The organism is Novipirellula caenicola (assembly GCF_039545035.1).
Classification (GTDB): Bacteria; Planctomycetota; Planctomycetia; order Pirellulales; family Pirellulaceae; genus Novipirellula; species Novipirellula caenicola.
The window spans coordinates 1-115343 of sequence record NZ_BAABRO010000004.1 but is presented as its reverse complement, the minus strand read 5'-3'; the positions used below and the strand labels follow the sequence as shown (position 1 = coordinate 115343).

The following is a 115343-nucleotide window of genomic DNA, read 5'->3' as shown; positions in this document are numbered from 1 at the left end:
GTATGCCTGGCAGCTTTCTTGTTGTCTGGTCACGCTTCTGTTCGCGATGTTTAGTTGGTTGATTGGCCCTCGCTAACGAAACAACTGCTTTGCAAACGAACGTGGGACGAGGCCGCAAAGATGCCGTCACCCGCGTTCCACGCGGCCGAAAAAAAGCTTACTTACAATACACTTTACGGGGATAGACTCATGGATACTTTGTTTCACTCAGTCGTTGACCACTGGATCGTCTGGTTTGTTACGATCGTACTTGTTGTTGCTGCCGTCATCGACGGTGCCATTTTGAAGGTGCCAAATTGGTTGACCTTTCCCTTCATCATCAGCGGTTGGGTCTACTGGACCATCTCGGCTGGTTTCGGAGGATTGGGTTACAGCTTGCTAGGAACCTTCGTCGGCATGATGCTGCTGCTCGTGCTCCGCAATGTTGGTGGAATGGGAGCCGGAGACGTCAAACTGCTCGCCGGTGTGGGCGCATGGCTTGGTACGGTCAATACATTGTGGGCGTTTGCCTACACCGCGATCGTGGGTGGGGTGATGGCCGCCATCATGATCATGGCGAGTGGCAATTGGTTCAAACACTACGCAATGGCTCGGCAGATCCTCGAAGAGTGGAAAACTGTGCGAACTCCTGCGAAGCTTGCCGAGATCGCTCGCGAGCGAAAACCCACCATGAAGTTGTTGCCTTACGGAATCCCAATGGCAATCGGTTCGATCGCTTACTTCGCGATCGCTGGTTTGTTGGTCTAAGACATTCAATGCTAGCTAGATCGAGGAGGGGGCGCAGTTTGTGCTCCCTCCTTTTTTGCGCTCGCCCCGTTTGAAACCGGCTGAATGTCATCGTGGGCAATTTGCGTTGACTTTGCTGAATCTAGTGGTCGTAGCATCCCCCTGGTATCGGTTGCAGCGATCGCTCTTGCAAAACCGAAAACCCATGTGAGTCGGAACATACGGACTAAGCCGGATTCGACCCTTGTAAATGTTCTGCCAAACGACAGCTCCTATTCAGGCACGTCTGATTAGCCATGCGAAATAAATCACTCATTCTGCTTCTAGCTTGCGTTTGCGGTACGATTGCAGCGGTTGGCATTAGCCAATGGATGCAGGCTCGCGGCACAACAAGCGAAGCCGCACCGACCGTCGATATTTTTGTCGCTGCCAAAGCAATCGACCTTGGCGAGCAGATCACGGGCGACAAAATTCGGCTCGAGCCATGGCCCGCCGATCGCATCCCCGAAGGCTCGGTGGGCGACCTGGGGTTGTTGGACGGCAAGTTCGCTCGTCAGAAATTTTATGCTGGCGAACCCGTCATGCCGGTCAAGTTGATGGACACCAACACCGCGACTGCTCCTAAGGGTTACAGCGTGGTAGCAATGCGGGCCGACGCCGAAAACAGCATCTCGAATTTGGTTCAACCCGGTGACCGGGTGAACGTGATGGCGTTCTTTACCAAAAGTGAGTTGATTCCTCGCACCATGACCAAGACGGTTTTGACCGGGGTTCGTGTGTTTGCGATTGATGGCAATACCGAACGTCTCGAAGGGGACGCAAAACCCACCACGGCACGCACGATTCAATTGTCCATTCGCAGCGACGACGTCGACGCGTGGACTTATGCCAACGAACTAGGGAAGATTCGTTTAAGTCTTGGCAACCCAGGCGACTACGAAGAGCCTGCAACCGAAGAGGGCCCGAGTCCCGCCGCCAGCTCGTTCCTGAAATGGCTAGCCGACTACCAAACCGCACAAGACCGTCGCCGTGAAGAGATGCGTCAACCGGTGGCAACGCCCGTGGCTGCTTCCGCCGCCGCAGCGGCCCCAACCGCCGTAGCCGCGGAACCGAAAAAACGCAAAGAGGGATTCAAGATGCTCAAGATGGTCGAAGGCCGCATGATTGAGTACTGGATCGCTCCGAATGAAGTGCCCGTCGTGCTCAGTGATACTGGGCCAACCGGTGGCAACGGACAAGAGACGACCGACGCGGACGCGGATCTGCAAGAAGAATCGTCTCACAGCGACGCAAACGCTCCCGCCGGTCCGGGTGACTACAGTCATCTCAACGGAGCCGACAGCCCGTTCTTTCAGCCACCGGGTGATCGTGGCAACTCGGCTTCGGATTACTAGTACTATGATTGCGAGAACTCGTTGCATCGAGGGTGTCGATCCACCTGAAACCAAGCGACTTCTCGTCAAGCGTGTTTTAAAAAACTCTTTACCAGAGAACTTGTTACTTATTACTGCCTGAATTGATTGTCCAAAGCACAGATGCTTTTTCAAATCATAGTTGGCTTCGCCAATCACCAGGCCTTCGCAAGGATGCTTTCGCGATGGAAATGAACTGTTGGACAACCAAGTCCACCGCATCTCTGATGCTGATGATGGGTCTTGTGTTAACTAGCCCTTGGTCTGTTGTAAAAGCAGACGGACCGGTTCAGTTGACATCGAACCAGTCGATGGCATCCCATAGTATTTCTCAGACGGTAGAACGGTTTGAGATGCTGGTCAAAAGCAGTCGCATTTTGACATTGGAAGATCGCATTCCTAAATTCCAAGTGCATAACGAGGAAGTGATTGGAGCGACTCCGGTTTCGCAAAATCAAATTCAGATCTTCGCGAAGGTTCCCGGGACGACTCAATTGAATCTCTGGGACACGAACGACAAACTTTACACGGTCGACGTGACAGTGCTTGCGGATGCTCGCGAGGTCGAAGGGATTCTCAGTTCGCAGCTGCCGTTTGCATCGTTGAAGGTCATGCCGATCAACGACAGTGCCATCATTTCCGGGACGGTGACCAGCGTCGATGACGTGGACCGTGCCGTCGCGATTGTCGAACAGTTCTATTCGACCGTCGTCAACAACATCAAGGTGGTCGGCGTCCAGCAAGTGCTGCTACACACCAAGATTATGGAGATTTCACGCACCAAGTTCCGTGATTTGGGGATCGATTTGGCGATCCTTGATTCAGGCAACTTGTTCGTCAACGCTCCCGGTGGATTGATCAACGCATCATCCAGCACGATTTCAAGCGGTGTGGTTCAGGCAGCGGATCAAGCCAACGCAAGCGTATTGACGGGAGACTTCAGTGCTCTGATCAAAGCACTCCGCCAAGACGATTTGGTGAAATTGTTGGCCGAACCCACGGTGGTCGCCACTCACGGACGCCCCGCACGTTTCATCGTTGGTGGTAAAGTGCCTTACATTGTTCCATCGGGCAACGGAGCGGTATCGGTTCGCTATGAAGAGTATGGCACCTCGGTTGACTTCTTGCCTTTCGTGGTCGGCCCCGGCCGAATTCGTTTGGAAGTTCGCCCCGAGGTAAGCGAAGTCGACTCGTCGCGTTCGATCATCAATGAATCGACTCAGGTGTTCGCGTTCACTCATCGTTATGTTGAAACCGCGGTGGAATTGCAGGCAGGACAGACGTTTGCGTTGGCCGGTTTGTTGCAAACACGTACCGAGGCGACTCGCCGCTCGACTCCGTTCTTTGGCGAACTGCCTTACATCGGAACGTTCTTTCGCCGGATCAGCGAACGTCGCAACGACATCGAATTGCTAGTGACCGTGACTCCGGAAGTGGTTGCCGCGATGGATCCGTGTGAAGCACCGATCAGCGGACCCGGTTTGAATTCGGATTCCCCCAACGACAAAGAGTTCTACCTACGAGGATTCTTGGAAGTGCCGAACATGAAGGGGAACAATTGCGGCGAGGAAATCAACGCTTGCAACGATGTTCAGGGCTTCAGCATCGATCCATCGTACGGTGGACAGGTCCTCGGTGGAAATTCGCACCAATTTGACCAAGAGATCCTGCGTCACCCAGGTGTGCCCGAAGGTGCGGTCGTCCCCGGATCGACCCCAACGGTCATCGGTGATGGGGTGACCGTGATGTCGCCCGAAAATTAAGACGACGCCAACGCGGCGGTCGCGTTAGACCGCCGCGAAATCGATCAGCGACTTTTCCGTCGCGGTCCGTGATTCAGAGAGAATTCGTGTCAGTGGATAGGCCGTTATGAGTAATGTTTTAAGAATAGCCCTTGTTGATCCAAATGATGCATCCCGAAATCAGCTCAAAGGGATGCTCGTGGGGATGGATACGGTGTGGCTTGAGGCAGATTGCTCTCGCTATGAATTCTATCCCGATGTCGTTGAACAAACCAATCCCGATGCGGGAGTGATCGCGCTTGACGCCAATCCCGACAAAGCGATTGAATTGATTCAGCGGCTTTCGACTTCGGCGCCCGAGACGTCGTTGTTGGCCGTCAGCGAAAGCACCGATGGGCATTTGATCCTGCGGACGATCCGCGCCGGTGCAAAAGAGTTTCTGACGCTGCCGCTAACCAAAGAAGAACTCAGCAGTACGCTGGACCGCATCAGCCAGCAAAAGTTCGGCGCCAACGAAGGCGGCAGTCGGCCTTGCGAAGTCATCGCCGTGGCCGGAGCCACCGGTGGTGTCGGAACCACAAGCGCCGCGGTGAATCTCGGCTGCGTGTTAGCAGCGGATCCGCAAAACAGTGTCGCATTGGTCGATCTCGATCTCGCTCTGGGGGATGCCGACGTCTTTTTGGATTCGATCCCCGATTACACCTTGGCCGACGTCGTCCAGAACATTGCTCGCTTGGATATTCAGCTGCTCAAGCGATCGTTGACAAAACATAGCAGCGGATTGTACCTGTTGCCGCGGCCGGTGGAACTTCACGACACCGAGTCGATCAATGGCGACAGCATTCGCAAAGTGATTGGGCTCTTGAAGGCATCGTTCACTCACCTCGTGCTTGATCTCTCGAAAACGTACAGCCAAGTGGACATTGCCGCGATGCAGTGTGCCAGCCGAATCATTCTTGTCACTCAGCTCGACTTGCCCTGTTTGCGGAACGTCGTTCGTTTGATGATGAGTTTCGAAGAGATGGATAATTTGCAAGACAAGGTGGAAATTATCGTCAATCGCGCGGGATTGGACTCGGGACAAATCAGTCTGAAGAAGGCCAAGGAGACGCTCGGACGCGAGATTTTCGCGTTGTTGCCGAACGACTATCGTACGATGGTCGAAGTCCGTAACAACGGCGTTCCGCTGATTATCCAGGCGCCCAAGGCTGCGATCACTCAGTCGATCCGAGATCTCGCAGCAAAGCTGGACAGCAAAACCCATGCTCCGGCCGAAGAAAAAGAGGCGGCCGAAAAACCGGTGACCAACAAGTGGAAGAAATTCTGGCCCGGCGCAGCCAAGGCCTAACTTTCGACGTGGTCACTCAAAGCCCCAACGCCATCTACTTTGGCGAGAATCAAGTGTCTTTGTAGCGGAGCGCTACAAAAAGTAGATGGCATTGGCGGACGCCCCAAAGACTAGGCTTGGGATTCGATCCAATTGACAAGGGTGCGAACCATCACCCCGGTGGCCCCAGCGTCGCGGTGGGGTTTGGGCGAATCAACAAACGCGGGACCCGCGATGTCGATGTGGACCCACGGGGTATCGCCGACAAAATTCGCGAGGAATTTGGCTGCCGTGATCGCGCCGCCCCAACGGCCTTCGCCCACGTTCTTGATGTCGGCGACCTTGCTTTTGATCTTTTCGTCGTACAGTTCGAACATGGGTAACTGCCAAACGGGTTCACCCTCTTGCTTGGCCGCCTGCGAAACGGCATCACAAAGTGGTTGATCGTTGGTCATCAATCCAGCGACCTCCATCCCCAGCGCGACCATGCACGCGCCGGTCAGGGTAGCCAAATCAACGATGCTCGACGGAGCATTTTCGCGAGTCACGTCGAGCGTGTCTGCCAACACGACGCGGCCTTCGGCATCGGTGTTCAGAATCTCAATCGTCTTGCCGCTGCGAGTTTTGATCACGTCCCCGAGTTTGTAGCTGGTGCCGCTGATCATGTTTTCAGCCAATCCGCAAACACCGATCACGTTTCGTTTGACACCGAGCTGTGCGACCGCTTGCATCACGCCGAGCACCGTTGCGGCACCGGCCATGTCGCATTTCATGTCGACCATGCCGTCGCTGGGTTTGATCGACAAACCGCCACTGTCAAACGTCACGCCTTTACCGACGATGGCAATCGGAGCTTCGTCTCCGCCGCCTTGATGACGCAGGATCACGAGTCGCGGCGGACGAGCCGACCCACTGCCCACAGCAAGGATCGCCCGGCAATTTTCACTTTCGAGTTTCGTTTCGTCCCAAACTTCGATGTCCATCCCTGTCGCAGCGGCCACTTTCCGAGCCTGTTCGGCAAAGGATTCAGGATAGATGACACCTGCAGGCTCGTTCACCAAGCGGCGAGTTTGGATCATGGCGTGACCAAGGATCTTGCCCCGCTCGATCGCGTCCTGTGAAATACCCGAGAAACGAATGGTCGAGGGGACATGCGTGCTGGGATCCGAGTGATAAATCGCCAAATTCTCGCAAGCACAAACCGCCCCAGCCACCATTGCATCGTGCGTCGATGGATCAAAGGACTCGCCGAGCGCGATGTCAACTTGGTCCAACGCGTTGCTGGTGACCGAGCGAATGGCAATTGCGGCGGTTTCAAATGCGACGACCCGAGCATCGCGAGTGTCGTCGCCGGTGCCCACAAGCAGCACAACGGGGGGACCATTTTTTTTCCCCGGCACGAGCTTGTTGACCTTGCCTCGTTTGCAAGAAATCGCATTGCGTTCGCGCAGGCCATCGATCCAGCCGTCACCGGCTTCGTTCAGCCGAGTCAGTGTGGGCGAATCCTGCTGCTTGCCCGAAATTCCGACGATCAACACATCGGTGGACGCATCCGATGCATCGGTGAACGAGATGACTTGGGGCGAGGGAAGAGGAAGACTTTCAAGCATCGGTATTCAGGGGTTTGAGAGACTGTGGGACGCTGGCACTTTCCATGTCGCAGCTGCGGTAGCGATCGATCATGTTTCGCGATCGACCGGTGTTAGTCTAAAGACATCTCGCCGGTTATCCTAGCTAGCCAGTAATCTTAGGGGGCCCACTCGTTTTTTTTGAACGCCGGATGTCGCCGGCTTGCTCCTTTGTTCTACAACTACCGCAGATTCCCTTCTGCTCGATTTGAAAGCTGATCGTGAAGCACCGTAGCACCCTAGATGTTGTCGAGGATTTACGCCGTGATGGACGGTTGATTGAGGTCACCGATCCGGTCGATCCGTGTCTGGAAATGGCAGAGATTCAGCGACGTGTTTACGCTCGCGGAGGACCGGCAATCTTGTTCTCGAACGTGGTGGGGGCACGGTTCCCCATGGCATCGAACTTATTCGGGACGTTAGAGCAAGCGCGGTATCTGTTTCGCGACACGCTCGAATCGGTGCGTCGGCTGATCGAATTGAAATTGGATCCATCGGCACTTCCCAAACGGCCGTTGCGTTACGCTGGCGTCCCTTGGACGGCGCTACACACGTTGCCAAAATCGGTCTCCCGTGGTGCGGTGATGGCAAATCGGTGCCGTGTTTCCGAGCTGCCCCAACTAAAGTGCTGGCCCGACGACGGGGGCGCGTTTGTCACGCTGCCGCAAGTGCTCAGTGAGGACCCGGCCGCAGCCGGTGATCTGATGAAAGTCAATCTGGGGATGTACCGAATTCAAATTTCAGGAAATCAATACGTAACAGATCAAGAGATTGGCTTGCATTATCAAATTCATCGTGGGATCGGGGTCCATCATCGCGCCGCACTGGATCGCAACGAACCGCTACGTGTCGCGATCACGGTGGGTGGTTCACCTGCGATGACCTTGGCCGCCGTGATGCCGCTGCCCGAAGGGTTGACGGAGTTGATCTTTGCGGGCGCATTGTCGGGTCGCCGCATCGCGATGGTGCGTGGCGACCATGCTCCGGTTTATGCCGATGCCGATTTTGCCATCGTGGGCACAATTGATCCGTCGCGAACGAAACCCGAAGGCCCATTTGGTGATCATCTCGGGTACTACAGTTTGGAACACCCGTTCCCGGTGATGCGTGTTGAGCATGTGTGGCACCGCAAGGGTGCGATATGGCCGTTTACTGTCGTCGGCCGGCCGCCTCAGGAAGACACGACGTTTGGTCAATTGATCCACGAGTTGACCGATCCCATCATTCCCACCGTGATCCCCGGAGTCAAAGCGGTGCACGCCGTGGATGCGGCTGGCGTGCACCCATTGTTGTTGGCGATCGGTAGCGAACGATACATGCCGTATTTGGAGCGTCAGGAGCCACAAGAATTGCTGACGCAAGCCAATGCGATCCTTGGCAACGGCCAACTCTCACTTGCTAAATATTTGTGGATCACCGATGACCCCGCAGGCCAGTTGGACATTCATCAAATCGAACCGTTTTTTCAACACGTGCTCAAGCGCGTCGATTGGCGACGCGATTTGCATTTTCAAACACGGACCACGATCGACACGCTTGACTACAGCGGCAGCGGGCTGAACCGCGGTTCGAAATTGGTCGTTGCTGCCTCGGGCGATCCGGTTCGCAACTTGGCGACCGAGTGGCCGAGCGATGTTCCGTTGCCGGAACCGTTTTCGCACCCTCGCCGGGTGATGCCGGGCGTGTTTGCAATCCAGTCGCCGAAGTACTCAACATCCGAGGCGGATCGAAATTCGAATCAAGTCGCCCTACTCGCCGAGGCGTTGCAGCAGTACCAGAGCGATGGGCACCCTGATTCGCTTGCCGGGGTGATGATTTTGACCTTGGTCGAGGACAGTGCGTTTGCCGCCGCATCGCTTTCGAATTGGTTGTGGACCACCTTTACTCGCAGTAATCCCGCAGTGGATGTTTCCGGAGTGAACGCTTCGCTGGTTGACAAGCACTGGGGTTGCGATGGACCGCTCATTATCGATGCACGTGTCAAACCGTCGCATGCCCCGCCGTTGATCGAAGATCCCAAAACTACCGCCAAAGTGGATGCTCGAGCTGCACGAGGCGGACCGCTAGCAAAGTATTTGTAACGTTTCCGAGCGGATTTCAGCGAAACCGGGCTCACCGGCGGCCTGATGCATGCCGCGATCGCACGTTCGTATTGTCATGCTATCGCTCGATTCGTAGGATTGCAGAACTCGAGTACCAACCACCCGAGGTTTGGGTACCGCGTTTTGCATCCAGAGATCACTCCAAATCGAGGGATGCGAACGCTTTGGCGATTTCACGCAATGCAGCAATTCGGCGTGATCCGGCTCTATCGCAAACGGCTAACCCCAACGAATCCAATGGCGGCGACATGGAAGCGAACGCATCTTCGGTGAATACAACCCAGTGGATCGAGCAGCAGGTCAAGCGTTTGGATTCGCAGCCGATCGTGGGTTACCTTTCTGAAGGTCCTCCGTCGGCCGAGTCGGTTGCGTTTGCGGCGCTGACCGCATGTGCGTACCAGCGTCGTGGCGCTGCGGCAGAGGCATGTCGGCGGCTGCTCGATTCTCAGCTCGAGAATGGTTCGGTAGCGGTATGGCTTGATGACAAAGGACCGTTTTGGCCTACCTCGCTCGCCTGTATCGCGTGGCGACGATTTGAAAAACAATGGCCTGAACAAGCGAAATCGTGGTGCCGTGACGCCTACGAAAAAGGGATGGATTTCCTGCTCAGCTTTGGTGGCGAGAAAATCGCTCGCAACGAGATCATTGGGCACGACACCGAATTGGTCGGATGGCCTTGGGTGTTGGGAACGCATTCCTGGATCGAGCCGACCGCAATGGCGCTGCTTGCCATGCGACATTGTGACCGGGCAAACCATCCGCGTGCGATCGAAGCGGCTCAGTTGCTGTTGGATCGCCAATTGCCAACTGGAGGTGCAAACTATGGAAACACGTTTGTGCTCGGGCAGGTACTGCGTGCACATGTTTTGCCTAGCGCGATGTGCGTTGTCTCACTGCATCGTATCGCACCGGTGCCCGCGGGACTTGACGCCACGGTGCGTTACTTGCAACAAGAATTGAATCGCCCCATTGCCGCGACGTCATTGACGTGGACCATTCATGCGTTGGTGTCGGCCGCTTGGGATTCAGAAAATGGTTTTGAGTTGGAATTCGATTGGCCGCTTCGCTCGGCGATCGAGCGGTTGCAGGCGATGGGCGAGAACCCGCATCGGCAAAATCAATTGATGTTAGCGGCGCAGTTTCATCAATCGCCTCTGCTCGACTTGCCACCGTTGTCGCTGGCGAATCCTACCCGAGGAACTGTTCAATGAGTGATTCCAGCGATCCGATCCATCCGACGTCAAAGCAGGATCGTCGTGGTTTTCTGGTGTCCGGAGCCGTTGTGGCCGCCGGCGCTGCGGGCGTTGCGTATTGGAACCAGCGTTCGCAGCCGAACTCGTCGGTGTTTATCGCCAGGAATCAGAAATACGATGGTGAATTGGTGCGTACGATTCGCGACGGATTGATTGCGTGCGAATTTGATCCGGCGTGGGTTGCGGGCAAGCGGGTATTGCTGAAACCCAATCTCGTTGAACCATCGCGGCTTGCGCCCCACATGACGACGCACCCGGCGATGATCCAGGCGGCTGCGGAGGTGTTTCGTAGCTGGAATGCGGAGGTGATGGTTGGCGAAGGTCCTGGGCACGTTCGCGACACCGAGCAAGCGCTGTTGGATTCGGGGGTGATGGAGGCGCTGCATGATGCCAAGCTCTCGTTTGCCGATTTGAATTACCAACAAGTGCGTTCGGTGAAGAACGCGGGCCGCAGCTGTGCGCTAAAACAATTTTATTTCCCGCAATCCGTGATCGAAGCCGACTTGATCGTTAGCATGCCAAAGATGAAAACGCATCATTGGATGGGGCTGACCGGAGCGATGAAGAATCTGTACGGTGTGATCCCAGGATGCAAATACGGGTGGCCCAAAAACGTACTGCATTTCAACGGCATTCCCCAAACGGTGTTCGACATCAATTCGTCGGTCGGGCGAACGATGACGATCGTGGATGGGATTGATTGCATGGAAGGTGACGGCCCAATCCTGGGGACAAAAAAAACGATGGGGTTGGTGTTGGTCGGGCAAAATTTAACCGCCGTCGACTCCACGCTGTGCCGGATCATGGATATCTTACCCGAACGGATTCCTTACCTTGCCCTGGCGGCCGACAAACTCGGGCCGCTTCGCGAATCGCAAATCACGCAACGTGGTGAATCATGGCGTCCGCTCGTGGACCCGTTCTTGCTGCTTGATCGAGATCATTTGCGGGGTTTGCGAGAAGCCAAAACGCACTTCGTCACCTAGATAACAGTATGTCCTTACCTGAGCCCTCGGCCGCGTCGCATCACTCATCGGCACTTGCCCGCGTTTTTGGCTGTCCCAACCCTGTCGCGTTGGTCACCGGCAGCGGTGCCCCGCGAGTCGGTCGGGCGATCGCAATCGCGTTGGCCCAACTGGGGTGCCGCATCGCACTGCACGCCAACACCAGCACGGACGATGCGGCGAAGGCAGCTGCCGAGATTACTCAGCGATTTGGCCGCGAAGCGATCGTGACGTCGGGAGCATTGCAGCAGGATGGGGTGGCCGATCACATCGTTGATCAAACGCATTCGCAATTTGGCCGCATCGATGTGCTGGTCAATTCGGCTGCGATTTGGCAGCCCACACGATTGGAAAACATCACGCCAGACGAAGTGCGGCGTTATTTTGAGATCAACGCACTCGGATCTTTCTTGTGCGCTCGGGCGGCCGGTCTAAAGATGGTGGTGCAGCCTAGCGGTGGATCCATCGTAAACATTGGAGATTGGGCCACCGTGCGGCCGTACCTCGATCACGCCGCCTATTTTCCTAGTAAGGGATCGATCGAGGTCATGACTCGCTCGCTTGCGGTCGAGTTGGCGCACCGCAATCCTCGAGTCCGAGTGAACTGCATCCAGCCCGGCCCCGTTTTGTTGTCGGATGAGGTGAGTCAATCGCAGCAACAATCAATCGCCGCAAGCACCTTGGTCGGCAAGATTGGTGCCCCCGAGAACATTGCCCACGCGGTTCAGTTTTTGTGTGAAAATGATTTTGTCACCGGCGTTTGTTTGCCCGTCGATGGAGGACGCAGCATCTTCGCTCCCGATGGGCTGCAAATCGGAATGAATACCGGTTAAATCGGACTTCGTCGCTCTTTGGCTTCGCGTGGGATCGTTCGTTGCCCCTGATTCGCAGCAAAGGAAACTACTGCGAACTAGACGGGTACTTTGCCGCCAAACTTTCAATGGCGTCGCTCAACACAATCCCCGCGGCTTCTTGTTGTCGCGAGATCCGGTCGGTCGCCGTTAACCGCACCGCGCGAACCGCAGCATCGGCAATCCGTTGGCCCCGCCACAGCACGCCGACGTAAATGGTGCCATCGACCTGTGCCGGAGCGTCTGGGCCGAGATGCCCCGTTACGGCAACCGCCAAGTCGGCTTCGGATGTTTGTTCCAACACGTTCTTGGCCAACTCGAGCGTAACCAACGCACTGACCGCTGTGTGTTTTTCAATCAAACTCGGGGCGATGTTCAACCACTGAGTCTTGGTCTGCTCGCGATACACCACCGCAGAACCGCAAAGCCATTTTGAGATGCCTGGTACCGAGGCCAACGTTGCCGAAACCAGCCCCGCAGTGCAGCTCTCGGCAAACACGATCCGTTTCTCGTGGTTTGCCAGTTGGTCGGCTAAACTGCGAGCATGGTTGAGAATATTCATCGAGCGATGTCACAGGGTGCGTGGAAAGGGGCAGTTGGGATGCGTTATCCCAGGGACCAACCTGCACGAGGCTCGCGACGAAGGAAAGGTTCGGCTTCGGGACAACCCACACACTCCATCGTATCGCGATTCCAGATGATTTTCTTGCCCACACGATAGGCCACATTGCCAAGGTGGTTGGCTTCGGTCAATGGGCCGGCGTAGCTGGCAAATGGACTGCCAGTCTCGCCTTCGCCGCGGCACGCAAGCAGCCATTCTTGGTGATGACCCGGCGAATCGGCGATAAAGGGTTCAGGGCGTTCGAAATCAGCAAAGTCGGACTCGGGCAATAGCACATGTTTGCCATAATCGGACAACAGCATTCCCTTGCTGCCAACGAACAAAACGCCGCTGTCCCATCGAGGGATGGCGTTTTGTGTCCACAGTTCCGGTTTGTGCGTCCCTTGGTACCACGTTAACGTTACCGGCGGCAAATCGCCTCGCTGGCCATATTCATAGACGGCCGTCATCGATGCTGGCGCGATTTCGGGATGCGGCGGAAGCCCGAACGACTCGACGCTCTGCGGTGCATCAAGTTTGAGCGCCCAAAAGGGCAGATCGTTCCAGTGCGAACCAAGGTCGGACATCGTGCCGTTGCCAAAGTCCCACCAACGATACCAGTTGGGGCCGGGAAAGTAGACTTCGTGGAACGGACGCTTCGGAGCCGGGCCAAGCCACAGGTCCCAATCGAGATGAGCGGGCGGCTTCATCGCACCTTGAGGGCGGTTGTTCACGAACAAACGGTCGCGGTGCTTCGTGGCATCAGCTTGAGATTGGTAGCCCCATGCACGAGATACCCAGACATGGGCTTCGCTGACATCACCAATCGCCCCGCTTTGAATCAATTCAACCACGCGGCGAAAGTTAGCCGATGCATGGATTTGTGTGCCCATTTGCGTAACCACGCCTGCGTCGGCCGCGGCTTCGGCGATGCGGCGTGTTTCGTACACGTTGTAAGCGAGCGGTTTTTCACAATACACGTGTTTGCCTAACTGTAACGCTGGCATCGTGGCATAGGCATGCGTGTGTTCGGTCGTGCTGACGACGACGGCGTCGATCTCGTTTCCAATTGCGTCGTATAGCTTGCGGAAATCGGCAAACTTTTTGGCTCCACTGAATCGGGTTGCCGCATGATCGACAAACCGAGAATCGACATCGCAAAGCCCGACTACGTCGACCGCTCCGCTTGCCGAGATCGCCGAAAGATTGGCACCGCCACGACCGCCGACGCCGATAAAGGCCACCTTCATTCGGTCGTTCGCCGATAACGCCAAGAGCGGTTTCGCTGTGGCCGCTGTGGCAACCGTTGCAAGGGAACTCGCCAGTAATTGTCGACGATTGATGTGCAGAGCTCGGTTCATGGGATCACCTTTTCAACGCCAGGAAGGAAATGAGGGGGGAATCGCAAAACCGGTTTTCAGGGCGAGTTGCAATTGGATGCAAACACCTTGGACACCATCGTTGGTGTCACGCTGCGAAAACCGGTCAGCGACACTCGCTTGCCGCGGTGCAGCGGCGAGCGAGTGAGCGTCATTGTAGCCCGGCGATTCGGTTGGCGTGGGGTTCGGCAGCAAATTCACGATATTCGACTCGCTGTGTCGCGTTGCTGAAAACTCACCCCTTTGGGGCGAAGGGAGATGGCATTGGGAATTGGCGTTCGCCAGGACGTCGCTTGTTAAAGCGACTTGCCTCTCCAATTTACCACCCCCAATCTACCATTCCAGGACATAGGCAAACACGAGCGGAGCGACGATCGATGCATCGCTTTGCACCATGAATTTAGGTGCTTCTGGCTCGAGTTTGCACCAGGTGATTTTCTCGTTCGGTACGGCGCCGCTATAGCCACCAAAACTGGTCACCGCGTCGCTGATCTGGCAGAAATACGCCCATAGTGGGATGTCCAGCTTCAGGTCTTGGATCATCAATGGGACCACACAAATCGGAAAGTCGCCTGCGATGCCGCCTCCGATTTGGAAGAACCCGATCGGGCTGTGCTTGGAGGTCTCGCTGTACCAATGGATCAATTTTTCCATTTGCATGGTGCCCGAAGCGATCGCTTGATGGTTGGCCACTTTGCCCTCGTACACACGAGCGGCGTAGATGTTGCCAAGCGTCGAATCCTCGAGTCCAGGAACGAAGACGGGGATCCCCGCGTCTTTGGCGGCTGCGACCCAGCTGTTTTCGCGTGGAATCTGGTAATGCTGGACCAAGTCTTCGTCGTCCAAAAGATCGAACATGAACTGGGCCGGCATCCGCATCTCTTTTTTCTCGGCGGCGTCCTGCCACATGACCAGCAATTTACTTTCGATGTGACGCATCACCGTTTCTGGGATGCAGGTGTCGGTGACACGGTTGAATCCTTCGTCTCGTAGTTTGACTTCGTCTTGGACCGACAATGCTCGCCAATCTTCGATGATGCGGTATTCGTCATGCGCGACAAGGTTAAAGATGTCCTCTTCGAGGTTCGCAGCGGTGCAGGTGATGGCGTGGACCTTGCCTTGGCGGATCATCTCGGCCAGTGAGATCCCCAATTCGCCGGTGCTCATCGCCCCGGCAAGCGTCACCATCATCTTGCCGCCGTTTTCGGCAGCGACAAATTCACGATAGCTTTTGGCAGCACTCAGGGTTTCGCGGGCATTGAAATGGAGAAAATTCTTTTCCAGGAATTCAGATACGTTCACGGCAAATGTTTCTTGTTAAAGCGTCACAAATACTTGGGAAGACGGGGGTTCGAAGATTCTAGCGGGTAATGCGTCCGTGCCGTAGCGGATGAGCAGAAAGGTTGTTTGTCGCGGAACGAGTGCATTCAGGCTGGCCGTATGCAGCCTGGCTGAATGTTACGAAAATCGTCGGCGGCTTGTTGGTTTATTGAGCCGCGACGCGTCAGCGGCCGGGGCCCGCGCGCGCGCCGGTGCCTTACGGCCTACGACTCAGCGTTGCGATTGGCAATTGGATTGAATCAACAAGCCGCTAACGAAATCCGTCGGCACGCCGGCAGGCATGTGGTCAAACGTTCATTGCTTCGGCAGCAGCGCTCTTTGCCGAGCGGCACGGGAAGCCGAGCAGCACAGGAAGCCGAGCACCACGGGAAGGTCTTTGGGCAGCGGGGCAAAGGCTTTTGATCACGAGCCGCCGTGCATTTCGAATCGTCGCGGAAGTGAGGGTCCGGGCATCTGGCCGGGCTTTTCGGCGTCTGGCGGGATGTTTTTATCTGTGGCGGGGCTCAATAACCTCAAGCGGACGGGCGGAGAATCGTCCTTGGTTGATCAATGCAACCTTGGTTGCTTTTTCTTGCCGAATTCATCATCACAAAACGGCGTTCTCGTTGGCCCTGGCCGCCGGAGCGTGCTTGCCGGAGCGGCCCGGTCAAATCGTCACAAACTGGTTCTCTGAAACGGTTTAGCGGCATTATTCGGGTTGGCCGAGGTCGCGGCGGTCTTGCGTAGCATTATTCGGGCCAAAAAGATCGACTTGCCCTTTTCGGATTTTGAGCGATCTGTTAGGGTTTGAGGGTGATCACCGGTGTAATTGTTGCGTTTTGCGTCCAAATCTTTCCGCTTGACCGTTTTTCTGGGAATGTTGGCCCACAGAGACGGCGAATTCTCTTCATCCATCCTCGATGTTTTCTCGGGCTGATGGTTTGCGCTAAACGTACTGATGCACACCGGCAGTCGCCTTTTGCAACTGTCCCAACATTCGTGACCCAAACGCATTCGCTTGGCAATGCGATTGTTTGTTCAGTTCAATCGAACCGTTTGATTGAAAAGCGCCTCTGCTACCTCACTCGCGCCCGCCAAATATTGGCCTCCTAAGGAGCTTTCACCGAAGATGGCAACTACGACCATGCGTCGCCTCGAACCTACTAGCGTTCGACACTTTGGAACTGGACTTTCCACTTTTGAACTACCTGACCTGACTGCCCTGCAAACCGTGTCTTACGCGGCGTTCCTGCAAGAGGATCGCGAGCCACTGAACCGGGAAGATAAAGGGTTGGAAAGTGTGTTGCGCGAGATTTTCCCTATCTCAAGTTATGACGGCAACATCACGCTGGAATATCTTTACTATGAATTGGGCAAACCACGCTATACCAGTCAGGAGTGTCGCCAGCTTCGTTTGACCTACGGTCGGCCGCTGCGAATTTGGTTGCGTCTGAATCGCGAAGAGCCTGTCGAAGAAGAGGTTTATCTGGGCGACCTGCCGATCATGATGGGCGGCGGTGAGTTCATCATCAACGGTGCCGAGCGTGTGGTGGTTTCGCAGTTGCACCGTAGTCCCGGTGTCGACTTTGTTCTCGAGCAAGACACCACGACCGATCGCAAATTGCCAAGCTGCCGCGTGATCCCCGAGCGTGGTTCGTGGATCGAAGTCAACGTGACCAAGAAAGACTCGCTGACGGTCCGGATTGACCAAAGTGGTAAGTTTGCTGCGACCACGTTGCTGCGAGCAATGGATCCTCGCTACTCGACCGACGCCGATTTGTTGGCAGCGTTCTACGAGACGAGCGAGTGCAAGATCAGTGGTGGCAAGAGTGCTGCGAAAATCGAAGGCAAGATCGCCGTCGATGACGTGATCTACCCCAGCGATTCGGATCGCGCGGGCGAGATCATCGTCGAAGCAGGCCACAAGATCACCAAGGAAGTTGCCGAGACGATCTGCACCGCTGGCGTTACCAGCATCGAGTGCATGGAATCGCCCAAGATTCCGTTGATCTTCAATACGTTGATGGAAGACAATACGGCCAGCCACGAAGAAGCGCTGCTTCGTATTTACCAGCGTCTGCGTCCGGGCAACCCGCCGCAACTGGAAAAGGCTCGCACCTTGTTCCAGGAAAAATTCTTTGACGAAAACCGATATCGTTTGGGCAAGGTGGGACGTTTCCGTCTGAACCGTAAACTTGATCTCGGCGTTGATGAAGACATCATGACGCTTCGCCCCGACGACATGATCGCGGCGATCAAGTACCTGATCAACTTGTTCGATCCCGACAGCGGCGCGGAAATCGACGACATTGACCACCTCGGTAACCGTCGTCTGCGAACGATCGACGAATTGGCGAGCGAAGAGCTTCGAAAGGGCTTCTTGAAGCTTCGTCGTACCGTGCAAGAGCGAATGAGTATCAAGGATGCTCAGGACATGTCGCCTCGCTCGTTGATCAATCCAAAGAGTGTTTCGGCGGCGATCGATTATTTCTTCGGTCGTGGCGAGCTTTCGCAGGTGGTTGACCAGACGAACCCACTGAGCCAATTGGCTCACGAGCGTCGCTTGTCGGCTCTCGGCCCCGGGGGATTGAACCGTAAACGTGCGGGCTTCGAAGTCCGTGACGTTCACATTTCGCACTACGGTCGTATTTGTCCGATCGAAACGCCTGAAGGTACCAACATTGGTTTGATTAGCTCGTTGGCGATTTACGCTGGCGTGGACAGCTATGGATTCTTGGTGACTCCGTATCGATTGATCAAAGACGGCAAGGTGATCGACCAAGTCGTATGGTTGCGTGCGGACGAAGAGAGTGAATCGTATGTTGCTCCGGCGGATACCGAGATCGTCGATGGCGCTCTCGTCCCAGGGCCGAACATGATCGCTCGGTTCCGAAGCGACTTTGAAATTGTCCAGCCCGAGCAGGTCGACTATATGGACGTTGCCCCGAGCCAAATGGTAGGGGTATCAGCCGGTTTGATTCCGTTCCTCGAGCACGACGATGCAAACCGTGCGTTGATGGGTTCGAACATGCAGCGGCAAGCGGTTCCGTTGTTGGTCGCCGAGCCTCCGATCGTTGGTACCGGTGTCGAGCGTGAAGTTGCTCGCAACAGTGCGATGGTCGTGCGAGCCCGTCGTGCGGGCAAGGTCACCTACGCCGATTCGACACGAATCGAAATCGGCAGCGATCACTATGATCTGAAGAAATATCAAGGTCTTAACGAACGTACCTGCTTGAACCAAAAGCCGATCGTCAACGTCGGCGACAAGGTCGAGCAAAACCAAATCATTGCCGACGGAGCTGCGACGCGTAACGGCGAGTTGGCACTGGGACGAAATGTCTTGGTCGGCTTTATGTCGTTCGACGGGTTCAACTACGAAGACGCGATCATCATCAGCGAAGAATTGGTTCGCAACGATACTTACACGTCGATTCACATCGAAGATTTTGACGTGGAAATTCGCGAAACCAAACTTGGCCGCGAAGAGTTCACTCGCGACATTCCCAACGTGTCCGAAAAGGCACTGCGGAACCTGGACGATTCGGGGATCGTCAATGTTGGTACTTACGTCAAACCGGGGGACATCCTGGTGGGCAAGGTAAGTCCGAAGAGCAAAACCGAATTGACCCCTGAAGAAAAACTGTTGCACGCGATCTTTGGTCGTGCGGGCGAAGACGTCAAGAACGATTCGCTCGAGGTTCCATCGGGCATCGAAGGGATCGTGATCGACACCCAGAAATTCTCGCGTCGAATGAGCTTGTCCGAAGATGAGCGAAAGATTTTCGAAGCCGAACTGAAGGCCGTTGAAAGCGAAGGCAATGCCGAAGTCGCCAGCACCTTTGAATCGCTGGTTCGCGAAATGGAAGAAGTCGCCGGAGTGAAGCTCAAGGACGCGACCGGAACTCCGTTGGCGGATGGCCAAGATCCGAAATTTGTTGCCGAGCGTGCGACCTCGTTCCGCTTGGACCACATCTTGGATCAAGTCAAAGACGAAGCGAAGAAGAAAGAGGTTGAAAACGTTCACGCTCAACAATGGGCGAACGTCGAAACCGCGATTGACGCACGTGACCGCAAACTCAACAGCATGAAGCGTGGTGACGAACTACGCAGTGGTGTTCTGCAGATGGTCAAGGTCTACATCGCGACCAAGCGAGTGATCAGCGTCGGTGACAAGATGGCCGGACGCCACGGTAACAAGGGTGTGATTGCCAAGATTCTGCCGATCGAGGACATGCCGTTCTTGCCCGATGGAACTCCGATCCAAATCATGCTCAACCCGCTGGGCGTTCCTAGCCGGATGAACGTGGGACAGATTCTCGAAACGCACCTCGGATGGGCTGGTGCCAAGCTTGGTTTCCAAGCGTTGACGCCTGTTTTTGATGGTGCGAGCGAAGCGGACATCAACAAGTGTCTTGCCGAAGCCGGGCTTCCCGCGCACGGTAAAATCCGTTTGACGGATGGACGCACCGGCGTGCCGATGGAGCAGGAAACGACGGTCGGTTACATCTACATGCTGAAATTGCATCACTTGGTGGATGACAAGGTTCACGCACGAAGCACCGGACCGTACTCGTTGATCACTCAGCAGCCGCTTGGTGGTAAGGCTCGTTTCGGTGGCCAACGTTTCGGGGAAATGGAAGTGTGGGCACTGGAGGCTTATGGTGCCGCTTACATTTTGCAGGAATTGTTGACCGTCAAGAGCGACGACGTCGAAGGCCGTACCAAGATTTACGAGTCGATGGTCAAGGGCGAGAACACGTTGGAAGCGGGCACCCCCGCGAGCTTCGACGTGTTGACGAACGAGATCCGCGGCTTGGCGCTCAACATGCAGCTCGAGAAGCGACCGATTTAAGAGAGGTATTAGGTATTGGGTTTTCGCCAGCGGTGCACCTCGGTGCGGCGCGGCGAAGACCTTGTCCTCTCTCGTTTTGAAACCGCAGCGGACGGCTGCGGTCATGACTTTGCGACTTTCAATCCCGACAGTCGCTACCCCCCCTGACACCTAAAAACCTGCTTTCTAAGGCCTGTGATTTATGTCGATTAGCGAAACTAGCAATTACGATCGCATCAACGACTACGCTTCGGTACGCATCTCGCTCGCGCGACCCCAAGACATCAAGAGTTGGTCTTTCGGCGAAGTCAAGAAGCCCGAAACGATTAACTACCGTACCTACCGTCCGGAAAAAGACGGTCTCTTCTGTGAACGCATCTTCGGCCCTGAAAAGGACTGGGAATGTGCCTGCGGTAAGTACCGTGGGATGAAGTACAAGGGCATGATCTGTGACCGTTGTGGTGTCAAAGTGACCCACAGCCGTGTCCGCCGTAAACGAATGGGGCACATCGAATTGGCGGCCCCCGTCGTCCACATTTGGTTCTTCAAAGCGATGCCTTCGCGTTTGGGGAACCTGTTGGACATGAAGACCAGCTCGCTCGAAAAGGTCATCTATTTCCAAGATTACGTCGTCATCGATCCGGGCCAAACCGAACTCGAAGAACGTCAACTGTTGACCGAAGAAGAGTATCGTGCCGCTCGCGTTCAGTGGGGCAACGATGCCTTTGACGCCGATATGGGCGCCGAGGCCGTTCGCAAACTGCTGAACAAGTTGGACTTGGTCGCGCTGTCGGAAAAACTTCGTGTCGATCTGCAAGAGACCGGTTCGAAACAGAAGAAAAAGGATCTGATCAACCGGCTAAAAATCGTCGAGTCGATCCGTGACAGCGACAATCGTCCCGAGTGGATGGTGTTGGACGTGATTCCGGTCATTCCGCCCGATTTGCGTCCACTGGTTCTGCTTGATAGCGGTAACTTCGCAACCAGCGATTTGAACGATTTGTATCGCCGTATTATCAACCGTAACAACCGTTTGCGTAAACTTGTCGATCTGAACGCACCGGAAGTGATCATTCGCAACGAAAAGCGAATGTTGCAGCAATCCGTTGACGCGTTGTTCGATAACAACCGCTGTAAACGACCAGTACTCGGTTCGTCCAACCGGCCGCTGAAGTCGTTGACCGACATGATCAAGGGCAAGCAAGGTCGTTTCCGCGAAAACTTGCTTGGTAAACGGGTCGATTACTCGGCGCGTAGCGTGATCGTGGTCGGGCCACGTTTGAAACTGCATCAATGTGGTTTGCCCAAGAAGATCGCGTTGGAACTGTACCAACCGTTCATCATTCGTCGCTTGAAAGAACTCGGCCACGCCGACACGATCAAGTCCGCCAAGAAGATGCTTGAGCGTAAAGACGAAGAGGTATGGGATATCCTCGAGCAAGTGATCCGCAACCACCCGGTGCTGCTCAACCGAGCCCCGACGCTTCACCGCATGGGGATCCAAGCGTTCGAACCGACCTTGGTCGAAGGCAACGCGATCCATTTGCACCCACTGGTTTGCAAGGGCTTTAACGCCGACTTCGACGGTGACCAGATGGCGGTCCACTTGCCGCTTTCGATCGAGGCACAAGTCGAAGCTCATACGTTGATGATGAGTACCAACAACGTCTTCGCCCCGTCCAACGGTAAACCGATTATGAGTCCGTCGCAGGACATCGTGATGGGTTGTTACTACATGACGATGGAACAGCCCGATCGTAAGGGCGAAGGCATGGTGTTCTCGGGTTACGACGAAGTCGACTTGGCCACCGCGCAAGGCATTATCAATGTGCACGCCAAGATCAAATTGCGTTTGCCGAAGTTCCAGAAGTTGAAAACCAAGGACGATTCGGGCAAATACGGTGCGATCATCGACACCACCCCAGGGCGTGTGCGTTTCAACGAAATGCTGCCTGACGGGATGGACTACTACAACTTCCCGATGCGAAGCGGTGACTTGGCTAAGGTCATTTCGGACTGCTACCAACGTCTCGGACGCAAAGCAACGATTCACTTGCTTGACGACATGATGCAGATGGGCTTCCGCGAATCCACGCGAAGCGGTTTGTCGTTTGCAACCGATGACTTGGTAACGCCAGATACCAAGCTCAGCTTCATCCGTGAAGCTGAGAAAGAGGTGATGAAGCACAAGAAGGCTTATGACCGCGGGTTGATGACCGGTAAAGAGCGTTACAACCAGGTTCTCGACGAATGGACCAAGGCTCGTGAATCGATCACGACCGACATGATGAAAGCGATGGAAAACGACGTTCGCGAAGGCGGATGGTACGTGAACCCCGTTTTCTTGATGTCGCACTCCGGTGCTCGTGGTGGTATCGAACAGATTCGACAGCTCGCGGGGATGCGTGGTTTGATGGCCAAGCCGACCGGCGAGATCATCGAAACGCCGATTAAAGCGAACTTCCGTGAAGGTTTGTCGGTACTCGAATACTTCAGTTCGACGCACGGTGCACGTAAGGGCTTGGCGGATACCGCACTGAAGACGGCCGACAGCGGTTACTTGACTCGTAAACTTGCTGACGTCGCCCAAAACGTGGTAATCACGATGGACGATTGTGGTACGACGCAAGGCATCACCAAGGGTGTGGTTTACCGTGGTGAAAAGGTCGAGGTTAGCTTGGTCGACTCGATCAACGGGCGGATCAGCCGTCAATCGATCGTCAACCCTGTGACCGACGAAGTGATTGTGGCTGAGAACCAAATGATCACGCCTGAGATCGCGCGTCGCATCGAAGCGATGGGACTCGAGAAGATCCAAGTGCGTACACCGATGACCTGCGATGCACCGCTTGGTGTTTGTCGCCGTTGTTACGGAATGGACATGTCCACCGGTGCAATGGTCGAAGAAGGCATGGCGGTCGGAATCATCGCGGCACAAAGTATCGGTGAACCCGGTACTCAGCTAACCATGCGTACGTTCCACATCGGTGGTAGCGTGAGCAAGCAGATGGAAGAATCGGACATCAAGAGCAAGAAGTCCGGTATCGTCCGTCTGACCCGCATGCGTGCGGTTCGAAACACCGAAGGCCGCAACATTGTGTTGACGCGAAACGGCGAAATTTCGTTGGTCGACGATCGCGGACGTGAAATCGAATCGTACCCGGTTCCAACCGGGGCCACGTTGATGGTCGAAGAAAATGACACCGTTACCGAAGGTCAAATCCTTTGCGAATGGAACCCCTACTCGATTCCCATTTTGTCGGAAGTCGAAGGCCGGGTTCGCTTTGAAGACGTTGTCGAAGGCGAAACGATGCGGCAAGAGCGTGAAGCAAGCGGTAACATCCGAATGCTGATCGTGGATCACAAGGGTGACTTGCACCCGCAGATCGTGATCGAGGACATGGAAGGCAAGGCATTGGACGTTCAGTACCTGCCCGAACGTGCGATGATCATGGCCAAAGAAGGCGCCACGATTACGCCCGGCATGGTGCTCGCGGAAATGCCGCGTGAAACCGGCGGGGTATCGGACATCACCGGTGGTCTGCCGCGGGTAACCGAGATTTTCGAAGCTCGCAAACCGAAGGATCCGGCGGTCATCGCCGAAATCGACGGTGAAGTCGAAATTCTGGCTGAGAAAAAGCGTGGTAAACGAACCATCGTTGTTCGCAGTGAATCCGGAATTGAACGTGAGCACTTGGTGCCTCACGGTAAGCACTTCCAAGTTCACAGCGGTGACATCGTGCGTGCGGGACAAGCTCTTGTCGATGGACCTTTGGTGCCTCACGACATCTTGCGGGTTTCCGGCGAAGAAGCAGTACAGCAATACCTGCTGCATGAAATTCAACAGGTTTATCAATCCCAACGTGTGGAAATCAACGATAAGCACTGTGAAATCATCATCGCTCGCATGCTTCGCAAGGTGAAGATCGAGAATCCCGGCGATACCAACTTGTTGCCTGGATTGGTGATGGACCGATTCCAGTTCCGCAAGGCAAATCAAGAACTTTCCAAGTGCATCAAGATCGTCAATCCTGGCGATAGTGATTACAGCGAAGGGACGATCATTCCAAAGGATACGTTCGAGCAGGCGAATGCCGAGATCGAAGCATTGGGTGGTACTCCGGCCAAGGGCAAGCGTCCGAAGTCGGCGACCGCGAGTACTCAATTGCTTGGAATCACCAAGGCCGCGGTTCAATCGAACAGCTTTATCAGTGCGGCCTCCTTCCAAGAAACTACCAAGGTCTTGACCGAAGCCGCGTTGGCGGGCAAGGTCGACAAGTTGGTGGGATTGAAGGAAAACGTGATCCTCGGTCACTTGATTCCTGCTGGTACCGGATTCCGGATCTTCCAAGATGGCGAGGTGAATTACCGTCGCGAAGCATTGGAAGAATTGGCTGCGGCCCCGGTTCAATCGCTCGAAGAAAGCTTCCCACTGCTCAACGCAGGCGAAGAAGCGGCTCCGGCACCTGCGGCACCAACCATTTCGCCGTTGGATGTTTCACCGGCCGATTCTCCGGCAATGGACAACGAAAGCAGCGATGCTCCGGCAACACCTGCCAGCAACGAAGCGTTGGACAACATGTTCGGCGGCGGAAGCAGCAGCGGCGGCGAGCAACAGGGATCCTAATCCCTGTTGGCGACCCACGCACTGATGGCGTGACGCTAAACGTTTAACGAAAAGACGGCGGTGATCTCAGATCACCGCCGTCTTTTTTGTTGATCATGGCGTTGCCGCCGACCTCTAGCGGTTTGCGTTTGTGCCTAATGAAATTGATGCTAAAAAAATCGGCGTTTAGTGGATTCGTCGTTTTGTCACTGTCGTTACAGGCGACGTCGTCATGATCTGAGGCGGTTCAAAACTGCGACGACGACACTTGGTGCAGGTCGTTTCGTTGACCACGACTCCCAACACGTTGGCGCCCGCGATGTCAAGCAATTCGCACGCTTGTTGGGTCTTCGTCGGATCGCTGTGATGCGAACGGATGGTCAACAGAACGCCGTCCGACAACGCAGAGATCACACGCGATTCACTCGCCAACAGGATCGGCGGAGTGTCGATGATCACAAATTGAAATCGGTCTCTTAACCAATCGACAAAGCGGGCGAAACGCGGCAGCGCGATCAGGTCCGCCGGGCTCTTCGGCAGCGGTCCCGCGGTCAATAAGTACAACCCCGCTGTGTTCACTTCGTGAATGACATCACGCGGAGTGGATTGCCCGCTAAGCAACGTTGACAGCCCAACGTGATTCGCATTGCTGAACAGATCGTGCATCGTTGGCGTGCGAAAATTGGTGTCCATCAATAACACGCGTTTGCCGGACTGGGCAATCGAAACGGCTAGATTGGCCGCCAACGTCGATTTGCCGTCACCCGCCATGGGGCTGGTCACTTGGATCACCATATTGGTGCCGGTGTGGTTGATACAGTCCAGTGCCGTACGGACCGATCGATAGGCTTCGGCATCGGCCGATTCGGGCTCGTGAACCGTACAGAGCGTTTGCGGGAGACGTGGTTGGAACCGTTTGCGATCGCGATTGCGTTCAGGGATCTTGGCGAGAATGGGCAGCCCCAGATCACGGATCGCCTCAGGATTGTGAAACGTACGTTCGGCGATTTCGGCACAGCCCACCCAGACAAAGGCGCAAAAGAAACCGATCATTCCCGAAGTCAGGGCAATGATCAGTGCGTTCGGAGCAATCTGCGATGGCGTGCTTGGCGGCGAGATGACGGTGGTGCGAAAGTTACCGTAGTCCTTGTTCAAATCGAACTGGCTAAGCTGGCTGACCAATGCATCGTAGCGTCGTTCGGTAAGTCCGATCTCGTTCATCAAATGATCGTGCTCACTTTGATAGAGCTCCGATTCACGAACCTTGCCCCGGTGTTGCTCCATCTGTCGGGTCATCGTCTGATACTGCGCGGCCAAGGTAAGGTCCGTCGCATCAAGGTCCGCCAATTCCTGTTCCAAGGATCCAATATAGGCATCGATTAACTCGGACAAGCGAGATTCGTTGCTTTCCATCGATTCCGCCGCGTCGTTCGTTGAGGCGGGGTTGCCGTTGTCGGGGACCGATGCTGACGCCAGCGATTCATCGACCAATCGACGCTCGATCGCGATTTCTTTCTCAACGGATTCAATTTGCTCGGTATACAAGTCGCGGATCTGACTGATTTTCTTTCGTAACTCTTGTAGCGATGGATAGTTGTCTCCGTATTGGTTGGACAACAGTTTCTCTTCTTCGATCAGCGGAAACAGCTGTTTGCCCAGTCGCTCTTTGAGTCCTTGCAATCGAATGCGGGCTTCGAGCAATCGCTCGTGTGCTTGCAGTTGTTTGGACTCACCACGCCACCTCGATTGCTCTGCCAAATCTTCACGTCGTTCGATCCGATGCAGATCCGATGATTCGAGATGCATTTGACGTTCAAGGTAGATCGCCGGAAGCAGCAGACTTGCCGCTTGAATGCTTTGCGATCGCGCTGCTTTGATGGTTGCCAGTCTCGACAAGGCTGCCGCGCGTTGCACGCTGGCATCCACGCGACGGTTGTCAATCTCTCTTAGTTGTTGTGAAAACGTGGCATACTCGGCATTCTCGATAGCCGGCAGCGGGACGGTGGCCTTCGCGGTTTGATGAGCTAGCTTTTGTCGTTGCAGTTGCTGCTGAAGCGATTCCGCCTTTTTGTGAATCAACGCGATTGCCTGCTCCATGTTTTCGCGACGAGAATCGACAAGATAATCCTCGTAGGTTTGCACGAGCGCTGCGAGAACCTGCGGACACTCTTCAGCGTGCACGCTGTCAAATGAGATTTGTACAATCGAATCCTTGTGATCCACATTCACCAGCGGCAGGAGCGTATTGGCGATGCTACTGGATTCGGCCAACAGGTTTAGCCCTTGCAGTTCATTCTCTTGAATTGCTTTTTCAACAAACCACGGGCTTTGGATTAGCGAAGCATGGGTGGCAAATAACGATGCATCACGCTCCGGTATCGAGTAGCCATCGGGACCAATGACATTTTTCGGCTGTACCAACACCTTCGCTTTCGAGCGATAAACGACGGGATGATTTTGGTAATAGATCCAGCCACCGACGAAGGCGTACAACAACGACAGCAGGATTCGGTACTTGTGACGGAGCACAAAGCGAAAGTACAAGACCAAGTCATCGATCTGCAGAAGGGCGTCGTCTGGCGGCGGAGGGGGGGCCAGTTCTGTCTTGTAAGTTTCGACCAACGGTGAACGACGAAGCATCATGCGCTCCTTATGCGGCAAGAGACTTTTAGCAATGAATGACGTTGGAAGCCATTTCACGCCTCAATCGATCTGAGGATTATCGAAGCCTCAGCTACAGTCACTGGAAGTGGTGGTTATCGTTAAATCGGGGTGGCGGTCCACGTGTCAGGTCAAGCTGTAATGTGGGCGGATGCCCCTTGTACGACTTAAGCCCAGCAGATTCCGCACTTCATATGCCGGATGATCACGTTGCATGCACTGGAGTACTGCTTCTGCCATTATAGGGGTAGGCCTGCTTCCGGTGGGGGGGTGATTTTCCAGTCTTTGCGAAAGATTTTGCCATTATTATTTTGCAAAACGCAATTCGCGGATTATGCCGGTTGTCACGATGCGAGCGTGCCGAGATGACTTTGGAGTGCACCCACGCGCACCTTGTCGGCCAAGCCAAAGCGTTGACATGGGCTCCGCGGCGTCGTTGATCGGCGTCGCTAGCTGCCTACCGATGGAGCTCAGCGAGCCGCCCCAGGCCGCATCGGAATTGCCGCTGTCAACGTTTACAAACCTGTCGTGTGCTGGTCACGATAGAAAAAAAATGACTTGGTGAGCCTTTTTTTATTTCGGGGTTCCGAAGTCATGGGGCCTCTGGTTCTTCCAATTTAGGGATGCCAGCGATCCGCTGTTCACCGGTAGCGGTCCCCCATCCCCTGCTGTGAGCAAGCGTCCAAAATCGCCTTTTCGAACTCGTCATGTTTCGTTGGTTTAGGAAGCAAAAATAGGCTCGCCAGCCGCGGAGAAAAATTTGACAGCAATCGTTACACCGCTAGTCTATAGACCAAAGCCAATTGACATTGCGTCAGGCTACGTTCTTTTTTCTTGGCAACGGGGTGAAGAGGGAAATATGACGGTATTTACCAGGAAGCGTTTTAGCAGTGCGGGATTTACCTTGGTCGAATTGTTAGTGGTGATTGCCATTATCGGAGTTCTGGTGGGATTGCTGTTGCCGGCCGTGCAGGCCGCTCGCGAGGCGGCACGCCGAATGAGTTGCTCCAACAACATGAAGCAACTCGGTTTGGCGCTACACAACTACCATGACACCTTTCGTATCTATCCGTATGGCTATCGGGATTCGGGGACATTCCATCGCCGCGATACTTGGATGCAGCAAGTGATGTCCTTTATCGAAATCGGCGCGGTCTCGGAAGCCTACCAGCACTGGGACGGTCAATGGGTGATGGATACGCCGCCGGAGCTCAAGGATGCAGTGCTTCCCGCCTTTATGTGTCCGTCGGACCCCGGGGCTGGCGGCTTCGGCGGTGGAGGCTCGCGACGTTCCAACGGTGAAGGGTTTCAAGGTAACTATGTGGTCGCCGCTGCCAGCACCGAGATGACGCGTCCGATGACCAATCTCGATGGCATGTTTTACAACGATTCGAAAACCAAGATGCGTGACGTTGTCGATGGGACCTCCAACACGCTGATGGTCGGCGAGGCGCTAGTGCGTCCCGGTCTAGGCGGTTGGGGTGGAGCGGGCGGTTATTGGGGCGGCGGACCTCACGGCGGATTTGGTTTCACTACGTGGCAGTCACCGAACTCGACACTGCCTGATCAAGTTTACTCGTGCAAAACCGAAACCTATCGACTGGCACCCTGCAATTCGATCGGGGGCGCCGCAGAGATCCGTAATTTCGCGCGGAGCGTGCATCCTGGCGGTGCTCAATTCACGCTGGCCGATGGATCGGTTCGGTTCCTCACCGAATCAATCGACTTGGTGACCTATCGTGCCCTTGGCACGCGAAACAATGGCGAAGTGGTGACGTTGCCTTAACGAATATACCCTCGCACATGTCCATCGCGCGGCGGGGATCGGTGTTCGGTCCCCGCCGCCTTTCGATGCGGTTCCCCTGCCACTTTTTTTCACGTTTCCTATTTGAATCGGATTCATTCATGCGAACTCAGTTAACTCAAGCAGTGGTGGTCGTTTTGTTTTCTTGCGTGGTGTTGCTCGGCGGTTGTGGCAGCGATCCACTGGACCGCGTCATCGTCGAAGGGACCGTCGAGCTCGACGGAGCTCCGCTGGCCAACGGCGACGTCACGTTTGTGCCCCAGGATCCATCGGTCCAAGCCGACAACTTGCGGGTGGTCGACGGCGTGTTCAAAGGTCCCGTGATCCCCGGCGCCAAGCGTGTCGAAATCCGCGGTTATGAAGAAGTCGTCGCCGATTTGCCCGCGAATTCGCCCGAGGCCGGCACGAGCTTTAAAAGGCAAGTCTTGCCCGCCAAGTTCAACTCGCAAAGTGAGTTGAACGAAACGATTCCAAGTTCCGGTCCGCTTAGCTATACCGTTTCGTCAAGCTGAACGGAGTGGTTCCGCCAGACCAATCACATTGGATCTCACGCGAGTACGTCGGTCACGACCTTGCCGTGAACGTCGGTGAGCCGGAAATCGCGACCGGCGTGCTCGAAGGTCAATTGTTTATGGTCGAGTCCCAATTGATGCAGCAGCGTAGCGTGCAGGTCATGCATATGCACGCGGCCGGCGATGCTGCGGAAACCAAACTCGTCGGTTTCTCCGTGGGCATGCCCGCCGCGAAACCCACCGCCCGCCAACCAAACGGTAAAGCCACGGGGGTTATGATCGCGACCTGTTCCGTTGTCTTGGGCGTAGGGAGTGCGGCCAAACTCGCTGCCCCACCAAACGATTGTGTCCTCTAATAACCCTCGTTGCTTGAGATCGGTCAACAGCGCCGCGATCGGTTTGTCCACCGCGCGGGCGTGCGTCGCATGTTTGGGCAGATTGGAGTGTTGGTCCCACGCCGGATTGGCCGAGTCGTCACCGTAGTTGACTTGGACAAATCGCACTCCGGCTTCGCACATCCGCCGGGCCATCAAGCAGCGGGCCCCATACCGTTTGGTCTCTGGGGCGTTGATTCCGTACATCTCGATCGTTTCGGCGGTCTCGTCGGACAAGTCAAGCGTCTCGGGAGCGAACTGCTGCATTCGCCACGCCAATTCGTGGGACTTGATCGCGGCGTCCAGTTCCGTGTCTTGCAGCGGTCGCTGTGCGTATTGCTGATGATTCAATCGGTTCAGCAATTCAAACTGTTCTTGTTGCAGTCGGGGGGGAATGTGGTTTCGCGTTAGGCTGTCGATCGTCATCACGCTGCTACTCGCACTGCCGACTTTGGTGCCTTGGTAGCGAGGCGGCAAAAACGCGCTTCCATAGTTGCGTGCTCCCCCGTTTCCGATCGAAGGGGCGATCGAGATAAAGCCCGGAAGATTCTCATTCTCGCTTCCCAGCCCATACAGCAGCCACGAACCGAACGAGGGGCGAATGAAATTGGTGCTACCGCAGTGTAGGAACAAGGTGGCGGGACCATGGGCGACCCCCTCGGTATGCATGCCATGCAAAAGGCACATGTCATCGGCATGCCGAGCGGTTTCGGGAAACAGGTCCGACACCCAGCGACCCGAGTCGCCGTATTGGTTGAATTTCCATGGCGATTGCATCAAACGAAACTCTCGGCCTTTGCCCGATCGCGCGAGTTGACGCGCATCATCGAACTCGTAGGACTTTCCGTCATGTTCGCTTAGCAGCGGTTTGTAGTCGAATGAATCGACTTGGCTGACGCCGCCTTGCATAAACAGAAAAATGATCCGTTTGGCTTTGGGCACTAGCGGTGATGCATCACCCGAACCCGCGTTTGCTTGATGCGATTTTGCCGAAGCACGGGTTTGAGCCAAGATCGCCGAGGCGGCCATCGAACCAAATCCGCAAGCGGTGGTCCGCAGCATGTGTCGGCGTGAGAAGGTCGAATCGTTCATGACGTGGTGGCCTCAGGGCAGGTAGCGAAAGTCGAGAGACGCAAACAGCGAGTGAATCAGCATGGCAAGCCGATCGAGATCGTCGCTGTCGTCGGATTGGGCGAGGAATGCGACGCAGGTGGAGCGTTCTGAGTCGCTGGGCAGACGATAAAAACAGTGCTGGTAGATCAGATCGACCAAATCAGCGTTCGAGAGTGAACCGTGTTGGCGAAAATTCTCGGCGGCCGCCTGGGCGCGAGCGATGATCCAGGGGTGATTCACCAGCACAAGCGCCTGCGTCGCGACGGTGCTGCGCGTGCGTTGTCCCACCGAAACGCTGGCGTCTGCGAAATCAAACGCCTCGAACAATTCAGGTAATGCGTTGCGAAACACCGGATGATAGATGCTCCGCCGCGGTGAATCGATGCGATAGTTGTAGTCGGCATTGGTTCCAGGCCGAATCAGCGATCCGCCTTGGGACAAATCGAGTTCGCCGCTAATTTGTAGCATCGCATCACGTAGCGACTCGACCCTCAATCGTCGCGAGTTGGCTCGCCAATAAAGTTCGTTTTTGGGATCGAGTTTCTGTTGCATCTGGTTCGCGGCCGGGTCATCCAGTGTCAACCGTCGACGGTACGCGTCGGACATCACGATCGTGCGGACCAGATGTTTTGTGGACCATTGATTTTGGATCAATTCGCTGGCCAACCAATCGAGCAGTTCCGGATGCGTCGGGACGTCGCCTTTGGTGCCAAAGTTGTTCATCGAATGGACAATGCCTTGCCCCATCAATGCGGCCCAAATGCGGTTCGCATAAACACGTGCGGTGAGTGGGTTTTCGGGCGAGGCAATCCAGTTCGCCAATTCCAATCGTCCGCTGGTATCCGGATCGATCGGGTGCGAATCACCGTGAGGAAGCGCCGTCAAAAAACCGCGAGGCACGCGATCACCGAGGTTGTGAACGTCGCCGCGGATGTGAATCGCGACGTCGGTTGGTGTCGCATTTTCCTCGAGCGTCATGTAGTGCGGACGTTCGGCGAGTTGCTGCATCAGCGATTTTCGCTCGACTTCCAAATCAGCGATGATGCGGGCGTTCTCGGCAGCTTGGATTTGCTTTTGTTTCTCATCCTCGGTTTGCCCCGGTTGTTTCGACTGGGCGGCAGCTTGCGAATCCGCACGATTCGGATTGGACGCAAGCGGCAAGAACTGAACGGCGTCAACGATCACATAACCATCGCTGTCTTCGTTGGAAACGATGACAAACGCTTGGCCATTGCGTTCGAAATCGTATTCACCCAGCGAGATCCACACGCCCTCTTCCGGCGGCACACGTCGTTGGTTAATCCGTACCACGGTTTCTTCGTTAACGCTGAAAATACGAACCACAGTGTTAGAGGCGCGGTTCGTACCGGCAGAGTAGGCGAGCCGGACTTGGTATTTTCCCGCCGGCAGATCTTGCGGTTCGAAGGTTGCCGTTTTGAATCCTTTGTGATCATTGCCGTCATGGATATAGCCATCGCCGATCAAGCGGCCAACCGACGTGGAATGGATCCATTCACCAACCAATTTCGCCGCTCCGCTGTCCACGACGATCCCGTCGAGTTCCACCAACGGAATGATGCGGTTTTCTTCGGACAATTTGATGCTGGCTGATTTTTTTCGCGAAGCGATTTCCGCATTCACGCTTTGCAATTTTTGTGAGATCGATTCGTAGTGCCGCTGCATCGACTCGCTAAGCGGAAGCGGTTTTTCGATCCAACGAGACAGGTTGGCGTGTTTCAGCGCGGTGGCGGATCGAAAGATGCCCGCCAACGCGTAGTAGTCGCGGGTGGGAATCGGGTCGAATTTGTGATCGTGGCATCGCGCGCAGCCAATCGTTTGCCCTAAAAAGCCTCGTCCGATCGTATCAAGCTGTTCGTCGATCACATCCATTTCAAGTTGAGTCTTGTCCTGTTGTTCGAGGTTTGAATTTCCCATCATCAAGAACGTGGTCGCGACATGTTGCATTTGACGTTGGTGCAAATCATCGGACTTGAGTAAGTCGCCTGCGATTTGTTCGCGAATCATTTGGTCAAATGGCCGGTCGGTATTGAACGCTTCGACTAGGTAATCGCGGTACCGCCATGCTTCGGGAAAAACGAAACCTCGAAGCGTGATCGATTCGGCATAGCGTGCGACATCCATCCAGTGGCGAGCAAACGTCTCGCCGAATTGTGGCGATGCGAGTAATTCGTCGACGAGCGTTTCGTAGGCATCCGCGTCGTAGGCGGCCGGATGGTGTTGCTGGTTCTTGCTCTGCTTGGCATCCGAGCGGCGAGTTTCAGTTGGGTGGGGGCCAGTTGGGCTGGTTTCGGTTGGGGGGGCAAGAGGAGGACGCGGAGGCAATCCGGTCAAATCAAAATAAAGCCGTCGCACCAACGTGGAGTGATCGGCAACCGAGGTGGCGGTGAGTCCCGATTCAAGCAGTCGTCGGTTCAAAAAGTAGTCAATCGGCGAGCTCGACGCGGTGGCGGAGTCCGACGGAAGGGAAGGGGTTTGGATCGGCCGGTATGCCCAATGTTGTTGGGCTTGTTCGACCGACAACCCCGAGTTCGATCTCGTCGCCGCGACCTCGGCGGTACGTGGATCATAGACACCATCGGCGATCCATTTTGCAAATGCGTCGATCAGGTGCCCCGGCAGTTTTCCATCGGGCGGCATTTGCAAATCAGCGTCCTCGTAGCGAATCGCGGCCATCAGCGTGCCACGGTCCGGATGGCCGGGAACCATGGCGGCCCCTGAATCGCCGCCAGCTTGCCAACCGGCTTTGGTGTCCAATTGCAATCCGCCGCTGACTTCGTTTTCAACCGAATGACAATCCAAACAATGTTCAATGAGCGCAGGTCGAATGACGGTTTCAAAAAATGCTTCGTGTTCTGCCGATGGCTTTGCTTCACTGCGTACTTCGGGCTGGATTGGGGCTTGTCCGACCACCGCAGTGCCGACGAACAAAGGTAGCGTGATGGCACCGAGCACGATGACGAGCTGGGCAACCGACCGGCGGGCATCCAGCTGGCGGGCAACCAAGCGACGGGCAGGCAAGCGGCAAGGGCCCAGCGGCGGTGGCATGCGTGAAACAGATCGACGTCGGTACATCTGTATTTCCGCGAGGGATGGGGGAAGGTTGGAGAGCAGCGGAGGCAGGAGGGCTCATTTTATCCGAAACGAAACGACCGCGTGGGAAAGAAACGCGGAGGAGACTGAAAAGACCAAGGGGCACTGCAGGTTAAGAATTTTTTCTCTTGACCCGACACTCGCTCAGCGATTATTTCATAACGAGGGAACCAATCCCCTGACTTGGCCAGCGCGGATCGACGTCGCTTTACCAAGCCCCCTATTTTATTAACCAGTTCAACCATGGAAGGTTGCTCCTATGGCCAATGCCACCGACGGCGTCCCCTTGCTGGACGTGAATCGTGATAACCGCCCTCACCGCGAAGAATTTCTCGAAGCGCTGACCGAAGTGCTCGACAGCGGTCGATTTTTGTTTGGTCCTGATGTCACCGCATTGGAAAACGAAGTTGCTGCGTACAGCCAAGCCGAGAACGCGATCGGATGTGCCTCGGGCAGCGACGCCTTGCTATTGTCGCTGATGGCTCTGGAAATCGGTCCTGGCGACGAAGTGATCGTTCCTAGTTTTACCTTTTTCGCCTCGGTTAGCTGCATCACACGTTTAGGTGCAACGCCGGTATTCGTCGACATTTGTCCCGATACGTTCAACGTGGATCCCGAAGCGATTCGCAATGAGATCAACGATCGCACTCGCGCGATCATCCCGGTCCACTTGTTCGGCCAATGTGCACAGATCGATCGGATCTGCCAAATCGCTGGCGATCACGACATTCCGGTCATCGAAGACGCGGCCCAGGCCATTGGTGCCGCCTATCACTCCCGTCCGGCTGGCAGCTGGGGGAAAATGGGATGTTTCAGTTTCTATCCCACTAAAAACCTAGGCGGCATGGGCGATGGTGGGATGATCACGACCGGTGACGCTGCCACGGCAGACCGTTTGCGATTGTATGCCAGCCACGGAATGCGTCCTCGCTACTATCACCAAGTCGTCGGGATCAACAGCCGCTTGGATACGTTCCAAGCCGCCGTGCTTCGTGTGAAGCTGCGTCATTTGGACAAAGCGGTCCAAGATCGCCGCGTCAACGCCGAACGTTACTCGCGACTGCTCAGCGAAGCCAACTTGGTTGCCGCGGATCAGATCGTTTTGCCGGCGACTGACCCCAACGCATTCCACGTTTGGAATCAATACGCACTGCGAGTCGGCGAAGGTCGTCGTGATGATTTGCGATCGTACTTGTCCGAGCGTGGCATTGGGTCGGAGGTCTATTACCCGGTTCCGATGCACCAGCAGCAGTGTTTCCAAGATCTCGATTTCGATCGTGATGCGTTGGCGGAAACCGAGCGTGCGAGCAAGGAAGTATTGAACCTGCCGATCTTCCCTTCGTTGACCGAAGCGGAACAGCACCGGGTCGTCGAGACCATTAGCGGTTTTTACGCGGCCGGCGCTCGGTCGGCAGCAGCAGCCTAGGCGTCCCCACGTTTGCGGATAAGGATCCCACAGCCGAAAAAACAGAACCGGCTGAGGGATCCTAAGCCAATTCAAGGCGTTTTGTCCGCCAATCGTACAGGGACCACCCAGGTGGCCCTGTGTGGCACGAAGGGGCCCCTCAGCGGAGAAAAAGGGAACGGAAATGCACGCTGTGGCGTGTCGATCCGCAGTGAAACCGCCAGTTTTGCGGTCATTCTCAGGCAATTCGCAATACTTGCATCTTGTCGAATCCCAAGCATTCCGAATACTATAAGGTTGACGGTTTTCTGGGAGGCTTCGGCATTACCATGGTAGACCTGAGTAGTTTACATTTCGAAACTCACCAGTCCGACAGGGCGTCCGAAGGAGTTTGACAACGATGGCAATAAAATTAACGGAACGAGCCGCTGAAGAAGTGAAGCGGTTTCGCCAAGAGAATAACTTTGATGAATCCACATCGCTGCGAATCGGCGTTGCTGGCGGTGGTTGCAGTGGTTTCAACTACACGCTTGGATTCGACGACAAGTTCGATGAAAAAGCAGACAGCAAGTACGATTGCCACGGCGTCGCGGTAATTGTCGACAAGAAGAGCGCTTTGTACCTCGACGGCACGACCGTTGATTGGTATTCCAGCCTTGAAAAGCAAGGTTTCACCTTCGAGAACCCCAACGCAGTGAAGAGCTGTGGTTGTGGTAGCTCGTTCCAAGCGTAAGCTGCGCTAAAAAATCACTCAATTTAGACATCAAACGCCTTGTTGCTTCGCAACAGGGCGTTTTCTTTTGAGAGTGTCTCTGTAAAATCCGACCCTCGTTTGATTTCGCTGCGGGCAGCCGTTGGTCCTGGCGCAATCGTTATCGATTCACCAAGAGGTTTCTGGCGGAATGAGCGTTGTAGCACCCAAAAAATGGTCCGGAGCCGATTCGGCATCGTTGTACGAAGTGGACCGTTGGGGTGACGGGTATTTTCACGTCACCAAGGACAGCCGGTTGATGGTTTCGCCGAGTCGAGACCCCGAGCAGGCCATCGATTTGAAAGAGCTTGTCGATGGGCTGACTCAGCGAGGTTTGGACCTGCCGATTCTCATTCGCTTCAACGGTATTCTGCGAGATCGTCTGAAACGGCTGAGTGAGAGCTTTGCCGATGCGATCGAAGAACATCAATACAACAACTCCTATCGCTGTGTGTTTCCGATCAAGGTGAACCAGCAGCGTGACGTGGTCGAGCAATTTGCCAAGCACGGCAGCGAGTTTGGCTTTGGAATCGAAGCCGGCAGCAAGCCCGAAATGTTGGCGGTGGTCGCGATGACCGACTCCGAGACACCGATTATCTGTAACGGGTTCAAGGATGACGACTTCATCCACTTGGCGATGCGGGCGCAGCAGATCGGTCGTACCGTGATCCCGGTGGTGGAAAAGGTCAGTGAATTGGATCTGATTTTGAAGCACTCCGAAGCGCTCGGCGTGCGTCCGACCATTGGAATGCGAGTCAAACTTGCCACTCGAGGCTCGGGACGTTGGCAAGCCAGTGGCGGCTATCGATCGAAGTTTGGGTTGACGGTGGCAGAAATGCTTCGCCAATTGGAAAAGCTCGAATCGCGTGGCATGGCGGATTGTTTCAAACTGTTGCACTTTCACGTCGGCAGCCAAATCACGCACATTCGCCAGCTCAAAGCCGCAATCCTCGAAGCGGCACGCATCTACGTCGATTTGCACCGCCGCGGGGCGGGATTGGAAATGCTGGATGTTGGTGGCGGGTTGGGCGTCGATTATGACGGTTCGCATAGCGACAATGAATCGAGCATGAATTATTCGATGCAAGAGTACGCAAAGGACGTTGTGTACTTGGTGCAAACCGTATGTGACGAAGCCGAGGTTCCGCATCCTGAATTGATCAGCGAAAGCGGCCGCGCCGTCGCTGCGCATCACAGCGTCTTGGTGGTCAACACCCTGGGTGTGACCCAGCAGGGCAGCGTGCAAGACCTGCCAACGGAAATTCCCGACGAATATGAGCAGCCTGTCCAGGATCTATGGATTAGTTATCGAGATTTGACCGCTGCCAATATGTTGGAATCGTTCCACGATGCGCAGACGTCGCTTGATTTGGCGATGAACTTGTTCAGCGGTGGGTATTTGCCGTTAGAGCAGCGGGTGGTTGCCGAGAATCTCTATTTCGCAGTCTGCCACCGCGTGCGTGAATTTGCCAGCGAGCTGGAGCATGTGCCCGAAGATGTCAAGCATCTGAATCGTTTGTTGTCGGATATCTACTTTGCCAACTTCTCGTTGTTTCAATCGGTGCCCGATTCGTGGGCCATCGATCAATTGTTCCCCGTGATGCCGATCCATCGCTTGGATGAACAACCGACTCGCCATTCGGTGATCGGTGATATTACCTGCGATAGCGACGGAAAGATTGACAAATTCGTGAGCGGCGAAGGCCCGCAGCGAACGATCTTGCTGCATGAATTTAAAAAGCAGCAGCCCTATCACATCGGCATCTTTATGGTGGGTGCCTATCAAGAGATCCTTGGCGACCTGCATAATTTGTTTGGTGATACCCACGCGGTGCATGTTGATTTGAACGGTGATTCGGTGAAGATCGAATCGATCGTCAAAGGAGACACCGTCAGCGAAGTCCTCGGCTATGTCCAGTATGACGACCGAGAATTGATTCGGCGGTTGCTGGACAATATCAATGCCGCCGTCAGCAGCGGAAAAATTGATAATGTCCAAGCTGGCGAATTGCTTCAGTTTTACGAGCGTGCTCTCGGAAGCTACACCTACTTGTCCGAAAACGGGCACTCTTTGGCCCACATCAAATTGCCACTGGAAAACCAATCTTAGGCCAATTCCGCATTGTTCCTAAGGCGATGCGGATCAAATGTTTCCGTGGCAATGGCTTCGCTATTTTGTTTCCTTACCTCTTTTAAGAAATACGTTCATGACGACCTATCCCGAAGATGCGGATGGCGCAGTGTTGGCGAACCTTCAATCGCTTGGCGTCGACATGTCGGCTCCGCTGCTGATTGAATTCGCAGTCGATGCGCCCGACGAAGCATCGGCCCATCGGATTGAAAAGGCGCTGATGGCCAAACAGTACGAGACCGAGGTTTATTACGACTCGGGCGAGCCAGAGGAGGGTGAAGAGGCGGCCGAGGACGATGACGAAGAGTTCGGCCCAGCGTGGACGGTCTATGTCAACGTCACGATGGTGCCGGAGTATGACAAGATCATGCAGATTCAGGCCGAGCTAGACGAGTTGTCCAAGCCGCACGGCGGCCGCAGCGACGGTTGGGGCGTGATGGTGGACGAAGAGCCGCTGCCCGACGAAATGTAGTTCTTTATCCCCTGGGGCTCGAGGTTCCAGATGGTTGGCGGCCGCTGCTTCGAAGCCGCCGCAAAGAACGGAGTTATGTACGACTCGGTGTCGTACTTCATGGGGAGGAGACCCTACGCTGGAGACTCGCTTCTAGTTGCCCCGGTTCTATTCCATTGTTGCTGGCAAGGTACTGTGGGCGGGTAATTCGTTCGGTGTTTAGCAATTGACCTTGTGAAGCATCGCTTGATCGATCAAGCAAGCAAAGGTGAATTTACAGGAAGATGAAGGACAGAAAGATGATCAACCCCCAAATTACCGCATTTTCATTTTCCTGTCACCCATTTTCCTGTATTCCTCTGATTGCGAGACAAAACGATACCTTGCAAAACGACTGACTGTGATAAATCGACAGACGATGCCGAGTCGAAGCCGAAGGCCTAGCATGAAAATCATGTGAGGCGGCAACAACACTACCATTCCGGTTGACGAATAAAACGATTCCAAAGGGGAATTGCCGCGTAGAGGCAAAGCCAGGCGATGACGTTCAGGTAGACCCACAGCCATCGTTGAGATCCGCGATTGATCGCTGCTTCATGATACGACGCGATAAGTGAAGCCAGCCCAACCACGAAACAAATTGCAGAGCCAATCCATCCTTAGAACACGAGGCCTGCCGACAGCGAGGCAGCACCAACGCGATAGTAGAATGCCGGAGGGACACCGTTATTGATCGGGAACCGCGATTGGCATTTGAGGCAAATCACGTTTCACCGGTGACGGCCAACGGAAGGTTATTACGACTCCGCCCTAAACGAAGCGAGAGATGCCTGAACTACGAGAGATTGTACCAAAGCCTGCGATCGTTGCCAAAGAACGAAGGTGTGTCGAAGGGCTCAGCATAAAAAACATGTTAGGCGACCGTCGCACTACCGGTCACGGTGTAACACCTGACGGACTAGGACGCACGACAGCAGAATATAGGATGGTGCCGAGGCAGCCATCCCCGTTGCCATGCAGACTAGTGCGACGGAGTGAGCATAGAGCAAATTGCTGGGATTCGGATACGAGGATTGCGATCCGAACACGAAGTTGTGATAGATGAAGGCATGAATCATCCCGAACGCACCGATCAGAGTGGGGAGCAATGCAATCGGCAGGCACGCTGCGACGTCGCCGACACTACAGGTGCGTCGAACGACTTTGCAGCACAGAAAGAATGCGATGTAGCCACTGCACAGTAGTGCGGGACCATAGAGCAGGCCGAGCGAATCAACGAAGAATCCCAGAATGGACTGTTCCTTGTTGCCGCCCAACGCAATGAAAGCGAACAGGGCAGCGAAGCCCGTCAAGAAGTAGAGCACGTCTCGGATCGAGAATCGAGGCATGAATTGGAGGCAAGTAGGTCGTGCAACGGAAGGTTTTTACGACACCGCGATAAACGAAGCGAACGATGTCTGAACAAAGGGAAATTGTACTAATGCGTGCCCGCGTGACCAACCAAGGAAGGTGTGCCGAAGGCCTACCGTAAAAACCATGTTAGCGGCACCTCGCTACGTACCGATTCCAGATTCGGCGGATGCTCGGCACCTCTTTCGCGTCAACCAGTCGTTGGTATGGGCGGACAGAGACGATCCATCGCCACATGTCGTGGTCGGGGTGATCGGGTGGGAATTTAGCGCAACCAGACCAATGCGAGGAGCCTTCCCAGCCGGAGCATTTGACGTTGAGCTGGTCACCGTCGCACCAATGCCAGTTGGGCCAGTACCAAGTCACGCCAACGTCGGCATCATCGAGTTCAGGTTGATCGTTGTTTAGTTCATGGAGCCGGACGGCGATCCATTCGGCTGTCCGAGTCACGCCACGAACGTTGCGGTTGAGGATGAAGTGTAGGCGTTGTTGCGTCTCGGTGGTGAGCGGCGATTCCGCCGCAACGATAAGGGTGTCGGCAAGAATGCGTAGCGGAACGATGTGATTGTCGTACGCGACCGATGCGGGAACAAGTTCCGCTGCGGCTACGCTTCCAGTGATGAGTTGGTGACTACTCATTTGACTGTGCTGGCCAAGCGGAGTTGTGTACGACTTGATGTCGTACTTTATCGGGAGGAGATTCCACGCTGGAGACTCGCTTCTAATTGCCCCGGTTCTATTCTATTGTTGCTGGCAAGGTACTGTGGGCGGCTAATTCGTTCGGTGTATAGGAATTGACCTTGTGAAGCATCGCTTGATCGATCAAGCAAGCAAAGCTGAATTTACAGGAAGATGGAGGACAGAAAAATGATCAACCCCCAAATACAGTATCTTCATTTTCCTGTCACCCATTTTCCTGTATTCTTTCTGAATGCAGCACTTCATTCACGGCACCGCGATGCATCGAGCTGTACTCCCCACTAGCGTTTCGTAATGTCACACGACGTCGCTTCAACGATCCAGCCACCTCCCGCCACGATGCGGCTTGCCTTGAACATTGGCTTTGGGATCAAGCTCGTTCCTCGCTGACGCGAAACCCTGAGGAGTTGTACGACCGTGAAGAACCAAGGCCGTATCCAGTTGTTTGACACTATCCGTCAGAACGGACGAATCGGCAATTGAGTTGGCCAGCCAATTCGGTGGCACGCATGACAACGAAGTCGACATGGTTAGGGGCAGCGTCAACGTTGATGATCGGGGAATCGTCCACTGCCCAGGAAAACCCACCTAGTTCAACGCGATTCCGCATCAAACGCACGGAATCACCGAGATCGGCGATCGTACCACGCAATCACGAACGCGAGACAGCCAAGCAAAAGCAGGCAGATGACTAGCGCCAGTGGAATCGACACGTACACTGAGAGACTAAAAACGCGTTTTAGGACGGGAGCGCCGATTGCAGTGCCGATGCCGACGAGCGCGAAAGCCAAGAGCGGCTCGGTGTGGCGATCGTCAAAAGCCACGAGCATTCCAATGGATATGGGATGTGAAGCGAACGACTAGCGTCCGCCAACGGAGTTATGTACGACTCGGTATCGTACTTGATAGGAAAGGAGACCCGATGCTGGAGTCTCGTTTTTGATTTCCTTAAACTTAATCCATTTTTGTTGGCGAGGTACAACTCGTTGCTGCAAATTTCGTTCGGTTTGTGGAATGGATTTCCAGTTCCCCATTGCCCTCTTTGCGAAACCGCAGCCAGCTTGTTTTCGATCACGGCAATCATCTCCTTAACTGTCCAGTGCAATGATTAGCAACCGGTTACTTCGGTGGCGAGCGTTGAGGGAGTCTCAAATAATGGCCGGTGATCTGCATTTGTAACATCGTAAAAAATGCCGCAGTGGCAAACCGCTCTTGCTGTTCTCGGGTGAGCCAGCGGAGTGAGTCACTCCACTGCTCCTCCGGCGGAATCGATAGTATGGCAATCCCTAGCGTAATCTCGCGGAAACACATTTTGTCAAATACAGTGCGGATCGTCGACAGATGACCCGAGACGGTGGAAGAGTCCGGGCCAGCGTCGACCAAGTATTCGAGGTAATCACGAACATGCTCGCGAGTGATGGCATGAGGTGAACTGCCAAACCAACGTAGAAATGATTTTAGATAAGTTTCTTTGCAAGTTGCGTTGCATTTTAGTAGGGCAGGCTTAGAACGCCTGCTCGGGCGCAGGCTGGGGCCTGGATCTCAGCGGGATGACCGATATGCAAATGCTAGAGTAGATCCTAGAAGCCACCAGGGCTGCTGAATTCGGCGTAGTCGTCAAACTCGTTGTGGCGTTCGGGGGCTCGGTCGCTGAACCGCGTGAAGTCGCCTTCCCAGCTGAGCGGCACGTTTCCGATCGGACCATTACGCTGTTTCGCCATGATGATCTCGGCTTGCCCGGCGTATTGCGCTTTGTCTTCGCCGCGATGGTAGTACTCTTCGCGGTGCACAAACATGACAACGTCGGCATCCTGCTCGATTGCCCCGGATTCCCGCAGGTGGCTCAATTTCGGCTGGTGATCTTTGCTGTCTTCGGCTTGCCGATTCAATTGAGACAAGCACAGCAGCGGAGTGCTCAATTCACGAGCCATCCCTTTCAATCGACGCGCGATCTTCGAAACCTGTTCCTGCCGGGGGTCACGCGAATTGTCCGGTTCAATCAGCTGCAAGTAGTCGATGATGATCAAACCCAACGCCTCTTCGCGTCGCTTGATTCGACGTGCGGCCGCCGCGATTTCGCTAACCGTTCGGCTTGGTGAATCGTCGACGTACAGCGGAGCTTCACTGATCTCGTTGGCTTTTTGGATCAGCCGTTCGCGGTCGTCCGAGGAAATGGTGCCGTTACGCAGTCGGTGGCCATTGACTCGGGCAAGCGAGCAAAGCATACGATCGGCAAGCTCGATACCGGACATTTCCAACGAAACAAACAGCACGGGCAAACGTTGGTTGATGGCAACGTATTCTCCGATGTTCATCGCCAACGCGGTTTTGCCCATCGACGGACGAGCAGCGAGAATGATCAGTTCGCCGTTATGCAGACCGCCGGTCATGTTGTCGAACTCGGTGAATCCGGTCTCACAGCCACCGTCGGTGTGTTCACCGCTGAGTCGCGCTTCCATTCGGTCCATTGCCGCATGCAGAACATCACTCATGCTGTGCACCGAGTTGCCAGAGCGGCCGTCCATGATCGCAAAGATCTTTTGTTCCGCTTGCGCACACATTTCGCGTGCTTCGCTGTTTTGTTCGTAGGAGTCGCGGAGAATCTCGGTGCTCGCTTCGATCAAGCGGCGGTAGACTGCTTTTTCCGAAACGATGCCTGCGTAATAAACCGCATGCGCCGCGTTGGGAACCGCTCCGGATAGCTTGGCGAGATACGCCGCTCCGCCGACCGCTTCATAGTCGTTGGCGGTTCGCAGTCGCGAAACCAACAGCGTGATATCGATCTTCTGACCTTGGTCATGCATGTCGCGAAGGTGTTCGTAAATTTTACGATTCGCGTCGTCGAAGAAATCTTCGGCTCGCAGCGATGCAATGTCATCGCACACGATGGGCAGCAACAGAATACTTCCAATCACGCCCATTTCCGCTTCGAGATCATAGGGCGGCTGCCGCTGAAGGATCTCGCTGGCGCTGGCTTCTTTCTTCTTTTTTCGGCCTTTGAACTGAAAGTCGTCTGCGGTCAAGATTCCGGTCCGTGGAGATTAGGAAACGAAGAGGCTGAGTAAGTCTTATTTGATCGGGCGTCGCAGAATTACGCAACCTGAACCAATTCGGGAAGTTCTGACCACCCGTTTCGCCACCCCCCGCACTGTTTACGCGGTTCGCAATTGGTTTTCAATTCGGTCGATCGCTTCGCGAGCGGACACCGAAGTCGGGCCACGACCGATCGCTTTGCCACTTTCGAGCCACTTTTTGACATTTTTCTCTGCCGCAATCGCAGTGCTATGCGAGCGACCGCCAAAGTGGTTGGCGATTTCGGCGTAGGCCGACGAAGTCAATTGGCGTGACAGATACATCGCCAACATTCGTGGTTCGCACACTGCACGAGCTTGCGACGAACCTCGCAAGTCCTCGAGCGGCACATTGAAGGCTTCGCAAACCGTTCGCTCGATGGTGCTTAGCGTCACCGAAGCTTGTCCGACCCGCAGCAGGTTGCCGCCGAATTGACGAATCTCGTCCATCGTGGCCATGCGGCCAAACATCTTTTGCAGCGTGGCGACCAAGTTAACGATCCCGCTGAGCACGCGGCCGTCGCCGGCAAGTTGAGCGTTGACCTCGGTGATCATTTCATCCGGCCACGGGATCGAACATCGCTGTTGGACAAGACGCCGCAGTACGGTTTCGCGAGTCGTCGAATCCAACGAGTGCATCGGGCAAACCAGCCCGCTGGCCATACGTCCTGACAATTCTCGCGACAGTCCTTCGATTTCCGACGGAGCCTGGTTCGCGGTAAACACGATCGGACGGCCTGCTTCGATCAAAGCCTCGACGGTATACAGCATTTCGCGAAGCGTGGCACTTTTGGCACTCAGGAATTGAACGCCGTCGATCAACAGTGCGTCGACTTCGCGGTAGCGTTTGCGAAACGCAGGTAGCCCCGTGGTGCCAACCGATTTGCAGAAGTCGTTGGTGAATTTTTCGCCCGACAATTGCACAACCGTCCGCATGCCATGTCGGCGGCGGAATTGGTCGGCGATTGCATTGACAAGATGAGTCTTGCCAATGCCTGAGGGGCCGTACAGAAACAAGGGCGTTGCACTGCCGGGGCTTTGGCACGCCATCATCACCGCGGTGTGGGCGAGTTGGTTGGACGTTCCGGCGACGAAACTGCTAAGCGTCATCGCGTCGCGAGGCAGCGTGGGTTTGCCGTTGGACGAACCCGCAGGCATGCCCGCCGTACCGGACGCCTCGGCCGCTGCGGTTTCGGTTGATTCAAAATTCGGAAGCGACGGCTGTGTGCCATCGTCGACCGGACGTGATTTTTTGGGTTTGGGTGAACGAACCGATCCTGCCGCAATCAGTGATGACAATGGCTGTGCGGCGGAGCGTTTGCGTTGGGGCGAACCATGGGTTTCACGAGCTCGGCGGGTTGGCGATTGCAAACGGCGTGCTCGCGGCGATGACGCGGTTTGCCCTGTTGCCGAAGCGGCAGGCTGAGCCATCGCTCCGGTGCCCGCAGGACCATTTGCCCCCACGCACACGCTCGCAAGCGCTGCCGGGGCCATCGCTGCTGCGTTTCCTGCTTGTTCGCTGTTTCCGTTCTCTGCAGCCTCGTCTGACTCCAGTGGTAACTCGACTTGCGTCGGCTGAGGACGCCCCAGTTCGATCGCGACCGCCAAGGGGGATCCACAAGCTTGGGCCGCCGCTGCACGGATTTGTTGCAGGAAGTTTTGTCGCAAGCGATCCAAGGCAAATTGGCCGCTGACCAACACGACCAAGCGTGGGCCCGAATCGAGCCGCGATGGGACATCGGTCGAGGCAAACGTGGGCTCAGGTGTCTCGGTGTGTTGCAAACCACCGACAGCGTTCTCGCCACTTGCCGTGTTTTCGGCAGTAGCAGCTTGGACCGCGAAGGCGACTCCGTGGGTAAACCACATCCGGAATCGATCTGCACCGATACGCTCTTTCAAAGCTTCCTTGAATGTTTCGACAACAACCTTGTCGTCGATGCAGCCGTGCGGAGCGGACATACCGGTAGCGCAATCCTCCTTCATGGATATTTCGCGGTGCAACCAACACGCCACCACTCGGAAGGATCCGCAAACCGGATCGTCCAAATGAGGACGCGAAAATAGAATGCCGTGGGGGGCCGAGTTGAGAGTGCAGCCGAAAGCGTTGGCGATTGGAAATCGTGCCAACCTAGCTCCGCTGGGCGGCAACAGTGCCTTCCCAAACTCGAACGTTCAAAAATAACTTCTCGCGATCAAAGGACTCTTTCTTAGAACCCGCCTCGTGCTTTTTTGAAGCACACTGTCTCGTTCGCGTGAGGCCAGATTCTATGGTTGCTAGCATCGAAGTCAAATACCTCTGCACCTTCAATAAGAAGATTTCTTTAGCGTGATGCTCTGACGTCCGCACAATCCAAAAAAGACCACGATACGGCACTCTCGTTCGATGGGACCCTAGCGTGTTCGGAGCGGTCGTTAGACTGGGCGCGTTTGTGGAAAATATGTCGATAACATAACCCACATCAGAACTTCATTTTTATCTTGCCGCCATAACGGCTTTGGCATCAATGGCTTAGGGGCAAACCAGCGGCGAAATTGGCGTTTTATGCGACTCTGTGGGCTTGTCAGCGGGATTTTATTTTCAATCACAGCGACTTCACCCATACCGATTCCTCCAACATCGATTGGAGCCCAAATGCTCGGTATAAATCACTGGCAACGTCGTTTTGTTGGTCCACGGCCAAGATCAAACGGCTGGCGCAAAACCCCTTGGCGGTCGCAATCACCGAGCGGATCAAATCGATCCCTAAACGCTGCCCCCTCGCGGTGGGAATCAATCCCATGTAAACGAGCTCGACGACTTCGTTTGATCGCTCGAAATTGGTTTCGATTTCCGAACTCTGGTTCGCTTTTTTTCGCCCTCCATTGTGGCGAGCCAAGATGGCTACCCCAACTGGATTGTCGCCGTCTTCCACAGGAGTGGTCTTTGACACCGTGAACCAGCATTCCGGAGCAAAGGAGGCGTTGGCCTGGTAGCCCGCGATCGTCTGTTCGGCCGAACGGTAATCCAGTAGCGAGGGGCAATCGAGCGTATCGACGTAGGTCTGGTCAATCAGTTTCGTAAACGCTGGCAACGCGGACTCGTTGTTCCAATCCAGCGGTGATAGTCGCACGCGAGGCTCAGGGGACGCGTGCGGCGTGGCAGACTTGGCGCGGTCGCTTGCGCTGGTCCCCTCGGTGGACGGTTCAAGCGATCTGGTCATGTATTCCAGGTCGGCTACCCAGCGAAACCCGAGTCCCGAAAACCATGCTTCGGCCGAATCGGTCAGGGAAAACGCATCGCACGCCCATTGGACGAAATGGACACCTCGGCGAGAAAGGGTCTCATCAAGATGAGTTTGGATGGTCTGGATGATCCGCAGGCGTTCGTCCTCAGCCACCTCCGTTATCCATCCCGCATGCAGTAGCGTCGCCGAATCATTGGAACTGCGGGGAGACTCGCCTTTTTGAGGGGGATGAATCGCAATCGCAGCTGCCAACGGCTTGCCGCCGGATGGGGCCGATGCCGCATCTTGGTCGATTGCGGTCACGATCAGGATGCTGTCTGGATGCCCATCGTCCAACAGACCTCGAATCTGATCGACGACAATCTGCGCCCGGCCGATGGACAGGTCCTGCAATAATTGGGGCAGGATGACCGGCAAATCGTGGACGGGAGCGATCTGAGGGCAAATCGTAGGCATATTGGCTCTTTTTGGTGCAGTTTATGCAGCGGCCTGACTCGAGCATTCTTAGTGCACCCGCACACAATGGGGGCGGCGAAGCTGGCAGGCCTTATCAGCCCCTGACCCTATCAGATTGTTCAGCCGCTCCGTATGATAGGAGCCTGATTTTAACGGTAATACGGGACAGTCAATTGAGAGAAACGATGAAGAGCAAACGTCACCACGCTTCCTTGTTGGCCATCGCGGCTGCGATTGGGTTGGCAACCTTTGTCGACGCAAACACTGCCCATGCCCAGCTCTTTCCACGTTTGCGTGCTCGTTTAGAGCCTTTGTTGCAGCCCCAGCCGCTGCCTCAGTCGCTGCCCAACCCAGCGGTGCAGCCTCAGCCGCGGCCGCAATCGCCTCTCAGGCCCGTCCAGCCAATCGTTCGCCCCAATTCCAACACGCCGCAGGCAACCGTCAATCGACCGCTAACGCCGCCTGGCAGCGGATCGTTAGGGGTGGATGTCGAGCAAATGGACATGACAATGCAGGGATTGCGAGTGACTCGCATTTCAAATCATTCGCGTGCCAATGAGGCGGGGCTTCGCGAAGGCGACGTGATCGTTGCGATTGATGGGCAAGAGACGCCTACGATCCAAGCAGTCATCGAGGTTTTGGGACAGCGCCGAGCGGGCGAATCGGTGGTCGCCCGAGTGATTCGAGGTCGACGATTAGGCCAATTGACGATCCCGTTGGTCGAACGATCGCTTCGCGATGAACCCGTTGCTGCGGCCAAACCCGTCACCTCCGCATCAGAAAACCGCCAGCCCACCGTGGCGTCCAGATATGAAGAGTCTGCAAAATCGGTCCTGGTCCCGTCAGATCCTGTTCCCTCAGATCCTGTTCCCGCAGACCCTGTTCCCGCTACACCGGTCCCCGCAGACGCCGATCCCTCGGAATCGGTGGCATCGGAATCCATTTTGAAGCGTTTCGGGATCGAAGTCGAAGATGCTCAAGTGGTGCGAGGCGCGGTGGTGAGCGAAATCGAACCTGGTTCGGTTGGCCAGCGTTGGGGATTTCAGGTTTCCGACCGCATCGTTTCGGTCGATGGTGAGTTCGTGTTCACCGCAGCGCGATTCGAATCACGGATGCAGCAGTGGGATGCGGACAAGCCACTGAAACTGCAACTGATTCGAGATGAACGTCTGCTCACGCTCTCCTTGGATCCCGCCCGCATGTCGGAGAGCGGTTCGGTGGCTAAATCGGCTGCGGATACCGCCGCCCCCGCGGGAGATGGTGGCGATACGGGATCGATGCTCGAAGGTGTCGGAGCCGCACTGGGAAACTTTTTAGCAGGGCAGAAAAAAACGAATCGCGATGGCAAGGGCGGAACCACTCCCGCGGCTCCCGCGGAAACGCTACCCCAGCCGCAATCGCCGACTGTAACCAATCCCGTGGCCAATGCTGATGCTATGTCGGGGGCGGATCCGTTAGCGTTTGGCGATGAAGAAGCGATCGACCAGGCCGCTTTCGAAGAGTTGGCGACGCCCAAGGTGGACCCGGTCGAACGTGCCTTTGATACCGATTTGTTGACGCGGCCTCGATCGGAAACCGACGCGACCACCAAGCGGGGCAAAGAGTTAGATGCCGAAATCGAGCGGCTGGAACGCAAACTCGAAGAAATGAAAGCAAAGGCGGCCGAGAAAAAATAGCACTTTGTGCTGGCCCAAAGTAAAGATGTAACGGTTGTCTGGACGATACCGGAAGTAACGAGACTTGCTGTGATATGGATAACAGCAGTCGGTTTGTTCTGAAATGCACCTGACAACTCGCCGGAAATCACGAAGGCACATCAATGAGCCGCACGTCGAAGCAACAACGCCTGACTCGTTTGGCTGTAGCCACCGTACTCTCGGGGGCCTGTGTCATCTCGACCACGGGATGCCAAGTCGCTCTGAATGGGCAAACGTTACCGAGTCCCTACTACTTGCAGGACGACGTCCAGTATTTCCCTGCAGGGCCTGAATTCAAACTGCCACGCGAAGCCGCGGCTTTGAAGGCGGCTCGCGCCGAAGAAAAACTCAATCAGCGATAGCGTCAAAGAACGTTCGACAGCAATCTTGTTGCCTGTCGAGCCTATTGAATTGGGGCTAATTTGTCACGGAGCACGTTTGTTCCGTGGCCACCGCGCGAGCGGATTTCGCTCGCGTTCCCGTTTGGGCATCGCGTGATCGCATCCGCAAATCACGCATCTCTGCGACCTTCTGTAGCCTGCGAGCTTTACTCGTCCGAGGCACGCATGAATGCGGTCAAGACCGATTCATAGTCGCACAATTCTTCATCGCGGAAGTACAGTTTCAGCTCGCGGCTGGCCGATTCTTCGGAATCGCTGGCGTGAACCAGGTTCATTTGTCGGCTGCTGCTGAAATCGCCACGAATCGTGCCTGCGGCTGCTTTTAGCCCGTTGGTGGCTCCCAGCATGTCGCGGACAACTTGGATGACATCCAATCCGTCGATCGCCAACGCCACAACCGGAGCTGAGGTGATGAATTCTTCCAATCCGCCGTAAAACGGTTTTTCGACGTGTTCGGCGTAGTGTTGTCGCGACAATTCAGGAGTCACGCGAAGCATTTTCATGCCCACGACGTGAAGCCCCTTGGCTTCGAATCGAGAGATCACTTCGCCCATCAAACGGCGTTGAACACAATCGGGTTTTAACAGTACCAATGTACGTTGCATCGAACAGCAGACTCCGCGCCAGCATGCAAATTGAGCCGGCAATATCGAGGAACAAAATTGAAGTCTGGGGATTATCGACATCAATCTTGCGAGCGCGAAGCGGGGGCGCGAAAAGGTTTATCGCGGTGATTCGCTAATCCATGACGGCACGAACGCTAATCCGTGGCGACTCGCAGCAGCGTGATGGTTTTTTCGCTGGCATCAATCTCGAACTTAAAATGCTGCAGAAAACTCATCCCAAGCAGCGGTTCAGCGTCGGTGGCGATCGGATCAAGTATCGCCGCTTCGACATTCTCGGCTTCAAATTCGCCGATTCGAACGCGAGGCAAGACGACCGCACGAGCCGAAATCGTCCGCCCGTCCGCCATCACCAACATGACTTGGCGGGCGTCGACAGGAACCTCGATCCCAAGTTCGACGGCGGTTTTCGCGGGCAGCGTCACCAGCGAAGCGCCACTGTCGACGATCATGTGCATGGGTTTCGAGCCGACCACGACGGTCACCCCCAACGCTCCGCCCGATCCCGGCGTCAACGGAATCGATTCGCGGAAAATCTCTTGCTCGATTCGTTCGAGTCGCTTGTCGATCGATTTCAGAATGATCGCTGCGGACAACTCCGATGGCGTCTCGAAATTGGTTGCCATCACTCGCAGGGCGATCTGCGTTTCCTTTTTCTGCAGCGATTCCGAAATCGAATGGTACAGCTTTTCATAGTCGGATCGGATTGCCAGCACCGTTTCCGCATACTCGGTTTCCGCCGCTGTCAATTTGGCTCGTTCGGCTGCGAGTTGTTCTTGCAGCGCCGTGCGGTTGGCCATTGCGGTGCGAATCTGCGACCGAGCCGCTTCGATCAAACCAACCAATCGGTTGTTCGCTTGAACGTTGACGCCTGCGACCCGTGCCAATTGCAAATTCAACTCACCCACCTGCGTGTTCATCTGTTGGAGTTGATTGCGATTCAAATCGACCGCGGCTTGGGCCGCCTTCCACGATTGTTGGATCAATTTCAACTCACGCTGCTGACGCGCTAAACTGGTCAGGGCCCGCGAGATCTCGGTGGCGTTGGTCGGCTGGATCGTTTTTCCGCTCTGGCGGAGTCCTTCGGCTTCGAGGATTTTCTCTGCTTTCTGTACCACCTCGGGGCTGTATTTTGCCTCATTTGCGGCGAGCCCCGGCGTCATATCGGTTAAAACAAAGAACGTCAGGCACGCCGACACAACGGATCGCAATGCTCGAGAAGACGAGAAGATGAATCGTTTCTCGTTTGCAGCGGAATGGTCATAACGCGTCGCGGGGCAGCCCGTTTCGGGGCAACACGCACTCACGTGGTAACAAGGAATTCGCATGGTGATCCTGTCGAACATCTACAAGCCGAACCTCGACAAATCGATGCCAGGCGGGCACGAATCGAGTTTGGGGGGGAATCCGAATCCCATTGTAGCCGCAGCTCCGGGCCGATGGGGCGTTCCTTTGCATTGCCGAGGCGGTTTCCGGTCGCCGCGTGCTCGTTTTCTGCAGCTCGGGTTTTTTCTGCCAATCCTAGCGGTCATGACGATGGGCGAAGCGTTTTGCCAGTCGCAACCGCTTGCTACGGCAACGTCATCGTCCGCTCCCGCATCGCTCAGCACGCTTAGTCAAACCGCATCGACGCTACTGAGACGCCAAGCAACTGCGAGTGATCCACAGCAAGAGGAATCAGCGCTGACCGCACTCTGCGATTTTTACGTCCTGCTTCGCAGCGATCCCCGCTATGCCAGCAGTGAGATGCTTCGCGGGGATGCCGCCAAGGTGCGTCGTCGGTTGATCAAATCGGCGCACCACATCGAACATCGTTTGCGACGCGCGAATATTCCTCGTTCGCAAACGCTGTCTCAGCAGGTCGATGCGTTGATCCGCCAAACCAATGACGATCTCCAATCGGGAAAGCGTTCTCGGATAAGCGACTGGGTGAATGCCGATTCAGCCGCCTCGCAGCCGGCTGATGCGGATGCAGCCAGCGGCCAATCAGGAGACCCCGTCGGCGGTGCTGCGGGCGGTGCGGCGGTGGACAACGGATGGCAATTGGTCGAGTTGATCCAGCGGGTGGTGGCACCGCAATTTTGGGATTCACACGGCGGCGCGGGCACGATTCAGTATTATGCGATGCGGCGAGTCTTGGTCGTACGCGCCACCAGCGATGTTCATGAACAAATTCGTGACATGTTGATTGCCTTGGGGTGGTAGCCGCTCGAAGCGGTGTCGTTAGGATTAAATAGTAAGGACGGCTTGTGAACTGCGACTCGGCCGCGATTCTCTAGGTCGGTGGCAATGGATGTTGCTGCAACGAACGCTACGGTTTACTCCCATTTGAAGCGTATGAATAAGAAATCTGATTCGATCAACGAACCTGTGATGAAGCTGACCTGTCCGACTTGCAGTAAGCGGTTTTTCGTCGATGAAACGCCGACGCCACCGTTTTGCTGCGAACGATGTCAGTTAGTCGACTTGGGCCGTTGGCTTGGCGAAGAAATTGGTCTGCCCTACGAAGGCGATCCCGAGGGCACGCCGGTCGAGTACCGCGATCCGCCCGCCGAGTGATTGCGGCGGGATCAACCCCCGCTTGGGTTTCATACCGACGGACCTTGCCCGCACTAACGATCTTGCTTATCGCGAAGGCCTTACGCAATCGCGACAATCGATTTTGCGGTTGCCGAGGATTCGATGGTCGTGATGGACCGACGCGCCGAATTTCTCGCCCTTGCTAGCTCCGCTTCGCTGCTTTCATCTTTACAAGAGCTTCGCCACAGGCGAAAATGACCGATTGCTAATGACAAGAACCTTTCTCAGCCGACGCGGCTTGAGGAAGGTTTTATTTTGGCTAGTGAGGGTTCAACGGGCTGCTAGCAATTTTGCGTTTGCCGCCGAATCCGATTTATCGATTTGTCGAACACAATTCTTAATAACCATTCTCACGAGGATTTCCCACCATGCATGACTCAGTGCCGATGACACGGGAGGGATACAACAAGATCAAAGCGGAAATTCATCGACTTGAAAATGTCGAGATGCCGTTGATCACGGAAAAGATTGCCGAAGCGCGCGCTGAGGGCGATTTGAAAGAGAACGCTGAATATCATGCCCAACGTGAAAACCAAGGGATGGTGATGGCGAAGGTCAACGAGTTGAAAGACAAAATCGCCCGCGCTTCGATTGTCGATGTTTCGCAATTGCCCAAAGACGAGGTGGTCTTTGGTTGCAAGGTTACCGTCGAAGACTTGGCTTACGGCGACGAAGAACAATTCACGTTGGTCGGCGCCGGCGACGAAGACTATGACTCGGGAAAAATCCTCGTGACCAGCCCCTTCGGTCAAGGTTTGATCGGCAAAAAGGTGGGGGAAACGGCTGAGATCGAAGCCCCCGCGGGCAAGTTGCGGTTCAAGATCTTGAAGATCGAATTGGATATGTAGTTCGCGTCTTGTTCGTAGCGTTTCCGCGAACGTTCTCCCTTAGCATTGCGTTTCATGTCCGACTCTGATCCCACCGATGCAAGCCACCAGGCCTCTGACCCTGCGTCCTCCGAACCTGCGCCGCCTAACCATACGGCGTCGCAAACGGCCGACGATCAGGGGCCGGGCTGGATGCCTGCGATCTTGGCAGCCACGCTATTGATGGGAATGGCCGGTTTTATCTTTTGTGGTGTATCAACTTGGTTCTTGTTTCAAAAACGGGGCGAGTTGGCGGTGCGGACGATACGCGGCAGCTACATTCCCGACATTGAACAGAGCCGGTTGTCACCCGAGCAGAAACAGTTGATCGTCAAACGGCTCGAGACGTTCGCTGAATCGGTGGAACGCAACGAATACGAAAACTGGCAAGCCGCTGGCGTGATGCAGCGTTTGCAGCGGTTGCCTGTGTTGCAGTGGGGAGAATTGGCGGCCGTCGAATCGTTTGTCATCGAACAGGATCAGGGTGACACCGAAGAGTCGCTAAAACAAATCTCGCGTCTCCGCCGCGCCGCGGAACTCGACCAAGCGACGTCATTCGACTTCGAAGATGTGTTGTCCCCGGTTCATGAACCGGCGGACAATGCACTAGGGCGACAACTGGTCCAACCGTTTACCTCGACCGCCGTCAACGAAGTGATCTCACGAGCAAAGCTGGTGGCCGATCGGAGCGATATTCCGGATGAGATGTTTACCGACATCGCGCTCGATGCCATCGTGCAGGAACAAATCGACGCGGGAATCGCCGAAGGCGGGTTCTAGAGAACGTCTTTCGAGTGCACGTCTCGGGTGAGTTGGCCGCACCATCGGCTATCATCGCAAGCTCGCCGTGATCGGTGCCCCTTTCCAAACCGGCGATTGCCTCTACAGTAACTCGTCAGTTGCTTGGGGCATGAATTGGAAAAGGAACGCGGTTTTGTCATCTCGGAAAGTGGTTGTCGTCGGCGCGGGGCCCGGCGGGCTCGCGGCTGCGATGCAATTGGCGTTCGCGGGGTGTGACGTCACCGTGCTCGAGCGGCAGCGGTCGGTCGGGGGGCGTACGTCCTCGATCCAATCCGATGGGTTTCGCTTTGATTGCGGCCCCACGTTCTTTCTGTACCCCCGCGTGCTTTCAGAGATCTTTCGTAGCGTCGGTTACGATTTGATGGAAGAAGTGCCGATGACGCGTTTGGACACGCAATATCGGTTGACCTTTGGCAAGGGAGGTCAGCTCGACTGCAGCAGTGACATCGATGCGATGGACCGTCAGATCGCCGAACTCAGCCCCGGCGACGTCGGTGCGTTCCGACGATTTTTGGATGACAACCGTGTCAAGTTGGCAAAGTTTCGTCCGATCCTTGAGTCGCCCTTTCGCTCGCCACTGGATCTGTTTCGCCCGTCGGTCTTGTCGGCGGTTCCTTATTTGAATCCGCAGCGTTCGCTTGCCGCCGAACTGCAGCGTTACTTTACCGATCCACGTTTGGTAATCGCGTTTGGATTTCAGGCGAAGTACCTGGGGATGTCACCGTTTCAATGCCCAAGTCTGTTTAGCATCTTGTCGTTCCTCGAGTACGAGTACGGCGTGTGGCATCCCGTCGGTGGTTGCAATCAAGTCAGCGAGCGGATGGCCGACATCGCTCGATCGCTAGGAGTGAAGATTCACCTGGACGAACCTGTCCAATCGATCGAATTGGAAGGGCGACGTTTAACCGCAGTGCGTACGTCGCAAGATCGTTACGCTGCGGATTCGTTTGTCGTCAATGCGGATTTTGCCGACTGGATGACACGACATGTTCCTAACGAATTGCGACGACGATGGAGCGATCGTGCGATCGAAAAAAAGAGATTCTCTTGCAGCACGTTCATGCTGTACTTGGGAATTGATGGATCGTACGACGACCTGCCGCATCACAACATTCACATTAGCCGCGATTACGAACAGAATCTTTGCGAGATCGAAACGACACACCGGCTCAGCACGGATCCGTCATTTTACGTTCAGAATGCTTCGGTGACCGATCCATCGTTAGCACCGCCCGGGTGCAGCACGTTGTACGTGTTGGTGCCGGTGACGCATCAACATGAAAATGTCGATTGGGCAGCCGAAGGGGATGCGTTTCGAGATCGCACGCTCGACTGTATGGCACAGATCGGGTGTGGCGACATTCGAGACCGGATTCGTTTTGAACACCGCATCACCCCTGACGATTGGCAGCAGCGTTATGGGGTTTACCGCGGCGCAACCTTTAATTTGGCACACAATCTCGGGCAAATGCTGCATCGGCGACCCGGCAATCGATTCGAAGATCTTGACGGAGTCTATCTCGTCGGTGGCGGAACGCATCCCGGCAGCGGATTGCCAGTGATCTATGAGTCGAGCCGGATCACCAGCCGTTTGCTGTTGGATGATCTTGGCATCGATGCGGCATTTATCGACCACCCCGAAGCATCGCCGCTTCAAAAGTAGATGGCAGCGGGCGACTAGTTTTGGCACTTTAGCTTGCCGAGCCGTTCGCAGGATCGAATTGCCAAGCCCGTTAACGACTCGCGCAGGCCAGTTGACGGTAACTTTGCTCATTGTCCAGGCTGGCTAGGCTGCGTTCGGACAACCAATCTTGGTCCTCGTTCTGATTGCGTATCCAGCGGATCAGAAGATCGCCCCATTTGACAGGCAGCCGAAGCCGTTTCCAAGTGTCATGCGAGGCGGCTGAGATCGACGCGTAGAGCGGCGGCGCGTTCAGGATTTCGCTCATGCACTCTGCCATTTTTTTCGCATCTTTCTGAGGAAAGATCATCGCGTTTTCGCGATGCTTCAAATGGCTGGTGAACATCGGATGATCCGATGCAATCGTTGGTGTGCAGGCGCGAAGCGCGTGATGAATGACCAACGGAAATCCTTCGGGGTAATCGTGTTGACTTGGCACGATGACAAGATCGCACTGGTTCATCAGCGGTTCAATCGAATCGCTTGGCATCAACCCCATCAATTCAACGCGATCTTGGATGTTGTAGCGTGTGCATTGATCGCGTGCAAAATGGTTCGTATCAGGCCCCACCAATTTAAGTGTCGTGTTGATCGACATCGATTTCAAAATGGCAACCGCTTCGATCATTTCGGCCACCCCTTTGCCCTCCGAAACGGTGCCGACGTAGCACAACGTAAACGGGTCGCGATTGCTCGGTGACTGCTTTGGTGTGAACGGGCCAGGGTCGGAGTCGATCAGGTAATCCCAAGGGATGATCTTTTTGGGGTTCACGCCAAGCCGAGCGAGTTCGCGAGACGAATTGATGCCGTAGCTGCCGACCCAATGAAAATTGTTTTGGTTCAGCGCTCGCGCCGTTCGCCGTGTCTTGGCTTCACGAACCAAATTGCGAGGGAATCCACATTTCTCGCGAGCCAGTGTGTTTGCAAACGTGGTGATGGTCGGAATTTGCTGCGACGCGATCCAGCGAATCACCGTTTGATCAATCGGGTGAATGGCGAGGTGGGTCGGTGCGTATTGCAAGATCGAGCTGATCATCGCGTTGGAGTCTGCGCTCTTGGCCAGCCCTGCGCCGATCGCACGGACTCCGTTGGGTAGCACTTCGTCGTACGGTTTCTCGGTCACCGAGGTCAACACCGCGAACTCGTCAACCAGGCCACTTAGCTTGGCATACGATTCCATCGAATACCGCTGGGCATGGTACGTTTCGAGCCCACCGGCTGCGAGTCGGTGATACGTTTCGCGAACGTCCCCGGCGTGATGAACATACAGAAGACGCACTTGGCTTGCTCCATCAAGTAATTCAGAAATTGGCGCAGTACGTTCGCCGCTCGTCGATGTCTGCCGCGGTGTGCTTGTTCGCGACGGCGCGATCAAGCATGCCGCGGCGGACTATTGTTTCCAATCATCAAAACGCTTTAGCGCATCGACCACTCTTGCCGCCTGCTGCAGTGACAAACCGGTGTAGAAGGGGATGCGTAGCAATCGGTCCGCCGCTTTTTCGGTGACTGGGCAATCCCCAAGTTGGTAACCGTAGTTTTGCCCCATCGCCGAGCTATGCAGCGGTTGGTAATGAAACGCCGCGCTGATTCCGCAGGCTTTCAAGTAATCGGTCAAACGCGTTTGAATGTCCAGCGACGGAACCATCATCCAGAACAAATGGTATGCCGATTCGCATTCCGCCGGGATGATTGGCAATTGCACGTCGTGTTCTTGCGCCCATGGTGTCAGTTCCGCCATGTAGAATTCGTGCAGCGACCGGCGGTGTTGTTGGACAAACTCGTGTTCGCGAAGTTGCACCCACAAGTGAGCAGCAAGAATATCCGACGGCAAGTAGCTCGAGCCTTTGTCGCACCATGTGTAGCGGTCAACTTGGCCGCGAAGAAACATGGCACGGTTGGTTCCTTTTTCGCGAATGATCTCGGCACGCTCGGCAAACTCGGGTTCGTTGATCAACAACGCGCCCCCTTCGCCGCACGAGTAATTCTTGGTTTGATGAAAACTCGCCGTTCCAAATCGTCCGATCGTGCCGAGCGCCTGGCCGCGATAGTAGCCAAAGATTGCATGCGCGGCATCTTCGATCACGGCGATGCCATGGCGTTTGGCAATCGCATTGATCGTTTCCATCTCACATCCCACCCCAGCATAATGCACGACGGCAATCGCACGGGTACGTGGAGTGATCAGCGATTCGATCAACGTTTCGTCGATATTTAGAGTATCGCTGCGGACGTCGCAAAACACGGGGCGAACGCCCAGATTGGTGAACGCATTGGCAGTAGAGACAAACGTGAACGAAGGCATGATGACTTCGTCGCCCGGCTGCAAATCGAGCAGCATTGCGGACATTTCAAGTGCCGAGGTGCAAGACGTCGTCAACAACGCTTTCTTGCACTGCAATGACTCTTCTAACAGCGTGTGGCACTTTCGAGTGAAAGGACCGTCGCCGCAAAGTTGCCCTGACCACAAAACTTTTGCGATCAATTCGATTTCATCACCAAACACATAAGGCTGGCAAATTTCCAGTCGCTCGGTTTGACCGGTCGTAGCCGCTCCGTTGTTCGGGTGAGCATCAAGCGTTTGCAGATCGTTTGCTATCCTGGACGGCGGTGAAACCGTTTGCGATCGAGTGTGTTCGTTCCAAGGTGTGGTGTCGCCGTTTAACTCTGTGTGCATGATGAAGACACTGCCGGTCCATAGAATCTAAGGATGAATCATCGCGGTTTGCCAACGCGGTGCGGTAGTCGAAGTAGCTGAAATCAATGGTGAAGGCTGGGTGTTCCAGCAAAAATGGGGCCGGAAATCGTTCGTCGCATGGCCGTGATTGCAATGCTGGCTTTCGCAGAGCAGGCGGTTATAGGATCCTTTCGTATGGGGGGTATTGTATGGCGTTGGCGACAGCGTCGGCAACTAAAAAATTTTGGCATGCACCCTAGCGGCTCTCTAACAGCCCGTTGTTGTTGTGTGGGGGGTGTTGTTCCCTCTGCCACCAACAACGATACATGAGAGGCAAGTGACTTACAAAACTTTTGTTGTTTTTTTAGAAGCTTCGCGAATCATCCGCAGAATCAGATCGTCCACGGTGATGCCATCGGCCTCGGCTGCAAAAGTCGGTACAACGCGGTGGCGAAGAACGGGAAGTGCGAGTGCTTGCACGTCTTCGATCGAAACACTCGGGCGTCCGTGCAGCAGGGCTCGCGCTTTGGATGCAAGCACCAATTGTTGGCTAGCGCGTGGCCCTGGACCCCATTGAATCAGTTCTTTGGCCCACATGGCACAATTTTCATCCTGTGGACGTACCGTTCGCACGGCATCGAGCACCCAGTCTTTGACATGCGGCGGTAGCGGTACATTGCGGACGGTGTTTTGGAACTGCACGATGTCTTCGCCCGAAATCACCGGCTCGACCGTGCTTTTGAACGTAGACGTGGTGCGGTCGACAATCTCGGATTCTTCATCGCGACTGGGGTAGCCGACAACGACGTGAAACAAGAATCGATCACGTTGAGCTTCCGGCAACGGGTAAGTGCCTTCCTGCTCAATCGGGTTTTGGGTCGCCAAAACAAAGAAAGGTTCGTTTAACCGATACGTGGTTCCGGCTGCGGTCACCTCATGTTCCTGCATCGCTTCGAGCAATGCGGCCTGAGTTTTCGGAGGCGTTCGGTTGATTTCGTCCGCCAGCAGCATTTGGGTAAAGATCGGGCCCCGTTCGAACTTGAATTCGCGGCGTCCCGTGGCAGGGTCTTCTTGAATGATTTCGGTGCCGGTGATGTCACCGGGCATCAAGTCGGGCGTGAATTGGATTCGCCGAAACGATAATTCCATGGACTCTGCGAGCGTGCGGATCATCAACGTTTTGGCCAGCCCCGGAACGCCTTCGAGCAAGCAATGGCCGCGTGCAAGAATGGCGATCAACAATTGTTCGATGACCTCGTCTTGCCCTACAACGATCCGGGCAACCTGCTGTCGAACTTGGTTACAGGCATGAACCAGCCGCGTGGTGGCGGCAGCGTCGCTAGACGGCTCAATCGGGGGCGGTTGGACCAAGGCAACTTTCCTTCTCGGATGAGGGATCAGGGGGCGGGAAGGGACGAGCGAAACGTCCAGGGGTTATTGTAGTCCAACCGCGAAGCGGATTGTCACGGCAGCGAAACGCATTTTTCGGTTTCGCTATCTCGCCGGACATTGGCGGAGTCATGCCGGAGTTCTGAGTACTTTTGCAATCCCCCGGACGTTTCACTGCGGATGAAGGTTTTTCGCGGCGGTTTCAATTTCAATAGATTCTCCTATCATGGGGAATCGCGGCGGTAACGCCGCCCCCGCCGTCATCCAGCCTTCCTAGGATTCTTTTCTCTCCGCGTGATGTTTTATGGCTTCTCTGTTCGTGGTCCGAGGGCGTGATCAAGGAAAACACTTTCAATTGCAAGGAAGTGTTGTTCGGATCGGTCGCGACAAAACCAACACGATCCAATTGTTGGATACCGAAGCGTCACGTGTTCATGCTGAAATCCAATTGGACAAAACCGGCAGTTGCCGTCTGCTCGATTTGGACAGCAGCAATGGGACCCTCGTCAATGGAGTGCCCAAGCGGCAACATGATCTCGCCAGCGGTGATCGGATCGAAATCGGAGGATCCATGATGATCTTTACCGGCACCGGTCAACCCGGCGCCGGTCGCTCCGGAGCGATGGAGGCGGCGCATGGAGTCGACATCGTCCAACAAAGTCACCACAACGACGGCAGCCGAATCATCTCTTCGATCTCCCCCTCTTCGGGGACGTTTCGCTCGCGATTCGATTCGGATTCGAGCGAGGGGTTGGCGGCACCACGAACGATCACGCCGTCGGTAAGCGATGCCGATCGCTCGCTCGAGGTGATGTATTTGACAGCAATCGCGGTGGGACGGACCGATGATTTGAACCAAGTGCTTAACCGCATTCTGCGTCTGGTGTTTGATTGGATCGAAGCGGACCGCGGTTGTGTGATGTTGCGTGACAACGAATCGGGGTTGTTCCAACCGGCCGCCCGTTGCGATCGTCAAGATGCTCCGAGTAACAAACTCGGCAGTCAGCGGCGGATCGAAATCAGCCGCACGATGCTCGACTATGTCTTGGAGAAAAAAGAAGGCGTGCGAACCAGTGACGCACGTGATGACATCCGATTTGACTCGGCCGCTTCGATCGTCAGCGCGGGCGTTCGCGAGGCAATCTGCGTCCCGCTGCAAGGCCGGTATGACATCGTCGGTGCGTTATACGTGGACACGTACACCGACCCAGGCCAGATGATGGCCCGTGACAATGCATCACGTTTCACCGACGATCATCTGCGGTTGATCACCGCGATCGGCCACCAAGCCGCGCTGGCAATCGAAGACACGTTCTACTATTCAGCACTGGTTCAGGGCGAGCGGTTGGCTGCGATGGGGCAAACGATTGCCACGCTTTCGCATCACATCAAGAACATCTTGCAAGGCATTCGCGGAGGCAGCTATCTAATCGAAGCCGGATTGGAGCGCGATGACACCGATGCGGTGCGGCGAGGATGGCGGATCGTCGATCGTAACCAAGAGCGTATTTCCAACTTGGTACTCGATATGTTGACCTTTTCCAAAGAACGCGAACCGCAATGCGTCGATGCCGATTTGAATGAAACGGTCGCCGATGTCGTGGAATTGATGCAGCCTCGTGCTCAGGAAATGAACGTTCAGCTGCAGTCCGAATTGTCGCCCGAAATGCCCGATGCATTTTTCGACTCGGACGCTCTGCATCGCGCCATCTTGAACCTTGTGACCAACGCAGTGGATGCGGCGTCGGAACATGCCAAGAAACAAAACGAAGCTGCCGAGGAGGCCGATGCGGCGAAGGAAAACGACGAGACCCAAGAGAGCGGCGATCAAGATTTGTTGGTCGCCAACGTCAAAGTGATCACGTGGTATGATCCGGCCGAAGGCTGGATCGTCGATGTCGTCGACAATGGACCTGGCGTTCCAGAAGAGGATCGTCAAAAGATTTTCTCATTGTTCGAATCACGCAAAGGCGCTAGAGGCACCGGACTAGGCTTGCCCGTCAGTGCAAAAATCATGGTCGAACATGGCGGGGACATTCAAGTCTTGACGCCGCCGAGTGGCAAAGGCAGCTGTTTCCGTTTGCGGCTGCCACCGCGGGGAACCGATCTGGGCGACCTGAGTCGCCGCGACACGATGGCATAGCCGTAACCGGAATTTGTCGATCGGTCGAAAACCGAAATTGTTATCGGCACGACTCGATCGCTCGAACGACAGCTTCGGGGGCGACATCGCCGACCAAGCCGACGCTGCCGATTCGCTCAGGCAGGATAAAACGCAGCTTGCCATGGGACACTTTTTTGTCACGCTGCATCACCGGCAACATCGCATCGACATCGGCTTCGGGAAATGTGGTGGGCAATCCGCAAGCCAATAGCAGGTCGGTTTGTCGGCTCAGCAAACTCGCCTCGCACCTTCCTAGATCGATCGCCATGTTCGCGGCCATCTGCATTCCGATCGCGACCGCCTCGCCATGCAGCAATTTGCCATAGCCGGCGGTCGCTTCGATGGCATGAGCAAAGGTGTGGCCGTAGTTCAAAATCGCGCGGCGGCCACTCGTTTCACGCTCGTCTTCACCCACCACCCGCGACTTGGATCGACAGCTCTCGGCGATCGCATGCCGGACCGCTTCGTCATCGCGGGCGACAAGTTTCGCGGCGTTGGCGTCCAACCAATCAAAGAAGGCGGCATCGTCGATCACGCCGTACTTGATCACCTCGGCCAATCCGCTGATGTACGCGCGTTCGGGTAACGTCGACAAGACATCGGTATCGATCATCACCAACGACGGTTGCCAGAATGCGCCGACCATGTTTTTCGAGGTGGGAAGATTAATCCCTGTTTTGCCTCCGACGCTGCTGTCGACCATCGCGAGTAGCGTGGTGGGGACTTGAATAAATCGGATTCCGCGTGTGAATGACGCAGCAGCAAAGCCGGCGAGGTCCCCGATGACGCCGCCGCCGACCGCGATCAGCACGCTGCTGCGGTCGGTCGAACAATCGAGCATCCATTGCCAAATGTCGCTCAGCTGGGAAACCGATTTACTGGTTTCGCCCGAGGGGACCGACCGATAGCTGACGCGAACCGGTTTTCCATGTGGCGTCGGGCACGCGGTCAACGACTCCGTCAATCGCTTGGCCCATGGATCTTCGACCGCAGCGTCGGCGATCACCAATGCGTGAGAAAGGTCCGGCAGCGTTGCCAAGATCGTCTGCCCAAACGAGTCGATCTGCTGGGTGCCAATGTGGATGTTGTAACTGCGGTCGCCAAGCGGAACTTCGACGCAGAGCGTTGGATGAGGATGGGAACCCGAGGACATAAGGGGACTCGAAGCGTTGCGAAGGAGGGTGGATTGGAATTCGACTGGGAAAATCGGTGTCATTTGCCTGTAGCTTACAGTGCGATAAGCTTCTGGTTCAGATGCGTTGAGAGCGGATTTTTCGCTTGATTCCCCCGCCGGAAGCCTATCTGAAGCACCACCACCTCGTAAACCGACACCCCGCAGACGAGACAATTTTTTGGAAACGGAAACTACCCACGCCGACAAGTACAACGATCCGCGCGCTCGCATCACGGGGCGAGGCTTGCTGATTGGCATCGCGGTGCTCGTTTTGGCGGCCGTTGGTGCCTACTTTAGTATCACCGGGCGGCGGACCAAGATCGAAAAGAGCACCGAATTCTGGGGTCAAGAGACGATTGTCGCACTGCAGCTCGGTGAACGGTTCGAGATCATCCCGATCGATGGCGAACAAAAAGATCCCATCAATTTGACGGCAATGCCGGGACTGGGGCTGCTGCGTCAAGCGTTGCTGGAAGAACGCAACTACGAATGGGATACCCAGGGAAATGTGCCGCTGTCCGAGCGGATCGCCGATGCCGAAAATCGTGAGCGGATTCGCTTTCGCTTGACCGATCCCAACGGAAAACGATTCGAGAAGGTCGAGTTGGACTTGGACTTAGCCAGCGGCTGGATTGCCGCCGCCGATGGTTCCAAGAGCGTTCGCATGAATGCCCACACGCGACCGAAGTTGAAAAATTTCCTCTCGACCGTGATGCACGCCGAGCAAAAGCGTTACGACTTTCGCGAGTGACCTGCGCGCTCGCCCAAGCCGTGCGATTGGTTTTCTGGCTTCCCGATGCGGCTTCAGAAACCAGCCCGATTTGTTCGCAAAAAGTGTCCCCGATGTTTTCCACTGCATCGAATCAGCGTGCTAGGATAAGGATCAAGTTTTTCCTGCGACCGTCCGCGAGGTTGATCCGATGTCCACCGATCGACGCAAACGCTTGGCACAAGTCATCAAGCCGCTAACGGAGCTTGACGAGTTTTCGGCAGAGCAGGCAAAGTCAGTGTGTGAACCGGCTAAACCGGGTTACGTCACCACCACGATTAAAACGCTGGTTCGCGAGGGCATCTTGCAGCGTGTGGTCGTGGATGACCAGCATCGTTTTCGATGGTGTGAACCGGAGCGGTTTCAGCCAGAGAAATGGATTGACCAACAAATTCATGGACTGCAAGTCAGAGAGACTCCGGAACAGGAACGGCCTCGCGAAAAATTGCTTCGCAACGGAGCCGCCTCACTCAGCAATGGTGACTTGTTGGCAATTCTGATTCGTGTCGGAGTGCCGAAACAGTCGGCGATCGCAGGCGGCAATTTGCTTGGTAATCGTTTTGCGATGCAGTTGGAAAAGCTGCCGCGAACCGATCGTGAAGAGCTTCGTGAAATCAGCCCGACGATCAACCGAGTGAGTTATGCGCAGATCATGGCGGGGATCGAATTGGGGCGTCGCGTCGCGGCGGCGCAAGCAAGCCATCGCCAAGACGAAACCAAAATCACCAGCACCGAGTCGGCGATCCAGTACTGTGCCAACGAATTCGCACGCTTAGCAAGCGACGCGGTGCAGGAAGAGTTCCATATTGTCACACTTGATACGAAGCACAAGCCGATTCGTACGCATCAAATCACGATCGGTACGCTCGATGCCAGTTTGGTGCATCCGCGTGAAGTGTTTCGTCCCGCCATTCGTGACGCTGCTTCCGCGATCTTGCTCGTGCATAATCATCCCAGCGGCGATCCGACACCGAGTCGTGAAGACATTCAAGTGACCGGGCGATTGACCGACGCGGGCAAATTGCTCGGAATCATTGTGTTGGATCACATTATCGTCGCCAGCCAACGCTGCTTGAGCATTCGTGAGGAGAGTTGATTCCGTCGATACCGATTCGAGTGTCGGTCATTCGTGTTGAATTGTGTTCACTAATGAACTCGAGGTTTTTTGTGAAATCTTGAGAAAACACTTTCAATCGACGTCGTGAACTTGTTTAATTCACCATTAGTCGGGGCACGGTTTACTCCAGAACGCTCTTAGCGAAAGGATGTTGCTCAGTGAACAGACAAGCAAACGCGATTGCACCTCAGGTGGGCCACGCAGGAACCGAGGCCTCCGGCGGTCGGCTCAAACTGTCGATCGACCAGCAATGGGAGTACGAGCACCACGGTTTTGTGGTGTTAGAAAATGTGATCGACGCATCCGCGATCGCAGAGATGCGAGACGTGATCACCAAGATGGTCGCCCAGTACTCGCTGCCCGATGAATCATCACTGGATGCCTGTGTTCGGTTGAACCAGGAAAACGATCAGGCACTTTACAATGTCTATCGCGTTAGCCATCAAACCGCTGCGATGAATCGGCTACGAGAGCAGTGTCGAGGGCTCGTCGAGCAAGTGACGTCCAAGGATTCGGGAGTCTTGATCGACGTCGATTCGCATATCATTTTCTGCATCCCCAACTCAAACCGGTTGACGTGGGGATGGCATCAAGAAAGCACGTATGACGTGTTTGACGGCGATGGCGTCAATTTCTGTTTGCCGATCTTTGAACGCGCCACTCGCGAAAATGGTTCGATGAGTGTGCTGCGTGGAAGTCACGTGATGGGCAAGTTGCCGTTTGACAAAGTCAAAGAGCACGAGAATGGGGCGACCACGCTGGTGCCCAAGGGGATCCAAGAATACGAAGAGGCATTCGAGGAAGTTGTCTTCGAAGCCGATCCTGGTTCGGTGGTGATGTTCAACCGTCACTTGATTCATCGGTCCAACCAGAATCAAACGCCTCGACCACGAATCACCGCCGTGATTCGATTCATGCAGATCGAATCACTGCCCGAGTCATTCGAGAAACCGTATTAGCAGCCTAGCGAAGCAGCCTTGGTCGATGCCCAATCTGTTTCACCAAGTTCCTTTGCGATGCGACCAAGGGAAGCACTCGTAGCGAAACTTATCTACGGCTTGTTGATTTAGTCGTACGATGGACTTCCTAGTCCGTCGAATGCGCCATTGACGGACTAGGCCATCATACACCCCTTGTCTCAGGAAGCTTCACTAGATCAACAAGCCGTTGCCGGCTTCCGTTCGTTGGGGCGCCGAACGCTAAATCGCCGATTACAGGGCGGCGGTCGCGTTATCGCTTAGCCGCTACGGCCTTGGCGGCGACGTGCCGATTCGGTCAACAGGATCTTTCGCAAGCGAATGTTCTCTGGCGTCACTTCGACCAATTCGTCTTCTTCGATGTATTCCAAAGCGGCTTCGAGTGACAGCGTTCGTGACGGCTTGAGGATCACGTTGTCATCGCTGCCCGAGGCGCGGACGTTGGTCAATTTCTTTTCGCGGCATGGATTGACGATCATGTCGTTTTCGCGAGCGTTTTCGCCAACAATCATCCCTTCGTAAACCTCGACGCCCGCCGGTACGATCAATTCGCTGCGGTCTTGCAGCATGAACATCGCGTGAGGCATCGTTTTACCGCTTGTCATCGAAACCAAGACACCATTGGCACGCTTGGGCACATCGCCTTCGACCGGGCGATAGCTTTCAAAGCGATGGTGGATGATCGCGGTTCCGCGAGTCGCGTTGAGCAATCGCGTACGCAATCCAATCAAACCACGCGATGGGATCAAAAAGCGAAGCAGGCTGTATTCGCCGCGTTGGGCGAGTTCTTCGAGCGTGCCGCGGCGGTTGCCCACCAATTCCATCACCGGGCCCATCGCATCGGTCGGGACTTCCACACGCAGCGTTTCAAACGGTTCGTGTTTCTTGCCGTTGATCTCTTTGAAAATCACGCGGGGCTTGCCGACGCTTAATTCGAAGCCTTCGCGACGCATCGTTTCGATCAAAACAGCCAAGTGCAAAACGCCACGGCCTTTGACGGCATAGGCCTCGGTGCCCTCGACCATCTCGACGCGAAGCGCCACGTTGCGCTCGAGTTCTTTTTCAAGCCGCGCTTTTAGTTGTCGCGTGGTCACGTACTTGCCTTCGCGACCCACCATCGGCGACGAATTCACACTGAATACCATTTCCAGCGTCGGTTCGTCGACGGTCAAGCGTGGCAGTGGGTTGTTTGCATCGACGTCCGAGATCGTGTCGCCAATTTCGATCGAGCCGAGTCCTTCGATCGCGACGATATCACCTGCTTCGACCGATTCCGCTGGAGCACGACCAAGTTTGTCAAAGACGAATAGACCGCCGACCTTCTGCTTGCTCACCCCGCCTTTTTGGTGCAGGTCGATCGTTTGTCCCGCTTCGATTTTTCCGGCGCTGATTCGGCCGACCGCGATCCGGCCAACGTACTCGCTCCAATCAAGCGTCGTGACCATCATCTGAAGAGGGGCTTCGTTTTCGACTTCGGGGCCAGGCAGCGAATCGACCAGCAAGTCGAGCAGCGGACGCATGTCCTTGGTGGCCGTCTTGGGGTCGTGCGTCGCATAGCCCTCTTTCGAGCTAGCGTAGACGTACGACGCGTTGTCGAGCTGCTCTTCGCCGCCGAGTTCGGCTAGCAATTCAAGTGCTTCGTCCAGCGCTTCGTGAGGTCGTCCATCGGGGCGGTCAACCTTGTTCACCACCACGATCGGGCGAACTCCGGCTTGCAACGCCTTTTCCAGGACAAAGCGGGTTTGTGGCATCGGCCCTTCGGCCGCATCGACCAACACGAGTGCTCCGTCGGCCATTTTGACCACACGTTCGACTTCGCCACCAAAGTCCGCGTGACCTGGGGTGTCGATCAGGTTGATCTTCACGCCGCGGTAGTGGATCGCAATGTTTTTGGAAAGGATCGTGATACCGCGTTCACGTTCGAGGTCGTTCGAATCGAGGATCCGCTCGCCCTTCAGTTCGGTGTCGCGGTATTGACCGCTTTGTCGCAGCAGACAGTCAACCAGAGTTGTTTTGCCGTGGTCAACGTGAGCGATGATCACTACGTTGCGAATGTCGTTTCGTCGCAAGGGATTCGTTTTCGTGCTATCGGATGGAGAGGCAGACGATAGTGCGTTGTCGGTTTGGTCGAGTGACGCAGATGTCATGTTTGAATCAGTTTTGTAGATTGAAGGGAGAGTCCGTGCGAAGCGCTCGCGACCGTTGAGTAAATAAACACGCCCGCCTGAGAAAAAACGACGGTCAAGGACGTTCAGAGACGCCAATGAAAGGTTCCGTGCGTTGCGCAATCGAGCTCTTGTCCTCTATGTAACCCGATAATAGGGTGTCGCGTCGAGGCGTAAGTTTTTTGGCACCGAGGATTGTCCCCTTGCGGGCGTCTATGGGAAACGCAAGTCACTTTGTGGTTGTGCGTCATACTTCTCGCAGCATCTCGAAAGTATGCAGTTGCCAGTTTTCGCTCGCTGTGCCATATTTAACGCCGCAAAAGTTCTGCCAACCAAATTGGCAGGTCTGCCTGCTCGAATGGACGCTGAAGCACGACGCTCCGCACCGATCACGCCCGCTGACGAACCTGGTTCCTGAGGTGGGCATTGTCTCGAGTCTACTTTGTGAAAAATTTCACAAGGTGGGTGGTCGCTCGTTGGTTCACCGTATTTTCCAGAGCACGTTGACGGGATCTGTACCGCAGATGGTCGCTGGTCGCCTCGGTTGAGGGGTGTGATCGGCCCGTTTGCCAGTGAATCGTCATGTTAGGTGGGTCTGTCGCACGAGGCTGGTTCGTCATTCGTCTTCGGCACTTTCACAACAATGACAACGATCAAACAAGGTTTGGATCTGCCCATCACGGGCGCTCCGGAGCAACGCATCGCCGTTGCCAAGCACGTTCGCCACGTTGCGCTCATCGGTGACGACTACGTGGGGATGAAGCCCACCATGTTGGTTGGCGAAGGTGACACGGTTCGTCAAGGCCAGCCCGTTTTCGAGGACAAAAAGACGCCTGGCGTGTTGTTTGTCGCTCCGGCATCGGGAAAGGTGGTTGAGGTCAACCGCGGCGCCAAACGGAAATTCGAATCGCTCGTGATCGAAGTCGACGGCGACGACCGCGTCGAATACGAAGGGGTTCGTGGTTCGGACCCGCTGGCGTTGGGCCGTGACGGCGTGGAAAAGCATCTGATTGCTAGTGGGCTGTGGACCGCGTTTCGCACGCGACCCTTCGGCAAGGTGCCAGTTCCGGGTACCAAGCCCCACTCGATTTTTGTCCAAGCGATCGATACCAATCCATTGGCGGCGGATCCCGTGGTGGCGATGGCGAATCGCAAAGAGCAGTTTTCGCTCGGTTTGGTTGCGATCAAACAGTTGACCGATGGCAAGGTGTTTGTTTGCAAGAGCGAAGGGGCTCAGATCCCTGGCGCTTCGACAAACGGCGTGCAGATCGAAAGTTTTGCCGGTCCACATCCTGCCGGTTTGGTCGGTACTCATATTCATTTCCTAGATCCGGTTGGTCCGACGAAGACGGTTTGGTACATCAATTACCAAGACGTGTGTGCGATCGGTTCGCTGTTGCAAACCGGAACCTTGGACACGCAGCGTGTGATTTCGCTTGGCGGTCCTCTGGTCAATCAACCCCGCTTGCTCGAGACCCGTTTGGGTGCCGATCTTGCCGAATTGGTCGATGGCGAGACGCAAACCGGCGTCCAGCAGCGTGTTGTTTCCGGATCGGTGCTCAACGGCCGAACCGCCGCTGGACGGTTCCGTTTCTTGGGGCGTTATCACAATCAAGTTTCGGTGTTGGCCGAAGGCAACGAACGAGAATTCCTGGGCTGGCAAGGTCCCGGGTTTGATAAGTTCTCGGTGTCGCGTGTTTACGCGTCGGCGGGAATGCCGGGTAAGAAATTTGCCATGACCACCACCACACACGGCAGCGAGCGAGCGATGGTGCCACTGGGCACCTACGAGCAAGTGATGCCGCTGGACATTTTGCCAACGCAATTGCTGCGTTCACTGATTTACCGCGATACCGACGAGGCCCAGCAATTGGGAGCTCTAGAGCTTGAAGAGGAAGATTTGGCTCTGTGCACCTTTGTTTGCCCTGGCAAGTACGAATACAGTTCGCTGCTGCGAGAAAGCTTGTCGACGATCGAGCGAGAAGGTTAGTCCGATTGCTGAGGCGTTTTGCCCTTCGCGAATCCGCGAGTGTTAAGGCAATGACAACGTCCCAGTGCCGCCAACCCTATTGACCCCCGTTCATTGAAATTTCATCCCAACCGTGGGAACACACTTATGAAAGCACTCCGAGACGCGCTTGACAAAGTCCACCCCTTGTTTGCCAAGGGTGGAGCATTGGAGATTGCGTATCCAGTCTACGAAGCGTTAGACACGTTTCTGTACACGCCCGGTGAAGTCGCCAAGGGCCAAACCCATGTCCGTGATGCCATCGACCTGAAACGGATGATGATCACGGTTGTGATGGCGTTGGTGCCGGTGACCTTGTTTGGGATGTGGAACGTCGGGTACCAAGCCAACACGGCCATCGAAGCGATGGCCGCCGCGGGGATCGACCATTCGGGCGATTGGCATTACACGATTCATCACGCAATCGGTTTCGAAAACGATTCCTCAAACCATGCGGACAATTTTGTCCTGGGAGCGATTTTCTTTCTGCCGATTTACATCGTCTGTATGTTTGTCGGTGGTCACATCGAAATGGTGTTCAGTGTGCTTCGTGGTCACGAGATCAACGAAGGATTCCTGGTCACCGGATTGCTGTTCCCGCTGACGCTGCCTCCGACCATTCCGTTATGGCAAGTTGCGTTGGGCATTGCCTTTGGCGTGATCGTGGCCAAGGAAGTGTTCGGCGGAACGGGACGAAACTTTTTGAACATTGCTTTGACCAGTCGCGCCTTTTTGTACTTCGCGTATGCGGGGGAAATCAGCGGCGACAAGGTTTGGACTGCGGTCGATGGATTCAGCGGTGCAACGGCACTGGGGCAAATGGCCAACGCCAATGCCGCGCCGAACGCCGAAGCGGCTGCGGAAGCTGGGGTCGCGATCTCGAATCCTGCGATCGCTTCGCTAAGCCATATTCAATACGGCTGGAACGAAGAAGGGGCGATCACTTGGATGGACGCGTTCCTAGGCACGATTCAAGGTTGCATCGGTGAAACCAGCACGCTGTTGTGCATCGTTGGTGCGGCGATCTTGATCGCAGCCGGTATCGGATCTTGGCGAATCATGTTGTCGGTCGTGCTCGGCGTGATCGCGACATCGTCGCTGTTAAATGGCGTCGCAACGCAAACCAACGCAATGATGGCTGTGCCGTTTTATTGGCACCTTGTCGTCGGCGGCTTGGCCTTTGGATTGGTCTTTATGGCGACCGACCCGGTCAGCGCTTCGATGACGCAAAAAGGCAAATGGATTTATGGCGGATTGATTGGTTTTATGACCGTCCTGATCCGCGTGATTAACCCCGCGTTCCCGGAAGGGATCATGCTGGCGATTTTGTTCGGCAACGTGTTTGCACCGTTGATCGATTACTTTGTGGTTCAAGCTAACGTCCGACGGAGGCTCGCACGCTATGCAACAACGTGATTCAGTTTTCTACACCGTCGGCGTTGCCGCGGTATTATGCGTCGTCTGTTCGTTGGCCGTCAGCTTTGCTGCGGTTCAATTGCGACCGCTGCAGGAAGAGAACAAGAAGCTGGACCGCCAGCGGAACATTCTCGATGCGGCTGGGTTGTCGATGGGCGAGTTCGGTAAGCCTGCCAGCGAGCTAAGTCGCAAACAGGTTGCCGATTTGTACAGTCGTGTGAGTGAAAAGTTGGTCGATTTGGAAACCGGCCAATACAACACCGAACTGGACATCGAACAGTACGACCCACGCGAAGCGATCGATAAAGACGACGAAAGCGTCCGCATCGAAAATCCAAAATATGACCTCGGCGAACAACGTCGCGAGAAAGTCGCACGCGTTTACTTCGTTCGTAAACCGGGTGAAGAAAAGATTCGTCAAGTCGTGTTGCCGGTTTACGGCAAAGGATTGTGGTCGACGCTGTATGGCTACTTGGCTTTGAAGAGCGATCTGCAAACGATCCAAGGTTTGACATTTTACGAGCACGGGGAAACCCCCGGGCTTGGTGGCGAAGTTGACAACCCAAGCTGGAAAGCTCAGTGGCCCGGCCAAAAGTTGTTTGACGAAAACGGTGAACCCAAGGCCGAGGTCTACAAAGGGCCTGCACCCGACGGGAATCCCTACGCGGTCGATGGACTCTCCGGAGCAACGATCACCAGCCGTGGCGTCACTAATTTGATCCGCTACTGGGCCAGCGACGAAGGTTACGGCCCGTTCCTGGAGCAATTGGAAAAGGAAATCGCTGCACAAGAGGGCGAAACCGTAACTCCGGCCGTCGAACAGCCGGAAGCGAAAAAGCCTGTCGTGGCGAAACCAGAACCGAAAAAGCCCGAGCCGAAGAAGTCGGAACCCAAGAAGCCCGAGCCCAAGAAGCCTGAGCCGAAGAAGGAGGTCGTCGAAGTCGAAGAACCGAAGGCTGAAGAGCCTAAGGCCGACGAGGCTGAGATGAAGGACGAACCGAAGCAGGAAGAGGCGGCGGCTGAAGAAGCCAAGCCAAAGGCGGACGAGAAACCCGCTGCGGAGGAAAAGCCCCAGGCCGAAGACAAACCTGATGCGGAAGCAAAGCCCGAAGCCGAAGACAAACCTGCGGCCGAGGACAAGCCTGAGGTAGAGGAAAAAGCGAAGGCCGAAGACGCCCCTAAGGCGGAGGACAAACCGGCTGCCGAAGAGAAACCTGAGGTCAGCGAAGAAACGAGCCCGGAACCAAGCGACGGCGAACCCAAACAGGGAGACGAATAAAATGGCAGCTGGAAGAGTAAACAAGGTCCTGTTCGGACCCGTGCTCGACAACAACCCGATCGCGCTGCAGATCCTCGGGATTTGTAGCGCCTTGGCGGTAACGACCAAGATGGAAACGTCGGTCGTTATGGCGATCGCCGTGATCGCGGTCACCGCGTTTAGTAACACCGCCGTCAGCGCGATTCGTCACTACATCCCTGGCAGCATCCGGATCATCGTTCAGATGACCGTGATCGCGTCGCTGGTGATCGTGGTCGACCAAGTGCTGAAGGCATACTTGTTCGACATCAGCAAACAATTGTCGGTCTTCGTCGGTTTGATCATCACCAACTGTATCGTGATGGGACGTGCCGAAGGTTTTGCGATGAAAAACAGTCCTGGCATCAGTTTCCTCGACGGCTTCGGCAATGGACTCGGTTACGGTTTGGTCCTGTTGTTCGTCGCCTTTTTCCGCGAGCTGTTTGGTAGTGGTTCCATTTTCGGTTACGAGATCATGCAATTGACTCGCAACGGCGGATGGTACAACCCGAACAACTTGATGCTTTTACCGCCCAGTGCGTTTTTCTTGATCGGTTTCCTGATCTGGATCATTCGTGCGTGGAAGCCTGAACAAATCGAAGAGGCTTAATTCAATGGAACATTACCTAAGCATTCTGATCAAATCGATCTTTGTCGAGAACCTTGCACTCGCCTTCTTTTTGGGGATGTGTACGTTTTTGGCGATCAGCAAAAATGTCAAAACCGCGCTCGGGCTTGGTGTGGCAGTAATCGTGATCCAAGCGATCACGGTGCCTGCGAACCAATTGATTTACTCGTGGTTTCTGAAGAAAGGTGCCCTGGTGTGGGCAAACAACTTCATCAGCACATCGACGGTCGATTTCTCGACGGTGGATTTGTCGTTCCTCGGTTTCATCAGTTACATCGGTGTGATCGCGGCAATGGTGCAAATTCTCGAGATGACGCTCGATAAGTTCTTTCCACCGCTTTACAACGCGTTGGGGATCTTCTTGCCACTGATCACCGTGAACTGTGCGATTCTCGGTGCTTCGTTGTTCATGGAGCAACGCAAGTACGATTTTGTTGAATCGTGTTTCTTCGGTGTCGGTTGCGGCGTCGGTTGGGCGCTTGCGATCGCAGCCCTAGCGGGGATCCGCGAAAAGATGAAGTACAGCGATGTGCCTCCGCCGCTGCGTGGTTTGGGAATCACGTTCATTACGGTGGGATTGATGGCACTTGCGTTTATGTCGTTCAGCGGTATTCAGCTGTAGCGAGCTTGGTGCGGTGGCCCGGTTGGGTCACTCGCGTTTTTCAAATCAAATCATTGAACTTCTGACGAGTTTTGTAGTTATGGAAACCGTCCTACTTGGCGTCGCGATGTTTACCGTCGTGGTCATCGCACTTGTTTTGGTCATTCTTGCCGCGAAGAGCGTTTTGGTCGCTTCGGGGCCGGTCAAGATCACCATCAACCACCAAAAAGAAATCGAGGTTCCTGCGGGCGGAAAACTGCTCGGAGCACTCGCCGACGCTGGGGTGTTCGTTTCCAGTGCCTGCGGTGGCGGCGGAACCTGTGCCCAGTGCAAAGTCAAAGTGGAATCGGGTGGCGGAGAAATCTTGGCTACCGAAAAAGGGCACATCAACAAAAAGGAAGCGGCCGAAGGCGAACGTCTCTCTTGCCAAGTTGCGGTCAAGCAGGACATGGTCGTCGAGGTTCCTGCGGAAGCCTTTGAAACCAAGAAATGGGAATGCACCGTTCGCAGCAATAACAACGTTGCAACGTTCATCAAAGAATTGGTGCTCGAGTTGCCTGTCGGTGAAGAGGTTGACTTCAAAGCCGGGGGCTACATCCAAATCGAATGTCCCCCTCACGTTGTCAACTACAAAGATTTTGATATCGACGAGCGGTTCCACGAGGATTGGGACAAGTTCAACGTTTGGCGTTATGTCTCGAAAGTCGATGAGCCCGTGGTGCGTGCCTATTCGATGGCCAACTACCCTGGCGAAAAAGGCATCATCATGTTGAACGTGCGTGTCGCATCGCCGCCACCACGTGCTCCTGAGAACACGCCGCCCGGCAAGATGAGTAGTTACATCTTTAACCTGAAACCAGGTGACAAGGCGACGATTAGCGGCCCCTACGGTGAGTTCTTTATCAAAGACACCGAAGCGGAAATGGTTTACATCGGGGGTGGGGCCGGGATGGCACCGCTGCGAAGCCATATCTTCGAGCTGTTCAAACGAGGCAAGACCAACCGCAAAGTATCGTATTGGTACGGTGGTCGATCGAGTCGCGAATTGTTCTATGTCGATCATTTCCGTAAGATTGAAGAAGAGTTTCCAAACTTCAAATTCAATATTGCATTGTCCGAGCCGCTGCCGTCGGACAATTGGACCGGTTACAAGGGCTTCATCCACCAAGTGTTGCTGGAGAACTACCTCAAAGACCACCCGGCTCCCGAAGACATCGAGTACTACATCTGTGGTCCGCCGATGATGAACCAAGCGGTCTTCAAGATGTTGGATGATCTCGGAGTCGAGCCTGAAAACATCGCCTACGATGACTTTGGCGGTTAGTCATCGACGATTGAGGTAATCGTTTGGGTGAGCCGTGGACGCATCCCGCGGGTGCGATTTTGCCCCGCCGCGTCGCAACAACTTAAAATGGTTAAAATGATACTTACATCGACAACGCAGCGAATGGTTCCGTTCGCTGCGTTTTGTTTTGCCGTGCTGACGATGCTCGGTTCCGCTGGCTCCACGTTTGGCGGTGATCTTCTCGCTCAATCGGATCCGGCCAACAACTCGGACGCGACCGCCGGCGACGCGGTGATCCGCGAGCTACGCGGCGCGACCATGGGCACGACCTACATGGTCAAAATCTATGACCCGCCCGAGTTTGAATCGGACGTTGCGATCGCGGTGGATGCCGAGCTTCGCGCGGTGAATGACCAAATGTCGACGTACTTGAAGTCGTCCGAGATCAGCCGCTTCAACGACTCGGACTCGACCGATTGGTTCGACGTCAGCGTGGAGACGGCCGAGGTGGTCAGCGCCGCACTGGAAATTGCCGAAGCGACGGGCGGAGCCTTCGATGTCACCGTCGGACCGCTGGTCAACGCATGGAGCTTTGGACCCGATCCGAAGACCAATGTCGTCCCAAGCGATTCAGTGATCGACACTTTGCGTGAATCGGTCGGCTACAAGAAACTGGCGGTTCGAATGGACCCACCGGCGCTGAAAAAGTCGGTTCCCACGTTGAAGGTCGATCTGTCGTCGATCGCCAAAGGCCACGGGGTGGACCGAGTTGTCGACCGGTTGGCCGATCTAGGTGCCGAGAACGTGTTTGTCGAAATTGGCGGCGAGGTTCGGGTCGCGGGATCAAAGGGAGGACAGCCCTGGAAGGTTGGAATTCAAAACCCGCAAGCAGCAAATGCCGACGGGGACGCGATGTCCTTGGCGGCCGCCCATCCGATGCAGGATCAAGCGATGGCGACCTCGGGAGACTATCGGATCTATTTCGAAGTCGATGGCAAACGCTATTCCCACACGATTGATCCTCGCACCGGTCGACCGATCGATCATGATTTGGCCTCCGTGTCGGTGGTCGCCGACACATGCATGAAGGCTGATGGTTGGGCGACCGCGATCAATGTGCTCGGCGCCGATGCCGGGATCAAAGTGGCATCCGAGCAAGGTCTGGACGTCTTGGTCATCCGGCGACGCGGAGATGAATTTGTGCGTGTCGGAACCGGTTCGCTGTCGAGCTATGCACTTGCGGCCGCGGGGCCCGCGACCGCTGATGTCGATCCAACGACCGACGTCGCCGCGGACCAACCACCTTCGCTGTACACTCGGATGCTGCCGACATTGGTCATTACCGTGATCGGATTCGGGGTGATTTTGTTCGCGATGGCGATCGGGGTGATCTTCGGACGCAAATCGATCAGCGGTTCGTGTGGCGGTTTGGCGGGCAAAAAGAACGACGACGGTAGCGTCAGTTGCTCGCTGTGCAGCAATCCTTCAGATGCTTGCCAAGAGCTTCGCGAGCAGATGAAGGAAGGTCGAGCAAAGAAGGATGCCGCCGAGTCTTGATGCGGTTACAGCTGCTGTCACCCCAACGGCCAGTGCTATCTACTTTCGCACTAAACGGGTGGTTTTTTATTGCGGTGCGGCGCGAGCTGCCCGGGCAAAATCGAACGTTTTACTCGCCGCAACCGCACGGCTCGCGCCGCGAGTGCTACTCAAAGTGAATGGCATTGACCCGACGGCCGCAATGGTGCCGGTGGTCGTTAACTGACGCAGCAAGCGTCTGAATGGGGCTCGCGAACGTCGCTCAAATCATCGTCGCGAACGTGGGGAAGTTCAAAACGGAAGATCGATCCACCGCTTTCCGAGGATTCGATCCAAATTCGGCCATCGACACGATCGATGATCCGTTTGCATATTGCCAAGCCGATTCCGGTGCCCTTGTACTTGCTGCGATTGTGCAATCGTTTGAAAACACCAAAGACTTGATCGCGATAACGTGGTTCAATCCCGATGCCATTGTCTTGGACCGAATAAATGCATCGTGATCCGCGGACCTCGCCGCTGATGTGAACACACGGATCTTGGTCGCCACGATATTTGATGGCGTTGCCGATTAGGTTTTGGAATAGCTGAGCGAGTTGCCCTGGATCCGCTTGGACCATCGGCAAGCGGTCGTAGCTAATTTGTGCATTGGATTCGCGAATGGATTCAGACAGATTGTCGATGGCGTATTGCAGCGTTTCGTTGGCGTCGACTCGCGACAATCGTCGACCTTCGGATTCGACTCGCGAATAGGCCAACAGGTCTTGGATCAACGTTCGCATGCGGCGACCGCCGTCCATGATGTAAGACATATACAGTTTGGCGTCGTCGCTGAGTTCGTTGCCGCAGTCTTGTTCGAGCAGCTCACAGAACGAGTTGACCTTTCGCAGCGGTTCCTGCAGATCGTGAGAGGCAACGTAGGCGAATTGCGCGAGTTCTTCGTTGCTGCGCGCTAAGCTGGCGTTGGCCTTTTCGATTCTCTGTTGAGCAAGTTTGCGTTCGGAGATGTCGGCGGCGATCCCGAGATACCCGGTAACGTTTCCGTCTTGATCACGTAGTGCCGTGACGGTCAATAGCACGGGAAACCGACTGCCGTCTTTACGGATGTAGGTCCATTCGCGTTGCTCGGATTCAGATTGACGTGCCTTGGTAACAAAGACTTCGAATCCTGGTTCGACCTCGTAGCCAAATTCTTCACTCAGTTCGCTGGCCCGCTGCAGCACTTCGCCGCGGTCATGGAACACCGCGGGGCTGGATCGATCGATCATTTCGTCTTTGCTATAGCCCAGCATTTTCTGCGCGGCGTCATTGAATACCACAATGGTCCCTTGCGGGTCGGTGGCGATGATGGCGACGCCGGCGGCGTTTTGGATCGCGGCTTGCAATCGGCGAGTGGATTCCAATTCAGATGCGGCGTGCTTTCGCTCAGTGATGTCTGAATTGGCACCCAGCATCCGAACGGGTTTGCCCGCTTCGTCAAAAAACACCATCGCTTTGGCGCTGATATGTCGAACCGCTCCGCTGGGTTGAACGATGCGAAACTCGCAATCAAACGTGCTCTCGCCAATCAACGCGTTTTGAAAGGCGGTTTCGCAAGCATCACGATCATCTGGATGAAGACTGTTTAGCCATGCTTCGTAGGTTGCCGAGAACGTGTTGCGGTCGCGTCCGTACAATCGGTACATCGCGTCGTCACACGTGACCTCGCCGCTAATCGGATCAAAATCCCACACTCCGATTTGATTGACATCTGCGGCCAATCGAAGATTTTCTAGGTCCCGCGTCATCGCATCGGCCAAACGAAGTGCCTTTCGAGAGGCGCTGGATAGCAACAGAAACAATCCGATCAACAAACCATCAATGATCAAACCGGCGACAAGGATAGTCAACGGTTGAGTGGTGTCGACATTGGCTCGAAATGACTTGGTGCTCCAAAGATCGAAAGTCCATGTGCGGCCATACGCAGCGACATCGATTGTTTTTTTGAATAATGGATCGGGGTCAAAATCGGCGTCGCTGGCGGTGTGTTCATCGAACAGCACTTCGCCTGCATCTTCGATCCGGATTCGGACGTGACGCTTTTGCTTTGCCAAAGTCCCTTTCATTAACTTTTGAAACACAAACGGGGCATAAACAAGTCCGGCAAAACGATCAACGTCGGCCGAGTCGTTCTGGTGCACACGGCCTTGATAAAACGGGGCGAAAAAGAGGAACCCGGGAGTCTTCATCGAGTCTTGAACCAACACGATGGGACCGGTGACTTGGGCTTGCCCGGTATCACGCGCCTTTTTGGCCGCTGTGATGCGATTCGTTTCGTGAGCCATATCTAGCCCCAGTGCCTGCACGTTCCCCTGCAGCGGAACAATGCAAGTGATCGGCCAATATTCGTCGCGTTCGGCTGGCGGATGAACGGTGAAATGGGGACGCTGCTCGCGCTGACGCTGCAAGAACGATGGAAATTCGGAATCGTCGAGTGCTTGAATCACGCCGATCCCATTGATTCCAGGATACTTGTGTTCGATTTGGATCGAGGCCGCGTAACGCTCCCATTGTTGATGATCCACTTCGCCATCGAGCGTGCCAATAAACGCCACGCCTGACCATAGAGCGTCTTCGTACTTTCGCATCCGTTCGCGAACCAGTTCGACCGTTTGATCGGCATCACGATCAAATTGCAATTGAATCCGAGCATCGAGTTGCTTGCGTGAATAGTTCCACGCCAGCAGTGTCAAACCGAGTGAAAAGACCACGATCACCCAGTGGAACCAACGCATCGTTCCGGCTGCCACCAACGTGCTGCGGACGCCATCGGATGGTGTAGCGGAAGTGGTGTTCATGGCGAGAGATGCAGGCGGGGGGAAGAAGGGGGACGCGACCGTGGCGTATCAAACGCGAGCCAGTGACCGGTGATCACATCGCGTGCGAATGAATTGATCTAGCTCTGCGAACACGCGGGGTGTTTTGTGCAAGTACCCTGCGTTCATTTCGCGACATCGACGCAGCGTTTCGGCATCTTCGCGGCCGGTAACAAACACCTTTTCAATCTTCGCAACCGAGTCGTCTTGGTTGAGGAATTCCATCGCGGTCAATCCGTTGCCGGTCGGCGTTTCAATATCAGCAATGATCAAATCGAATTGCTCGGTTCGCAATTTCGCCATCACCGACAACCAGTTGTGCGTCACCGTGACATCATGATTTGACGCACGAAGTGTTATTTCTAGCGTTTGCGCGAAATCGATGTCATCTTCGATCACCAATACATGTAGCGATTGCATGAGCAGTGGACCTGGAAAGGGTGGAATGGAAAAAAGAACTACAGCGAGGAATCAACCACTGCGAACAATGCGTCATTCGAATACGGTTTGCATAGGAAATATTTGGCTCCGATATCCAGCGCCGTAGTTTTGTCACCCAGGCTTGCGGAGGCGATGATCACAGGGATCTCGCTCGTCGTAGGATCGGCTTTCAATTCCGCCAACGCGGTCAACCCGTCCATGTTGGGCATGCGAATGTCCATCAAAACCACATCCGGCTGGTCCGCACGGATTTGCTGCAGCCCGTCGCACCCGTCGATTGCGGTGCTGACGGTGTATTCGCGGGTTTCGAGACGAAGTTGAGTTCCAAATCGGATCGCTTCGTCGTCTTCGACGATCAAGACGCGTGTTTTTTTAGACATGATTCACCTCGTAGTGGTCCGGGGGTAACGTGAGCAAAGGAAGGGCAGCATCGGCGATACATCGGATCGGATGCATCAATGCGTTGCTGCTTGCATGGATGGATAGTGTTCCCTGCTGCTGCACATCAAGCGTGGGCAAGGGACCTTGCGGACGATTGCGATTCAGTGATGTCGTTTCCTTGGTCACTCGCGAAAGAAAGGATTTGGCACTTTCGGGATTCGCATGCTGGACCACTAACCACGTCGAGAGGCTCGTCTTGATTAACAGATCATGTGAATGCAGTAAGTAATTCAGCAGCTGGTGAATTTCGTCGCCGCGGTGCGAAGCATCGGGTTCGATATCAGCGTTGATCCGTATAAAGCAAACCGAAGCGTTCTCGTCGATCTGCTTCAGCCTTGCAAAATAACGCTGTGCGACGGTTTCAGGTTCATCAAACGGGACCGTGAACGAAAACGTGCTTCCCTCGCCCACCGTGCTGACCAACGACATTTGACCGAGATTTAAATCCACCAGTTCTTTGGCAATGTTGAGCCCCAAACCGAAGCCCTTGGTGGAGCTTAGTAGTTGAGTATTCGCTTGGCGAAACCGCGAAAAGATTTGTTCACGCTGCTCCGTGGCGATCCCAGGACCAGAATCTTGGACGGCAAACGTGACCTCGCGATCCGCTGGCGAACTGGTGACTCTGACAACGATCGAGTCGCCTGAGCTGGAAAATTTGATTGCGTTGACAATCAAATTGATTAGCGTTCGTGACACCTTTTCTGCGTCACAGAAAATCGGCGTTTGAGTTTCATCGGCTTCGAATTGGATCGTGATTCCACGTAGCGATGCACGTTGTTGCAATCCAGAAAGAATCCGCGTGACAATCTGAGTCGAATCACATGTCTCGCGGTTCGCTGCCAGCAGACCCGATTCGTGGCGGCTGATGTCCAACATGTCGTCGACGATATTATTCAAATCATCGACGCGATCTTCGATCACTCGCAACATTCGTCGCTGTTCGTCGCTAACGTCGCCCACGGCACCGTCGGCAATCAAACTGGCGTATTGCTTGACTACACACAGTGGGGTTCGAAACTCGTGCGAAACATTGTTGACAAATTTTTGTGAGGAATCGTGCAGTCGTTCGAGACGCTCGTTTTTGGTCTTCAGTTGAGCGGATTGAGTCTCCAGCACGACCGTTTGTTTTTGGATCGCATCCACCAATCGCTTGATCTCTTCTCGCTGTTTGATTCGCTCAATGCTTTGCCGAATACAGCGGTGGACCGTCGTAGGCGTGATCTCGCCTTTGCACAGAAAACTCTCGGCGCCCTTGGAAACCGCGTCAATGTAGAGTTGTTCTTGGTCTTGCCCCGAAAGCACGATGATCGCCGTGTTGTCGAAACATTCGCTCAGCTGTTGTACGGATGCCAAACCAAACGCATCGGGCAGATTCAGATCGGTCAGGATCACGCGAAAATCGATCTCCTGAGCGAGTTGAATGCCCTCGGCTAGCGATTCGGCGCGATGCAGTTCGTACTCGCCTTGCGATTTGCGAAGGGTGATTTGCAAATGAGTTGCGTCCCCATCATCATCTTCGATCATCAAGATCCGAATCGCTGTACTGTCGGTCATCATTCGCCCTGTCGCTTTTTCAAATTTCATCAACGGCCGACGGATTTGCCCCTGATCCGCCCGACGCCGTTGATGATGAACCCTATAACGTCATTAGGGTTTTCCGGCGAAAAAACGCGAGAAACCTGGGCTTCGGTTACCCGAAAAAATGTTCGCAAGAGGTGAGTCCGAAAGAGGTTGCGTCAATGAAGGCCAGGCTTGGCCGTTGGGGAAATGAGCGGGTGATAAGGGTTGCTCCGGGGGGCGAGCTTTTTGCAATACGCTGCGGAATAAAGGGACGGAATAAAGGGACAGTGATCAAATGCAGGGTGTGCCCTTCCGGCGGATTCGCCCCGATGCCATCTACTTTTACACCGAACGAGTGGCGTTTATAGCGGTGCGGCGCGGGGCCCGCCCGGTCAAAATCGAACGTATCACTCGCTGCAACCGGGCGGGCCTCGCGCCGCAAACGCTACCCAAAGGAGAGGGCAATGGGCGTCGGCCGGATGACGTGTCATGCAATCGCCAAATCGTTGTAATGCCCGCTGAAACGCGGTGGTTGCGAACCTTTATTCGCGAAACCGATAAAGCAATCGGACAACCGCCGCGAATCGTAAGCTAAAGACTACTAGGTCGCTGCGGTGATGCCTCAGCGACGTGAGCCGCATTTACGTCAGAAGCAAGGGCAAACACCAGCGTGAAAACCATCTTAGTGATCGAGGACGACGAAGCCGATCAACTGCTTCATGAAGTCGTGATCAAACGAACGCGACCTGACATCAAGATTCTAAAAGCGTTCGATGGTCGCGAGGCGCTCGACATGTTGGCCCATCTCGACCCGATGCCGCAGCTGATTTTGTTGGACATCAACATGCCGGTGATGAATGGATACGAGTTCTTGGAACTCTATTCAAAACGCAGTGACCATACGACTCCGGTGATCGCAGTGCTGACCACTTCGGATCATGAATTTGATAAGGAACAAATGGCAAAGTTCCCCGTGGTCAAAGACTACTTGGTCAAACCGCTTCGGGCTTCGAACATGCGGGCATTGCAAGATTCAGTCACTCAAAAAAGAACCGCGATGTCGCTGTAGTTTCAGCGAGCACCGCGGTTTCATGTTTGTTGAGTGAAATCGCTCTTTAGAGCATTTACACATTTGATGTAGCGGCCGTCGCCAGACGCTGGACCACGTTCTGGCAAACGCTGCTACGGCTTGAATCCCACGTCATCTTTCAACCTGCTCTAGCCGCCACCGACAAGGGTGACGACTTCGACATCATCGCCGTCGTTTACCATCGTGGAAGCATAGTCTTCGCGAGGCACGACATCCGCGTTGACTTCGACCGCCAAATAGTTCGGCGGCACATCGACGGTCTCAAGCAATTGCTGGACACTCATCGACGATTCGATTTCGACGTTTTCGCCGTTGACTTTGATTTGAATCATCTCAACCGTCAAAAGCGGCGTCAAAGGCGACATTGCTGGGGCTGAAGTCAAGCTTCTTGGTGAAGGCACATGCTTCCTTGGCACCGAAGGTTCGCTCCATTCCCGAATCTTCCCATTCAATCGAAAGCGGGCCTTCGTAATTGATTTCGTTCAGGGCGCGAATGATCTCTTCAAAGTTCACTCCGCCGCGTCCGGGGCTGCGGAAATCCCAACCGCGTCGCGAATCCCCAAAGTTCAGGTGACTGCAATTGATACCGCTGCGGCCATCGAGGGTGACAATCGCATCTTTGATGTGAACGTGGTAGATGCGGTCGGGGAACGTGCGAATGAATTGCACCGGATCAATCCCTTGCCAAATCAGGTGGCTGGGGTCGAAATTGAATCCGAACTCTTTGCGATGATCGAGTGCTTCGAGAGCGCGGGCTGCGGTGTGGATATCAAACGCGATCTCGGTGGGATGCACTTCCAAAGCAAAGTTAACGCCACATTCGCCAAACACGTCCAAGATCGGATTGAAACGTTCGGCTAGCAAGGCAAACCCGTCATCGATCATGCTCGGTGGCACTGGTGGGAACGAATACAGCAAGTGCCAAATGCTGCTGCCGGTAAAACCGTTGACTACATCGACACCGAACTTCTGGGCCGCGCGTGCGGTGTTCTTCAATTCCTCGGCGGCACGCTCGTTCACGCCTGCCGGATCGCCGTCGCCCCATACGTATTCAGGCAGAATCGATTTGTGACGCGCATCGATGTTGTCCAGCACCGCTTGGCCAGCCAAGTGGGCGCTGATGGCGTGGCATTGCAGCCCGGCATCGTCGAGCAGTTTTCGTTGTTTGTCGCAATAATCGTCTTCGGCGATCGCGCGATCCACTTCGAAGTGATCTCCCCAGCACGCCAGTTCGATCCCGTCATAGCCGAATTCGGCGGTCATGCGGGCCATTTCTGCAATCGGCAGGTCGGCCCATTGGCCGGTAAAAAGCGTAACGGGTCGAGCCATCGCGAATAATCTCCGTGATTAAGAATGGGGAGTTCGGTATTGAGTTCGTTTTGATCCACGGCGGCGGATCATGCTGAAATCTGTCGCCCCCCATTGTGCGCTTGCGGGGCGGATGACCGCAACCATCCCAAGAGCGTTCTGTCGCTTCGCTCGCTAAAGCGTGGGCAGGCATCGATCGCGGCAACGAAAATGCCATAGACCACGTGCATTGCGAAGGCAACTTGTCAGAGAACTGCTGCACCGCAATCGCCGCCGATGGCTGATTTTTCTGCGGTGAGCTTGGACCTAACCTTCAAAGGCCAGCCGGCGGGCTTGGGCTTTCAGCTCGGCTTGCAGTCGCTGGGCGGCTCGTGTTTGTTCCGCCAAATCGGTGCTCGCCGCCTGTTGCTCGAGCCGAAATTGTCGTTCACGGTGCTCTTGAATTGCCGCGCGGGCGTTCAGTTGGGCTTCGCGAGCATCGAGTTCCGATTCCCAACGCTGCAGCCGTTCGATCAGATCGGCGGCCTGCAGCCCCAGCCACGACTCGGAAAGCGGAGCTGCGATGTCGAAATGCGTGGGCGTTTTGGGCTGCGGCGACCCTGCCGACGACGTGGCGGCGAGGTTAGCGTCAGCAGCGGCGTCGTGAGCCGAGTCGACACGATAGTTGGCGAAAAATTCACCTCGCGAATGCCCCGCACGCCGTGGTGCCAAGCGGGGATCGCCAACATGCCCGCTGCCGACTGGCCCGCTGCCGACTGGCCCGCTGCTGGCCGACACGCTGCGACCGAGTCGAACGCGATCGACTTGATTCAGCTTCTCGATTCGTTTCCAGCGGTACGAGGGCATGGGATTGTCACGGTTTCGTCGTGGTTACGGCGTCAGTAATGGCAGCAATTCGGCTGCGGTGGCCCAAGAATTGCAAACCGTTATCCTTGGGTTCGGAAATCGCGGCCGGTCCGCTGCATTGATCTGAACCCACCAGATAAAATGAACGAGTCAGTAGTGTGGTCGATACCGGTTATTCCGGTGGAACCGCCTACCACCCTTTCGCTGCCCACTTCCCTAGGACGAGTCCCCACCCATGATGCGATTGTTTGCAGGTCTGTTTTGTTTCATCGCGACGATTTCCACCGTGATTTCCCCGGTTTTGGCCGATTCACGGCTGGATGCCAAAATTCAGCGTTCGGCGGCCAAAGGAATTGAATTTCTGAAAAATCGAGGCCAGGCCGACGACGGATCCTTTAGCGGGGAGACCGGTGCGGCCGTTACCGCCCTCTGCGTCAACGCGATTCTGCAGCACCGCCCGCAAGCGATCAACGATCCGATGATCGAAAAAGCGCTGGCGTATATTTCATCGAAATTTCAACCCGACGGTGGAATTTACGCCACCGGTTCGTCACACCAAAACTACGAAACGTCGGTCGCCATTGGGGCTCTGGTGCGGGCCAACAAGGATGGGCGATATGACAGTACGCTCAAACGCGCCGAAACCTTCTTGAAGGGATTGCAGTGGGACGAGGGCGAAGGCATCGAGTCGTCCGACCCCAGCTATGGCGGTGCGGGCTACGGAAAGCACAAACGGCCGGACCTTTCCAACACGTCGTTTTTCATCGATGCGCTTCGCGATCTCGGTAACGAAGCCGACGATGAATCGTTGCAGAAAGCGTTGAAGTTCGTTGTCCGCTCGCAGAATTTGGCCGATGAGGGGAACGACACGCCTCATGCAGACGAAGTCAACGATGGCGGTTTCTATTACACGCCTGCTGCCGGCGGTGAAAGCCAAGCCGGCCAAGCCGAAGGAGGCGGATTGCGAAGCTATGGCTCGATGACCTATGCGGGGCTGAAAAGCATGATCTACGCAGGCCTATCCGCCGATGACCCTCGCGTGTTGGCCGCGATGGACTTTATCCGCAAACACTATTCGCTCGATTCGAACCCAGGCATGGGGCAAGCCGGGTTGTACTACTACTATCACACGTTCGCCAAAGCACTCGACGCGGCCAATGTCGACGTATTGGATGACGCATCGGGAACGCCGCACCCATGGCGAGAAGAGTTGGCCAATCATTTGATTTCCGAACAGCAACCCGATGGATCGTGGGTCAACAAGCAGAGCGAGCGTTGGATGGAAGGGGATCGTCAACTCGTCACCGCTTATGCGTTGTTGGCACTGTCTTATTGCCGCGAATAAAGCGGGCTCCTGTGAAGCGGGGTCGGTTTGATTCGTTGCTTCTCTGAAGTCTCTGGCAAAGGGTTTCTCTGGCAACGGATGTCTTCTTGAGCCGCCATCGCGTCGCTGCGATGGCGGGCTGTCTGCCATAAGCCTCGTCGCCGCGGTGATCGATGGTGGCGGTGCCGCGGATTGCCAAAATCGTCGTCTACTCGACACCCCCGATGGTTTGTTGATAATCGCGGGCTAATTAGCTCGTAGAATCACCAATTCATTTTTTTCGGGAACTGAGAATAGGCCATGGCGAAAAAGACAATCGATCAAGTCGACGTAGCGGGTAAGAACGTATTGATGCGAGTCGACTTCAATGTCCCGCTCGACGAGAACCAACAAATCACCGATGACCGCCGCATTCGCATGGCGCTGCCAAGCATCAAGAGTGTGATCGATCGCGGCGGCCGAGTGATTTTGATGAGCCACTTGGGACGCCCCGAAGGCAAGGGCGACGACGCCAAATACAGCTTGCAGCCCGCCGCCAAACAGTTAGGCGTGCTGCTCGACAAACCTGTTGCCTTTGCCACTGACACCGTTGGCGACGATGCAACCAGCAAAGCGGGCAAATTGGCCGACGGCGACGTGCTGGTTTTGGAAAACCTGCGGTTTAATCCTGGCGAAAAGAAAGGCGACAGCGAGTTCGCAGGCAAATTGGCCGCGATGGCCGACATCTACTGCAACGACGCGTTCGGAACGTGCCACCGCAAAGATGCGTCGATGGTTGCCGTGCCGGAAGCGATGGCTGGCAAACCTCGCGTGGTCGGCCACTTGGTCGCCAAAGAAATTGCCTACCTGACTGATGCGATCAGTAACCCCGAGCGTCCGTTCGTGGCAATCCTGGGCGGTGCTAAGGTTAGCGACAAGATCAACGTGATCAACAATCTGCTCGGTATCTGTGACACCGTGTTGATCGGTGGTGCAATGGCTTACACCTTCTCGTTGGCACAAGGCGGCAAGGTCGGCAACAGCTTGGTCGAGAAAGACAAAGTCGACTTGGCCAAAGAGTTGTTGGCCAAGGGAGGCGACAAGTTGCAACTGCCCGTCGATACCCATTGTGGCGACGATTTTGGCAACATCGCCGGATGCAACAAAAAGGTCGTTGCTGCGGGCGAAATTCCGGACGGCATGGAAGGACTCGATATCGGTCCGGAAACCGCGAAGATCTATGCTGACATCATCAAGAAGGCCAAAACCGTGGTTTGGAACGGCCCGATGGGCGTGTTCGAGAAACCACCGATGGACGCCGGCACCAAAGCGGTTGCACAAGCGGTCGCTGACAGCGATTCGACCAGCATCATCGGAGGCGGGGATAGCGCCGCTGCGGTCGATCAACTTGGGTTCGCCGACCAAGTCAGCCACGTCAGCACCGGTGGCGGAGCGAGTCTAGCGATGCTCGAAGGCGAACGCTTTGCCGCCGTCGATCTGCTCGACGAAGCGTAAGCAAGAGAAAAAGAGGGGGAGACACGGAGAGGGGGCAGAAGAGGAGAAGGAGTCGACAGAACAATCTCTCCCCACTCCCACCCTCCTTGTCTTCCAACTTCCAACTCACTCCTCCCTCCTCACTCCTGGGACTTGCCATGACTGCCGAAGACGAACGCTTGACCCAGTCCCGACGTCGCGAGCAGAACTGGCATCGTTGGGGGCCGTATCTATCCGAGCGGCAATGGGGAACGGTTCGCGAGGATTACAGCGAAGGTGGCGACGCGACGTGGAGCTACTTTCCTCACGATCATGCTCGCAGTCGCGCCTATCGTTGGGGCGAAGACGGGCTGCTGGGAGTCTGCGATCGGCAATGCCGATTGTGCTTCTCCGTCGGCTTGTGGAACGGACGCGATCCGATTCTCAAAGAACGCTTGTTCGGCGTGACCGGCCCCGAGGGCAATCATGGCGAAGACGTCAAAGAGTGCTATTACTATCTCGATAGCACGCCGACACACAGCTACATGAAGGCGCTGTACAAGTACCCGCAAAGTCGGTTTCCATACGAGGAATTGGTGGACGTTTCGCGGGCACGCAGTCGTATGGAGGATGAATACGAGCTGACCGATACCGCTGCCTTTGCCGATTCGCGTTACTTTGACGTGGTGGCCGAATACGCCAAGAACGATCCCAACGATCTGTTGATTCGTTTGACGATTACCAATCGGGGACCGCAAGCCGCCGTGCTGCACGCGCTGCCGCAACTCTTTTTTCGCAATACATGGACGTGGCAGTGTACCGACGAAGGCTGTACGACACGTCCGTCGATGCGGTTGTCCGGCAACGTGGTGCAAACCCATCACGAATCGCTCGATCAATTTTGGTTCGCGTGTGATGCGATGGATGACTCGGGCGATTGGGGGTGGTTATTCACCGACAATGAAACCAACAAAGTTCGCCATCCTCATCTGCCCAGCGAAAGTGAGTTCTACAAAGACGCGTTCAATGACTTTGTCATTCTCGGCGATACCTCGGCGGTGAATCCAGACCAACGCGGCACCAAGGTCGGCGCGTACGGGTTGTTGATGTTGCCGGCCGGAGGATCGCGAGAGATCCGATTGCGGTTGGCTCATGTGGATTCGCCGATCATCAAAGTCACCGCTGGGGGCGACGCCAAGGTGTTTTCCCAAGTGGCGTTTGATGATTCGTTTGACGCGTGTTTCCAAGATCGCATTGACGAAGCGGATGAGTTTTACGCCTCGCGTATCCCTGCGGCCTTGAGCAGCGACCGTAAATTGATCATGCGGCAATCGTACGCCGGATTGCTATGGACAAAGCAGTTCTATCACTACGTCGTCAACACTTGGTTGGACGGCGATCCGAACGGAGTGAAAGCGACCGAGGTGCGAAAGCTGGGACGCAACAGCGATTGGCGTCATCTGTTCAATCGCGACGTGATCTCGATGCCCGACAAATGGGAATACCCGTGGTATGCCGCGTGGGACTTGGCCTTTCATATGGTGCCGATGGCACACTTGGATAACCACTTTGCCAAAGAACAGATGATTCTGTTTTTGCGTGAGTGGTACATGCATCCGAGTGGCCAAATTCCGGCTTACGAATGGCAGCTCGGCGACGTCAATCCGCCCGTACACGCCTGGGGCGTTTGGCAGGTCTACAAGGCATCCGGCCCGCCCCGAAAACGGGACAAGGAATTCTTGGCGCGGGCGTTTCAGAAATTGTTGATCAACTTCACGTGGTGGGTGAATCGCAAAGACCCGCGAGGCAAAAATATCTTTGCCGGTGGATTTTTAGGACTCGATAACATCGGAGTCTTTGACCGCAGCAAACCGCTGCCACAAGGACATCTCGAACAAGCCGATGGTACCGCGTGGATGGCATTTTATTGCGGCACGATGCTGCGGATGGCCATCGAATTGGCCGAGGATGAAATCGCATACGGCGACATGGCTAGCAAGTTCTTTGAACACTATGTCGCGATCGCCGAAGCGATGAACTCGATGGACGGCAGCGGACTTTGGGATGACGACGATGGTTTCTACTACGACCATCTGTACGTCGATGGCAAATCGATTCCGATTCGCGTTCGCTCGCTCGTCGGATTGCTGCCGCTCATGACCGGCGTGATCCTCGAAGAACCCATCATCGAGAAACTGCCGGGATTCAAACGCCGTATGCTGTGGTTCCTGCGTAATCGCAATGACCTCAGCCAACACATGACGTACATGGAACGCGAGGATGCCAATCTGGGAACCCCTTGCAATCGGCTGCTTGCGATTCCATCGAGCGATCGATTTCGCCATTTGATCTCGGTGATGCTGGATGAAAAGGAATTTTTATCGCCGTTTGGGATTCGCAGTCTGTCCGCCGCCCATCGCGATCAGCCGTTTGTCTTTGATTTCGGTGGCCAGCATCACGAAGTCCGTTATTTGCCTGGCGAAAGCGACAGCGGCATGTTTGGCGGGAACAGCAATTGGCGAGGCCCGATCTGGTTCCCTACGAACTTCTTGCTGATCCAAGCACTCAAGCGTTACTACGTCTTCTACGGTGATGATTTTAAGGTCGAATGCCCGACCGGCAGCGGCGTGATGATGACGTTGATGGAGGTCGCTCGTGAATTGGAACGGCGTCTGATCTCGATTTTCGAAGTGGACGAAAACGGGGCGCGACCATCGCATGGCAAGGTTCACCAATACGCGGACGATCCCGCCTGGAAAGACCTTGTGCTGTTCTACGAGTACTTTCACGCCGACGAAGGAACAGGTTTAGGTGCCAGCCACCAAACCGGATGGACCGCGCTGATCGCCACGATCCTCCGAAGCCACGGCGCCGCAGCGCACTGATGTCCCTGACGCTCCGCGATCATTGCGTTGAATCGCGTGTTCGATTCCCATGGTTCGAGGGCCCGATGCGATGCGAGCTTCTTTCGTAACGCAGTGAAGCATTTTTTGTAGCTACCTTCGCCAGAAGGTGGTGATTCGCATTTGGGCGGCAGTCATCCACACGCTGGCCGAGCGTGGCTACAAAACACCATGGTCGTAGGTTGCCGCCTCGAAATGATTCGATGCCGCCCCTCTTTCGGCTACCCGGTTTCGCCCATTGCGGTAATCACCACGTTGCGACCACCGGCGTGGTCACGGTGCTCGCACAAATAGATGCCCTGCCAAGTGCCAAGTTGCAGCCGTCCATCGGCAATCGGGATCATCACACTTGCCCCCATCATCGAAGCTTTCACGTGAGCCGGCATGTCATCCGGCCCTTCGATCGTATGGATGTACGGCAGCGATTCAGGCACGGCGTGGTTCATCGCCGTTTCAAAATCGACGCGGACATCTGGGTCGGCGTTCTCGTTGATCGTCAGCGACGCGCTCGTGTGTTGGATGAACACTTGCATCCACCCGATGTGCATGGAGCTTAGCTCGGGTACCGCCTGGGTGACTCTGTCGGTGATTAAGTGAAAGCCTCGGCTCATGGCGGGAAGCCGCAGTTTTTTTTGAATCCACATGGTGATCTCTTAGCGAGTGCAAAGGGCAACGAGAAATGTCGAGAACTGAAAATATATTTTCTGATTTTTTTTGCTTGAAAAAAACAAGCGAAAGCAGCTTGGGGGACTACATGGCCCCAAATGAACGTCCTGCATGCCATTGAGGGATGAGAAAACGCCAGTCAAGGATGAAGTCGCCTTCGTGCCGGGGCAAAGTGAGAGTATGCCCCCTTGACAAAACAGCGTCGTTGCATGGGGGGTGTTGCTTGGTCCATTGGGCTGAGGTGAGTTTTGCGGTAATAACGAAAGGGATGGGCACCGTCGCAGTCGCTTCACTGGGCGAGTTCATGCAGGCTGCTTTCATAGTTAACACAATTTTCTTGACACTGAGGTAATCGCGTCAATAATCTCCTCGTGCAACAGCTGTAGCCATTTGGATTCACGGCCGAATCAGACAACGAATTAGATAGCGGAACATTTGTAGGAATAGATGTTCTGCTCATGGAGTAGAAAACGAACAATGAGTCATTGCAAGAACGTATTTGAAGCCATCTTGCGTTATGGGCACGACGAAGACTTCGTCCCGAACAAGGACGACAATTTTGAACCGACCGACGCTCCTGCTGGCAGCCAAGAAAAAATCGAAGTGCTGCGAAAACGCGTCGAGCTAGGTCAACCCCTTTGGCACACCACCGACCGCGTCGATTACAGCGGTTTGACCGGTGCGATCCGCCCCCGCGAGTAAGATTCAACGCAAGTAAGATTTTTGTGGGCTCCCCCGCAAACCAAACAAGCTGAAAAGCGACCCAGATACCCTCGCCAGGAAGTGTTCCTGGCGAGGGTATTTTTTTGTCGGCTCATCTTGGTAATGTATTTTGTCAGACGACGGGGCCGTGCGTTTCGAGCGGATCAAACGTAATATGGCCGCTCAATGGCTACAAAGACACGACTAACGAGACGGGCTAGATGACCGATTCAATCTGTAGATGGGGTTTCTTAGGAGCAGCTGGGATTGCTCGAAAGAATTGGAAAGCAATTCGCCTTAGCGGCAATGGACGCGTCGCCGCGGTCGCCAGCCGGTCGCTCGAGCGGGCTCAGACGTTTATCGACGAGTGCTCGGCCGAAACGCCGCAAATCGAAGCGGTCACCGCGATGGGCTCTTACGATGAACTGATCCAAAGCGATCAGATTGACGCGGTCTACATTCCGCTGCCCACCGGGATTCGCAAGGATTGGGTGGTCGCGGCGGCCGAGGCGGGCAAGCACGTGTTGTGCGAAAAGCCGGTTGGCGTCAACACGCAGCAAGTTCGCCAGATGATCGATGCATGTCGTGCCTCGGGCGTCCAGTTCATGGACGGGGTGATGTTCGATCACAGTCGACGAATCGAAGACGTCGCGGCAACGCTGCACGACGAGAAATTGCTCGGCAAGCTGCGACGCATCAACACCCATTTTTCGTTCTGCAGCGACGAATCGTTCGAGGCATCGAATATTCGAGCCAATTACGAGCTCGAACCCCATGGCTGTCTCGGCGACCTCGGTTGGTACTGTATCCGCTTCATTTTGTGGGCGTCCAAGCTGCAGATGCCCACGCGTTTGTCGGCGCGGACGATCACCTCGATCGGCAATGCACAGGGCGAGCATCAAGTGCCGGGTGAGTTTTCTGCCGAATTGGAATTCCCCGAGGGATTGTCGGCCGCGTTTTACTGTTCGTTTTTGACCAGCAATCAGCAAACCGCCATCGTCTCGGGAGAAAAAGGGCATTTGACGATCGACGATTTTGTCTTGCCGTTCTATGACTCGCGGACCCACTGGGCGACCCACGACCACCAGCTCGAGATCGACAATTGCCGCTGGAATTTCAAGCGACGAACCTCGCCACGGTCCAACGACGAATACGCGTCGGGCGAACCCGTGGCCCCCGAAGTCGAAATGGTTCGCCGTTTTGCCAGCTATGTGAACGAGAACTCGATCCAGTCGCATTATCCTGAATTGACGCTGAAAACCCAGCTGATTCTCGATGCGTGTCGACGCAGTGCCGTTGCCGGCGGCGATTGGGTCGACGTCGAAGCGGTGGACGGCTGAGCCGGACGCAGCGAGTTTGACGTAGCAAGCCGGACGTAGCGAAAACGAGCCAACAGTTTCGCTGCCGCAGAATCGTCGGCGTGAATCCTCTGTCACGCGAGTGACGTTTTTCTTTGGCCGCTCATGCTGAGCGGCGTTTTTGCCCCGAAAAAGCCTCTTTGAAGAAATTTGAAATTTCTTTTCCGAGGCGTGACCAGACGTGTCATTAGGGTCGCGAAGAATGGTTTTAGTTGAGTGATTGATCACTCGGCGCTTACCTGATTCGCTTCTTTCGCACAGGAATCTGTCCGATGACCCAACTGATGCTTTTCGATAGTCCTGTCGTCACCAGTCCCATCGCCAGCCGTTCAGCAGTCGCGGTGGCTTCACCCGCCGTGGTGGCTCCCAAGGCGGTCCAGTCGTCAGCGGTTCGCCGATCCGAGCGTCCTGGAACCACGGCCGCGGCAGCGAAGGGCAACGAGGCTAAAGCAGGGCTGAATCACATGGGCGATTTGGCTCGTCTGGTCCTGATGCGATACGACCTTGTCGCTGCCCGCCGTGCCGCCCGCGCCGCACGTCTGCCCCGCTAAGCGAAAGTCACTTTTTGATGTAGCTACCGTCGCCAGACGGTGGAGCCCGTTTGATGTAGCTACCGTCGCCAAGACGGTGGAGTCCGTTTGATGTAGCCACCGTCGCCAAGACGGTGGACCACGTTCAGGCGAACGTCGCTACGGATTGAATCTTGGGCCTGCAATGCTGGAGATGGACGATGCAAAGACTCGCTTCGACGACATCGCTGGAAGCTTATTCCGTATGACAGGCTGGAAGCCTATCCCACATGACAGGCTGGAAGCTTATTTCACATGACAGGCTGGAAGCCTATCCCACATGACATCGCTGGAAGCCTATCCCACATTTTACTTCTTCGCGTCGGCACGATCCGGGGCCAGAGCGTCGGCCCGCTCTGGCTTCGGAGCCGGCGGTGCGTTTTTAGAGGTGGGGGCGGCAGGTGCAGCCGCCCCCCCTTTGGCTGCCGACTTGGCATTTGTCTTCTTACCCTTTTTCGGTCGCAACATTCCGTACGTCAGCATCGCGCCAAATACAAAACCGACGCCTACCGCCGTCAAAATCAACAGCAAGAGGGAAACTTCGCCATGGAAGAACAGCACGTTCACTTCTTCGTTTCGATTGTTCTGAAACGCGATCACCAACGCGATCACGATTCCCAACAACAACAAAATCCAGCGTATTTTCTGCATCATCAGACACTCTCTCGTCGATCTTTCTTAAAAGACGCTTTCCAGTAATCCCTGCTAATGCTAGCATTTAGGATGCGTCTGTCGTTTTGCGGGTGGCAAGGATTCGGTGTGCGAAGGGTTTCCGCCACTCAAGCCTAGGCTTCTCGGTGGGGAAAATCTAGCAACCTTTCCCACGGCGAGCCCTTCTCTCAAGACGACCGACGATCAGTCCCCGTCACTTGTGGGCAAGTCACTTGTGGCCCCGTCACTTGTGGGTGGGGGACGTTTTGTTGTTTCCATTCTCCAATGGTCCAAAGGACACTCCTCGTGCCCCAACAAACCTTTGAATTCATGGAAACCGCTGCCGCTTCGGAGGCCTCGCAGGCTGCCCCGACCTCGCGTTTGCAGCCCGCAACGTCTTCGTCAAAACGTCATTCCGGTAACCCAACGAAGCTGTCGAGCAACCCAGCAAAGTTGTCGGGCAACCCAGCGAAGCAACCTACAGCGACGATCGGTGCGTCGCCGCTGCTGTTTCCGCTGGAGCCCTACGTTCGCTCGGCCAACAAACGTCCCAACCCGCTCGCGCTGCATGCCCACCTCGCCGTCGGGGCGAGTGTCTCCAAGCTGGTCCCCAACGAAGCGTCGTTGCAAGATTCCAGCAAAGCGACACAAGATTCCAGCGAAGCTAGGCAAAATTCCAGCAACGCGGCTCCGTTACCCAGTGATCGCCAAGCGGTTTTGCAAAAATTGCGTCTGCAAGCGAACTGCTTGGACGTTTCGCCCGCCAGCGAATCGAATCCTGCCCCGGTTCTGGCGGGGCAGCGGCAAACTTTCTCGACCGGATCGTCCGCGATCGACCACACGTTGCTTCGCGGTGGGCTGCGGCAAGATGCGATTTCCGAATGGATCGCCGATGCCGAAGGTTGCGGTGCGGCGGCGCTTTCGATGATCGTGGCCGCCAATGCGCTGCGTGATCACGACCGGCACGCGGGGGAATCGAACAGCCCGATTGTGATCGTCGATCCACGTAACACTTTTTATCCACCGGCAGCAATTGCGTTGGGCATTCCTGCCGACCGCATGGTCTTGGTACAACCTCGTTGTGCTGCCGATACGGTGTGGGCGATTGACCAATCGCTGCGATGCGAAGCGGTCGCGGCCGTATGGGCCACGATCGATACGCGGCTGGACGATCGTGATGCTCGGCGTTTTCAATTGGCAGCCGAACAGGGACGCACGCCCGGCTTTTTTGTTCGCCCGGTGCGAGAACGCGGGAAACCGAGTTTCGCCGAAGTTCGCTTGCATGTTAAAAAGGGAACCGGTCGGTCGTGGCCGGACCCAGGAATCCTCAATCACAGCACGCCACTGCAAGTCACGCTGGATCGGGCGCGTGGCGGTCCGCTGGGGAAAAGCGTCTGGATTCAAATCGATGACCAGGCGCGGCTAATCGAAGTCACGGCTCCACACGAAGTGGCAGTACCGCAAGAGACAAGACATGAAACGGCTGCTGTGCATCTGGCTTCCCAACTGGCCCATCCAAAGCGTGCGGCTTCGCGAAGCCGCCAACACCGAGCCGGCTAAGGACCCCAACGTCCCAGATCGCTCCGCGATCAAAACGTCCAATGTCGTTGATCGCTCCGCGATCACAACGAACGCTCCCACGCTGTTGTGGGCTGACGATCCTCGTCGCGGACGCATCGTCGTCGCCTGTTGCCCTCGCGCATCGATGTTGGGCGTCCGCATTGCGATGCCATTGGTCGAGACGACGCCGCTGTTGCAGTGCCGCGAATCGCCCGCTGCAAAGACTTCGCCCGCCACCGTCGCTGCCGACATCCGGCCCCACGATCCGTTCATCGATCGTGAAATGCTCAAACAGCTCAGCTACCAAATTCAACAATCGATCACCCCCCGAGTCGCGATCGAAACACTCGACGATCATCCTTGGGCCGGTTTCCCGCGTCATCAACCCGAATCGTTGTTGTGTGATATCACCGGAGTCGAGCATTTATTTGGTGATGAGCACGGGCTGATCGCCGCCGTTCAAAATTTGCTGGCTTGTCACTTCGACGTCCCGCTACATGCCCGGATCGCGATCGCTCCGAACTTGGCTGCCGCGTGGGCGATCGCTCATTTTGGCCAACGTGATGCCCAGACCACCGACGAACCGACGGCCGCGATTGCATCGTTTCCAATCGAATCGCTGCGGTTGGCTCGCGAAACCACAATGACCTTGCACCGGCTTGGGGTCGAGCGGGTTGACCAATTGTTGCGGCTGCCGCGTGGCGGTTTAGCCACACGGCTAGGCAAACCGCTGGTCCAGCGGATCAGTCAAGCGATTGGTGAAATCGACGAGCCGCTGGTCACCGACCTTGCCCCGGACGAATTGACGTATTCACACGAACTGGAGTACCCGACACGCGATTTGCCAATTCTGCTTCACCGCATGGAGGGGCTTTTGCAGCAAGCCAAGGCCGGGTTAGCTAAACGCAAACTCGGAGCCCTGCGTTTGCTTTGCAATCTCGATTTCTCAAAGCCTCCTTCCAAGCACATCGAGATCGGCTTGTTTGCTCCTAGCCAAGATGTCAAGCATCTCGGTTCGCTGGTGGCAATGCGATTCGAGAATTTGTCACTGCGGCACGACGTGACTCGATTGAGTTTGTCAGTCGCACTGACCGGACCCTTGCGTAGTGTGCAAGCGTCGCTATTGAGTGATGGGCCGGTGGATTCGCACGCCTTGGGCGGAACAGCGGTTTCGCGGTTTGTCGACAAACTGAGTGGCCGACTCGGACGCGATGCGGTGTTACGGGTAAAACTGAATGACGATCCGTTGCCCGAGAACGCTCATCTAACTCTGCCGATGACCGGCCAACCTGTCAAATCACGTCGCGTCTCGAAGCGTTCACGAAACTCATCGCCATCATCGCTTGCGAATTCGTATCCCACCGAATCGCGTCATCGCACGCCATCGCCCGAGCACGCAATGCGTCGACCGCTGACGATCCTCGACCCACCTCAACCGCTCTCGCCGGTCGTTCCGATGGCATCCACGCAAGTTCCCGAGTCGTTTCGGCTGCGTGGCCGTGAGACTCAGGTGGTGGGCTATTGGGGCCCCGAGCGAATCGAGACTCGTTGGTGGAGCGGCCCTGCGATCCGCCGCGACTATTACCGCGTTGAAACCGACTGTGGCACATGGTGGTGGATCTACCGCGACATCTCTTCGGGGGATCAACCGCAATGGTTCCTGCACGGGCAATTCACGTAGCACCGAAGGCGTCATAAGAATCGCTGGCGGCATTTTCCGTCGTGGACGAGGCAACGAGTCCTTACGTCCTAAACCGTCGTGCCGATTTTTAGTTTGCCGTCGCATCCACTTGCTTCCCCTTCCCGCTTGCGTGGGCAGGGTCGGAAATCGAGCCTTCAGCGAGATTTCCGTGAAGGGCTCGCCGCGTATCGCTTTGAGTCTATCTTCTGACCACGTCCGCGTGTGCGATTCCCTCCACGGGTTCGCGTCCGCACAATCCGAACAACCGAACCAGCACCCCGAATCGCAACATTTTTGCGGACCGAGCTCGCCTTTTTAAAAAGCTTCACGCCCCAATCCTGTGGGCTTGGAACCTAGGCTTTCGCATCAGGCTCGCGGAAAGAATGGCTTTGTCGAGCTCTGTATTGCTGCCGGAAAACGCTATCCGGCAATTGAGCTTCACCCATCACTTCAAGTCATCACACCCCGAGTTCTTGTTATGATCAATGCTGTTGTTATCGGTCTTGCCGCAGGTTTGCTGTTTGCCGTCGCGATCTTTGTTGCCCGTATTTACAACGTCTTGCTGGCTTCGTTCGAAGAAACGCGAAACAGTTTTGCCCAAATCGAAGTCCAGCTGAAACGTCGCTACGATCTGATCCCTTCGTTGGTCGAGGCAGCCCGAGCCTACTTGACGCATGAGCGTGAAACGCTCGAAGCGGTGATCGAGGCTCGCCAACAAGCGTCTTCGAAACTGAGCGGACTACAAAACAACCTGACGGATTCGGGGGCGGTCAAATCGTGGGCGGCATCCGAAGGGGCGCTGGGAAGTGCGATGGGACGTTTGTCGATGGTGATCGAAGCCTATCCCGAACTAAAGGCGAATGAATCGATCGCTCAATTGACCGAAGAGCTGACCAGCACCGAAAATCGGATCTCATACGCTCGCCAATTGTACAACGACTTGGCGACTCGCTTTAACATCCGCCGGCAAACGTTCCCCACGGTCGCGTTTTCATCAATGATTGGCTTTTCCGAGAATGTGGAACTGTTGCAATTTGACGATCAAGTCGAGATCCAACGCGTGCCTAAATTCGAACTCGTTAGCGCGTAATAAGAAATTGGGTGTTGCCCAGGGGAGAGCGAAGCGATGTTTGATTTTCGATCGCGACAAACCCGCGCGCGTCGTAGCAGTTCACGGTTTTATGTGTTGGTGTTGTTGACGCAAGGCTTGACTGCTATCGCAACCGGCGTCGCGGTGGGCTATTTGTTGATGTTTCCGGTGGTTTATTTGGCCGCGGTCGCGGATGCTGACAAGCACCCGTCGGAGTCAATCTATCAGTCCACCAAAACCTTTCCGGCATCAAGAAGTCTGCGACGACAACGTCACAGCCATGATTCGCTGAAGCGGTTTGTCCATGCGTTTGAGGAACCCGGGACGCCCGACACTCGCTGTATCGATCCGCAGGTCGTGTTGTGGTACACGACGTTGTTTGGGATTTCGATTAGCTATGTCGGGATCCTAGCAGCAACGTTTTACGAGCGACGACAGATTGTCGACGGTGGCGGATGGGCGATCGGATTGGCGCTGGGCGGACGACACATCGATCAGCCTCGCGCCGCCGACGAACGAAAATTAATTAACGTGGTCGAAGAGTTGGCGATCGCATTTGCCACGACGCCACCCGCCGTGGTCCTGTTGGACCATGAACCCGGAATCAATGTGTTCGCCGCAGGGCTGGAACCTGACGACAGCATCCTGTGTGTCACCGCTGGGGCGATCAAGCATCTGCCTCGCGAAGAATTGCAAGGCGTGATTGCCCACGAATTTAGTCATTTGACGCAGGGCGACACGCGACTAGGCACTCAATTGACCACGATCCTGTACGGACTCAATTCAGTGCGTCTGTTTGCCGAATGGATCTTTCGCATCGGCTATGAAACCACGGAATCCCATGAAAAGGGAGCCTCGTGGGGATACGTGTGGATGTTGGTCGGGATGGTGATTTGGCCGTTCGGATTGGCCGGAGCGTTTGCTGCTGCGATGTTGACGCTTGCGATCACCCGTTCTCGCGAAGCATTAGCGGATGCCGAAGCGGTCCAAAAGACTCGCAATCCTGCCGCAATGGCCAAGGCGCTGCGGCGTATCGTCGGACACCCGCAGCGTGGTCAACTGCTGCATCCGCAAACCACAATCGTCGCGCCGATGTTGTTTGTCGATTACCACAATAAACCGGTGTGGTACGCCACGCATCCGTCGATCGAAGCTCGTTTGTTCGCACTCGACCCGTTGGGCGATGCGACGCCGATCTATAGCGAATCGGTTACCAAACGACGCCGCGAAGACCATGCCCCGACGATGCTCGAGGCGATGGACTTGCTGTTTGCAGATACCTCGGGCCATGCCGCCGCAAACGAACCTTGGACGCCAAGTTCCTCGCCGTTGGTGGCCGATTCCATTAGCCCCGATTTCGTCAGCCCCGATTCCGTCAGCCCCGATTTCGTCAGCCCCGATTCCGTTGGAACCGATGCGATTGAAAGTACTGCCGCGGTCGCCACGCTGGCTCAACCCGTGGCTGTCATCTCGTCATTGGTCCGTCCGGAAACGTTTGCGATTTCGCTTCCGTTGTTGATCGGTCTCGATCCGGCGGATCTGGCGACACCATGTGATCCCGCATGGTTGGCAACGCTTTGCGAAGCCGACACCGAGACTCGGACGCGGTGGCTGACCCAGCTTTGCAGTGAAGTTAGAACCATGTCGGCACAGCAGCGCGAGCAGCTGCGTTTGACAGCAGAGCAGTGTCGTGGCCGATTGGATGATCACGACTGGATGCGTCACGCGATGCTGTGGATGGTCACGCGAGCGACGGAGTCAAGCCAAGCCGAAGCCAAACCGACGAACGTCCCGCCGCACGAAGTGGCCGGATATTCGCGAATCATTTTGTCGGTGCTCTGTGGATGTGATGGCGACGATGGCATGGCGGATTACGAGTTCATGCGAGGTTGGTCGCAGCTGCAATTTGCGGATGCACCACGTTTACCCGTGGCCGAATTACGCTGGGACGACTTCGAGTACGCGGTGCAACGGATGTCGCAGGCGGCACCGCATCACGTCGAGTCGTTATTGGTCGCGATCGCTAGCGTCGTCTCTGGCGACGGCCGAGTCAGCGCTGAGGAGTCCGCGATCATCGCGATGATTCGTACCGCACTGCCGTCGTGAAAACGTCTAATTTCATCGGCTCTGCCCCGTGGCAATCGGATCGGCGGGCATGTCATGCGATCATTGCCATTGCGAAAGGCTCAGGCATCGGCATTGGTGACTGGCAACTTCAAAGGATGTCTACAACACTGACTGCAGTGAAGCCCGCGAGTTTGAATCACGAATAAGCCAGTGATACATCATTCGGTCTTACCGTGCGGTTGAATCGTGATGCTTTCACATTCGGGACAGCGATACGCGGGCCGCAGCGATCGGGATTCGTTGAACACGTAAGAATGAATGACGGTTTTGCCAGGCGAGGGACGCCAGAATTTCAGATCAGGCTTGGACTTTTGCCAGACCAGTCCACCAGCAAAAATGTGCGCAACCCAGGCGTAGCCGGATTCCATTGGAACGGAGCAGAACGGGCAATTGACGCTAGGGGCACTCACGGTCGTCGCTCGTCAAGTGAAAAGGGGGGCACGTCACCGCCGTCAACAAAGCGAGTGACTCTGCGAATGTGAAATTGTACCAACATGAACGCACGTTGCCAAAGAGCGACGCTGATCCCGAAGGAACGAGCATCGACTTCAATGATTGGGGTGAAGTTGCTAACTTCAGCGTTCATCCCTGTACTCTGGCCCTTGGTCAAGTAACTCATGACACTCTTGATCGTGCCCACGTTCTAAATCCCGTCATCGCACGTGCTGCTGGCCCGAATGACAAGCAGCTCCGATTAACCAGCGGCCCGAATGATTGGTAGCCCAAATGATTGGTGGCCTGAGCGACACGCGAAGAAGATGAAGAAGTAAAAGTGGATTCCGATGAGGGCAAACGACCCGTTTTCACCTGATCATCGGCCAATGCACTTTATTCGATCGTCTGTTTCGGGGGCATGATTGCGATCATTTCGTTGGCGACCGCCAATCGCGACGTGAATGCCCGGCGACAATACCCGGCGACCGGTTTCTCGCGTACACTACGGGCTCGCCCAAAGCCTATCACGCCCATCGGCTGCCGCTGCGATTTCGCAACGCTGCCGTTTTCCGCGTGCGATCTCTAGGAATGTTTCACCATGGATCCTCGTCCGCCTGAAGACGATCAATCACAACGCTACCCATCGGACGTCGATCCGAGGCCGAATCCGGAATCACCGCAGGACCCTGCCGCGTTCGACTCGCCCGCCATCAACCCGAGTTCTCTCCACTCGCCCACGTTCGGCTCGCAACCGATCGAGTCGTCCAACCCGTATGCAAACGCGGCACCACCGGGATCGCATCCTCTGTCCACGGTGGATGAGCTTGCTCCGTTGCCGCACAGTTCGATCGACTTGTCTCCCGAGCGTTTCCGCTGGTGGACCGCCATTGCCGTCGTAGCTGCCTCGCTTGGCGTTTTTTTGTTCGTCAGCATGTTGACCTCGGTGCTGGCGTTTCTAATCGTCCACGGCGGTTTCAACCCCAAATTGGTGTCGGACCCCAATGCGCTGGGCGACGTGATGAAATCGCGAGTCGGGATCGTGATGATCATATTGATTCCGCAATTGGCCATGATCGTGCCATCGCTGATCGCAGCGTTGCTGTCACCGGTGGAAACACGCAAGCGGTTGTCGTTGGTTCGCGGTCGCTGGCCCGTTTGGGTTTGGTTCGCGGCGGCATCGGCCACGCCATTGGTGGGGCTGATTTCGTCGCTGGTCGTCGGCGGATTTATGGAAGAGAGCGAGAGTTTGAAGGTGATGAGCGAGGCGTTTCGTTTCCATGGCCAAAATGGTTTTTTGATTCCGATTGCCTTGTTGATCGGAGCGACTCCGGCGCTGTGTGAAGAAATCCTGTTTCGTGGTTACGTGCAAACGCGATTGGCTAAATCGTTCGGTCCAACCGCTGGCATTTTTGTTTCCTCGTTTCTGTTTGCCGCCTTCCACATGGACTTTGTCCACGTCATCGCGGTTTTTCCGCTGGGCGTCTATCTGGGGTTTCTGTCTTGGAAAAGCAGGTCACTGTTTCCCGCCATGCTGGCTCACTTTGTCAACAACGTGATCAGCGTCGTGGCGGTCTGTTTCGCACCGGCCGACAAGACCGATGTGCTGGGGATGCCCAGCATCGCAATCTCGGTTTTCATCCTGGGATTTGGTATAGTGGGCATTGCCTCCGTCGTTTTTGCTTCGGTTTATTACCGGGATCCGGAAACGGTTGCATAGCGTGGCGACGGAATGGCGTTGCTACGGATGACGGGGCTGGAAGCCTATCCCACACCTTTGGTTGATAATCTGCTCATGATGCTGCCCACGCGAATCGGTTTTGACCAACCCGGCTACCTGTGGTTGCTGCTGTTCCTGCCGCTGTTGTGGTGGTACGGGTATCGGTCGTTGGCAGCACTGGGGCGGTTCCGCCGTGGTTTTGCCCTGCTGTTTCGCACCGTCGTTTGGACCGGCATCGTGTTCGCGCTGGCTGGAGTGCAATGGGTGTGGGTCAGCGATCGCGTGACGGTCATGTATTTATTGGACCAAAGCGAGAGCATTCCGCGAGTCAAACGCCAAGTGATGCTCGACTACGTGATCCGCAATGTTCGACGTCATCGAGACGGCACTCGCGAAGACCGCGCGGGGATCGTCGTGTTTGGACGCGACGCGTCGATCGAGATCCCACCGTTTGACGATGACATTCCTCCGCTGCGTCGACTCGAAAGTCTGCGTGATCGCACCGATGCGACAAATTTGGAATCGGCATTGAATCTGGCCCAGGCCTCGATGCCCGAAGATACCTCGCGGCGCATTGTGATTGTTACCGATGGCAACGAGAACATCGGGCAAGCTCGCAAATTGGCGGCGCGTGCGGCGCAAGCGGGGATCGGAATCGATGTCGTTCCGGTGATCATCGATACCAAGAGCGAAGTGTTGGTCGAAAAAATCGACTTGCCGGACAACATCCGCAAAGGGCAACCGTTCGAGGCGCGGATCGTCGTCAGCAATTATTCCGAGGCGGGAAGCGGCGAACCGGTCGAAGGAAAATTGCGAGTCAAACAGCGTGTCGGTGGCCAAGAATCGTTGCTGTTAGAGCAATCGGTGACACTCGATGACGGAAAGAACGTCTTCCCGCTTCGCCATCAAATCGAACAACCCGCTGGCTACACCTACGAAGCCGAATTTGTTCCCGACGCGGCTGACGACGATGGCATCCGCCAAAACAATAGTGCGACGGCGTACACCTACGTTCGGGGCAAAGGACGAGTGTTGTTAATCGAAGACAAGTCGCACCTCGGCGACTTTGGTTTGATGATCGATGCGTTGCGAGACGCGAACATCGAAGTGGTCCAGCAACCGAGTGACGAATTGTTTGGTTCACTAGCCGAGTTGCAGGCGTATGACGCGGTGATCTTGGCAGGCGTCCCGCGAGCCTCGGGGGACAGTAGCGAACAGATTTCGTCGTTCACGGACGAGCAAATCGATATGCTTGTTCGCAACACTCAGCAACTCGGTGCTGGGTTGTTGATGATCGGCGGTCCCGAGGCCTTCGGCGCTGGCGGTTGGTCGGGCACCGAATTGGAAAAGGCAATGCCGGTCGATTTCAAGATCAAGAACACCAAAATCCAAGCCGTCGGCGCGTTGGCGTGCATCATGCACGCTAGCGAGATGGCCGAAGGCAACCATTGGCAAAAAGTGATCGCGCGAGCGGCTGTCGAGCAATTGGGACCAGCCGACTACGCCGGCGTTTTACACTGGACCGTTTCGGGCGATGCGTGGCTGTGGGGCGGGCGTAATGGATTGCTCGAAGTGGGGCCAAACCGCAAGGCGATGTTGACTGCGATCGGGCGAATGACGCCCGGCGATATGCCACAATTTGACCCCGCGATGCGGATGGCCGTCGCCGGTTTGACTCGCACCCCCGCTTCGACCAAGCACTGCATTATCATCAGCGATGGTGACCCGAGCGATCCCTCGCCAGGCACGATCAACTCGTTCAAAACCAATAACATCACGATCAGTACCGTGGCGGTCGCGTCGCATGGTTTGACCGAGAGTGCGCGGTTGCGAAAGATCGCGCAAGACACTGGAGGCAAGTACTATCAAGCCGCTAGCGGTAAAGCGCTGCCGCGAATCTTTCAGCGTGAAGCACGTCGCGTGTCGCGGCCGTTGGTTTACGAGCCGCCTGGGGGGGCGAACCCGCAAGTCATTTTCCCCCACGCGATGCTCGAAGGAGTCGATCGGGTGCTGCCAAATATCAATGGCTTTGTTTTGACACAGACCAAAGACAGCCCGCTGGCTCAAGTCTTGATTCAATCGCCGAAACCCGATTCACCCGAGAATGCGACGGTGTTGGCGGTGTGGACCTACGGATTGGGGCGGACCGCAGTGATGACCACCGATGCGGGCGCCCGCTGGGCCGCCGATTGGACCGAGTGGCCAGGCTATGACAAGTTTTATGCTCAATTGGTCCGCTGGTTGATGCGGCCCACCGGCGATACAGGAAAGTTTTCAATCGCGACGCAGGTCCGCGACGGCGAGGTCCAAGTGGTGGTCAACGCGTTGGATCAAGACGATTCGTTTTTGAATTTTCTGGATATGAATGCCTCCGCACTCGATCCGAGTTTGAAACCCGTTCCGCTGCGAATGCGACAAACTGCACCGGGGCGTTACGTGGGGTCGTTTCCAGCCGACGAAACCGGCAGCTATTTCGTCAATGTGGTCCCAGGGCCAGGGATGTCACCGCTGACCACCGGGGTGACGGTGCCTTACAGCGACGAATTTCGTGTGCGTGAAACCAATCGAGCACTAATGGAATCGCTGGCAGCGCTGAAACCACGCGGTGGCGAACCAGGCGAGGTGACACCGCCGCTGGAAAATCAGCTCAGTGAATCGCTCGTCGATACCAACGCGTTTCGAGGTGGTTTGGCTTTGGCGAGAAGTTTTCGCGACGTGTGGCCCTGGTTCGTGTTAGCGAGTTGCGGATTGTTTCTCGGTGACGTCTTCGTTCGCCGAGTGGCGATTAATTTTGATTGGATCGGCCGAACGGTCGCTCGCATGCGTGGACAAAAACAAGATCGCGACGCAAGCGTGGCCGCGCGGCTCGACGCGTTACAGAAAAGCAAAGAGTCGCTTGGCGATTCGCTTGAGCGGCGTCGGGCAAGCGTGCGGTTCGAACCGACCGAAGCCGAGGGGACTCCCGTCGACACGTCCACGATCAGCGGCCCTCGCAGCGAAACCAAACCGATCGCCGAACCCAAACCCGAATCGTCTGGGCCCAGTTACACTGAGCGTTTGCTGGAAGCCAAGCGACGTGCAAAGAAGGACAAGGGCGAGTCGTAGTTCCGGCATGCCAATCGAGCCGCCTCCCCCTAAACCCGCGTTTTGGGGAGGTGAAGCTTTGTGGGCTGGAATGCGTCGGTAGCGGGGGGGGCCGGCGGGGAAGGGAAGCCTGAGTCCGGAGCTAAAACACTTGCCATACGTTCATGCTTGGCATTCAATAGAAGTAGAGAATGCTTTGATTGTGTAGAAAGCACGATTGGACGGTGCTTTGTTCGGAGCAAGCGAAATTCGCGAAGTGTTTCGCTTGCACGCTAGACTTCGCGGCGGCCTCTGCGGTTTCCGCGATCGTCGGTTCCCGAAAAATAAATGATGTCCCCATCCCCACGTCTGCAATTCGATACCCAATTCGAAGGAGTGTCCGATGTCTGTCGCAACCAATTCCCCCGTCCCCGAGTCGCTGCAGCCGTTTCTGAGTTCGCCCAAGAAAATGTTGATTGGCGGCAAATGGGTTGATGCCCAAAGCGGCAAGACATTCGAGGTTTTTGATCCGGCCAGCGACCAAGTGATCGCAGAAGTGGCCGAAGGCGAAGCGGCGGATGTGGAATTGGCAGTCGCCGCTGCCCGAAAAGCTTTCGACCAAGGTCCGTGGTCCAGGATGAGCGGATCCGAGCGTTCGCGTTTGATCTGGCGAATCGCGGAACTGATCGAAGAACACGCCGACGAACTAGCGCAGATTGAAACGCTCGACAACGGCAAACCGTTCGCCGTGGCCAAGGCGGCGGATGTCGCATTGGCGGCCGACATGTTTCGTTACATGGCCGGTTGGGCCACCAAGATCGAAGGCAACACGATCCCGATTCATTTGCCGTACGCTCCCGATGCCGAGTTTCATGCGTTCACATTGCGAGAGCCTGTCGGGGTGGTCGGCCAGATCATTCCTTGGAACTTTCCGCTGTTGATGGCCGCTTGGAAATTGGCGCCCGCGTTGACGACCGGTTGCACTGTAATTCTAAAACCAGCCGAACAGACCCCGTTGTCGGCACTGCGATTGGGCGAATTGATTCTTCAAGCGGGAGTGCCCGATGGCGTTGTCAATATCGTCACGGGTTTTGGTGAAACGGCCGGAGCGGCGATCGCATCCCACGAACAAATCGACAAGGTCGCCTTCACCGGGTCGACCGAGGTCGGCAAGTTGATCATCAATGCGGCCACCGGCAACTTGAAACGCGTCAGCCTCGAACTTGGCGGCAAGAGTCCCAATGTGATCTATGACGACGCCGATCTTGATTCTGCGATCGCCGGGGCCGCCGATGCCATCTTCTTTAACCAAGGCGAGGTTTGTAGCGCCGGGTCGAGATTGTTTGTGCAAAAGGGGGTCTACGACGAAGTGGTCGCCGGGGTCAGCGAGATTGCCAAAAACTTGAAAGTCGGTAGCGGCTTTGATGCTTCGACCCAAATGGGGCCGTTGGTTTCGCGTGAGCAATTTGATCGCGTCACCGGATATCTGAAAGCCGGGGTGGCCGAAGGAGCCGAGGCGGCGGCGGGTGGTTCGGCGCTGGATCGACCCGGCTACTTCGTGCAACCGACCGTGCTGAAAAACGCATCCGAGGACATGTCGGTGGTGCGTGAAGAGATTTTTGGACCCGTGGTGGCCGCAATGCCATTTGGTGATGAAAGCGAGCTTGTGAATCAAGCCAACAATACCGCTTACGGGTTGGCGGCAGGCATTTGGACGCGTGACATTTCCAAGGCACATCGGTTTGCCAAAGCGGTCAAAGCCGGTTCGGTGTGGATTAACTGCTACAGCGTGTTCGATGCGGCACTGCCCTTTGGCGGTTACAAACAGTCGGGTTGGGGCCGTGAGATGGGGCATGCGGTTTTGGAAAACTACCTGCAAACCAAATCCGTTTGCGTCAGTTTGTAAGCCGTTGCCTGATACGCAGCGATCGCGGCATCAAACTTGCACTGTTGATTCGAGTACGACTTCGATGGTCGACTTTTGACACGAAAAGCAACTCGAAGGTGCAATGATGAATGACGCATTTGTGAAATCTCAGTGGCAAATTCTTTGTGACGATCTGCGGCGGTGTGCCGATGCGATCGCGGTGTCCGAAGCGGATGCGAAAGAGTTTGCTCGCCAATCCGAGACCTTTGCCAATCAAGAGCCGCCCGAGCGTTATCCCGACCTGCTGAAAAGGACCGCCGAGGCTGCCGAGTTGGCGGTGCAGTGGCAACAGCGACGCGACGACCAATTGGCGGCTGGCAATGACTCGGCCCAAAATAAGCAGGCCCGCGATCAGGTGTCTCGCAGTGAACCGGCCCGTGATGCGACCGCCCGCGATGCGACCGCCCGTGATGCGACCGCCCGTGATGAGGTGTCGCGTTTCGGCACCGCCGACGAACGGGCGACCCATGAGCACGAGGAAGCGATGATCGACGAGGCGAGTGACGAAAGTTTTCCCGCCAGCGATCCGCCCTCATTCAGCCACGCTCACGCGTAACTCCGATCGCCAAACGGTAATCCACGACTATGGTTCGGTGATGTTATCGAGGGGGGATTTGTGTTGTCGTGTCGGATGTCCCCTGCAACGGTCGGTGATCTCCCTTTAGCGTCGGATGACGGGATGGCAGTGGGATCAGCCGCTTGCCGGATCGCAAATCGCCCCTCCCCTCTAATCTCGTCGTCCGTATCATGAAGGAGTCGAGACCGAACTGAAACGTTGGAAAATGGGATGAATGAATCGTTGAAGCATGTGGTGATTATCGGAGGCGGGTTCGCCGGTTTGAATGCGGCCAAAGCATTAGGCCGAGACAAACGGGTGTCGGTCACGTTGATTGACCGCCGTAACCATCATCTGTTTCAGCCGCTGCTGTATCAGGTCGCGATGGCGGGTCTCAGCCCTGCGGATATCGCCGCCCCCCTGCGGAGCATTTTGTCGAAAGAAACGAATGTTCGCGTGCTGTGTGGCCGTGTCGATTCGATCCAACTTGACGAACGGACGGTCAGTGCGACGTTTGGCAAGGTCAGCTACGATTATTTGCTGGTCGCATGTGGGGCTCAGCACAGTTATTTCGGGCACAACGAGTGGGAAGCGAATGCCCCCGGACTCAAGACGCTCGAGCAGGCCACCGAGATTCGCCGCCGCGTTTTGGAAGCGTTTGAAAAGGCGGAATTGACCAAGGATTTGGATGAACGTCGCAAACAGTTGACGTTTGTCGTGGTGGGAGCCGGGCCGACGGGAGTCGAGTTGGCTGGTGCGATTGGTGAAATGAGTCGTTTTACGTTGGCTCGCGATTTCCGCAACGTCGACTCCAAGCTGGCTCGCATTATCTTGATCGAAGCTGGGCCGCGAATCCTGCCGATGTTCTCGGAAAAATTGTCCAGCCGAGCGATGCGGGATCTCGAGTCGCTTGGGGTTCAAACTTGGACCGACAGCCGGGTGACCCGAATTGACGAAAACGGAGTCGATGTGTCGGGCGACCGCATCAACGCCGCGACCGTGTTATGGGCTGCCGGGGTGCAAGCGTCCGAGATCGGCAACCAAGATGGGTTCGAGCGGGATCGTCAGGGACGAATTCGCGTGCAAAAGGATCTCTCGGTCGCCGAACATCCCGAAGTCTTTGTCGCGGGCGACTTGTGTAGTTTTACGGACGAAAACGAGCGACCTTTGCCTGGGATCGCCCCAGTGGCAATGCAGCAAGGACGCCACTTTGCCAAAGTGATCCGCTGCGAATTGGACCAAAAGCCACGGCCCGAGTTTCATTACGTCGACAAAGGGCAGATGGCCACGATCGGCCGCAGTCGTGCGATCGCCGAAGTGGGCAAGTACCGCTTGACCGGATTTCCCGCTTGGTTGGCATGGCTGGTGGTCCACATCTATTTCTTGACCGGTTTCCGGAATCGGTTGTTCGTGATCCTTAGTTGGACTTGGTCGTTCATCTCGTTCCGCCGCGGGGCGAGGTTGATTTTAGAGAAGCATTGGCGGTTCTATGGCAAAGATTCGTCTGCGCAGGACGATTCCCCCAAAATGAGCGGGATTGGTCCTGTGGAAACGATGCCAGTGGGCGTTCGTCCGCCGGAATCCAACGCCGAAAACGCGAACGCTCCCGCACAGGCCGCTCCCTCTAAATCGGCTCGCTAAAGTACCGAAACGGCGAATCCAAACCGCGAACTGCGTTGCGGAGTGACGCTAGCGGATACCGATCTCGCTAGCAAATAAGCACGCTTTCGTTGGCGGAAACGCCATCAGATTGGTTATTTGCATCAGAATGATGAGAGCTGCCGCCGTTTTTGTTGGGGATTTTCCGAGTCTTTCGCCGAGACGAAAAAGAAGTGGATCGGACGGCGATTGAATAGGCCCGACGATCGATAGTGGTTCTGCATCCCGCAAAATGGGAAATCAGTGGTTTCTTTTCTTGACGAGACGCCGATTTGGCGTTGCGTGTTTGGCGCGGACCGCTAAACTACCCCGCTTGTAGAAACTGCTGGTAAATTGTCGAAGTCTGCAAGAAAAGACTGTACAAAACAAACGTAACAAACGTACTGAAACGAAGCGAAAAGTAATACGAATGACGATTTCGAAAGAACGTAAGTCCGAAGTCATTAAGGAACACGGAAAAGCCAGCGATGACACTGGTTCGCCGGAAGTTCAAATTGCGATCCTGACCGAGCGTATTAATGGTTTGACGGAGCACATGCGAACCCATCGCAAGGATTACGCTTCACGGCGTGGGTTGTTGGGATTGGTAAGTCGCCGTCGGCGTTTGCTGGATTACGTGCGAGGCGAGGACCCGCAGCGGTACCTCGATATCATCGGTAAGTTGGGCATCCGTAAATAGCCCACAGAGACGCCGCATTGGTGCGATGGTTGGCAAACAACTCAGCTCGCCCTCTGGTGGCGAGCCGAGATTCTTTTCTCTCTTTTTCGCGCTCCGTGCGGTGGACGGCGGTAGCGCCGTGCGCTGACCGAGATGGGGGTTTGCCTGGGCCAACGGCTAGACTGCCTGCCCTCACCCCCTCTCTTTCTAACCCGGCAAGCCGCACCCTTTTGTTTGAATCGCTCTACTCCATTGTTACAGGAGTCCCGTTGATGGGAGCCGCAAGCGCGGTTTCGAGCGATCTCTTGTTGTTGTAATTGAATGTAGGTGGAAGGAAGGTTTCCAAAGTGACTGTGAATAAAATTAGAGTTGAAAAGAAGATCGGACACAGCGTGTTGTCGTTCGAGACCGGCCAATTAGCGAAGCAGGCTGCCGGTAGTGTGATGGTTCAGTATGGCGAGACTTCGGTGCTGGTTGCGGCCGCATCGAGCGACCCGCGGCCGGGTTTGGATTTCTTTCCCCTGATGTGTGATTACCGCGAGCGTTTGGCTGCGGCTGGTAAATTTCCTGGTGGTTTTCTGAAGCGAGAAGGCCGTCCGAGCACCAAAGAAACTCTGAGTGCTCGTTTGATGGATCGCCCGATCCGTCCGCTATGGCCCGCAGGTTACAAAGACGAAGTTCAAGTGCAGGCGTTTGTTGTCGCCAGCGACATGCAGAACGATGGTGACGTGTTGGCGATGAATGGTGCCGCGGTTGCACTGCACATCAGCGAACTGCCGTTCCAAGGCCCCGTGGCTTCGGTTCGTGTCGGTAAAGTGGACGGCAAACTTGTTGCCTTCCCAACGTTCGAAGATCTTGAGTCGAGCGAATTGGACATGATCGTCAGCGGGTCACGCGACAAGGTTGCGATGATCGAAGGTTTCGCTAACGAAATGGCCGAAGACGACATGATGGAAGCAATTAATTTTGCCCATGATGTGATTCGCGAAATCATCGAGTTGCAAGACGAGCTGTACAAGAAGGTCAATCCGAAGAAGAAAGAGTACGTCGCGCCAGAAGACGACGGATTGTTCCAACGACTCAACGACGCCTACTACGACGATTTCCGCGCTGCTCAACAAACCTCGGGCAAGCAAGATCGCGCCGAAGCGGTTCGCAATCTGCGTGACCGTGCAATGAGCGAAGTCATTCCTGATCCCAACGCCGACGGCGCCATCTGTGTCAATCGCTTCAAATCGGTTTGGCACGACTTGGAAGAAAAAGTCGTTCGCGATTTGATTCTCGCCGGCACGCGACCTGACGGACGTGACAACAACAGTCTCCGTCAGATCTACTGTGAAACCGACCTGTTGCCTCGCGTTCACGGATCGGCATTGTTCCAACGTGGCGAAACACAAGCGTTGATCACCATCACGCTGGGAACCGCTCGCGACGAACAACGTGTGGATGGTTTGCAAGAAGAGTACAGCAAGAAGTTCATGCTGGACTACAACTTCCCATCGTTCTCGGTTGGCGAATGCCGCCCGATTCGTGGCCCTGGACGTCGCGAAATCGGTCACGGATGTTTGGCAGAGCGAAGTGTTGCCCCGGTATTGCCCGCGGCCGAAGACTTCCCCTACACGATCCGCGTGATCAGCGACATTCTGGAATCCAACGGCAGCAGCTCGATGGCTTCGGTTTGTGGTGCAACGCTCGGCTTGATGGCCGCCGGTGTTCCGATTAGTAACCCTGTTGCGGGTATTTCGGTGGGCTTGGTGCAAAGCTCGCCTGACAATTGGGTCCTGTTGACCGACATCCTCGGTACCGAAGATCACTTCGGCGACATGGACTTCAAGATCGCGGGAACCCAAAACGGGATCACCGGTATCCAGCTCGATTTGAAGGTCACCGGTATCGGCGATGACGTCATCCGAGCGACGTTGAAGCAATCTCGCGAAGCTCGTATCGAGATCCTTCGCAAAATGTTGACGACGATCCAACGTCCTCGTCGCGAGATTTCGCCTACCGCGCCTCGTTTGCTTCGCACCAAGATCGCTCCCGACAAGATCGGTGCTCTGATCGGACCTGGCGGAAAGAATATCCGCAGCATCCAAGAAACCACCGGATGTGTGATCGAAGTGGACGACGATGGAACCGTTTTGGTCGCCAGTTCGAACAAAGAATCGGCTGCCGAAGCGATGCGTCAAGTCGAAGCATGCACGGCGACCGTCCAGATCGGCAAGATCTACGACGGCGTGGTTAGCAGCATCAAGGACTTCGGTGCATTCGTCGAAATCTTGCCCGGACGTGACGGACTGTGTCACATCAGCGAAATCAGCACCGGTTACATCAGCAGCATCGACAAGGTCGTTGCGGTTGGCGATCCAATGAAGGTGTTGGTCATCGATGTCGATGAGCATGACCGCGTCAAGCTGAGCCGACGCCGTGCGTTGGAAGAGCTAGGTGAGGAAGATGAATTGGCATCGGCCGTCGAAGGCGATGAGGACGATCGTGGCGGTGATGACCGTGGCGGCAGCGACGAAGATCGCCCACGTCGACGTCGTGGCGGAAGCGGCGGTGGTGGCCGCGGACGCAGCGGTGGCGGTGGCGGCGGACGTCGCTAAGAATCACCCTGGATTGACGTGACGATCATCGCATCGTCACGGATCCATCGTCTTGTTCAGTGCACATCAGCATGCGGCTTGGAATCAGCCGCATGCTGTTTTTTTTTTGATGTTGCGCGTTTGCATTTAGGGGCAAAGCCCCGGAAGTTTACCTAGCCCAGCCCAACGGGCTTGTCTTTACCCACGAATTTCATCCTTGATTTGACCGGTTAGTTTCATCGCGTCAAGAAGCGACTGCATTTTTCGATAGCCACGCCAGATCGTTTGCCAGCCTGGTTCGCCGTCGCTTTTGCGACC

Annotated in this window: 85 protein-coding genes; 54 read left to right on the top strand and 31 right to left on the bottom strand. The window is 55.5% G+C overall.

Annotation, left to right across the window (positions count from 1 at the left end; translation table 11 throughout):
• Positions 1 to 189 precede the first annotated feature (189 nt).
• The 4 genes from ABEA92_RS10190 (at position 190) to ABEA92_RS10175 (ending at position 5228) form a co-directional block, all read left to right on the top strand.
• Positions 190 to 747 (top strand): A24 family peptidase, encoded by a 558-nt coding sequence (locus tag ABEA92_RS10190; RefSeq protein ID WP_345683724.1) that lies wholly within the window; start codon positions 190 to 192, stop codon positions 745 to 747.
• Between the two features lie 275 nt (positions 748 to 1022).
• Positions 1023 to 2120, top strand: coding sequence for a Flp pilus assembly protein CpaB (gene cpaB / locus ABEA92_RS10185; RefSeq protein ID WP_345683723.1), 1098 nt, complete (start codon positions 1023 to 1025; stop codon positions 2118 to 2120).
• Positions 2121 to 2449: 329 nt separating this feature from the next.
• Positions 2450 to 3901 carry a type II and III secretion system protein family protein gene (locus tag ABEA92_RS10180; RefSeq protein WP_345683722.1) on the top strand — a complete coding sequence of 484 codons (1452 nt, stop codon included), beginning with the start codon at positions 2450 to 2452 and terminating at the stop codon, positions 3899 to 3901.
• A gap of 106 nt (positions 3902 to 4007) precedes the next feature.
• Positions 4008 to 5228 (top strand): nucleotide-binding protein, encoded by a 1221-nt coding sequence (locus ABEA92_RS10175; RefSeq protein ID WP_345683721.1) that lies wholly within the window; start codon positions 4008 to 4010, stop codon positions 5226 to 5228.
• A 110-nt stretch (positions 5229 to 5338) separates the two neighbouring features.
• Here ABEA92_RS10175 and ABEA92_RS10170 read toward each other — a convergent pair whose 3' ends face one another.
• Positions 5339 to 6817 carry a leucyl aminopeptidase gene (locus ABEA92_RS10170; protein ID WP_345683720.1) on the bottom strand — a complete coding sequence of 493 codons (1479 nt, stop codon included), beginning with the start codon at positions 6815 to 6817 and terminating at the stop codon, positions 5339 to 5341.
• Between the two features lie 239 nt (positions 6818 to 7056).
• On the opposite strand from ABEA92_RS10170, the gene ABEA92_RS10165 reads away from it, so the two are divergent.
• The 4 genes from ABEA92_RS10165 to ABEA92_RS10150 all read left to right on the top strand — a co-directional run bounded on the left by ABEA92_RS10165 (position 7057) and on the right by ABEA92_RS10150 (position 12027).
• Positions 7057 to 8916, top strand: coding sequence for a UbiD family decarboxylase (locus ABEA92_RS10165; protein ID WP_345683719.1), 1860 nt, complete (start codon positions 7057 to 7059; stop codon positions 8914 to 8916).
• A 185-nt stretch (positions 8917 to 9101) separates the two neighbouring features.
• Positions 9102 to 10148, top strand: a complete 1047-nt coding sequence (locus ABEA92_RS10160) for a hypothetical protein (protein ID WP_345683718.1) — start codon at positions 9102 to 9104, stop codon at positions 10146 to 10148.
• Positions 10145 to 11176 carry a DUF362 domain-containing protein gene (locus ABEA92_RS10155; RefSeq protein ID WP_345683717.1) on the top strand — a complete coding sequence of 344 codons (1032 nt, stop codon included), beginning with the start codon at positions 10145 to 10147 and terminating at the stop codon, positions 11174 to 11176. The genes ABEA92_RS10160 and ABEA92_RS10155 overlap by 4 nt, the downstream gene beginning before the upstream one ends.
• 8 nt (positions 11177 to 11184) lie before the next feature.
• Positions 11185 to 12027 (top strand): SDR family NAD(P)-dependent oxidoreductase, encoded by an 843-nt coding sequence (locus tag ABEA92_RS10150; RefSeq protein ID WP_425572420.1) that lies wholly within the window; start codon positions 11185 to 11187, stop codon positions 12025 to 12027.
• A 67-nt stretch (positions 12028 to 12094) separates the two neighbouring features.
• Here ABEA92_RS10150 and ABEA92_RS10145 read toward each other — a convergent pair whose 3' ends face one another.
• The 4 genes from ABEA92_RS10145 to ABEA92_RS10130 all read right to left on the bottom strand — a co-directional run bounded on the left by ABEA92_RS10145 (position 12095) and on the right by ABEA92_RS10130 (position 15327).
• The gene (locus tag ABEA92_RS10145) at positions 12095 to 12607 is read right to left on the bottom strand and encodes a CinA family protein (RefSeq protein ID WP_345683716.1); all 513 of its coding nucleotides are present in this window, start codon (positions 12605 to 12607) and stop codon (positions 12095 to 12097) included.
• A gap of 44 nt (positions 12608 to 12651) precedes the next feature.
• Positions 12652 to 14007 carry a Gfo/Idh/MocA family protein gene (locus tag ABEA92_RS10140; protein WP_345683715.1) on the bottom strand — a complete coding sequence of 452 codons (1356 nt, stop codon included), beginning with the start codon at positions 14005 to 14007 and terminating at the stop codon, positions 12652 to 12654.
• Between the two features lie 12 nt (positions 14008 to 14019).
• Positions 14020 to 14226 (bottom strand): hypothetical protein, encoded by a 207-nt coding sequence (locus tag ABEA92_RS10135; RefSeq protein WP_345683714.1) that lies wholly within the window; start codon positions 14224 to 14226, stop codon positions 14020 to 14022.
• A 132-nt stretch (positions 14227 to 14358) separates the two neighbouring features.
• The gene (locus ABEA92_RS10130) at positions 14359 to 15327 is read right to left on the bottom strand and encodes a deoxyhypusine synthase family protein (protein WP_345683713.1); all 969 of its coding nucleotides are present in this window, start codon (positions 15325 to 15327) and stop codon (positions 14359 to 14361) included.
• 1147 nt (positions 15328 to 16474) lie between these two features.
• Here ABEA92_RS10130 and rpoB point away from each other — a divergent pair.
• A complete protein-coding gene (gene rpoB / locus ABEA92_RS10125; protein WP_345683712.1) occupies positions 16475 to 20197 on the top strand; it encodes a DNA-directed RNA polymerase subunit beta in 3723 nt (1240 codons plus the stop codon).
• 181 nt (positions 20198 to 20378) lie between these two features.
• Positions 20379 to 24803, top strand: a complete 4425-nt coding sequence (gene rpoC / locus ABEA92_RS10120; protein WP_345683711.1) for a DNA-directed RNA polymerase subunit beta' — start codon at positions 20379 to 20381, stop codon at positions 24801 to 24803.
• Positions 24804 to 24968: 165 nt separating this feature from the next.
• On the opposite strand, the gene ABEA92_RS10115 is transcribed toward rpoC, so the two are convergent.
• On the bottom strand, positions 24969 to 27425 hold the full coding sequence (locus tag ABEA92_RS10115; RefSeq protein ID WP_345683710.1) for a polysaccharide biosynthesis tyrosine autokinase: 2457 nt from the start codon (positions 27423 to 27425) through the stop codon (positions 24969 to 24971).
• 877 nt (positions 27426 to 28302) lie between these two features.
• On the opposite strand from ABEA92_RS10115, the gene ABEA92_RS10110 reads away from it, so the two are divergent.
• Positions 28303 to 29229, top strand: a complete 927-nt coding sequence (locus tag ABEA92_RS10110; RefSeq protein WP_345683709.1) for a DUF1559 family PulG-like putative transporter — start codon at positions 28303 to 28305, stop codon at positions 29227 to 29229.
• A gap of 119 nt (positions 29230 to 29348) precedes the next feature.
• Positions 29349 to 29759, top strand: coding sequence for a hypothetical protein (locus tag ABEA92_RS10105; protein WP_345683708.1), 411 nt, complete (start codon positions 29349 to 29351; stop codon positions 29757 to 29759).
• A gap of 35 nt (positions 29760 to 29794) precedes the next feature.
• Here ABEA92_RS10105 and ABEA92_RS10100 read toward each other — a convergent pair whose 3' ends face one another.
• Both ABEA92_RS10100 and ABEA92_RS10095 read right to left on the bottom strand, forming a co-directional pair.
• Positions 29795 to 31225 (bottom strand): DUF1501 domain-containing protein, encoded by a 1431-nt coding sequence (locus ABEA92_RS10100; protein WP_345683707.1) that lies wholly within the window; start codon positions 31223 to 31225, stop codon positions 29795 to 29797.
• 12 nt (positions 31226 to 31237) lie between these two features.
• Positions 31238 to 34339: a DUF1553 domain-containing protein gene (locus ABEA92_RS10095; protein ID WP_345683706.1), complete on the bottom strand. Its 3102-nt coding sequence runs from the start codon at positions 34337 to 34339 to the stop codon at positions 31238 to 31240.
• 277 nt (positions 34340 to 34616) lie between these two features.
• Here ABEA92_RS10095 and ABEA92_RS10090 point away from each other — a divergent pair, with 277 nt between their 5' ends.
• The 4 genes from ABEA92_RS10090 (at position 34617) to ABEA92_RS10075 (ending at position 39116) form a co-directional block, all read left to right on the top strand.
• Positions 34617 to 35783 (top strand): DegT/DnrJ/EryC1/StrS family aminotransferase, encoded by a 1167-nt coding sequence (locus tag ABEA92_RS10090; protein ID WP_345683705.1) that lies wholly within the window; start codon positions 34617 to 34619, stop codon positions 35781 to 35783.
• Positions 35784 to 36162: 379 nt separating this feature from the next.
• Positions 36163 to 36495, top strand: a complete 333-nt coding sequence (locus ABEA92_RS10085) for a HesB/IscA family protein (protein WP_345683704.1) — start codon at positions 36163 to 36165, stop codon at positions 36493 to 36495.
• 169 nt (positions 36496 to 36664) lie between these two features.
• On the top strand, positions 36665 to 38623 hold the full coding sequence (gene speA / locus ABEA92_RS10080) for a biosynthetic arginine decarboxylase (RefSeq protein WP_345683703.1): 1959 nt from the start codon (positions 36665 to 36667) through the stop codon (positions 38621 to 38623).
• A 97-nt stretch (positions 38624 to 38720) separates the two neighbouring features.
• The gene (locus ABEA92_RS10075) at positions 38721 to 39116 is read left to right on the top strand and encodes a ribonuclease E inhibitor RraB (RefSeq protein WP_345683702.1); all 396 of its coding nucleotides are present in this window, start codon (positions 38721 to 38723) and stop codon (positions 39114 to 39116) included.
• Positions 39117 to 40024: 908 nt separating this feature from the next.
• Here the strand turns inward: ABEA92_RS10075 and ABEA92_RS10070 are convergent.
• The 5 genes from ABEA92_RS10070 to ABEA92_RS10050 form a co-directional block, all read right to left on the bottom strand.
• On the bottom strand, positions 40025 to 40483 hold the full coding sequence (locus tag ABEA92_RS10070; protein ID WP_345683701.1) for a hypothetical protein: 459 nt from the start codon (positions 40481 to 40483) through the stop codon (positions 40025 to 40027).
• A 151-nt stretch (positions 40484 to 40634) separates the two neighbouring features.
• Positions 40635 to 41144 carry a GspE/PulE/PilB domain-containing protein gene (locus ABEA92_RS10065; RefSeq protein ID WP_345683700.1) on the bottom strand — a complete coding sequence of 170 codons (510 nt, stop codon included), beginning with the start codon at positions 41142 to 41144 and terminating at the stop codon, positions 40635 to 40637.
• A gap of 1640 nt (positions 41145 to 42784) precedes the next feature.
• Positions 42785 to 44227: a replicative DNA helicase gene (dnaB, locus tag ABEA92_RS10060; RefSeq protein ID WP_345683699.1), complete on the bottom strand. Its 1443-nt coding sequence runs from the start codon at positions 44225 to 44227 to the stop codon at positions 42785 to 42787.
• Positions 44228 to 44356: 129 nt separating this feature from the next.
• A complete protein-coding gene (locus ABEA92_RS10055; RefSeq protein ID WP_345683698.1) occupies positions 44357 to 46258 on the bottom strand; it encodes a DnaA/Hda family protein in 1902 nt (633 codons plus the stop codon).
• A 599-nt stretch (positions 46259 to 46857) separates the two neighbouring features.
• The gene (locus ABEA92_RS10050) at positions 46858 to 47955 is read right to left on the bottom strand and encodes a GNAT family N-acetyltransferase (RefSeq protein ID WP_345683697.1); all 1098 of its coding nucleotides are present in this window, start codon (positions 47953 to 47955) and stop codon (positions 46858 to 46860) included.
• A gap of 185 nt (positions 47956 to 48140) precedes the next feature.
• Here ABEA92_RS10050 and ABEA92_RS10045 point away from each other — a divergent pair, with 185 nt between their 5' ends.
• Both ABEA92_RS10045 and ABEA92_RS10040 read left to right on the top strand, forming a co-directional pair.
• Positions 48141 to 49631: a PDZ domain-containing protein gene (locus tag ABEA92_RS10045; RefSeq protein ID WP_345683696.1), complete on the top strand. Its 1491-nt coding sequence runs from the start codon at positions 48141 to 48143 to the stop codon at positions 49629 to 49631.
• A 143-nt stretch (positions 49632 to 49774) separates the two neighbouring features.
• Positions 49775 to 50014 (top strand): hypothetical protein, encoded by a 240-nt coding sequence (locus tag ABEA92_RS10040; RefSeq protein ID WP_008692795.1) that lies wholly within the window; start codon positions 49775 to 49777, stop codon positions 50012 to 50014.
• A 185-nt stretch (positions 50015 to 50199) separates the two neighbouring features.
• On the opposite strand, the gene ndk is transcribed toward ABEA92_RS10040, so the two are convergent.
• Both ndk and ABEA92_RS10030 read right to left on the bottom strand, forming a co-directional pair.
• Positions 50200 to 50658: a nucleoside-diphosphate kinase gene (gene ndk / locus ABEA92_RS10035; RefSeq protein ID WP_345683695.1), complete on the bottom strand. Its 459-nt coding sequence runs from the start codon at positions 50656 to 50658 to the stop codon at positions 50200 to 50202.
• A gap of 155 nt (positions 50659 to 50813) precedes the next feature.
• Entirely contained in the window at positions 50814 to 52004 is a 1191-nt protein-coding gene (locus ABEA92_RS10030) for a retropepsin-like aspartic protease family protein (protein ID WP_345683694.1), read from the bottom strand.
• Between ABEA92_RS10030 and ABEA92_RS10025 the strand changes: the two genes are divergently transcribed.
• The 5 genes from ABEA92_RS10025 to crtI all read left to right on the top strand — a co-directional run bounded on the left by ABEA92_RS10025 (position 52003) and on the right by crtI (position 56586).
• Positions 52003 to 52881: a hypothetical protein gene (locus ABEA92_RS10025; RefSeq protein ID WP_345683693.1), complete on the top strand. Its 879-nt coding sequence runs from the start codon at positions 52003 to 52005 to the stop codon at positions 52879 to 52881. The two genes, ABEA92_RS10030 and ABEA92_RS10025, sit on opposite strands and share 2 nt — an antisense overlap.
• Before the next feature lie 132 nt (positions 52882 to 53013).
• Complete coding sequence (locus tag ABEA92_RS10020) at positions 53014 to 53235, top strand: DNA gyrase inhibitor YacG (protein ID WP_345683692.1); 222 nt, start codon at positions 53014 to 53016, stop codon at positions 53233 to 53235.
• 389 nt (positions 53236 to 53624) lie between these two features.
• Positions 53625 to 54104, top strand: a complete 480-nt coding sequence (greA, locus tag ABEA92_RS10015) for a transcription elongation factor GreA (protein WP_040764267.1) — start codon at positions 53625 to 53627, stop codon at positions 54102 to 54104.
• 54 nt (positions 54105 to 54158) lie between these two features.
• Positions 54159 to 54902 (top strand): hypothetical protein, encoded by a 744-nt coding sequence (locus ABEA92_RS10010; RefSeq protein ID WP_345683691.1) that lies wholly within the window; start codon positions 54159 to 54161, stop codon positions 54900 to 54902.
• A gap of 154 nt (positions 54903 to 55056) precedes the next feature.
• A complete protein-coding gene (crtI, locus tag ABEA92_RS10005) occupies positions 55057 to 56586 on the top strand; it encodes a phytoene desaturase family protein (protein ID WP_345683690.1) in 1530 nt (509 codons plus the stop codon).
• 70 nt (positions 56587 to 56656) lie between these two features.
• Here the strand turns inward: crtI and ABEA92_RS10000 are convergent, their stop codons facing one another.
• The 3 genes from ABEA92_RS10000 to ABEA92_RS09990 all read right to left on the bottom strand — a co-directional run bounded on the left by ABEA92_RS10000 (position 56657) and on the right by ABEA92_RS09990 (position 60649).
• Positions 56657 to 57883, bottom strand: a complete 1227-nt coding sequence (locus ABEA92_RS10000; RefSeq protein WP_345683689.1) for a glycosyltransferase family 4 protein — start codon at positions 57881 to 57883, stop codon at positions 56657 to 56659.
• 111 nt (positions 57884 to 57994) lie between these two features.
• Complete coding sequence (rffA, locus tag ABEA92_RS09995) at positions 57995 to 59278, bottom strand: dTDP-4-amino-4,6-dideoxygalactose transaminase (protein ID WP_345683688.1); 1284 nt, start codon at positions 59276 to 59278, stop codon at positions 57995 to 57997.
• Between the two features lie 342 nt (positions 59279 to 59620).
• Complete coding sequence (locus tag ABEA92_RS09990) at positions 59621 to 60649, bottom strand: AAA family ATPase (RefSeq protein WP_425572419.1); 1029 nt, start codon at positions 60647 to 60649, stop codon at positions 59621 to 59623.
• 322 nt (positions 60650 to 60971) lie between these two features.
• Here ABEA92_RS09990 and ABEA92_RS09985 point away from each other — a divergent pair, with 322 nt between their 5' ends.
• The gene (locus ABEA92_RS09985) at positions 60972 to 62810 is read left to right on the top strand and encodes an ATP-binding protein (RefSeq protein WP_345683687.1); all 1839 of its coding nucleotides are present in this window, start codon (positions 60972 to 60974) and stop codon (positions 62808 to 62810) included.
• A 40-nt stretch (positions 62811 to 62850) separates the two neighbouring features.
• Here the strand turns inward: ABEA92_RS09985 and aroB are convergent, their stop codons facing one another.
• Entirely contained in the window at positions 62851 to 63984 is a 1134-nt protein-coding gene (gene aroB, locus ABEA92_RS09980; RefSeq protein ID WP_345683686.1) for a 3-dehydroquinate synthase, read from the bottom strand.
• A 199-nt stretch (positions 63985 to 64183) separates the two neighbouring features.
• Here aroB and ABEA92_RS09975 point away from each other — a divergent pair, with 199 nt between their 5' ends.
• From ABEA92_RS09975 to ABEA92_RS09965, 3 genes are all read left to right on the top strand, one after another.
• Positions 64184 to 64756 (top strand): hypothetical protein, encoded by a 573-nt coding sequence (locus ABEA92_RS09975; RefSeq protein WP_345683685.1) that lies wholly within the window; start codon positions 64184 to 64186, stop codon positions 64754 to 64756.
• A 169-nt stretch (positions 64757 to 64925) separates the two neighbouring features.
• Positions 64926 to 65870 carry a RadC family protein gene (gene radC / locus ABEA92_RS09970; protein ID WP_345683684.1) on the top strand — a complete coding sequence of 315 codons (945 nt, stop codon included), beginning with the start codon at positions 64926 to 64928 and terminating at the stop codon, positions 65868 to 65870.
• Positions 65871 to 66049: 179 nt separating this feature from the next.
• On the top strand, positions 66050 to 66850 hold the full coding sequence (locus ABEA92_RS09965; protein ID WP_345683683.1) for a phytanoyl-CoA dioxygenase family protein: 801 nt from the start codon (positions 66050 to 66052) through the stop codon (positions 66848 to 66850).
• A gap of 278 nt (positions 66851 to 67128) precedes the next feature.
• On the opposite strand, the gene typA is transcribed toward ABEA92_RS09965, so the two are convergent.
• On the bottom strand, positions 67129 to 69015 hold the full coding sequence (gene typA, locus ABEA92_RS09960) for a translational GTPase TypA (RefSeq protein WP_345683682.1): 1887 nt from the start codon (positions 69013 to 69015) through the stop codon (positions 67129 to 67131).
• A gap of 661 nt (positions 69016 to 69676) precedes the next feature.
• Here typA and ABEA92_RS09955 point away from each other — a divergent pair.
• From ABEA92_RS09955 to ABEA92_RS09925, 7 genes are all read left to right on the top strand, one after another.
• A complete protein-coding gene (locus ABEA92_RS09955) occupies positions 69677 to 71023 on the top strand; it encodes a Na(+)-translocating NADH-quinone reductase subunit A (RefSeq protein WP_345683681.1) in 1347 nt (448 codons plus the stop codon).
• 126 nt (positions 71024 to 71149) lie between these two features.
• The gene (locus tag ABEA92_RS09950; protein WP_345683680.1) at positions 71150 to 72457 is read left to right on the top strand and encodes an NADH:ubiquinone reductase (Na(+)-transporting) subunit B; all 1308 of its coding nucleotides are present in this window, start codon (positions 71150 to 71152) and stop codon (positions 72455 to 72457) included.
• Positions 72444 to 73736 (top strand): Na(+)-translocating NADH-quinone reductase subunit C, encoded by a 1293-nt coding sequence (locus tag ABEA92_RS09945; protein ID WP_345683679.1) that lies wholly within the window; start codon positions 72444 to 72446, stop codon positions 73734 to 73736. The genes ABEA92_RS09950 and ABEA92_RS09945 overlap by 14 nt, the downstream gene beginning before the upstream one ends.
• Position 73737: 1 nt before the next feature.
• Positions 73738 to 74364 carry an NADH:ubiquinone reductase (Na(+)-transporting) subunit D gene (locus ABEA92_RS09940; protein ID WP_040763677.1) on the top strand — a complete coding sequence of 209 codons (627 nt, stop codon included), beginning with the start codon at positions 73738 to 73740 and terminating at the stop codon, positions 74362 to 74364.
• A gap of 4 nt (positions 74365 to 74368) precedes the next feature.
• Complete coding sequence (nqrE, locus tag ABEA92_RS09935) at positions 74369 to 75004, top strand: NADH:ubiquinone reductase (Na(+)-transporting) subunit E (protein ID WP_345683678.1); 636 nt, start codon at positions 74369 to 74371, stop codon at positions 75002 to 75004.
• Between the two features lie 79 nt (positions 75005 to 75083).
• The gene (gene nqrF / locus ABEA92_RS09930) at positions 75084 to 76307 is read left to right on the top strand and encodes an NADH:ubiquinone reductase (Na(+)-transporting) subunit F (protein WP_345683677.1); all 1224 of its coding nucleotides are present in this window, start codon (positions 75084 to 75086) and stop codon (positions 76305 to 76307) included.
• A gap of 96 nt (positions 76308 to 76403) precedes the next feature.
• A complete protein-coding gene (locus tag ABEA92_RS09925) occupies positions 76404 to 77825 on the top strand; it encodes an FAD:protein FMN transferase (protein ID WP_345683676.1) in 1422 nt (473 codons plus the stop codon).
• Between the two features lie 197 nt (positions 77826 to 78022).
• Here the strand turns inward: ABEA92_RS09925 and ABEA92_RS09920 are convergent, their stop codons facing one another.
• From ABEA92_RS09920 to ABEA92_RS09905, 4 genes are read right to left on the bottom strand one after another with little or no spacing between them, the layout of a single operon-like run.
• On the bottom strand, positions 78023 to 80641 hold the full coding sequence (locus tag ABEA92_RS09920) for a CHASE domain-containing protein (protein ID WP_345683675.1): 2619 nt from the start codon (positions 80639 to 80641) through the stop codon (positions 78023 to 78025).
• 48 nt (positions 80642 to 80689) lie between these two features.
• Complete coding sequence (locus ABEA92_RS09915; protein WP_345683674.1) at positions 80690 to 81079, bottom strand: response regulator; 390 nt, start codon at positions 81077 to 81079, stop codon at positions 80690 to 80692.
• A 38-nt stretch (positions 81080 to 81117) separates the two neighbouring features.
• Entirely contained in the window at positions 81118 to 81480 is a 363-nt protein-coding gene (locus tag ABEA92_RS09910; RefSeq protein WP_345683673.1) for a response regulator, read from the bottom strand.
• Positions 81473 to 83125 carry a hybrid sensor histidine kinase/response regulator gene (locus ABEA92_RS09905; RefSeq protein WP_345683672.1) on the bottom strand — a complete coding sequence of 551 codons (1653 nt, stop codon included), beginning with the start codon at positions 83123 to 83125 and terminating at the stop codon, positions 81473 to 81475. The genes ABEA92_RS09910 and ABEA92_RS09905 overlap by 8 nt, the downstream gene beginning before the upstream one ends.
• 271 nt (positions 83126 to 83396) lie before the next feature.
• Here ABEA92_RS09905 and ABEA92_RS09900 point away from each other — a divergent pair, with 271 nt between their 5' ends.
• Together ABEA92_RS09900 and ABEA92_RS09895 are read left to right on the top strand one after the other, a co-directional pair.
• On the top strand, positions 83397 to 83696 hold the full coding sequence (locus ABEA92_RS09900) for a hypothetical protein (RefSeq protein WP_345683671.1): 300 nt from the start codon (positions 83397 to 83399) through the stop codon (positions 83694 to 83696).
• 75 nt (positions 83697 to 83771) lie between these two features.
• Positions 83772 to 84170, top strand: coding sequence for a response regulator (locus ABEA92_RS09895; RefSeq protein ID WP_345683670.1), 399 nt, complete (start codon positions 83772 to 83774; stop codon positions 84168 to 84170).
• A 149-nt stretch (positions 84171 to 84319) separates the two neighbouring features.
• Here ABEA92_RS09895 and thiS read toward each other — a convergent pair whose 3' ends face one another.
• The 3 genes from thiS to ABEA92_RS09880 form a co-directional block, all read right to left on the bottom strand.
• A complete protein-coding gene (gene thiS / locus ABEA92_RS09890) occupies positions 84320 to 84523 on the bottom strand; it encodes a sulfur carrier protein ThiS (protein WP_345683669.1) in 204 nt (67 codons plus the stop codon).
• A 1-nt stretch (position 84524) separates the two neighbouring features.
• Entirely contained in the window at positions 84525 to 85520 is a 996-nt protein-coding gene (locus ABEA92_RS09885; RefSeq protein WP_345683668.1) for a sugar phosphate isomerase/epimerase family protein, read from the bottom strand.
• Between the two features lie 285 nt (positions 85521 to 85805).
• Positions 85806 to 86345 carry a hypothetical protein gene (locus ABEA92_RS09880; protein ID WP_345683667.1) on the bottom strand — a complete coding sequence of 180 codons (540 nt, stop codon included), beginning with the start codon at positions 86343 to 86345 and terminating at the stop codon, positions 85806 to 85808.
• Between the two features lie 4 nt (positions 86346 to 86349).
• On the opposite strand from ABEA92_RS09880, the gene ABEA92_RS09875 reads away from it, so the two are divergent.
• The 4 genes from ABEA92_RS09875 to ABEA92_RS09860 all read left to right on the top strand — a co-directional run bounded on the left by ABEA92_RS09875 (position 86350) and on the right by ABEA92_RS09860 (position 92006).
• Positions 86350 to 86472, top strand: coding sequence for a hypothetical protein (locus ABEA92_RS09875; RefSeq protein WP_345683666.1), 123 nt, complete (start codon positions 86350 to 86352; stop codon positions 86470 to 86472).
• A gap of 108 nt (positions 86473 to 86580) precedes the next feature.
• Entirely contained in the window at positions 86581 to 87690 is a 1110-nt protein-coding gene (locus tag ABEA92_RS09870) for a prenyltransferase/squalene oxidase repeat-containing protein (protein WP_345683665.1), read from the top strand.
• A gap of 279 nt (positions 87691 to 87969) precedes the next feature.
• Positions 87970 to 89163 carry a phosphoglycerate kinase gene (locus tag ABEA92_RS09865; protein ID WP_345683664.1) on the top strand — a complete coding sequence of 398 codons (1194 nt, stop codon included), beginning with the start codon at positions 87970 to 87972 and terminating at the stop codon, positions 89161 to 89163.
• Between the two features lie 137 nt (positions 89164 to 89300).
• On the top strand, positions 89301 to 92006 hold the full coding sequence (locus tag ABEA92_RS09860) for an MGH1-like glycoside hydrolase domain-containing protein (protein ID WP_345683663.1): 2706 nt from the start codon (positions 89301 to 89303) through the stop codon (positions 92004 to 92006).
• Between the two features lie 239 nt (positions 92007 to 92245).
• Here ABEA92_RS09860 and ABEA92_RS09855 read toward each other — a convergent pair whose 3' ends face one another.
• Positions 92246 to 92674 carry a secondary thiamine-phosphate synthase enzyme YjbQ gene (locus ABEA92_RS09855; RefSeq protein WP_425572424.1) on the bottom strand — a complete coding sequence of 143 codons (429 nt, stop codon included), beginning with the start codon at positions 92672 to 92674 and terminating at the stop codon, positions 92246 to 92248.
• 493 nt (positions 92675 to 93167) lie between these two features.
• Here ABEA92_RS09855 and ABEA92_RS09850 point away from each other — a divergent pair, with 493 nt between their 5' ends.
• The 3 genes from ABEA92_RS09850 to ABEA92_RS09840 all read left to right on the top strand — a co-directional run bounded on the left by ABEA92_RS09850 (position 93168) and on the right by ABEA92_RS09840 (position 95301).
• A complete protein-coding gene (locus tag ABEA92_RS09850; RefSeq protein WP_008705212.1) occupies positions 93168 to 93392 on the top strand; it encodes a hypothetical protein in 225 nt (74 codons plus the stop codon).
• Positions 93393 to 93613: 221 nt separating this feature from the next.
• Complete coding sequence (locus ABEA92_RS09845) at positions 93614 to 94732, top strand: Gfo/Idh/MocA family protein (protein ID WP_345683661.1); 1119 nt, start codon at positions 93614 to 93616, stop codon at positions 94730 to 94732.
• A 290-nt stretch (positions 94733 to 95022) separates the two neighbouring features.
• Positions 95023 to 95301 (top strand): hypothetical protein, encoded by a 279-nt coding sequence (locus ABEA92_RS09840; protein ID WP_345683660.1) that lies wholly within the window; start codon positions 95023 to 95025, stop codon positions 95299 to 95301.
• A 327-nt stretch (positions 95302 to 95628) separates the two neighbouring features.
• Here the strand turns inward: ABEA92_RS09840 and ABEA92_RS09835 are convergent, their stop codons facing one another.
• Entirely contained in the window at positions 95629 to 95973 is a 345-nt protein-coding gene (locus ABEA92_RS09835; RefSeq protein ID WP_345683659.1) for a LapA family protein, read from the bottom strand.
• 303 nt (positions 95974 to 96276) lie between these two features.
• Between ABEA92_RS09835 and ABEA92_RS09830 the strand changes: the two genes are divergently transcribed.
• From ABEA92_RS09830 to ABEA92_RS09815, 4 genes are all read left to right on the top strand, one after another.
• Complete coding sequence (locus ABEA92_RS09830) at positions 96277 to 97530, top strand: ImuA family protein (protein WP_345683658.1); 1254 nt, start codon at positions 96277 to 96279, stop codon at positions 97528 to 97530.
• Complete coding sequence (locus tag ABEA92_RS09825; protein WP_345683657.1) at positions 97445 to 99211, top strand: Y-family DNA polymerase; 1767 nt, start codon at positions 97445 to 97447, stop codon at positions 99209 to 99211. Before ABEA92_RS09830 ends, ABEA92_RS09825 begins: the two co-directional genes overlap by 86 nt.
• A 478-nt stretch (positions 99212 to 99689) precedes the next feature.
• Positions 99690 to 100301 (top strand): LemA family protein, encoded by a 612-nt coding sequence (locus ABEA92_RS09820; RefSeq protein ID WP_345683656.1) that lies wholly within the window; start codon positions 99690 to 99692, stop codon positions 100299 to 100301.
• 36 nt (positions 100302 to 100337) lie between these two features.
• The gene (locus ABEA92_RS09815; protein WP_345683655.1) at positions 100338 to 102407 is read left to right on the top strand and encodes a M48 family metalloprotease; all 2070 of its coding nucleotides are present in this window, start codon (positions 100338 to 100340) and stop codon (positions 102405 to 102407) included.
• 179 nt (positions 102408 to 102586) lie between these two features.
• Here ABEA92_RS09815 and ABEA92_RS31365 read toward each other — a convergent pair whose 3' ends face one another.
• Positions 102587 to 102838 (bottom strand): PF20097 family protein, encoded by a 252-nt coding sequence (locus ABEA92_RS31365; protein WP_425572418.1) that lies wholly within the window; start codon positions 102836 to 102838, stop codon positions 102587 to 102589.
• Positions 102835 to 103014: a hypothetical protein gene (locus tag ABEA92_RS09810; RefSeq protein ID WP_345683654.1), complete on the bottom strand. Its 180-nt coding sequence runs from the start codon at positions 103012 to 103014 to the stop codon at positions 102835 to 102837. Before ABEA92_RS09810 ends, ABEA92_RS31365 begins: the two co-directional genes overlap by 4 nt.
• A gap of 447 nt (positions 103015 to 103461) precedes the next feature.
• On the opposite strand from ABEA92_RS09810, the gene ABEA92_RS09805 reads away from it, so the two are divergent.
• The 7 genes from ABEA92_RS09805 (at position 103462) to pnp (ending at position 115046) form a co-directional block, all read left to right on the top strand.
• Positions 103462 to 104580, top strand: a complete 1119-nt coding sequence (locus ABEA92_RS09805) for a CPBP family glutamic-type intramembrane protease (protein ID WP_345683653.1) — start codon at positions 103462 to 103464, stop codon at positions 104578 to 104580.
• A gap of 75 nt (positions 104581 to 104655) precedes the next feature.
• Positions 104656 to 107685, top strand: coding sequence for a VWA domain-containing protein (locus ABEA92_RS09800; RefSeq protein WP_345683652.1), 3030 nt, complete (start codon positions 104656 to 104658; stop codon positions 107683 to 107685).
• A 361-nt stretch (positions 107686 to 108046) separates the two neighbouring features.
• On the top strand, positions 108047 to 109549 hold the full coding sequence (locus tag ABEA92_RS09795; protein WP_345683651.1) for an aldehyde dehydrogenase family protein: 1503 nt from the start codon (positions 108047 to 108049) through the stop codon (positions 109547 to 109549).
• Positions 109550 to 109652: 103 nt separating this feature from the next.
• Entirely contained in the window at positions 109653 to 110126 is a 474-nt protein-coding gene (locus ABEA92_RS09790; RefSeq protein WP_345683650.1) for a hypothetical protein, read from the top strand.
• A 231-nt stretch (positions 110127 to 110357) separates the two neighbouring features.
• Positions 110358 to 111767 (top strand): NAD(P)/FAD-dependent oxidoreductase, encoded by a 1410-nt coding sequence (locus tag ABEA92_RS09785; RefSeq protein WP_345683649.1) that lies wholly within the window; start codon positions 110358 to 110360, stop codon positions 111765 to 111767.
• 427 nt (positions 111768 to 112194) lie between these two features.
• Positions 112195 to 112464: a 30S ribosomal protein S15 gene (gene rpsO / locus ABEA92_RS09780; protein ID WP_008691447.1), complete on the top strand. Its 270-nt coding sequence runs from the start codon at positions 112195 to 112197 to the stop codon at positions 112462 to 112464.
• Positions 112465 to 112790: 326 nt separating this feature from the next.
• Positions 112791 to 115046 (top strand): polyribonucleotide nucleotidyltransferase, encoded by a 2256-nt coding sequence (pnp, locus tag ABEA92_RS09775; RefSeq protein ID WP_345683648.1) that lies wholly within the window; start codon positions 112791 to 112793, stop codon positions 115044 to 115046.
• Positions 115047 to 115343 lie beyond the last annotated feature (297 nt).

Bases quoted from the DNA above. Each gene is read 5' to 3' on its own strand.
- ABEA92_RS10030 (WP_345683694.1), bottom strand. From the start codon at position 52,004: ATGCGAATTCCTTGTTACCACGTGAGTGCGTGTTGCCCCGAAACGGGC.
- ABEA92_RS10020 (WP_345683692.1), top strand. From the start codon at position 53,014: ATGAATAAGAAATCTGATTCGATCAACGAACCTGTGATGAAGCTGACC.
- ABEA92_RS10190 (WP_345683724.1), top strand. From the start codon at position 190: ATGGATACTTTGTTTCACTCAGTCGTTGACCACTGGATCGTCTGGTTT.
- ABEA92_RS09920 (WP_345683675.1), bottom strand. From the start codon at position 80,641: ATGAACACCACTTCCGCTACACCATCCGATGGCGTCCGCAGCACGTTG.
- ABEA92_RS09945 (WP_345683679.1), top strand. From the start codon at position 72,444: ATGCAACAACGTGATTCAGTTTTCTACACCGTCGGCGTTGCCGCGGTA.
- ABEA92_RS09845 (WP_345683661.1), top strand. From the start codon at position 93,614: ATGACCGATTCAATCTGTAGATGGGGTTTCTTAGGAGCAGCTGGGATT.
- ABEA92_RS09785 (WP_345683649.1), top strand. From the start codon at position 110,358: ATGAATGAATCGTTGAAGCATGTGGTGATTATCGGAGGCGGGTTCGCC.
- ABEA92_RS09880 (WP_345683667.1), bottom strand. From the start codon at position 86,345: ATGCCCTCGTACCGCTGGAAACGAATCGAGAAGCTGAATCAAGTCGAT.
- ABEA92_RS10115 (WP_345683710.1), bottom strand. From the start codon at position 27,425: ATGATGCTTCGTCGTTCACCGTTGGTCGAAACTTACAAGACAGAACTG.
- ABEA92_RS09795 (WP_345683651.1), top strand. From the start codon at position 108,047: ATGTCTGTCGCAACCAATTCCCCCGTCCCCGAGTCGCTGCAGCCGTTT.
- rffA (WP_345683688.1), bottom strand. From the start codon at position 59,278: ATGCACACAGAGTTAAACGGCGACACCACACCTTGGAACGAACACACT.
- typA (WP_345683682.1), bottom strand. From the start codon at position 69,015: ATGACATCTGCGTCACTCGACCAAACCGACAACGCACTATCGTCTGCC.
- ABEA92_RS09905 (WP_345683672.1), bottom strand. From the start codon at position 83,125: ATGAAATTTGAAAAAGCGACAGGGCGAATGATGACCGACAGTACAGCG.
- ABEA92_RS10070 (WP_345683701.1), bottom strand. From the start codon at position 40,483: ATGCCTCGATTCTCGATCCGAGACGTGCTCTACTTCTTGACGGGCTTC.
- radC (WP_345683684.1), top strand. From the start codon at position 64,926: ATGTCCACCGATCGACGCAAACGCTTGGCACAAGTCATCAAGCCGCTA.
- ABEA92_RS10045 (WP_345683696.1), top strand. From the start codon at position 48,141: ATGAAGAGCAAACGTCACCACGCTTCCTTGTTGGCCATCGCGGCTGCG.
- ABEA92_RS10065 (WP_345683700.1), bottom strand. From the start codon at position 41,144: ATGAGTAGTCACCAACTCATCACTGGAAGCGTAGCCGCAGCGGAACTT.
- ABEA92_RS10010 (WP_345683691.1), top strand. From the start codon at position 54,159: ATGTCCGACTCTGATCCCACCGATGCAAGCCACCAGGCCTCTGACCCT.
- ABEA92_RS10075 (WP_345683702.1), top strand. From the start codon at position 38,721: ATGACGACCTATCCCGAAGATGCGGATGGCGCAGTGTTGGCGAACCTT.
- ABEA92_RS09900 (WP_345683671.1), top strand. From the start codon at position 83,397: ATGCAGGGTGTGCCCTTCCGGCGGATTCGCCCCGATGCCATCTACTTT.
- ABEA92_RS09885 (WP_345683668.1), bottom strand. From the start codon at position 85,520: ATGGCTCGACCCGTTACGCTTTTTACCGGCCAATGGGCCGACCTGCCG.
- ABEA92_RS09925 (WP_345683676.1), top strand. From the start codon at position 76,404: ATGATACTTACATCGACAACGCAGCGAATGGTTCCGTTCGCTGCGTTT.
- rpoC (WP_345683711.1), top strand. From the start codon at position 20,379: ATGTCGATTAGCGAAACTAGCAATTACGATCGCATCAACGACTACGCT.
- greA (WP_040764267.1), top strand. From the start codon at position 53,625: ATGCATGACTCAGTGCCGATGACACGGGAGGGATACAACAAGATCAAA.
- ABEA92_RS09870 (WP_345683665.1), top strand. From the start codon at position 86,581: ATGATGCGATTGTTTGCAGGTCTGTTTTGTTTCATCGCGACGATTTCC.
- ABEA92_RS10040 (WP_008692795.1), top strand. From the start codon at position 49,775: ATGAGCCGCACGTCGAAGCAACAACGCCTGACTCGTTTGGCTGTAGCC.
- ndk (WP_345683695.1), bottom strand. From the start codon at position 50,658: ATGCAACGTACATTGGTACTGTTAAAACCCGATTGTGTTCAACGCCGT.
- ABEA92_RS10105 (WP_345683708.1), top strand. From the start codon at position 29,349: ATGCGAACTCAGTTAACTCAAGCAGTGGTGGTCGTTTTGTTTTCTTGC.
- ABEA92_RS09865 (WP_345683664.1), top strand. From the start codon at position 87,970: ATGGCGAAAAAGACAATCGATCAAGTCGACGTAGCGGGTAAGAACGTA.
- ABEA92_RS09950 (WP_345683680.1), top strand. From the start codon at position 71,150: ATGAAAGCACTCCGAGACGCGCTTGACAAAGTCCACCCCTTGTTTGCC.
- ABEA92_RS09955 (WP_345683681.1), top strand. From the start codon at position 69,677: ATGACAACGATCAAACAAGGTTTGGATCTGCCCATCACGGGCGCTCCG.
- nqrE (WP_345683678.1), top strand. From the start codon at position 74,369: ATGGAACATTACCTAAGCATTCTGATCAAATCGATCTTTGTCGAGAAC.
- ABEA92_RS10180 (WP_345683722.1), top strand. From the start codon at position 2,450: ATGGCATCCCATAGTATTTCTCAGACGGTAGAACGGTTTGAGATGCTG.
- ABEA92_RS10050 (WP_345683697.1), bottom strand. From the start codon at position 47,955: ATGCCTACGATTTGCCCTCAGATCGCTCCCGTCCACGATTTGCCGGTC.
- ABEA92_RS09810 (WP_345683654.1), bottom strand. From the start codon at position 103,014: ATGAACGCTGAAGTTAGCAACTTCACCCCAATCATTGAAGTCGATGCT.
- ABEA92_RS09835 (WP_345683659.1), bottom strand. From the start codon at position 95,973: ATGATGCAGAAAATACGCTGGATTTTGTTGTTGTTGGGAATCGTGATC.
- ABEA92_RS09800 (WP_345683652.1), top strand. From the start codon at position 104,656: ATGATGCTGCCCACGCGAATCGGTTTTGACCAACCCGGCTACCTGTGG.
- rpsO (WP_008691447.1), top strand. From the start codon at position 112,195: ATGACGATTTCGAAAGAACGTAAGTCCGAAGTCATTAAGGAACACGGA.
- cpaB (WP_345683723.1), top strand. From the start codon at position 1,023: ATGCGAAATAAATCACTCATTCTGCTTCTAGCTTGCGTTTGCGGTACG.
- ABEA92_RS10170 (WP_345683720.1), bottom strand. From the start codon at position 6,817: ATGCTTGAAAGTCTTCCTCTTCCCTCGCCCCAAGTCATCTCGTTCACC.
- ABEA92_RS10150 (WP_425572420.1), top strand. From the start codon at position 11,185: ATGTCCTTACCTGAGCCCTCGGCCGCGTCGCATCACTCATCGGCACTT.
- ABEA92_RS10175 (WP_345683721.1), top strand. From the start codon at position 4,008: ATGAGTAATGTTTTAAGAATAGCCCTTGTTGATCCAAATGATGCATCC.
- ABEA92_RS10085 (WP_345683704.1), top strand. From the start codon at position 36,163: ATGGCAATAAAATTAACGGAACGAGCCGCTGAAGAAGTGAAGCGGTTT.
- thiS (WP_345683669.1), bottom strand. From the start codon at position 84,523: ATGATTCAAATCAAAGTCAACGGCGAAAACGTCGAAATCGAATCGTCG.
- ABEA92_RS10025 (WP_345683693.1), top strand. From the start codon at position 52,003: ATGGTGATCCTGTCGAACATCTACAAGCCGAACCTCGACAAATCGATG.
- ABEA92_RS09910 (WP_345683673.1), bottom strand. From the start codon at position 81,480: ATGTCTAAAAAAACACGCGTCTTGATCGTCGAAGACGACGAAGCGATC.
- ABEA92_RS09840 (WP_345683660.1), top strand. From the start codon at position 95,023: ATGACCCAACTGATGCTTTTCGATAGTCCTGTCGTCACCAGTCCCATC.
- speA (WP_345683703.1), top strand. From the start codon at position 36,665: ATGAGCGTTGTAGCACCCAAAAAATGGTCCGGAGCCGATTCGGCATCG.
- ABEA92_RS10140 (WP_345683715.1), bottom strand. From the start codon at position 14,007: ATGAACCGAGCTCTGCACATCAATCGTCGACAATTACTGGCGAGTTCC.
- ABEA92_RS10145 (WP_345683716.1), bottom strand. From the start codon at position 12,607: ATGAATATTCTCAACCATGCTCGCAGTTTAGCCGACCAACTGGCAAAC.
- ABEA92_RS10095 (WP_345683706.1), bottom strand. From the start codon at position 34,339: ATGTACCGACGTCGATCTGTTTCACGCATGCCACCGCCGCTGGGCCCT.
- ABEA92_RS09915 (WP_345683674.1), bottom strand. From the start codon at position 81,079: ATGCAATCGCTACATGTATTGGTGATCGAAGATGACATCGATTTCGCG.
- ABEA92_RS10090 (WP_345683705.1), top strand. From the start codon at position 34,617: ATGGCCAATGCCACCGACGGCGTCCCCTTGCTGGACGTGAATCGTGAT.
- ABEA92_RS09860 (WP_345683663.1), top strand. From the start codon at position 89,301: ATGACTGCCGAAGACGAACGCTTGACCCAGTCCCGACGTCGCGAGCAG.
- ABEA92_RS09985 (WP_345683687.1), top strand. From the start codon at position 60,972: ATGGCTTCTCTGTTCGTGGTCCGAGGGCGTGATCAAGGAAAACACTTT.
- ABEA92_RS10155 (WP_345683717.1), top strand. From the start codon at position 10,145: ATGAGTGATTCCAGCGATCCGATCCATCCGACGTCAAAGCAGGATCGT.
- ABEA92_RS09790 (WP_345683650.1), top strand. From the start codon at position 109,653: ATGATGAATGACGCATTTGTGAAATCTCAGTGGCAAATTCTTTGTGAC.
- ABEA92_RS09815 (WP_345683655.1), top strand. From the start codon at position 100,338: ATGTTTGATTTTCGATCGCGACAAACCCGCGCGCGTCGTAGCAGTTCA.
- ABEA92_RS09850 (WP_008705212.1), top strand. From the start codon at position 93,168: ATGAGTCATTGCAAGAACGTATTTGAAGCCATCTTGCGTTATGGGCAC.
- ABEA92_RS10110 (WP_345683709.1), top strand. From the start codon at position 28,303: ATGACGGTATTTACCAGGAAGCGTTTTAGCAGTGCGGGATTTACCTTG.
- nqrF (WP_345683677.1), top strand. From the start codon at position 75,084: ATGGAAACCGTCCTACTTGGCGTCGCGATGTTTACCGTCGTGGTCATC.
- rpoB (WP_345683712.1), top strand. From the start codon at position 16,475: ATGGCAACTACGACCATGCGTCGCCTCGAACCTACTAGCGTTCGACAC.
- ABEA92_RS10100 (WP_345683707.1), bottom strand. From the start codon at position 31,225: ATGAACGATTCGACCTTCTCACGCCGACACATGCTGCGGACCACCGCT.
- ABEA92_RS09805 (WP_345683653.1), top strand. From the start codon at position 103,462: ATGGATCCTCGTCCGCCTGAAGACGATCAATCACAACGCTACCCATCG.
- ABEA92_RS09940 (WP_040763677.1), top strand. From the start codon at position 73,738: ATGGCAGCTGGAAGAGTAAACAAGGTCCTGTTCGGACCCGTGCTCGAC.
- aroB (WP_345683686.1), bottom strand. From the start codon at position 63,984: ATGTCCTCGGGTTCCCATCCTCATCCAACGCTCTGCGTCGAAGTTCCG.
- ABEA92_RS10055 (WP_345683698.1), bottom strand. From the start codon at position 46,258: ATGAAGGAGGATTGCGCTACCGGTATGTCCGCTCCGCACGGCTGCATC.
- ABEA92_RS09825 (WP_345683657.1), top strand. From the start codon at position 97,445: ATGAAACGGCTGCTGTGCATCTGGCTTCCCAACTGGCCCATCCAAAGC.
- ABEA92_RS09820 (WP_345683656.1), top strand. From the start codon at position 99,690: ATGATCAATGCTGTTGTTATCGGTCTTGCCGCAGGTTTGCTGTTTGCC.